We start from the raw sequence: 113288 nt of genomic DNA, 5'->3' as shown, positions 1-113288 counted from the left end.
GACGCTACTTTTGGCGATAGCCAGATTTGATGCAGCTTCGCCGGATCTTTCAGCGCGGCGTTGGTTTCGTCTTTTTCGTCGTTATAGACCAGACCAAACGAGTAGTTCAGGTGGGTGATCTGGCGAACGTCCAGTTTATTGATATCGCCACCCGGTCCGGCGGTGACGTCGCCGCCCCCGTTAAAGTAGCCCACGGACATCAGGGAACTGGCGGAGGCAACTGACGCGCAAAGCAAGGGTAATGCTGCCAGCAAGGGCAAACGTTTCATACAAGTTCCTCTTTGACTTAATAAAATTAACCACGCCACGGAAAAGGCGTGGCGAAAAAACAGCCTAAAGAGAATAGCATTGCCGCTTCGCTGAGGTTGCGAGGGAGTTCACTTTATGGGGATCGGAGAGGGGGATTGCCGGGTGGCGGCCGCGCCTTACCCGGCCTACGGGGAAAGCGAAGCCGCCACCCGGCTTAAAAGGCCTAAGCCTGCGTTTCCTGCCAGTCTTCGAGCGTATACAGCGTTGCGCCTTCCGCTGCCATATCCATAAACGCCTGGGCGCTGTCCTGCGGGTGAATGTTCACCCCGCGGCAGCCGTCGGTGATGACGCTGACGGTGTAGCCTAACTGAAGCGCATCCAGCACGGTGAACTTCACGCAGTAGTCCGTTGCCAGGCCCAGCACAATCAGCTCCGTGATTTCGTGGTGACGTAACCACGCATCGAGAGCGGTTTTCTGACGATGCCCGTTATCAAAAAACGCGCTATAGCTGTCAATAGCCGGGTTTTCGCCTTTGTGGAACACCGCGTCGATGGCTTTTTGATTCAGGAGCGGATGCAGCGCTGCGCCTTCGGTCTGCTGTACGCAGTGATCCGGCCAGAAGGTTTGCGCCAGCCCGTCGAGCTCTCCCTGAGTGAAAGGCTCGACGTTATGCTGGCTGGCAAAGCTGCCGTGATTCGCCGGGTGCCAGTCCTGGCTTGCGACAACCGCTTCGCCGCGGGCTTTGCACCAGTCAATCAGCGTGTTGGCCACGTCAACGGTGCTGTCACCTTCGGCGACGGCCAGCGCACCGCCCGCGCAGAAATCATTTTGCAAATCGACCAGGAGCAGGGCGCGTTGCTTCATGAGACCTCCTTATTCGTCAGGCGTCAGTTCGCCGCGCAGGTTTTGCATCATCGCGCTGCGAATGGACTGAATGTCCAGATCCTGACTCAGTAAATAGTGAAGTTTAGTCAGCGTTGCCTCAACGGTCATATCGAAACCGCTGATCACCCCCGCATGCGCCAGCGCGTTGCCGGTGGCATAGCCGCCCATATTCACTTTACCGGACATACACTGGGTCAGGTTCACCACCACAATTCCACGCTCGCTGGCTTCCTGAAGCTCTTTCAGGAATTCACCGTTCTGCGGCGCATTGCCCACGCCGTAGGAGCGCAGGATCAGCGCTTTCACCGGCTGGCGCAGGAAGTTACGCACCACGTCGGCAGAGATACCCGGATAGATGGTGACCACGCCAATCGGTTGCGGAGTAATCGGATGCACAATCAGCTCGCCCGCGGTGTTCGGCGCAGGCGGCGTGCCCAGACGACGGATATGAATCCCGGCCTCCAGTAGCGGCTGCAGGTTAGGGGAGGCGAAGGCGTCAAAACCGTCGGCATGGGCTTTGGTGGTGCGGTTGCCGCGATACAGACGGTTGTTGAAGAACAGCGACACTTCGTTAATCGGGTAATTCGCCGCCACGTACAGGGAGTTCAGCAGGTTGATCTGCCCGTCCGAGCGCAACTCCGCCAACGGGATTTGCGACCCGGTGACGATAACCGGCTTGCTCAGGTTCTCCAGCATGAAGGAGAGCGCCGAGGCGGTAAACGCCATGGTGTCGGTACCGTGCAGGATCACGAAACCGTCGTACTGGTCGTAATGGGCTTTAATGTCATCCGCGATGTGCTGCCAGTCTTCCGGCGTCATGTCGGAGGAGTCCATCAGCGGCTCGTATTCGTGGATAGTAAAGTCAGGCATTTCCGGACGGTGGAATTCGGGCATCAGCGCAAGCTGACGCTGCAGGTGGCCGGAGACGGGGATATAGCCGTTTTCGGAGCGCTGCATACCGATGGTACCGCCAGTGTAGGCTACATAAATCGATTTCTTCTGCATGGTAGTGAGTTCTTGTTCTTCAAAAGAAAAAAATCCCCTCTTCGTGGGAAGAGGGGACGGTTTTTAACGGACGTTCGCGCAGGTCAGGCAAAACGCGTAACGACTCTGTGGATCGTTAAAGGCCGCAAGCTTATCGCTTTCCGCCTTCATCGCTTTTGCCGCCGTGGCGACCGGCGCAGGCAGGTAAGCCTGCAGCGCCTCCGGCAGCATGGCGCGTACCGAGCCGGACATGCTGTCCATGACCATATCGAAGAACGACGGTTCGTCCTGGTAATACTCGATATGCCACTGCTTCAGCTTCGCCAGTTCGGCGGCTTTCTTCACCGCGTCATCGAAGTCGCCCAGGCTGTCTACCAGTCCGTTGCTCTTCGCATCCTGACCGGTCCAGACGTGGCCCTGCGCAATCTGGTCGATCTGCTCAGGCGTCTTTTTACGCGAGTCGGCGACCAGGGAGATAAAGCGTTTATAGCCGTTCTCAATGCTGAGCTGCATCATCTCAGAGACTTCCGGCGGCAGGGATTTGGTCACCGCGACATCCGCCAGCGGAGAGGTCGCTACGCCGTCGGTATGCACGCCCAGAGAATCCAGGCTGTTCTCTACGGTGTTGATCACCCCGAAGATACCAATCGAGCCGGTCAGCGTACTTGGGTTAGCCACGATGTAGTTGGCTGGCGTTGAGATCCAGTAACCCCCGGAGGCGGCCATTCCGCCCATTGAGACGACGACCGGCTTACCGGCGGCGCGGGCCGCGGCCAGTTCAGCGCGGATCACTTCAGAGGCGCTGACGCTGCCGCCAGGGCTGTTCACCCGCAGGACAATCGCCTTCACTTTCGGATCCAGGCGCGCATCGCGGATTTGTGACGCGGTAGTATCGCCGCCCACGTTCCCCGGGGTCTCCTGACCGTCCATGATCGCACCGTTAGCAAAGACCACCGCGACGCTGTCACCGTTCTCATCCGGTTTCTTCGTCGAGTAATCATACATGCTGATGGCGCTGTAATTTTTGTCCTCTTTGCTCCAGCCAAACTGTTTGCTCAGGGATTTTTCAATCTCGGCGCTGGTGCCCAGGGCATCAACCAGTTTGTTATCGAGCGCGTATTTCGCGGTATCGCCGTCAACCTTACGCAGGCCTGCCAGCACGCCCTGCGCGCCAGGGAACAGCTGCTCAGGCGTAATCTGACGGTTCGCGGCAACGGTGCCCAGATAGTTCTGCCACAGCTCGCCAATCCAGCGGCTGTCCGCTTCACGGGCGGCAGGGGACATATCGTCGCGGATAAACGGCTCTACGGCAGATTTGTACGTACCGACGCGGAAGACGTGGGTGGTGACCTTCAGCTTATCGAGCAGCGATTTGTAGTACAGGCCGTTGGTGGCAAAGCCGTGCAGATCGACCGTACCCTGTGGGGAGAGCCAGATCTTATTGGCGAAGCTCGCCAGATAATATTGTCCCTGGCTGTAGCTGTCGCCCACGGCAATTACCGGCTTGCCGCTGTCGCGGAACTCGCGCAGCGCTTTACCGATGTACTGCATAGAAGGCTGGTCGCCGCCGGCAAAATCTTTCAGATCCAGCACGATCCCGGTGATGTTTCGGTCGTCTTTGGCCTGACGGATAGTATCGACGATATCGAACAGGGAGTTCTCCTGCAGGCGGTCTGACGTCGCGCCAAACAGCTGGCGACCAATCACGCTCAGGCGACTGCTGGTGGACGGCTTATCAACGATAACGCCAGTGATATCGAGTAATAGCGCGCCGCGCGTTGAATGCTGCGCCTGATTTGCATTGCTGATATGCATCCAGATGCCCGCGCAAACCAGAACCAGGAAGATGAAGAAGATGTTCATCACCAGGTTGCGGACGAAGTTGAGCAGTCTCCACGTCCATTTAAAGAAACCGGCAATGATTCGCCAAAGGGTTCGCATGTATTCTCCCTAACCAGAAAATGACTGTTTCCGTCGCCACTGGACGGTAATGTTGGGTTATCGTAATGACCCAACCGCCACTTGTCAGCAGGAATCGCCTGCCAGGCTGTAACAAAATCTGCCGCCGTGTTAATTTTGTGAGTAAATTTCAAGAAAGGAGTTAACCAATGGACGCACTCGAACTGCTTGTTAACCGCCGTAGCGCTTCCCGTCTGGCCGAACCTGCCCCGGCAGGCGAGCAGCTGGAGAACATTCTGCGTGCCGGCATGCGTGCCCCCGATCATGGCACACTGCAGCCATGGCACTTCTTTGTAATTGAAGGCGAAGGCCGCGATCGCTTCAGTCAGCTGCTGGAGCAGGGGGCGGTGGCCGCCGGGCAGGATGAGAAAGGGATCGACAAGGCGCGCAATGCTCCGTTCCGCGCCCCAATGATCATCGCCGTCGTGGCAAAATGTCAGGCGGGCCATAAGGTGCCGGTCTGGGAGCAGGAAATGTCCGCGGGCTGTGCGGTGATGGCGATGCAAATGGCTGCCGTCGCGCAAGGCTTCAACGGTATCTGGCGTACCGGTGCGCTGACTGAAAGCCCGGCGGTCCGTGACGGTTTTGGCTGCGGTGAGCATGACAAAATTGTCGGTTTCCTCTACCTCGGCACCCCGCAGCTTAAAGCCTCCAGCACCATCAGCGTGCCGGACACCACGCCTTTCGTCAGCCGCTTCTGATAACGCACGCTAAACTGTCTGGATTCTGAGCATCTGCCGCAGAATTCAGACAGTCATACTTACCTCTTTATGGAATGAGCGCTACCATAGCGCGATTGAGATGACAGGAGACGTCCATGAGCGAGCAAACCATTCGTTTAACGCAGTACAGCCACGGAGCCGGTTGCGGTTGTAAAATTTCCCCGAAAGTGCTGGAGACCATCCTGCACAGTGAACAGGCGAAGTTTGTCGACCCGAACCTGCTTGTCGGCAATGAAACGCGCGACGATGCTGCAGTTTATGACTTAGGTAACGGCACCAGCATTATCAGTACCACCGACTTCTTTATGCCGATTGTCGACAATCCGTTCGATTTCGGGCGCATTGCGGCCACCAACGCCATCAGCGATATCTTTGCCATGGGCGGTAAGCCGATTATGGCGATCGCCATTCTGGGCTGGCCGATCAACACCATCCCGCCGGAAGTGGCCCGTGAAGTGATTGATGGTGGCCGTTTCGCCTGCCAGCAGGCAGGAATTGCGCTGGCCGGTGGTCACTCTATCGATGCGCCGGAGCCTATCTTCGGCCTGGCCGTCACCGGCGTGGTGCCGACCGAACGCGTGAAGCGCAACAGCACCGCACAGGCGGGCTGCAAGCTGTTCCTCACCAAGCCGCTGGGTATTGGCGTGCTGACCACCGCCGAGAAAAAGTCCCTGCTGAAACCGGAGCACAAAGGGCTGGCAACCGAAGTCATGTGCCAGATGAACCTCGCCGGTGCGGCGTTCGCCAATATCGATGGCGTGAAGGCGATGACCGACGTAACCGGTTTTGGTCTGCTGGGGCACCTCTCCGAAGTGTGTCAGGGCGCGGGCGTGCAGGCGCAGGTCTGGTATCAGGACGTGCCGAAGCTACCGGGCGTGGAGGAGTACATTGCTCAGGGCGCGGTCCCGGGCGGTACCCAGCGTAACTTCGCCAGCTATGGTCACCTGATGGGCGAAATGCCAGAAGAATGGCGCAATCTGCTGTGCGATCCGCAAACCTCCGGCGGCCTGCTGCTGGCGGTCACGCCGGAATCCGAAGCCGAGGTTCAGGCGACCGCCGCCGAGTTTGGTATTACCCTGACGGCGATCGGCGAGCTGGTGACCGCGCGCGGTGGCCGACCGATGATTGAGATCCGTTAATTCGATGCGGTTGTTTATTGCCGAAAAGCCGAGCCTGGCCCGTGCCATTGCCGATGTGCTGCCTAAGCCGCATCGCAAAGGCGACGGCTTTATCGAATGCGGTAACGGGCAGGTGGTCACCTGGTGTATCGGCCACCTGCTTGAGCAGGCGCAGCCGGATGTCTACGACAGCCGCTACGCCCGCTGGAATTTGAACGATCTGCCCATCGTGCCGGAAAAATGGCGCCTGCAGCCCCGGCCTTCGGTCACCAAACAGCTCAACGTGATCAAGCGCTTCCTGCATGAAGCCGAAGAAATCGTGCACGCGGGTGACCCGGACAGGGAAGGACAGCTGCTGGTCGATGAGGTGCTGGACTATCTGGAGCTGGCGCCGGAAAAGCGCCAGCAGGTGCAGCGCTGTCTGATCAACGATCTCAACCCGCAGGCGGTCGAGCGAGCCATTTCGCGCCTGCGCGCAAACAGCGAGTTTATTCCGCTGTGCGTCTCGGCGCTGGCCCGCGCGCGCGCGGACTGGCTGTACGGTATCAACATGACCCGCGCCTACACCATCCTCGGGCGCAACGCGGGCTATCAGGGCGTGCTCTCCGTGGGGCGCGTGCAGACGCCGGTGCTGGGGCTGGTCGTGCGTCGTGACGAAGAGATTGAGAACTTCGTCGCTAAAGATTTCTTTGAGGTGAAAGCGCATATCGTCACGCCTAAAGACGAGCGCTTTACCGCCGTCTGGCAGCCGAGCGATGCCTGCGAATCGTATCAGGATGAAGAGGGGCGTTTGCTGCACCGCCCGCTGGCGGATCATGTGGTTAACCGCATTACCGGACAGCCAGCTATCGTTACCAGCTATAACGATAAACGGGAATCAGAACCCGCGCCGCTGCCGTTCTCGCTGTCGGCCCTGCAGATCGAGGCCGCGAAGCGCTTTGGCCTCAGCGCGCAGAACGTGCTGGACATTTGCCAGAAGCTCTACGAAACCCATAAGCTGATCACCTATCCGCGTTCGGATAGCCGCTATCTGCCGGAAGAGCATTTTGCCGGTCGTCATTCGGTGATGAACGCCATTAGCGTGCATGCGCCGGATCTGCTGCCGCAGCCGGTGGTGAACCCGGACACCCATAACCGCTGCTGGGACGACAAAAAGGTGGACGCCCACCACGCGATTATCCCGACGGCGCGCGCCAGCAACGTCAACCTGACCGACAACGAAGCGAAGGTCTATAACCTGATCGCCCGCCAGTACCTGATGCAGTTCTGCCCGGACGCGGTGTTCCGCAAATGTGTGATCGAACTGGAAATCGCGAAAGGGAAATTCATTGCGAAAGCCCGTTTCCTTGCTGAAGCAGGCTGGCGCACGCTGCTGGGGAATAAAGAGCGTGACGAGGAGAACGACGGCACGCCGCTGCCCGTCGTTGCCAAAGACGATGAGCTGCTGTGTGAAAAAGGCGAAGTGGTTGAACGTCAGACTCAGCCCCCGCGCCATTTCACCGATGCGACGCTGCTGTCGGCGATGACCGGCATCGCCCGGTTCGTGCAGGATAAAGATCTGAAGAAGATCCTGCGCGCCACCGACGGTCTGGGGACGGAGGCGACCCGCGCGGGGATCATTGAGCTGCTCTTTAAGCGCGGTTTTCTTGAGAAAAAGGGGCGCTATATCCATTCGACCGAGCCGGGCCGCGCGCTGATTCATTCCCTGCCTGAGCTGGCCGCCAGGCCGGACATGACCGCGCACTGGGAATCGGTGCTGACGCAGATCAGCGAGAAGCAGTGCCGCTATCAGGACTTTATGCAGCCGTTGGTGGGGACGCTTTACCAGCTGATCGATCAGGCGCGCAGCACGCCGGTGAAGCGCTTCAGAGGGATGGTTGCACCAGGCGCGGGTGCGAAGAAACCGTTTAAAAAGAAGAAGAGCGCGGCCGCCTCTTAACCCGTAGGCCGGGTAAGGCGAAGCCGCCACCCGGCGAAAAACGGCTCTGCGGCCTGAAAAAAGCCCGGTGGCGCTAACGCTTACCGGGCCTACAAGTTGAGAAGGCCGCGAAATTTTAAATCACGCCCTGCCCAATCATCGCATCCGCTACCTTCACGAACCCGGCGATATTCGCCCCGCGCACGTAATTGGTTTGCGATGCTTCACCGCCGTACTCCACGCACGCATGGTGAATATCCAGCATGATATGGTGCAGGCGCGCGTCCACTTTCTCCGCTTTCCAGCCGAGACGCGCGGCGTTTTGTGCCATCTCGAGGCCGGAGGTCGCCACGCCGCCCGCGTTAGCGGCCTTGCCCGGAGCAAACAGCACGCCCGCCTCCAGGAACAGGTCCGTCGCGTCGATCGTGGTCGGCATGTTCGCCCCCTCGGCCACCGCTTTTACGCCATTGCTAATCAACGTGCGCGCGGCTTCAGCATCCAGCTCGTTCTGCGTGGCGCACGGCAGGGCGATATCCACCGGCACGCCCCACGGCTGTTTCCCTTCCAGGTAGGTCAGGCCAAACTCCCGGGCGTAATCCGCCACGCGTCCATCGCGGCTGGCTTTGATTTCACACAGGCGCGCCAGCTTCTCTGCCGTGAAGCCCGCTTCATCCACCACCGTGCCGCTGGAGTCAGAGGCGGTCACCACGCGAGCGCCAAACTGCATCGCTTTTTCAATCGCGTACTGCGCCACGTTACCGGAGCCGGAAACGGCTACGCGCATGCCTTCGAAGCCTAAGCCGTGACGCTTGAGCATGGCTTCGGTGAAGTAAACCAGGCCGTACCCGGTCGCTTCCGGGCGGATCAGGCTCCCGCCAAACGACAGCCCTTTGCCGGTAAAGACGCAGGCGCTGTTGTTGGAAAGCTTTTTCATCATCCCGGCCATAAAGCCCACTTCACGTCCGCCCACGCCGATATCACCGGCAGGCACGTCGGTGTCCGGGCCGAGGTGACGGTAGAGTTCGGTCATCAGCGCCTGGCAGAAACGCATCACTTCACCTTCGCTTTTGCCTTTCGGGTCGAAATCGCTGCCGCCTTTTCCGCCGCCCATGGGCAGCGTGGTCAGCGCGTTTTTAAAGGTCTGCTCGAAGCCGAGGAATTTCAGAATCGACAGGTTCACGGACGGATGGAAACGCATGCCGCCCTTAAACGGACCGATGGCCGAGTTAAACTGGACGCGCCACGCGCGGTTAACCTGCACCTGATTGCGATCGTCCACCCAGGTCACGCGGAACTGGATCACGCGCTCTGGCTCGACCAGGCGTTCGAGCAACGACATCTGGCGATAGCGCGGGTTTTGTTCAAGGAAGGGCCACAGGGTGGTCATCACTTCACGCACGGCCTGGGCGAACTCGCTTTGGTGCGGGTCGCGCTGCTGAACGTGGGCAAGGAAACTTTCCAGAGAGCGTGTCTGATCCATAGATATAAGAACCTCTTATAATAATGTTTGTATATGACTTATACGTTTTGTGTTGTTTTTTTGACTATACCACCCGTACTGCTTTGTCTGGCAAGCTGAAATTCAGGGCGAAAGGGAAATTAATGAAATGAGCTGCGTCATAACCAAAAGCGATGACGAGATATATTAAAGGTTCCGCGCCGGTTTACCGTTATAGTCATTATCAAGGGAACAACAGGAAGATGTGTCTATGAACCGTTATCTACTGACCGCGTTATGTGTGATCTTTACCGCAGGTGCGCAGGCTGACCGCATTCGCCCGGACGTGGAAGTGAATGTGCCGCCGGAAGTGTTTAGCTCCAGCGGCCAGAATCAAACGGTGCAGCCCTGTAATCAGTGCTGCATCTATCAGAATCAGAACTACTCGGAAGGGGCCGTGGTGAAAGCGGAGGGCGTGCTGCTGCAGTGCCAGCGCGACGAGCGCGTTATCGGCACGAACCCGCTGGTCTGGCGTCGCGTAAAACAATAAACGCTTCCAGCAGGGGAATATCCGCGGGGGCCAGGGCGTAGCCGAACGCCTCTTCCGGCGTACACCACGCCAGCGCGCTGTGGTAGTGCGCTGTGAGCTCGCCGCTAAACGCAGCAACGTGCCAGGCGTGCAGGTTGATTAACCGCTGCGAGACCTCGCGCTGGTGGCTTGCCACGTATTGCGCGGGCAGCGCTTCAATACCCAACTCTTCGCGCAGCTCACGGATAAGCGCCTCAGGCTGGGTTTCTCCCGCCTCGACTTTGCCGCCTGCAAATTCCCACATGCCCGGCTGGTCGGCGTGGGCAGGGCGCTGTGCCAGTAAAATTTTGTCGTCTTTTTCGATGATGGCGGCAACGACATCGAGTGTTTTCAGCATGGTCGTCAATAATTGATAGCGAAAAAAGACATATTATCGTGCCCTTTCTCAGAGTCCAGCTATCAGGAGAATCAGGTGAAAGAGACTACCGCCTGGGTTGCCCCTATCGAATCCCTTCCCGCCAGCCTTAAACCCATTGCCGTGATGCAGAAAAAGCATTTTGGCGCCGTGCTGAATCCCACGCGCTGGTGGGGGCGCATGCCGCGTCTGTTCTGGCTGGTGGCGCTGTTCGTCGGTTTTCTGGAGCGTCGTCGCGCGCGCCTGACGCCCGTGCTTCGTTCGCTGCTCATGACGCGGGTGTCCCAGCTCTGCCACTGCGCTTTCTGTATTGATGCCAACAGCCTGCGGCTGGCCGAGCGCTGCGGGGCGCTGGATAAGGTGCAGGCCGTGAGCGACTGGCAGGGTTCCGCCTTGTTCACGGAGCAGGAGCGCGCGGCGTTGGCCTACGCCGAGGCGGTGACCGCCACGCCGCCCCGGGCGGATGAGGCGATCAGAGCGGCGCTGAAGCGCCATTTTACGGATGACGCTATCACCGAGATGACGGCGCTCATTGCCTTTCAGAATCTCTCTGCCCGTTTTAACGCCGCGCTGGATATTCCGGCGCAGGGGCTGTGCGCCACCTTTAACGAGACGCCCCATGCTTGATCGCCATCTTCACCCGCGGATAAAACCGGCGCTGAATCGTCTGGTCTCCGTGCTTGACCGACCGGGCATCACGCCCGACGGATTAACCCTGACCGGGTTTGCCATCGGCGTGCAGGCGCTGCCGTTTCTGGCCCTTGGCTGGTATCCGGCGGCGCTGGTCGTCATCGTGCTGAACCGCCTGCTGGACGGTCTGGATGGGGCGCTGGCGCGCCGCAGAGGGCTGACCGATGCGGGGGGATTTCTCGATATTGCGCTCGATTTTCTGTTCTACGCCCTGGTGCCGTTTGGCTTTGCGCTGGCAGCACCCGTTGAGAATGCGCTGGCCGCGGCCTGGCTGCTGTTCGCGTTTATCGGGACCGGCAGCAGTTTTCTGGCGTTTGCGGCGCTGGCCGCGAAGCACGACATCGACAACCCCGGCTATGCGCACAAGTCGTTGTATTACATCGGCGGGTTAACGGAAGGAACGGAGACCCTCGCGCTGTTTGTGCTGTGCTGCCTCTTTCCGGCGCACTTTACGCTCTTCGCGTGGGTATTTGGCGCGCTGTGCTGGCTGACCACCACAACGCGCATCTGGAGCGGCTACGTGACGCTGAAGGCACTCAACCCTTAGAGCGCACTTTCAGGCCCGCGCTCACCGGTCGTCACCGGGTTCTGCGGGTGACTGCTCCATTCGTACCAGCCGCCGTCATAGACGGCGATATTCTTCCAGCCCATCGCCCGGGCGTACATAAAGGTTTCGGACGCCCGCCAGCCGGTGCCGCAGTAAAACGCGACGTGCTGTTCCGGCAGAATATTCCAGCGCTTCCACTGGGCGGCGATGTCGTCCGCACTGCGCATGGTGCCATCCGGGTTATGGAAATCCTCCATGTGGGTGGCATCGCTGCCCGCGTGACCCCAGCGGGCACCGGCAATTTCACCTTTTGGCTTGATGTAGCTGTAGCCGCTGGTTTCGCCGATGAACTCCGGCCACGAGCGAATGCTGACCAGGGAGGCATCCTGACGGTGCAGCATCCCGCGCGCCTGTTCCATATCCACCATCAGCTGTGGCTGGCCGGGGATCGGCGCGCCGAAATCGGGGGCGGGCGTCACTTTACCGGGCGTGCCGCGCTCAACCGGCAGGTCTGCGTCTGACCACGCTTTCCAGCCGCCGTCGAGAATACGCACATCCTTCACGCCCGCATACAGCATAATCTGCGCCACGCGCGCGGCGGCGTAGACGTCGCGGCCATACAAAATGACGGTGGTATCGTGACGGATCCCGTGCTTCGCCAGCATCGCTCTCAGCTTGTCGTCGGAGACTTTATTCCACAGCGGTTCGCTTTCCACCTCGTTGGTGTCGATATAGCCCGCGCCGGGAATGTGGTTCAGCAGGTAAAACTTCGGTGCACCCCAGGCGGCTTCGATCACTTTCCAGTCGCCCGCTGGTGCGGCAGTCACGGGTTTACCCTGCTGGAGCCGGTGGATCCACTGCGGGTAAACCAGCTGTTCAAAATGGGGCAGGCGCTGAAGGCGGTCGGGCGTCTGTAGAGCATCGCTGAGCAGCGAAACGTGGCGGTAACCGGCTTTCGCCAGGCGGGCTTTCACCGCCTGGTTATCGTTCTCGTCGCCATAGAGGGCGATGGTCGTCGCAGGGGTAAGCTGATGCTGTTTTGCCCAAAGCGCAATCTGCTCGTCGCTCATGGCGGTAAGCCAGGCGGCAGCAAGGTTGAGCGCGGCGGGTTCATGCCCGGAGGGGCCGCTGAGCGTCTGCGGCCAGCCGTTATAAAAGGCGCTGGCGCGGGTGTCGACAGGCGTGCCGTGCTGTGCCTGAAGCTGAGACAGCGTGATGGCGTTGGGCATATCAGCCGCCAGCGAGGAAAAAGAAGCGAGGCCGCAGAGCAGGGCCAGCGCGGTCAGTTGAGAAACACGTTTCATCGAATAACCTGACGTCAGTAAAAGAGGGGGGCATTGTCGTCTCTCCCGAATCGGAAAACATTGCGTTAGCACATTATTGCCAGCGAGAAATCTCAATCAGCTCGCCGCCGGGCGGAATATCGTCCTCATCGTGCGTGACCAGCACCACCGGAATATTGCGCGCGCGGACGGCGTCAAACACCCATGCCCGAAATGAGGCCCGCAACGCTTTATCGAGGCGGCTGAACGGTTCATCCAGCAGCAGCGCCTGCGGCTCCGCGAGCAGGGCCCGCAGCAGGCTGACCCGGGCGCGCTCCCCGCCGGAGAGGGTGGCCGGATCGCTGGCGTAATGGCCGCTCAGCCCGGCGGAATCCAGCGCCTGCTCGACCGCTTCCCGACGCGCGCTTCCGGTGATGCGCTCAGGCAGCGCCAGCAGCAAATTCTGCCCGACGCTGAACGGGTCGAACAGCAGCGCGTCCTGAAAGAGAATACCCAGCCCGCGGGACTCCACGGGAAGACCGTCGCAGCGACGCGCGTCGAGCCACAGTTCGCCCCGCGCCTGGAAATCGTCTGACAGCGCGCCGACCATCCAGGCAAAAAGGGTCGACTTGCCGCTGCCGGACGGCCCCATCAGGGTGACGATCTCTCCCCGAGGCACGCAAAAACTGACCTCGCGGAAAAGCGGTTCGATGGTGAGATTTTTTACCTTCAGCATTAACGTAACCCTTGTCGGTAGCGGCCCACGAGCCGGGATAGCAGGGCGGCAAGACCAAACACCGTGCCCGTGACCAGCAGTAATCCCAGCGCCCGGTTAGCAAGAATCGGGATGCTGCCCCCGCTGCTCAGCGCGACGGTTTCGGTGGTCAGCGTGGCGAAACGCCCCGCGCCCAGCCACAGCGTCGGCATGTATTGCGCCATGCTGACGGAAAAGCCGGTGGCAAAGGCCAGTAGCGCAGGGCGCACCAGCAGGGGGCATTTCACCAGGCAGAAGACTTTGGTCCGTCGCCAGCCGAGGGTTCTGGCGGTGAGGATAAGCCGGGGATCGATCCGGCGCCAGGCGGGTTGCAGCACCAGCAGCGTCCACGGCAATACCCACAGGAGGTGGCTCCAGAGCACGGCGGCGTAGTGCCCGTCGATGCCCAGGTGCAACGCAATCGCATACTGGCCGGTAACAAGCGGGAGGGCCGGAAGGGCGAGCGGTAACCATACCCACAGTGCGCCGCGCTGCGGGCCCCATTCCAGCCAGAGTAACCCGACGACCAGGGCGATCAGGGCTGAAAGCAGACCGAAGGAGAGGCTGCTCCCCACCGGGCCAACGTCATCCCGTTGCGCCAGCATCAGCAGTACCACGGCGCACAGCACGCCGCACGCGGGCAGGAACTCGCTCAGAGCCCGCTCAGGCAGGACGCGCTGCGACCGGGGACGCGTTCCGGAGAAGTCCGCAAGCGTGCGAACCCATGCCTTCCAGAGTCCGTATCCCAGAGCGGCAAGCGCGGCCAGCAGCAGAAGGAGTAGCAGGCACAGCAGCGTCCCTTTTGCCTGCTGCTGCGCGTCGCCCTGGCTTAACCACTGCCAGGCCAGCACGGCCAGGGTAGGCGGGTTGCCCGGCCCGAGAACGATCGCCACATCGACGACCGACAGCGACCACGCCAGCACCGCCAGCATTACTGCCCCGAGGACAGGGGCGATAGCCGGCAGGATCAGCCAGCTGAGCGTCTGAAAACGCCCGTAGCCGAACGTCTGCAGGACGATTTTCTGCTGCGCGAGCCGTTTTTCCGGCAGTACGGCGTAAATCGCCCACAGGACAAAGGCGCTCTCTTTGACCGCGAGCGTCAGCCCCAGCCCGGCGCCGTAGCGGTCAAACGGAGGGGAACAGACGGTGCAGACCTGATAAAACAGACCGCCCTCGGCAAACAGCAGTAGCGCGCCGGTGGCGAACGCCACATGGGGGATCGCCAGCAGCCACGGCAGGCGGGTTGTGAGACTTCGCCAGCGTTTCCCGGGCCAGACAAGGCTGACGAGGAGAAGGGCAATCAGCAACGCCCCCAGCGTGGCGATGAGCGTTGAGACCAGCGTGGCAATGGTTGCCTGAGGCAACTGCGGATCGTTCAGCAGCCGCTGCCAGTTTGTCACCGAAAACGCCGGGGCAAGCAGCATGGCGCCGGCGGGCAGGAGCGGCAGATAAATTACCGCCATCGCCAGCCAGACAAGCCCGTTCAGCGGGTGCCGTAACGACGCAGCCATTCCTGCTCCAGCGCATTGACCCAGGCGGACTGGGGCTCTGCAAGCACCTTCGGCAGCTCCTGCGGCGTGTGGGCCAGCAGCTGTCTGGCTTCACCTTCAGGCAGCGTTTTGGCATTCAGCACGCTCGGATCGCCCCAGATGGCCGGGTCAGCTTTGCGGATCTGCGCCTGCGGTGAAAGCAGGAAATTGGCGACCACTTTCGCCCCTGCGCTGGCGCTGGCATTGGCCGGAATCGCCACAAAATGGACGTTGCCAATCGTTCCACCGTGGAAACCAAAGCTGTAGCTGTCGGCGGGCAGTTCGCCGCTCGCCACTTTTTGCTGCGCATGTGCGGGGTTAAAGGTCAGGGACAGGTTCAGGCTGCCGCTGGCAAGCAGGGCATCCATCCGTGCAGGAGAAGGGGGGAAATCTTTCCCTTCGCGCCACAGCAGCGGGTGGAGTTTGTCCAGATAATCCCAGAGCGGTGCCGTCACCTCGGCAAAGGTGCTATCGGGGGCCTTTTGCAGCGCGTCCGGATGAGCAGTCAGCGTCAGCAGCAGCTGCTCAAGAAACGCCGTGCCGGTAAAATCTGGCGGGCGAGGATAGCTGATCTTGCCGGGGTGCTGCTGCGCGTAAGCCAGCAGCGCCTGAGGATCCACAGGCGGCGTCGGCATGCTGGCCTTGCGGGCGATAAAGGTCAGCTGCGCGCCTCCCCACGGCGATTCCGCGCCGTCTGTGGGGATAGCAAAATCCTCCGTAACCGGTTTGCGGGTATCGACATAGCGCCAGTTGGGCAACGTCTGCGCCCATCCGGTCTGCAGCAGGTTTGCCTCTTTTAGCGTGCGGAAGTTCTCGCCGTTAACCCACAGCAGGTCGACGGAGCCGTTGGTTTTACGCCCCGCGGCGGCTTCGGTCTGAATACGTTTTACCGCGTCGGCAGCATCCGCCAGCGGGACAATTTTAAGGGTAATGGCATAGTGCGTTTGCATCTCACCGCTGACCCACTCCAGATAGCGGTTGACCGCCGGATCGCCACCCCAGGCGTTAAACCAGACGGTCTGGCCTTTGGCCTGTTGTTGGATAGCGTGCCAGCTTTCGGCGGCACACAGAGGAGCGGTTAGCAGCAGACCGGTCAGAAACGCGCAAAAAAGCACACGGCGCATAATGCCTCACTTTTTAGCAGACGGGAGAAAACGGGAAAACAGCCGGCGGGTGACCAGCGGTAATAACCCCAGTAGTGTAAAGGCGAAAACCATGCCCGGCGACAAAATATCGCGCAGCGAGGTCACTTTTCCCAGCTCGCGCCCGGCGTTCAGAAAGATAATCGTGGCGGGCAGCATGGCGACCTGGCTCACCCACCAGTAGCGAAATACCCCAATCCGGGTCAGCCCCATCAGCAAATTCACCAGAAAAAACGGGAACAGCGGCATCAGGCGCAGGGCAAAAAGATAGCCCGCTCCGTCGCGCGCCATGCCAGCGTTTACCGTTTTCATCTGCTGAGCAAACCGCCGCTGAACCCAGTCGCGCAGCAGATAACGGCTGGCGATCATCGCAAGCGTCGCCCCGAGGGTGGAGGCAAACGAGACCAGCACGGTGCCTTCCCACAGGCTAAACAATGCCCCGCCCAGCAGGGTCAGGACCGCCGCGCCGGGTATCGAGAGGGCGGAGACCGTCACATAGACCGCAAAAAAGATCAGCGCGCTGCGCAGCGGCGCGTGGTCGACACAGGAGAGTAACGCCTGATGGTGCGTTTTAATCCCTTCCAGGGAGAGGGTTCCCGGGGGAAGCATGACAAACGTCAACATAAATGCGCCCAGAAGGGCGCACAAGAAGAGTGTTTTTGGAATGTTCACGCGTCATTACAGCTTGAATTTAGCCCACACTGGCGCGTGGTCAGACGGTTTTTCCATGCTGCGGATGTCGTAGTCGATCCCGGTTTCGATGCAGCGCTCGGCCAGCGGTGTACTGGCAAGCAGAAGATCGATACGCAGGCCGCGGTTGTCGTCAAAGCCTTTAGAGCGATAGTCAAACCAGGAGAAGCGATCCTGCGTTTCCGGGTTGGCGTTGCGGAAGGTATCCACCAGGCCCCAGCCCAGCAGGCGCTCCATCCACTCACGCTCTTCCGGCAGGAAGGAGCATTTGCCGGTACGCAGCCAGCGTTTGCGGTTCTCTTCGCCAATACCGATATCGAGATCCGTCGGGCTGATATTCATGTCGCCCATGATTAGCACCGGATTCTCTTTTTTGAGTTCGGTGGTCAGGTAGTCCTGCAGATCCTGATAAAACTTCGCTTTAGCCGGGAATTTGGTCTCATGGTCACGGCTCTCACCCTGCGGGAAATAGCCGTTGATGACCGTGATATTGCCGATCGCAGAAGGGACTTCCGCCATGATAATGCGACGCTGTGCTTCTTCACCGTCGCCCGGGAAGCCGCGACGCACGGAAACCGGCGGCGCTTTGGTCAGCAGCGCGACGCCATAGTGACCTTTCTGGCCGTGATAAAAGACGTTGTAGCCGAGTTTCGCCACCTCTTCGAGGGGGAACATGTCGTCGTGAACCTTTGTCTCCTGCAGGCCGATCACATCTGGCTGATGTTGCTCAACGATAGCTTCAAGCTGATGAGGGCGGGCACGCAGGCCGTTGATATTAAAAGAGACAAATTTCATAGTCGCTGCCAGTGCAAGGTGAATAGTGCAAGGATGGTAGCAGAATTTGCGTCAACTGTTACCGGCTTCGACCAATAACTGCAACAGATAATGCCGGTGGTGCAATATTTGCACCATTCTGACGCGCTTCGCCCCCAAACAGGGCGTAAATGGCCGATAAATTTCGCGAGCGATCACAATTCCAGAATTATATTTGGCCTGTGCATACTCTTTCTGATTTTCATGCGGCAAAGCGCCGCTTATCGTAAAAATATTCACTTTTTATGCACTAACAGTGAATAACTCCATGTTGTAACTCATTGATATTGTGTTACCTCAACCCGTTTATGCATTTTTATCGCTGGCTGGCACGAAGGCTGCAATCTACATTCACAGTGCAAACACTCAATTATTTAACATTCAAATAACCTTTTATTTACCGGATGAGGTCGCTATGTCTCTGTCAATTACGCGTGAAAATTTCGATGAATGGATGATGCCGGTTTACGCTCCGGCGGCTTTTATTCCGGTTCGTGGGGAAGGCTCGCGCCTGTGGGATCAGCAGGGTAAAGAGTATATCGACTTTGCAGGTGGGATTGCGGTGAACGCGCTGGGTCATGCGCACCCGGCGCTGCGTCAGGCACTGAACGATCAGGCGGCGAAGTTCTGGCATACCGGCAACGGCTTTACCAACGAGCCCGCGCTGCGCCTGGCCAAAAAACTGATCGACGCGACGTTTGCGGAGAAGGTCTTTTTCTGTAACTCGGGGGCGGAAGCCAACGAGGCGGCGCTGAAGCTGGCACGCAAATATGCGCACGATAAGTTTGGTACCCACAAGAGCGGTATCGTGGCGTTTAAAAATGCCTTCCACGGACGCACGCTCTTTACCGTCAGCGCGGGTGGCCAGCCTTCCTACTCGCAGGATTTCGCCCCGCTGCCGCCGGATATCCGTCACGGTATTTATAACGATCTGCAGTCTGCCAGCGAGCTGATTAACGACACCACCTGTGCGGTGATCGTCGAGCCGATGCAGGGTGAGGGTGGCGTGCTTCCGGCGCAAAAAGCGTTCCTGCAGGGGCTGCGCGAGCTGTGCGATCGTCACAACGCGGTGCTGATTTTCGACGAAGTGCAGACCGGCGTGGGCCGCACCGGCGAGCTGTATGCCTATATGCACTACGGCGTGACGCCGGACGTGCTGTCGACCGCCAAAGCGCTGGGCGGCGGCTTCCCGATTGGCGCGACGCTGACTACCGATAAATTCGCCAGCGTGATGACCGTCGGCACCCACGGCACCACCTACGGCGGCAACCCGCTGGCCACCGCCGTCGCCGGACAGGTGCTCGACATCATTAACACCCCTGAGGTGCTGAAGGGCGTTAAGCAGCGCCACGACTGGTTTGTTGAGCGTCTGAATGCCATCAACAGCAAAACGGGGCTGTTTAAAGAGATCCGCGGCCTGGGGCTGTTAATCGGCTGCGAACTCACCGCCGAGTTTGCCGGAAAAGCTAAACTTATTTCACAGGAAGCGGCAAAAGTGGGCGTGATGGTGCTGATTGCCGGTGCTAACGTCGTGCGTTTTGCGCCCGCGCTGATTGTCAGCGAGGAAGAGGTGCAAACCGGTCTGGACCGCTTTGCGCTGGCGTGTGAAAAAGTGAAATCCGGGGTGTCATCATGATGGTCATCCGTCCCGTTGAGCGCGGCGATCTCGCCGGGCTCATGCAGCTTGCCGGTAAGACGGGAGGCGGGCTGACCTCGCTTCCTGCCGATGAAAAAACGCTGTCGGCGCGCATTGAGCGCGCCCTGCAAACCTGGCAGGGGACGTTGCCAAAAAGCGAACAGGGGTATGTGTTCGTTCTGGAAGACACCGACACGGGAACCGTGGCCGGGATTTGCGCCATTGAAGTGGCCGTCGGGCTGAACGACCCGTGGTACAACTACCGTGTGGGTACCATGGTTCACGCCTCGAAAGAGCTGAACGTCTATAACGCGCTGCCCACGCTGTTTCTCTGCAATGACCACACGGGCGCCAGCGAGCTTTGCACGCTGTTTCTCGATCCGGCGTGGCGCAAAGAGGGCAACGGCTATCTGCTCTCCAAATCGCGCTTTATGTTTATGGCCGCCTTCCGCGATCGCTTTAACGAAAAAGTGGTCGCGGAGATGCGCGGCGTGATCGACGACACCGGCTACTCCCCGTTCTGGGAGAGCCTGGGCGAGCGCTTCTTCTCGATGGAGTTCAGCCGGGCGGACTATCTCTGCGGCACCGGTCAGAAGGCCTTTATTGCCGAACTGATGCCGAAGCATCCTATCTATACCCATTTCCTCAGCCCGGAAGCGCAGGCGGTGATCGGCGAAGTGCATCCGCAAACCGCGCCCGCCCGCGCGGTGCTGGAGAAAGAAGGCTTCCGCTACCGTAACTATGTCGACATCTTTGACGGCGGGCCTACGCTTGAGTGCGATATTGACCGCGTGCGCGCGATCCGTAAGAGCCGGCTGGTGGAGGTCTCTGAGGGCCAGCCCGCGCCGGGCGACTGGCCGGCATGCCTGGTGGCGAACGAAAATTACGCCAACTTCCGTGCGATGCTTGTGCGGACCAACCCGAAATGTGAACGTCTGGTGCTGACGGCTGCAGAACTGGATGCCCTGAAATGTAACGCCGGCGATAAGGTTCGCCTGGTGCGTCTCTGCCCTGAGGAGAAAACAGCATGACATTATGGATTAACGGTGACTGGGTCACGGGCGAAGGCGAACAGCGCGTAAAGACCAATCCGGTAGGAAAAGAGGCGCTCTGGAAGGGGAATGACGCCAGCGCTGCACAGGTGGAACAAGCCTGCCATGCCGCTCGCCGCGCGTTTCCGGCGTGGGCAAAACAGCCTTTCGCCGTGCGCCAGGAAATTGTTGAAAAGTTTGCCGGGCTGCTGGAGGCAAACAAGGCCGAGCTGACGCGCGTCATCGCGTCAGAAACCAGTAAACCGCGCTGGGAAGCGGCAACCGAAGTGACGGCGATGATCAACAAAATCGCCATTTCGGTGAAGGCATACCACACCCGTACCGGCGAACAGCACACCGAGATGCCGGACGGCGCGGCCACGTTGCGCCACCGTCCGCACGGCGTGCTGGCAGTGTTTGGGCCGTACAACTTCCCGGGGCATCTGCCGAATGGCCACATTGTGCCCGCGCTGCTGGCGGGCAATACCGTGATCTTTAAACCGAGCGAGCTCACGCCCTTCACCGGCGAGGCGGTGGTTAAGCTCTGGGAACAGGCTGGCCTGCCGCCGGGCGTGCTGAACCTGGTGCAGGGCGGACGTGAAACCGGCCAGGCGCTGAGCGCGCTGAGCGATATCGACGGCCTGCTGTTTACCGGCAGCGCCGGGACGGGCTATCAGCTGCATCGCCAGCTGGCGGGGCAGCCGGAAAAAATTCTGGCGCTGGAGATGGGGGGCAACAACCCGCTGATTGTGGAAGACCCGGATGATATTGACGCCGCGGTGCACCTGACGATTCAGTCCGCCTTTATTACCGCCGGACAGCGCTGCACCTGCGCCCGTCGCCTGCTGGTGAAAAGAGGCTCGCAGGGTGATGCTTTCCTGAAGCGTCTGGTAGAGGTAAGCGCGCGCCTGGTGCCAGCCGCGTGGGATGCCGATCCGCAGCCGTTTATCGGCGGGCTGATTTCCGAACAGGCCGCGCTGAACGTGCTGAAGGCCTGGCATGACCACGTCGCGCGCGGCGCGAAAACCTTGCTCGAACCGAAGCAGGTTCAGCCGGGTACCTCGCTGCTGACGCCGGGCATCGTTGAGATGAGCGGCGCGAGCAACGTGCCGGATGAAGAGGTCTTTGGCCCGCTGCTGTGCGTCTGGCGCTACGACGATTTTGATGCGGCGATTGCGATGGCCAATAACACCCGCTACGGCTTGTCGAGCGGGCTGATTTCGCCGCATCGCGAGAAGTTTGACCAACTGCTGCTGGAAGCGCGCGCCGGGATTGTGAACTGGAATAAACCGCTGACCGGGGCCGCGAGCACCGCGCCGTTTGGCGGCGTGGGCGCGTCGGGCAACCATCGCGCCAGCGCGTGGTATGCCGCCGATTACTGTGCCTGGCCGATGGCGAGCCTGGAAACCCCGGCGCTGACGCTGCCGGAGACGCTTAATCCGGGGCTGGACTTTACCGGAGGGGATCGTCATGAAAGCGCGTGAAGTCAACTTTGACGGGCTGGTGGGGCTGACCCACCACTATGCCGGTCTCTCTTTTGGTAATGAAGCCTCCACGAAGCACCGTTTTCAGGTCTCCAACCCGAAGCTGGCGGCGAAGCAGGGGCTGCTGAAGATGAAAGCGCTGGCGGATGCCGGTTTCCCGCAGGCGGTGATCCCGCCGCAGGAGCGTCCGAACGTGGCGGTGCTGCGTCAGCTCGGCTTTAGCGGCACCGATGAGCAGGTGGTCGAAAAAGCGGGTACGCAGACGCCGCACCTGCTCTCGACGGCAAGCTCAGCTTCTTCGATGTGGGTCGCCAACGCGGCAACCGTCGCGCCGTCAGCCGATACGCTGGATGGCAAAGTCCATCTGACGGTGGCGAACCTGAATAACAAGTTCCACCGTGCCACCGAAGCGGAAACCACCGAGCGCGTGCTGCGCGCCATTTTCAGTCAGACCGCCCATTTCGAGGTGCATCAGGCCTTGCCGCAGGTGGCGATGTTTGGCGACGAAGGCGCGGCCAACCATAACCGCCTGGGGGGCGATTACGGCGAGCCGGGTCTGCAGCTGTTTATTTACGGGCGCGAAGAGGGGGGCCACGCCGCGCCAACCCGTTATCCTGCGCGTCAGACGCTGGCGGCGAGCCAGGCGGTTGCCCGCCTGAACCAGGTCAATCCTTCCCAGGTGGTGTTTGCCCAGCAAAACCCGCATGTGATTGACCAGGGCGTGTTCCATAACGACGTGATTGCCGTCTCTAACCGCCAGGTGCTGTTCTGCCACGAGCAGGCGTTTGCCCATCAGGAGAAGCTGCTCGCCACGCTGCATGAGCGCGTACGCGGCTTTACGCCCATTCAGGTGCCAACGGAGGCGGTAAGCGTGCAGGACGCGGTCGAAACGTATCTGTTCAATAGCCAACTGCTGAGCCGCGATGACGGCAGCATGATGCTGGTTCTGCCGCAGGAGTCCCGGGATCATCAGGGCGTGTGGCGCTACCTGACCGAACTGGTGAAGGCCGATAACCCGATTGACGAACTGCGCGTGTTTGACCTGCGTGAAAGTATGGCCAACGGCGGTGGTCCAGCCTGTTTACGTCTGCGCGTGGTCTTGACTCAGGATGAAATGCAGGCGGTTAATCCGGCGGTCATGATGAACGATACGCTCTTTACGCGCCTGAATGACTGGGTCGATCGCTACTATCGCGACCGGCTAACGCAGGCCGATCTGGTTGACCCGCAGCTTCTGCGTGAAGGTCGCGAGGCGCTGGACGCGTTGTCGACAATCCTGCAACTGGGATCGGTTTATCCGTTCCAGCGCTAAAGGAGTGGGTATGGAAAATTTACTGGCGCTGACCCTGGCCGATGAAACGCCGGAGCAGAAAGAGGGGGATGGCCCCTCATTTCGCTGGCGGTGGCTGGGGCGCGGGGTGCTTGAGCTGACGCCGACCGCAAAGAGCGATCTCTCGCTGCTGCTTTCAACGGGCATTCACGGGAATGAAACGGCGCCCGTTGAGATTGTCGATCTGCTGCTGCGCGCGCTGTATCGCAATGAAATTGCCCTGACGTGCCGCGTGCTGGTGGTGCTCGGCAATCCCCCTGCGTTGGCGCAAAACAAACGGTATCTGGTGAGCGACATTAACCGCATGTTCGGCGGGCGCTGGTCGCAGTTTCCGCAGAGTGACGAAACGGCGCGGGCAGCGTGGCTGGAGAACGTCGTGACCGCGTTTTTTGCCGCTGCGGGACCGGCGCGCTGGCATCTGGATCTGCATACGGCCATCCGCGCATCCTACCATGTTCGCTTCGGCGTGCTGCCGCAGCGCAATCAGCCGTGGGATGAAGCGTTTCTGAGCTGGCTGGGAGACGCCGGGCTGGAGGCGCTGGTGTTTCACCAGTCGCCGGGCGGAACCTTTACACACTTCACCTGTGAGCACTTTGGTGCGTTGTCCTGTACGCTGGAGCTGGGGAAAGCGCTGCCGTTTGGGCAAAACGATCTCTCTCGCTTTGCGCCCACGCATCTCGCCCTGCGGGCGCTGCTGGGAGGAAAGGCTCCCGAGCCTACGCATCAGCCTGTCGAGCGGTACCGGGTCGTACAGCAGATCACGCGCCGTAGCGATGCCTTCCTGCTCCATATGGCTGCGCATACCCTGAACTTCACGCCGTTCCGCAAAGGGGCGCTGCTGGCCGAGGATGGCGAGGAGCGTTATGAAGTGCAGAAAACCACCGAGTATGTTTTATTCCCTAACCCCACCGTCGCGTTTGGCCTGCGGGCCGGGCTGATGCTGGAAAAAATATCCTGAACCTTTCCCCTCTCATCATTCGGGAGGGGGAAGTAAAAAACTTTTCTTAACCATTAAAGCGCTTGCGCTTGTTTTGCAGAATATTCCTGGTGAATTGCTTTATTATTCACCTTCACTCCGTTATAATTCTGCCAAATCGCTTTAAAATCATCGTATTGAATATTTTTTGTTGCAACTCTCCACGCTTTATCCTTATTTCCTCCACATTTGGCGAAAATTTGTTTTTTACACTTTCATTGTTTTACCGTTGCTCTGACTAATTGACGATAAACCCCGTAAAGTTAATCTCGTCAACACGGCATAGCGCCGAAGAATAACTGAAAGAAAGGAAATAAATTATGCGTAAGTTTACTGCACTGTTTGTTGCTTCTACCCTGGCTCTGGGCGCTACCAGCATGGCGTTCGCCGCAGATACTGCGACCACCACCGCTGCCGCGCCTGCTGAAGGCAAAATGATGATGCATCATAAAGGCCCGGGTATGCACAACGAGATGATGATGTTTAAGGATCTCAACCTGACGGATGCGCAGAAACAGCAGATCCGCGATATCCGGAAAAGCGAACGTGACCAGATGAAACGTCCGCCGCTGGAAGAGCGTCGTGCCATGCATGACATCATCGCCAGCGACAGCTTCGACAAGGCGAAAGCCGAAGCGCAGATCGACAAAATGGCCGCGCAGCACAAAGCCCGCATGCTGGCTCACCTGGAAACCCAGAACAAGATCTACAACATTCTGACCCCGGAACAGAAAAAACAATTTAATGCGAATTTTGAGAAGCGTCTGACAGAACGTCCGACGATGGAAGGTAAAATGCCAGCACCAACCGAATAATCGGTTCACTCTCTTAAGACCGCCGGGATCCTGTCCACAAAAGCGAAAACGCTGTGGACAGGACCGGCGGTTTTTCTTTCCTGCCCTCTTGTCTGCCGCCACCAGCGCGGTATGCTCCTGTAGTCGCATCAGAGAATGTTTGTAGAGTCATGGCGTTAGCATTTTTATTAACGTTCCGCTAAGGCCTGCCCGCTCTGCTGCCGATACTGTTTCTGTGAATACCCAACGATAACAAACAAAACAGCAACGATAGCAATATCCTTGCCCTGGCACGGGTTGTGCCATTCAGGAGTGGTGATGGAGTTCTTTGATATCCGTAAGATGCCGGTCAGCCTGTGGCGCAATGGTGCGGGTGAAACGCGTGAGATTTGTTGTTTCCCTCCCGCGACGCGTGATTTTCACTGGCGTGCCAGTATCGCGACTATCGCCAGCAACGGCGAATTCTCCTCTTTCCCCGGCGTCGATCGGGTGATTACCTTGCTGGAAGGTGGGGAGGTGACGCTGGATGCCGGTCAGGCGTTCTTCCATACCCTGAAGCACCATCAGCCCTATAGCTTTGCCGGCGATCTGCCGGTGAAAGCGCTGCTGTCCGATGGGCGGATGGCGATGGACTTCAACATCATGACCCGTCGCGACTGCTGCCGGGCGAAGGTGCGCGTGGCTGACCGTACCTTTACCACCTTTGGCACACGCGGGGGCGTGGTGTTTGTGTTAAGCGGGGCGTGGCAACTGGGTGATAAATTGCTGACGGCCGATCAGGGCGCCAGCTGGGAGGAGGGTACCCATACGCTGCGTCTGCTGGAGGCTCAGGGTACCTTATTGTTCAGCGAAATCACGTGGCTGCCAGGCCATTGAGTTCAATGATCTCAAACTTACCGGCCAGCACAGGTTTACAGAGAATTTTGTAGCCATCGTGGTCAAATCCGGCGGGCGTGCGCAGCAGGGTTGCCGCGTCGTTGATATCGTCGACAGCGCCCAGCCAGAACCAGTTATTGACGATGTGGTACTGGGTCATTGCCTCGCCCACTTCTTTGAGCGCAACGGCGCTTTCCCAGGGCCAGCACTTCACGCTGATGGCCCCCAGACCGGAGAGGAGCCGTGCGTGATGCGCCTCAACGCTCTCTTTCCCACAGCAGGCACCGGCACAGCGCTTCAGCGCGGATCGAAAACAGGCGCGTCCGCGCGTGGTCGCCTCCAGGCCCAAAAGGCTGTAGCAAAGCTGTCGCTCGTCCGCCAACGTCTGCAACGCCTGGAGGGCGGAACGTTTATTGGCGAAAAGCCCGTAGAGATTCGGAGCATGAGAAAAATCAACGTCGCGCGCGTAGACGACCTGCGGCTTGCCATCGTTGATCTGCAGGGAGCAGAGCTGACGGTTGCGGCGCAGGCGCTTGTTGAACAGCGGCTGCTGTTCTTTTATCAACCGCGCCTCCAGCAACAGCGCGCCCATTTCTCCCGCCGTCTGGAACCAGGTAATGCGTCGCGACTGGCGCAGCATGGCGGCCTCGTCCGGCGTACGCAGATGGGATAACACCCGACTGCGAATGTTAACGCTCTTGCCGATGTAGAGCGGCAGGGTGTCGCTTTCGCCGTGAAAGATGTACACGCCCGGCTGTTTAGGCAATGCTTCAAGCCAGGGGCGAAGGTGCTCGGGATATTCGTAGATAGCCGCCGCTTCAAACTCAAGACGCGGGGCGGATTGACGCCTGCTCACATACTGCTCCATATACTGTTCAGGTATACAGTGTAGCAGGAGTGTGGTGGTTAAAAAAGAGCCGGGTGGCGGCGACGCCTTCCCCGGCCAGGACGTGCGGCCTGATGCCCTCACCCCAACCCTCTCCCACGGGAGAGGGCGCAAATACTAAAAACGGTAACCTGGGGTTACCGTTTTGCTTTTATTTCTTCCAGAAGTCGTCAAACACCGTAATGGGCGTGTGGCGCTTGTGCTCGGTTTTCAGATACCAGCCTTCGATGATTTTCGCGGTACCCTCATCCAGCTTTTTGCCTTCCAGATAATCATCAATGTTGTCGTAGGTGACGCCAAGGGCTGCTTCATCCGGCAGGGAAGGGCGATCGTCTTCAAGGTCAGCTGTCGGCGCTTTCTTATACAGATGCTCAGGACAGCCCAGCGCGGCAAGCAGCTGCTTGCCCTGACGCTTGTTCAGGCGGAAGATCGGGTTAATGTCGGTGCCGCCGTCGCCATATTTGGTGAAGAAACCGGTGATCGCTTCCGCCGCATGGTCGGTGCCGACGACGACGCCTTTGGTCATCCCGGCGATGCTGTACTGCGCTTTCATGCGCTCGCGAGCTTTCTCGTTGCCGCGAACAAAATCGCTTAACTCAATGCCCGCTTCGCGTAACGCCTGCTCGCTTGCCAGCACCGAGCCTTTAATATTCACGGTCAGTACGCGGTCAGGCTGAATGAAGGAAATGGCATCCTGGCAATCCTGCTCGTCTGCCTGTACGCCGTAAGGAAGGCGCACAGCGATAAACTGCAGCGTCTCATCGCCCGTCTCTTCGCGAAGCTCTGAAATTGCCATCTGGCAGAGCTTGCCGGTCAGCGTTGAATCCTGGCCGCCGCTGATGCCCAGCACCAGAGATTTCAGGAAAGAGTTCTTCTTTAAATACGCTTTTAAAAAATCCACGCTGCGGCGGATCTCTTCATTTGCATCTACCGCAGGCTTCGCGCCCAGCGCCTGGATAATCTCTTGTTGCAGAGTCATCACGCTCTCCATAAACAGAATGTGTTAACTGTTAAAACTAACCCTTTGGACGTAAAACGACAAGGATCACAGTTTCGAGTGCGCTAATTTACGCCGTTTTAGCAGGTTATCGTTGTTTTATTAGAATTTTCCGAAATTCGTCTGGCGTAACGCACAAAGTTGAACAATAGTACTTTTTATCCCATGCTTAGATAACACGCTGATAAACAAGAGGACGGAATATGAACAAGAACGTAGCAGGAATTCTTAGCGCAGCGGCGGTACTGACTATGCTGGCAGGGTGTACGGCGTACGATCGCACCAAGGATCAGTTTACGCAGCCCGTAGTAAAAGATGTCAAAAAAGGGATGACCCGTTCGCAGGTGGCTGCGATTGCCGGTAAACCTTCTTCCGAAGTCACCATGATTCATGCGAAAGGGACCTGCCAGACCTATATCCTGGGTCAACGTGATGGTAAGGCAGAAACCTACTTTGTCGCGCTGGATGATACCGGTCATGTGATCAACTCCGGCTATCAGACCTGTGCTGAATACGACACCGATCCGCAGGCACCTAAGGCGTAGTCACCCTGCTTGCCTGAGGATGTTAACAAACCGGCCCCGGGGCCGGTTTTTTTATGCATCAGAAAATCTTATTTCTTTTCGCGAATTATTTACCCGAAATGTGAGGGTAGTCAACAAGCCAGGTCAATGAGAGACAATTCTAGTCTATCCAGAATTATCCCCTGTCTGTACCATTGCGTATACTCACTCCAACGATAAACAACAGTACGCAAACTACCTGTCTGCCGGGACAGCGAGTCGAGTGATAGCGCGATGGCAGGTAGTCATACAAGAGGGAAATCACGATGGAAAAGAAACATATCTACCTGTTCTGCTCAGCGGGCATGTCAACCTCGCTTCTGGTGTCAAAAATGCGCGCGCAGGCTGAAAAGTATGAAGTTCCTGTGGTGATTGAAGCGTTTCCGGAAACGCTGGCGGGCGAAAAAGGCCAGACAGCCGATGTTGTGTTACTGGGGCCGCAAATTGCCTATATGTTGCCCGAAATTCAACGACTGCTACCGAATAAACCGGTCGAAGTGATCGACTCGGGGCTGTACGGCAAGATCGATGGTTTAGGTGTTCTTAAAGTTGCTGTGGCAGCCATTAAAAAAGCTGCTAATTAATTTTTATTTTTCCCGTCAAAGAGTTATTTCACACACAATACGCCGTAACATGCGTTACGGCATTTAAGGGTATTTTCCTATGAGTAAAGTCATCGCTTCACTTGAAAAGGTACTCCTTCCTTTTGCTGTTAAAATAGGAAAGCAGCCTCATGTTAATGCCATCAAAAACGGCTTTATTAAATTAATGCCGTTGACGCTGGCCGGGGCCATGTTCGTTTTAATTAACAACGTTTTTCTGAGCTTTGGTGAAGGTTCCTTCTTTTATTCATTAGGAATTCGGTTAGACGCTTCCACAATTGAAACCCTTAATGGTTTTAAAGCCATCGGCGGCAACGTCTATAACGGTACGTTGGGGATTATGTCGCTGATGGCGCCTTTCTTTATTGGGATGGCGCTGGCAGAAGAGCGTAAGGTGGACCCACTGGCCGCCGGGTTATTATCCGTCGCCGCCTTTATGACCGTCACGCCTTACAGCGTGGGTGAAGCCTATGCCGTTGGTGCCAACTGGCTGGGTGGGGCTAACATCATCTCCGGTATTCTTATCGGCCTGGTGGTGGCAGAGATGTTCACCTTTATCATCCGTCGAAACTGGGTGATTCGCCTGCCGGATAGCGTACCGGCTTCTGTATCCCGTTCATTTTCCGCGTTGATTCCAGGCTTCATTATTCTCTCCATCATGGGGATTATTGCCTGGGCGCTCTCTCACTGGGGCACAAACTTCCACCAGATCATCATGGACTCTATCTCTACGCCGCTGGCGTCGATGGGTGGCGTGGTCGGTTGGGCGTATGTGATTTTCACCTCTCTGCTGTGGTTCTTTGGCGTGCATGGTTCACTGGCACTGGCTGCGCTGGACAGCGGAATTATGACCCCATGGGCACTGGAAAACGTTGCACTTTATCAGCAGTACGGCTCCGTTGACGCGGCGCTGGCAGCGGGTAAAACCTTCCATGTGTGGGCGAAGCCGATGCTTGACTCCTATATCTTCCTGGGCGGTACCGGGGCGACCTTGGGTCTGATCATCGCGGTCTTTATTGTCTCTCGTCGTGCTGACTATCGTCAGGTTGCGAAGCTGGCGCTGCCATCAGGCATCTTCCAGATTAACGAACCGATTCTGTTCGGTCTGCCAATCATCATGAACCCGGTAATGTTCATTCCGTTCATCCTGATTCAGCCGCTGCTGGCCGCTATCACCCTGACGGCGTACTACATGGGCATCATCCCACCGGTTACCAACATTGCACCGTGGACCATGCCGGCGGGCCTGGGTGCCTTCTTCAACACCAACGGCAGCGTCGCGGCCTTCCTGCTGGCGATATTCAACCTCGGGATTGCCACCCTGCTGTACATGCCATTCGTGGCGATTGCGAACAAAGCCGCCACCATCATTGATGAAGAAGAGAGCGAAGAGGATATTGCCCTCTCACTGAAATTCTAAGATTGACGGCGCGGGGAAACCCGCGCCAGCCATAAGGAGCTTAAACATGTTAGATTTGGATAGTATTGTCGCAGACGACGCCGCCGAGAACGATCTGGAAGAAGTGGTGATGGGGCTTATCATCAACTCCGGGCAGGCCCGCAGCCTGGCCTATGCCGCACTGAAGCAGGCCAAGCAGGGGGATTTCGCCGCGGCAAAAACCATGATGGAACAGTCCCGCACGGCGCTGAACGAAGCGCACCTGGTGCAGACAAAGCTGATTGAAAGCGATCAGGGTGAAGGGAAGATGAAGGTCAGTCTGGTGCTGGTCCATGCGCAGGATCACCTGATGACCTCGATGCTGGCACGTGAGCTGGTGGCGGAGCTCATTGAGCTTCACGAGAAGATGCAGTAAGTCAGACTGAGTAGCAGGAGGTCAGCACGATGGAAATTAAAACCGCACTTGAACAGCAGCTGTTTAATGGCAAAAATTTTCACGTGGTTATCTACAACAAGACGGAGAGCGCCAGTGGTCTGCATCAGCATGACTACTACGAGTTCACGATTGTTCTGACCGGTCGCTACTATCAGGAGATCAACGGTAAGCGCGTCCTGCTTGAAAGAGGGGATTTCGTCTTCCTGCCGATGGGGTCTTATCACCAGAGCTTTTACGAATTTGGTGCCACCCGAATTCTGAACGTGGGCGTCAGCAGACGCTTCTTTGAGAAGCACTATCTGCCGCTGGTGCCGTTCTGCTTTGTGGCCTCCCAGGTCTATCGCGTCAAAAACGAGTTCATGACCTGGATTGAAACGGTTATCGCCTCGCTTAACTTCCGTGACAATGAATTTGATGAGTTTATTGAAACCGTGACCTTCTACGTGATGAATCGCCTTCGCCACCATCGCGAAGAACAGCAGCAGGTGAGCGACGATATCCCTCAATGGCTGCGGGGCACCATTGAAATGATGCATGATAAATGTCAATTCAGCGACAATGCTCTGGAAAATATGGTGGCACTCTCTGGTAAATCGCAGGAATACCTCACTCGTGCGACACAGCGTTATTATCGTAAAACGCCCGTGCAAATTATTAATGAAATCCGCATTAATTTTGCTAAAAAACAGCTGGAAATTACCAACTATTCTGTCACCGATATTGCGTACGAGTCAGGATATAGCAGTCCCAGCCTGTTTATTAAAACCTTTAAGAAATTGACGTCATTCACACCGAACAGTTACCGGAAAAATTTGACGGTAATTAATTAACTTTCGGCGGATTACCCGCCACGAATATTGCTTTAATGGCTTGCCCAAATAGCGGGAAGAGCACGCTATACCTTGCAGGCGATTAACCTGATACGCTAAGGGAGATATTATGCAACAGAAATTAAAAGTCGTAACCATTGGTGGCGGCAGCAGCTATACCCCGGAATTACTGGAAGGTTTCCTGAAACGTTATCATGAATTACCGGTCAGCGAATTATGGCTGGTGGACGTTGAGGAAGGTCAGGAGAAGCTGAATATTATTTTCGATCTGTGCAAGCGCATGGTGGAGAAAGCGGGCGTGCCTCTGACCGTGCATAAAACCCTCGATCGTCGTCTGGCGCTGAAAGATGCGGATTTCGTCACCACCCAGCTGCGCGTCGGCCAGCTGAAGGCGCGTGAGCTGGACGAGCGTATACCGCTGAGCCACGGGTATCTGGGGCAGGAGACTAACGGCGCGGGCGGCCTGTTTAAAGGCCTGCGTACCATTCCGGTCATTTTCGACATCGTCAAAGACGTACAGGAGATCTGCCCGAACGCGTGGGTGATTAACTTCACCAACCCGGCCGGCATGGTCACTGAAGCGGTCTATCGTCATACCGGCTTCAAACGTTTTATCGGCGTCTGCAACATTCCGATCGGCATGAAGATGTTTATCCGCGACGTGCTGGCGCTGACCGACAGCGACGATCTCTCCATCGATCTGTTCGGCCTGAACCACATGGTGTTTATTAAAGATGTCATCGTGAACGGAAAATCGCGCTTTGCCGAACTCCTCGACGGCGTAGCCTCCGGTCGTCTGACGGCGGCATCGGTGAAAAACATCTTTGACCTGCCGTTCAGCGAAGGGCTGATCCGCTCCCTGAATCTGCTGCCTTGCTCGTACCTGCTTTACTATTTCAAGCAGAAAGAGATGCTGGCCATCGAAATGGGCGAGTATTATAAGGGCGGCGCGCGTGCGCAGATCGTTCAGAAGGTTGAGAAGCAGCTGTTCGATTTGTATAAAGACCCGAACCTGAACGTCAAACCGAAAGAGCTGGAGCAGCGCGGCGGGGCCTACTACTCCGATGCGGCGTGTGAAGTGATCAACGCCATCTACAACGACAAGCAGGCGGAGCACTATGTCAACGTGCCGCACCACGGCCATGTCGACAATATTCCGGCTGACTGGGCCGTCGAAATGACCTGCATCCTGGGACGCGAGGGGGCTAAACCGCATCCACGCATCACCCACTTCGATGACAAGGTCATGGGCCTGATCCACACCATCAAAGGCTTTGAAGTGGCGGCAAGCCACGCGGCACTGAGCGGTGAGCTCAATGACGTGCTGCTGGCCCTAAACCTCAGCCCGCTGGTGCATTCTGACCGCGACGCGGAGCAGCTGGCCAGCGAGATGATCCTGGCGCATGAAAAATGGTTGCCTAATTTTGCCGCCACGATCGAGAAGCTGAAGTTCAAACAGCAATAAGAGGACGCACAATGGAAAACCTGCTGATCGTTAATGCTGATGATTTTGGCCTCTCTAAAGGCCAAAACTACGGCATTACTGAAGCCTGTCGCCGGGGGGTTGTGACCTCTACAACGGCACTGGTGAATGGTGAGGCGGTTGAACACGCGGCGCAGCTGAGCCGCGAGGTGCCGGAGCTGGGCGTCGGTATGCATTTTGTGCTGACGCTCGGGATGCCGCTTTCGCCAATGCCGGGCCTGACGCGCGACGGCCAGTTGGGTAAATGGATTTGGGAACTGGCGGAGCAGGATGCTCTGCCGCTCGAAGAGATTGCCCGCGAGCTGGAGTGCCAGTTCAACCGATTCGTTGATGTGTTTGGTCAGACGCCGACGCACATCGACAGCCATCACCACGTGCATATGATCCCGGCGATTTTCCCGCTTGTCGCCGGGTTTGCACAGCGCAAAGGCGTGGCGATGCGCGTGGATCGCGAGGTGCACGGATTGCCGGACTGTGCTGTCACCACCACTGAGGGGTTCAGCAGCGCGTTTTACGGCGACGAGATCGACGACGCGCTGTTCCTGAAGGTGCTGGATGATTCCGCCGCGCGGGGTGAACGGTCGCTGGAGGTCATGGCACATCCTGCCTTTGTCGATAACACCGTGCGTAAAAGCGCCTACTGCTGGCCGCGTCTGGCGGAGCTGGATGTGCTGACGTCGCCGTCGTTGAAATACGCGATTGCCGAGCGCGGGTATCGGTTGGGGACGTTCGGGGATCTTTGAAAAAAAGCCCGGTGGCGAGGTAAAAGCAAAACGGTAACCTGGGTTACCGTTTTTATTGTTTTCTCCCTCTCCCGTGGGAGAGGGGCGAGGTGAGGGCATCAGGCCGCACAACCGGGAATGGTTTTACGCCGGAATCTGATCGATCTTGCTGCTTCGCGACCAGACACGGTGCGCGGCGAGCAAATCAAACAGCTTCGTCATAAAGGCATCGTCAACGTTATCTCCCTCGACAATCCCGTCCTCACCCTGATCGGCCACCTTCAGCTGCGCTTTGAACTGTCGCGCGTCGCCGGACAGCGCGATCGGCTTCAGGTGCTTATAGGCTTCCAGCAAATAATAGACGGCGTCGCCGTTGGTCAGCAGGCTGGCAATATCTCCGCACGGCACGATCACCGCATCGACGGTCAGCGATGGCGCACCGGCAAAGGTCGCCGCGACCGGCAGCACAGAACCATCGTCGGCCGTCACTTCACCCATGCGGGAATAGAGCAGTTTGGCATGTACGCCCTGGGTTTTCAGCGCCTGCATAATCCCCAGCACGTCGCTGGCGCGGGTTTTGTCGTTCAGCAGAATGGCGACCACGCGGCCTTTAATCGAGCCGCCCGGCACCGCATACAGGCTCAGCGACGGATCTTTCTTCACGCCGTTAACCTCTTTCGGCGGAGCAAGGTTACGTTGCTCGTCGGTCAGCGTAATGCCCAGGTTATCCGCGACGCTCTGGGCAAGCTGAATATCAATGTGCGCCAGCTGATCGACCACGCGCTCGCGGATGTAGGTGCGCACCACTTTACTCAGCTCGAAGCTGAAGCCGCCGATGATGTGCTGTTGCTCAATCGGCGTCTGGCTGTTCCAGAACAGACGAGGGTGGGCGTAATACTCACCAAACGAGGGGCTGCGCTCGCGAATTTTATTGCCATCGATACGCTCCTGGTACGATTCGAATCCACCGCGTTTCGGTCCGGGAGGCGTTTCACGCGGCCAGTTATCGTTGATGGAGTTCGGCTCATAGTTCGCCGGGTTGGTATCAATATCCTGACGGTGCATCCCGTCGCGCTGGAAGTTGTGGTATGGGCAGGTTGGGCGGTTAATCGGAATTTCGTGGAAGTTCGGCCCGCCGAGTCGGCTGATCTGCGTATCGGTATAGGAGAACAGGCGTCCCTGCAGGAGCGGATCGTTGGTGAAGTCCAGCCCCGGCACGATATGCCCCGGGTGGAACGCGGCCTGCTCGTTTTCGGCAAAGAAGTTATCCGGGTTACGGTTAAGCACCATTTTACCCACCAGTTGCACCGGCACCAGCTCTTCCGGGATCAGCTTCGTCGGGTCCAGAAGGTCGAAATCGAACTTAAATTCGTCCTCTTCCGGTATAAGCTGCAGGCCAAGTTCGTATTCCGGGAAGTCGCCCGCCTCAATGGATTCCCACAGCTCGCGGCGATGGAAGTCCGGATCGCGCCCGGTCAGCTTCTGCGCCTCGTCCCACACCAGCGAGGCTTTACCGGCGACAGGCTTCCAGTGGAAGCGGACAAACGTGGCTTTCCCCTCGGCATTGATCAGACGGAAGGTATGTATACCGAACCCTTCCATGGTGCGGTAGCTGCGCGGAATGCCGCGGTCTGACATCGCCCACATCACGTTGTGTAAGGTTTCAGGCTGTAGGGAAACATAGTCCCAGAAGGTGTCGTGCGCACTTTGTCCCTGCGGTATGGCCCAGTGGGGCTCCGGTTTTACCGCATGGACAAAGTCAGGAAATTTATGCGCGTCCTGAATGAAAAACACCGGCGTGTTATTGCCCACCAGATCGAAAATACCCTCTTCGGTATAAAACTTGGTGGCAAAGCCGCGGATATCCCGGACGGTATCTGCCGAACCGGCGCCGCCCTGCACGGTGGAGAAACGCACAAACACCGGGGTGATTTTATCCGGGTCGGAGAGGAAATCCGCTTTGGTGATCGCTTTCAGGCTCTTGTAGGGCTGGAAGTAGCCGTGCGCCGCGGAACCGCGTGCGTGGACGATGCGTTCTGGTATCCGCTCGTGGTCAAAATGGGTGATTTTTTCCCGCAGGATAAAGTCTTCCAGCAGGGTCGGCCCGCGCGAGCCTGCGCGAAGGGAGTTTTGATCGTCAGCAATGCGTACGCCCTGGTTGGTCGTGAGCGCGAAACCTTCACCGCCTTTTCGGTGTGGTTCAAGAGATTTCAGCTTCTCGTTTCCCGTGTCCGGCGATTTCATGCTTCCCGGTGCGGTAGGCTGTTCGCCCGGTGCGGAGGGGCCAGGGGAGGGGCGGTGAGAGCCGTCAGCGGGGGCGAGAGAGTCCATACCCGGTTGAGATTCTTCAGTGCCATGAATGGGTGATTGATGTGTTTTATCTTTGTTCGACATTGCACGCTTCTCCTTTATCCATTGCTAAAAACCCTATTAAGGATAGAACAATGTCGCGACATGGTTCGCGAACTAAGAGTTTTCATATGCCGTGATTAGCGAAAGGAGCCTTCTCACCCACTCGGAGCGCGACGGAAGGCAGCAGGATCGGCTATCATAGAATTTTCCTGCTTCAAGAATTTGCTTTAGTGAATCCGTTGCTTATGAAACCTCTTCGTCAACAAAACCGCCAGGTTATTAGCTATGTGCCCCGCGTTGAGCCCGCGCCGCCAGACCATGCCCTGAAAGTGGAGGGCTTTCGCGATGTGTGGCAGTTACGGGGGAAATACGTGGCCTTTGTGCTGGTCGGCGAGCATTTCCGTCGCTCTCCCACCTTTACGGTGCCGGAGTCCGCACAGCGGTGGGCGATGCAGATCCGCCAGGATGAAGAGGTTGAAGAATAACAGCCATAAAAAAACCGCCATCAGGCGGTTTTTTTATATCTACAGCGATTAACGATGCGCCAGTTCGGCGTCGTCTTCACTTTCCAGAATCGCTTTGTCGGTCTGCTTCAGCCACTGGCTGGTCAGCGTACCGGCGGTCATGGAGCCGCTCACGTTCAGCGCGGTACGACCCATGTCGATCAGCGGCTCAACGGAGATCAGCAGCGCGACCAGCGTTACGGGCAGACCCAGCGCAGGCAGCACAATCAGCGCGGCGAAGGTTGCGCCACCGCCAACACCCGCAACGCCTGCGGAGCTTACGGTGACAATTCCCACCAGCGTGGCGATCCAGACCGGATCCAGCGGGTTGATGCCGACTGTAGGAGCAACCATTACCGCCAGCATCGCCGGGTACAGACCCGCACAGCCGTTCTGACCAATGGTGGCACCAAAGGAGGCAGAGAAGCTGGCGATAGATTCAGGCACGCCCAGACGACGGGTCTGCGCTTCCACGTTCAGCGGGATAGACGCGGCGCTGGAACGGCTGGTGAAGGCAAAGGTCAGTACCGGCCAGACCTTACGGAAGTACTTCAGCGGGCTGACGCCGTTCACGCCCAGCAGGATGCCGTGCACCACGAACATAATGCCCAGGCCCAGATAAGAGGCGACAACGAAGCTGCCCAGCTTAATGATGTCCTGCAGGTTAGAGCCGGCAACCACTTTGGTCATCAGCGCCAGCACGCCGTAAGGGGTGAGCTGCATGACCAGACGAACCAGCTTCATCACCCAGCTTTGCAGGGTGTCAATTGCGGTCAATACACGTTCGCCTTTTGGCGCATCGTCTTTCAGCAACTTCAGCGCCGCTACGCCCAGGAACGCGGCGAAAATAACCACGCTGATGATCGAGGTTGGGCTCGCACCGGTCAGGTCAGCAAACGGGTTCTTCGGAATGAAGGAGAGCACCATCTGCGGCACGGTCAGGTCAGCCACTTTCCCAACGTAGTTGGTCTGAATCGCGGTCAGACGAGCCGTTTCTGCGGTACCCTGAACCAGACCTTCTGCGGTCAGGCCAAACAGGTTAGTGACCAGCACCCCCACCAGCGCGGCAATCAGCGTGGTGAACAGCAGCGTGCCGATGGTCAGGAAACTGATTTTTCCCAACTGGGTCGCGTTATGCAGGCGGGCAACGGCGCTCAGAATAGAGGCGAAGACCAGCGGCATAACGATCATCTGCAGCAGCTGGACATAGCCGTTACCGACAATGTTGAACCACTGAATGGAATCTTTCAGAACTGGATTATCGGAGCCATAAATTGCCTGTAATGCCAGACCAAATACGACACCCATGGCCAGACCAACCAGCACCTTTTTCGCCAGGCTCCACTGTTTGTGGCGCGCCTGCGCGAGAAGCAATAGCAATACAGCGAACACAACGACGTTCGCGATGAGTGGAAAATTCATCCCCGTTCTCCTGATTTATTATCGGGTCGGTTTTTACCGATCCTGTTGGCGGAAGGTTAGCAGAAGTGTGATGTAGCGCTTATATCCAAATGGAATGGGTTATGACAAATGGGATAATTTTGTTGGTTTACTGTTCAATCTGGTGATGAATAAAGCGATTAAACTGAAATTGCAGCGAATTAATCATCTGGGATGACCAGCGAACTGCACTGTTTTCGGGCAACGTTTGCGGCATCCAGACGGCGTAAGCAAACAGCGCCATGCACAAGACGCGCTCCAGCTGGTTCCCTTTCTGCGGTGCGAGGATGGGAAAACGGAAGCGCCAGCGGCAGGGCCACAGCAGCGGTACGCCCGCGGGCGTCAGCATATCGGCCAGAATATGGCTCAGATAGCCCAGCACCATCCCCTGAATGGCATCACCGGGGACGATCCAGCTTTCGGGCACTTTTAAATAGAAAAGCGTCAGCAGGCCAAACACGGCCAGCAGGCTGTGCGTAAACCCCCGGTGGCCGAACGCGCGGGCGATGGGTTTCGATACCCACTTCAGGCGCTGTCCGAGGAACGACTTGGGGTGGTCGATGTCGGGCAGCAGACAGGTCAATACGGCGGAAGGGACGATATGCCACCAGTCCCCCTGTGCCAGCACGGGGGTGAGTTCAGCGTTTTTGGCAAATACTGCGCACGCGATAGAAAAAAGCAGGTGGCCTTCCGCCGTCATGATAAAACCCACAAAACTGTCAATTCATACAGTATAGGGTTTTTATACAGTAGGCGGAAGAGGTGACGGTGTAACTGTTTGTCACAAACCGGAGGAGGGCGTTAACCGCCCTGCAGATGGCGCGCCGTCAGTTCTGCCAGTGAATGTAGCTTCACATCGGCAAGCGCGAACCGGGGATCGTGGCGGCCTTCTTCCGCAGGCACCACAATGGAGCGCATCCGCGCGGCTTTAGAGGCCACCATGCCGTTAACGGAATCTTCCAGCGCAACGCAGTTGAGGGGATCCACGCCGAGCTTAGCGGCACAGTCCAGATAGACCTGCGGGTGCGGCTTGCTGTAAGGCAATTTCTCAGCGGAGGCCAGCGCGTCGAAACTGTCGCGCAGTTCAAAAATGATGAGCACTTTTTCCAGCATATGCAGCGGTGACGCCGAGGCCAGGCCGACCTTGAGCCCCTGGGCTTTACACAGCGCGACGGCTTCACGTACGCCGGGCAGCAGCGGCTTGCTCTCTTCTACCAGCGAAATGGCGCGGCTGATAATGCGCGCAGTCACTTCATCACGACCCGGTCCAGCCCATGGCTGTTGGGCATACCACAGGTCAACCACCATATCGATGCGCAGGCCCAGCGTATCGGGAAGTTCATTACGGCGGCTGATATCCACGCCCAGGCTGGCCATGACCTCCAGTTCAGCGCGATCCCACAACGGTTCGGAATCGATCAGTAATCCATCCATGTCAAAAATTGCGGCAAGAATTTGGCGCGGTGTCGACATCACAACGTCTCCTTATCCAGGGTGTTCGACAGACGATAAGTGCTAATCACACTCTGCAATTTAGCATATTGCTTTTAAAGAGCGGGCGAAATTGATGACCAGCAGGTAGACTTAGGCACAAATAACGCGTCTTTATGAAGAGGAACTGATGACGTATCAACAAGCTGGACGCATTGCGGTCTTAAAACGTATTGCTGGCTGGGTGATTTTTATTCCTGCCGTCATTTCTACGCTGATTTCTGTACTCAAATTTATGTACGATCACAGCGAAAAACAGCCGGGTATCAATGCGGTTATGCTTGATTTTGCGCATGTGATGATTGAGATGATGCGTTTTAATACGCCATTCTTGAATGTCTTCTGGTTTAACTCACCCACCCCGGATTTTCAGCATCAGCTGAATATCGGCTTTTGGGTGATATACGCCCTGATCTTTGTTGCGCTGGCGCTGCAGGCCTCTGGCGCGCGAATGAGCCGTCAGACGCGCTTTTTACGCGAGGGCGTTGAGGACCAGCTCATTCTGGAGCAGGCCAAAGGCCCGGAAGGCATGAGCCGGGAGCAGATTGAATCCCGCATTGTTGTGCCGCGTCACACCATTTTCCTGCAAATTTTCCCGCTCTATATCCTTCCCGTGATTATCATTGTGGCAGGGTACTTCTTCTTCTCACTGCTCGGTTTTCTGTAACTGATACGGGTGGCGGCAAGGCCACCCGTTCGCGTCTCAGGCGGCAAGCATGCGCTCAAGCGCCCGCTGGGCGTTAACCAGGTGTTCCCCACCAAAAAGTATGGCGCGGTTCATCAGCGTATAAAGCTGATACACCGGTTGACGGTCGAGGAAGCCGGGCGGCAGGGGCGAAACCGACTGATACCCGTCGTATATCTGCGGCGGTTGTTCTGGGTGCAGCGGCAGCATGGCAAGGTCACACTCTCGGTCACCCCAGTAGCAGGCCGGGTCGAAGATATAGGGGCCGTTGGGCCCCAGCGCGCAGTTATCGGACCACAAGTCACCGTGGAGCAGAGACGCCTGCGGCTGGTGAGAGGCCAGACGCTGCTGCACGTGCTCGACGATGGCGTCTATATTGCCAAACTCCAGACCTTTTTCGGCGGCCAGCTCGAGCTGCCAGCCAATGCGCTGCTCGGCAAAAAACGTCGACCAGCGGCGCTGCCAGGCATTGGGCTGTGGCGTGGTCGAGAGATCGTTGTCAAAATCGAGACCAAATTGCGGCTGGTCGCTCCACTGATGGAGGCGCGCTAGCTGCTGGCCAAGAATGAAAGCGTTATGGGCATCCAGCGGACGGGCGGGGAGATATTCCATGACCAGAAAACTGTAATCGCGGTCGCTACCGACGGCCAGCACCTGCGGGACCGTCACCGTTTTACTGCGCGACAACAGCTCCAACTGATCGGCTTCGGCGGTAAATATCGGAAGCAGCTCACGTTCATCGCATTTTACGAAGAGATCGCGCCCTGCGTAGCGTAAATGCCACGCGGCGTGGATCTCTCCGCCTGGCAGTTCGTTACGCAGTTCAATTTCACCTTCACCCAGCTGCTCACTTAAAAGATGACTGATAGCCTGCCACATGTTGACTCTCCCATGTTGTCTGCCAGATCATAAAGTTAGCGCATTATTGCGGTAAAAAAATACGAACTAACGCACACCTGAGCGGTTTAATTTCATACAGGGCACTTATTGTTCTTTTTTCTGCCAGCTTTCCCAGGTGTCGACGTCAATTTCGGCTGGCTTGTCGGTCACACTTTCCACCAGGCTGGCGGCCAGCGCATGAACCTCTTCTTTATTCAGGGCACCGATCAGACCAAATGCCAGGGTGCCTAAATCATGAATATTGCCCTCGTCATCCGTGAGCGTGAGGAGAAAATTAGCCCGGGTGAAGGCGTTGTTGAGCTCATTAAGCTCGGTCAGCGATGCTTCATGAAGGTTGACGGTTACGACGTAGCGGGTGATGTCACCACTGCTCATAATTCACCTCATTGTTATCATGGAAGTTTTCTTAGCATAGTCGATAGTTTGCGTTTGGCGACTCGGTGATGACATTCCCCTCCATAAGGATGAAGGGGAACAGGGATTAATTTCGGGACAGGTAATCGACAATTTTTTGCGTATCGGCCAGCGAACAGAGACGCGTGCCCTGGTTGATGGTAGCGGCGCTACCCGCTGCCACGCCGTAGCGCGTCATCTCCAGCAGTGAAGCGCCCTGCGCAAGCTTAAGCGTCATCGCGCCTACCATGCTGTCACCCGCGCCAACCGTGCTCTGGCTCTTCATCGGCGGTGGAACAACCTGAACGGACGACGTTTCATCGACGGCCAGTGCCCCCTGCGGACCAAGGGACACCACCACGCGTCGCGCTTTGCCGCTGCGCACCAACTCCTGCGCGGCGGTGCGCACATCGTCAGGCTGCGTCAAGTCGCGGTTGACCAGCGCGCTTAACTCTTTCTGGTTGGGTTTGACCAGTTCAAGATTACCCGGCACTAAGGCCGCCTGCAGGGCCTCGCCGCTGCTGTCAACGATGCAGCGGATACCGCGTTGCTGCGCCGCCTGAATAAGCGCGGTTAATTTTTCTGCGCTGACGCCGGGTGGCAGGCTGCCGCTTACCACCAGCAGCGCGCCGCTTTCAATGGTCAGTACTTTCTCTTCAAGCTGACGAAACTCGTCATCGGTGAGTTTCGCGCCCGGCATGACAAACCGGTACTGCTCGCCGCTGGATTCAACGTGGACATGCAGGTTTTGCCGCGTCCAGTCTTTCGCCTCGACGGTCTCTACGGCAACCTGTTCATCTGCCAGCAGAGAGACCAGGTGTTCGCCGGTGGCACCGCCTGCGGGAAAAATGGCCGTGGCCTTACCGCCGAGGTGGGTAATGGCGCGCGCCACGTTGATACCGCCACCGCCGGGCTCAAAGACCGGGGCGCTACAGCGCAGTTTACCTTCCGGGTAAATCTGCGGCGTCAGCGTGGCGGAATCAAGGGAAGGGGAGAGCGTCAGGGTGTAGATAGAAACCATCATTACCTCCTTTTAGCATGGATTCCTTTTAGTCTGGCACTATTTGTCAGGAAGGCAACGTAAATAACAGTATGATTTTAAATATGAATACTGAATAAAAGTAAGACCGGAGATATATAAAATAAAACGCTTTTTGGGATCGTTCTTATTCAAAAAATGAAATAAGAAAACATTGCTATGTTATTTGCGGCTTTTTATAATTTGTTACCTTTCTCTGGACGCCTTGTCATTGATCCTCAAGAAAGATTCCGGGACCGTGTGGTCTCTTTTTTTGTTGTACGGACTCCTTAATAAAATGAAGCTTTTAAAGACAGTGCCCGCTGCACTGATGCTGGCGGGTGGCGTGTTTGCGGCTATGAACGCGACCGCCGATGATTCCGTTTTTACTGTCATGGACGATCCCTCCTCCGCGAAAAAACCGTTTGAAGGTAACCTGAACGCGGGGTACCTGGCACAATCCGGTAACACGAAAAGCTCTTCTCTGACGGCGGACAGTACGCTTACCTGGTACGGTAATACCACCGCCTGGTCTCTGTGGGGTAATGCCAGCAATACCTCCGCCAATGACGAACGTTCTTCCGAGAAATATGCGGTAGGCGGACGTAGCCGTTACAACATGACCGACTATGATTACCTGTTTGGTCAGGCAAGCTGGTTAACCGACCGTTACAATGGTTATCGCCAGCGTGACGTGTTCACCGCAGGTTATGGTCGTCAGTTCCTGAACGGTCCGGTACACAGCCTCCGTTTTGAATTCGGTCCGGGTGTGCGTTATGACGAGTACACCAATGGCGATACCAAAACCCAACCGCTCGGTTACGCTTCTGGTACCTATGCCTGGCAGATGACTGACAACACCAAATTTACCCAGGGTGTTTCTGTATTTGGTGCCGACGACACGACGCTGAACTCTGAGACGGCGCTGAACGTGGCCATTAACGAACACTTTGGTCTGAAAGTCGCCTACAACGTGACCTGGAACTCTTCACCACCAGAAACCGCGCCGGATCATACCGACCGCAGAACCACGGTTTCACTGGGTTACAGAATGTAATAAAAGCGGGCCGATGTTGATGTCGGCCCGTTTATTGTCTGTGGCTATTTGACGTCCCTTCTGATGACCTGTCTTCGCCCCTAACCCCAAATCATTGCCGCCCAACGGAGTAGCAGCATTGCGCCGCAGATGGCAATCAGCACCAGCACCATTTTCCAGTGTTTTACGGCAAATCGTTTTGTTGGCATAACCTAATCCTTGTTCGTTGATACCCACAGTCTACCAAACAGGGCCGAAATATGCCCCTTCTCGGGATAGATTGGGTTATGCCAGCGCAGGGTTCGGCTCAGAACCAGTGGAATCGTTCGGCGAGAATCAACAATAAACCTGTGGCGGAAAGGATGTTTAAAATCACAACCGTTCTACTGGATACGTTCATAGTATGCACCTTTGGGTTTAAAGACCTGTTCAAGAGTAGCCCAGCATCTTTGAAATGCGAGCATCGGGATGATGCGACCTGCAAATTCATGCGAAAGTGCCAGCACATCAATCTGCCAGCAGAGGATGCAATCTCCCTTGTGTTAGTGTTAACATTGCAAGGCTTGCCGTATATCCGGCGTTGTCTGATTTTCCGGCAGGTGAATGATGACGAACCAATTTGACGATTGTTGGTCAGATGGTGTCGTAATCTATTGTCAAATCACGATTATTTTCTTTGTATATGCTCTTATGTGTGGGGCATCACTGCAAATAAGGATATAAAATGCCTGTAATTACTCTTCCTGATGGCAGCCAACGCCATTTCGACCGTGCTGTTAGCCCAATGGATGTTGCCCTGGACATCGGTCCTGGTCTCGCGAAAGCGACTATCGCCGGCCGCGTTAACGGTGAGCTGGTAGATGCCTCCGATCTGATCGAAAACGATGCGACGCTTGCGATCATTACCGCAAAAGATGAAGAAGGTCTGGAGATCATTCGTCACTCCTGCGCGCACCTGTTAGGCCATGCCATCAAACAGCTGTGGCCAAACACCAAAATGGCGATCGGTCCGGTTATCGATAATGGTTTCTACTACGACGTTGACCTTGACCACACCCTGACTCAGGAAGATATCGACGCGCTCGAAAAACGTATGCACGAGCTCGCCGAAACAAACTATGACGTCATCAAGAAGAAAGTCAGCTGGCACGAAGCGCGTGAAACCTTCGTGAAGCGTGGCGAGAGCTATAAGGTCTCGATTCTTGACGAAAACATTTCGCATGATGACAAGCCTGGCTTGTACCATCACGAAGAATACGTCGACATGTGCCGTGGACCGCACGTGCCGAACATGCGCTTCTGTCATCACTTTAAGCTGATGAAGATTGCCGGCGCCTACTGGCGTGGCGACAGCAACAACAAGATGTTGCAGCGTATCTATGGTACCGCGTGGGCCGATAAAAAAGCCCTGAACGCCTACCTGCTGCGCCTGGAAGAGGCGGCGAAGCGTGACCACCGTAAAATCGGCAAGCAGCTTGACCTGTACCACATGCAGGAAGAAGCGCCGGGTATGGTGTTCTGGCATAACGATGGCTGGACCATCTTCCGTGAACTGGAAACCTTCGTACGCTCCAAGCTGAAAGAGTACCAGTATCAGGAAGTGAAAGGCCCGTTCATGATGGACCGTGTGCTGTGGGAAAAAACCGGCCACTGGGACAACTACAAGGATGCGATGTTCACCACCTCGTCTGAGAACCGTGAATACTGCATCAAGCCAATGAACTGCCCGGGACACGTTCAGATCTTCAACCAGGGTCTGAAATCCTACCGTGACCTGCCGCTGCGTATGGCGGAGTTCGGTAGCTGCCACCGTAACGAGCCATCAGGTGCGCTGCACGGTCTGATGCGCGTGCGTGGCTTTACGCAGGATGATGCGCATATCTTCTGTACCGAAGATCAGGTCCGTGACGAAGTTAACGCCTGTATTCGTATGGTCTACGATATGTACAGCACCTTTGGCTTCGAGAAGATCGTGGTCAAACTCTCAACGCGTCCGGAAAAACGTATCGGTAGCGATGAGACCTGGGATCGCGCAGAAGCGGATCTCGCCGTGGCGCTGGAAGAGAACGGTATTCCGTTCGAATACCAGCTGGGCGAGGGCGCATTCTACGGTCCGAAAATTGAATTTACCCTGTATGACTGCCTCGACAGAGCTTGGCAGTGCGGTACTGTACAGCTGGACTTCTCCCTGCCGCAGCGTTTAAGCGCCTCTTATGTAGGCGAAGACAACGAGCGTCAGGTGCCGGTAATGATTCACCGTGCCATTCTCGGTTCTCTGGAGCGCTTCATCGGCATCCTGACCGAAGAGTTCGCCGGCTTCTTCCCAACCTGGCTTGCGCCGGTGCAGGTGGTGGTGATGAACATTACCGATTCTCAGGCAGATTACGTTAAAGAATTGACGCAGAAACTACAAAATGCGGGCATTCGCGTAAAAGCAGACTTGAGAAATGAGAAGATTGGCTTTAAAATCCGCGAGCACACTTTACGTCGTGTCCCGTATATGTTGGTCTGTGGTGATAAAGAGGTGGAAGCAGGCAAAGTTGCCGTTCGCACCCGCCGTGGTAAAGACCTGGGCAGCCTGGACGTAAGTGAAGTGATTGAGAAGCTGCAACAAGAGATTCGCAGCCGCAGTCTTCAACAACTGGAGGAATAAGGTATTAAAGGCGGAAAACGAGTTCAAACGGCACGTCCGAATCGTATCAATGGCGAGATTCGCGCCCAGGAAGTTCGCTTAACAGGTCTGGAAGGCGAGCAGCTGGGGATTGTGAGTCTGAGAGAAGCAATCGAAAAGGCTGAAGAAGCTGGAGTAGATTTAGTTGAAATCAGCCCTAACGCCGAACCGCCAGTTTGTCGTATCATGGACTACGGCAAGTTCCTTTATGAAAAGAGTAAGTCTTCTAAGGAACAGAAGAAGAAGCAAAAAGTTATCCAGGTTAAGGAAATCAAATTCCGTCCTGGTACCGACGATGGCGATTATCAGGTAAAACTCCGCAGCCTGATTCGCTTTCTGGAAGATGGCGATAAGGCCAAGATCACACTGCGTTTCCGCGGTCGTGAGATGGCCCACCAACAGATTGGTATGGAAGTGCTTAACCGCGTCCGTGACGATCTGAGTGAACTGGCAGTAGTCGAATCCTTCCCTACGAAGATCGAAGGCCGCCAGATGATCATGGTGCTCGCTCCTAAGAAGAAACAGTAAGGCCTTCAAGCAGCAAAATCTGTGGAGCCTTCGGGTTTCATAGGTTTTGTTCGCCTATGTTTCGTTTATTTAACAATGCGAAGTGGAAGTTATTAAAATGCCAAAAATTAAGACCGTACGCGGTGCTGCTAAGCGCTTCAAAAAAACCGGTAAAGGTGGTTTTAAGCACAAGCACGCTAACCTGCGTCACATTCTGACTAAGAAAGCTACCAAGCGTAAACGTCACCTGCGTCCAAAAGCCATGGTTTCTAAAGGCGATCTGGGCCTGGTCATCGCGTGCCTGCCGTACGCATAAGTCGTTTCGTTTAACTTTTTTAACTTAGAATAGATACAGGAGAGCACACATGGCTCGCGTAAAACGTGGTGTAATTGCACGTGCACGTCACAAGAAAATTTTGAAACAAGCTAAAGGCTACTACGGTGCGCGTTCACGCGTATACCGCGTTGCCTTCCAGGCTGTTATCAAAGCAGGTCAGTACGCTTACCGTGACCGTCGTCAGCGTAAGCGTCAGTTCCGTCAACTGTGGATTGCGCGTATCAACGCAGCAGCACGTCAGAACGGTATTTCTTACAGCAAATTCATCAACGGCCTGAAAAAAGCCTCTGTTGAAATCGACCGTAAGATCCTGGCTGACATCGCAGTATTCGACAAAGTAGCGTTCACCGCTCTGGTCGAAAAAGCGAAAGCAGCACTGGCATAAGCCAGTTGAGAGAGGGGGCCTGGCTCCCTCTTTTCATATAACCCTGTAAGAAGATTGACATTTACTCGTGCAGGCTTTTCAATAAGGTCTCAACGGTTTTTACCCAACAAGGTAACGCAAGCATGAATGCTGCTATTTTCCGCTTCTTCTTTTACTTTAGCACCTGACTTCAGGAGGCTAGCGCGTGAAAGATGAAACGAAAAACAGCGCCAGATAAGCCTCCCGATGGAGGCTTTTTTTGTGCCTGAATTTGAGAGAATAACTCCACCAAATCGGTGTCTGCACCGACATAATGAGGAAAATCATGTCACATCTCGCAGAGCTGGTTGCCAGTGCAACAGCCGCCATTAATCAGGCCTCAGATGTTGCCGCGTTAGACAATGTCCGCGTCGAATATCTTGGGAAGAAAGGGCACTTGACCCTTCAAATGACAACCCTGCGTGAGCTGCCGCCAGAAGAGCGCCCGGCAGCGGGGGCGGTGATTAACGAAGCGAAAGAACAGGTACAGCAGGCGCTGAACGCACGTAAAGCCGAGCTGGAAAGCGCGGTACTGAATGCGCGTCTGGCCGCAGAGACGATCGACGTCTCTCTGCCGGGTCGCCGCATTGAGAACGGCGGTCTGCACCCGGTTACCCGTACCATCGATCGCATTGAAAGTTTCTTCGGTGAGCTCGGCTTTACCGTGGCGACTGGCCCGGAAATCGAAGATGATTACCACAACTTCGATGCCCTGAACATTCCTGGCCATCATCCGGCACGCGCTGACCACGACACTTTCTGGTTCGACGCGACGCGTCTGCTGCGTACCCAGACCTCCGGCGTTCAGATCCGTACCATGAAGGATCAGGCACCGCCAATCCGTATTATCGCGCCGGGCCGCGTCTATCGTAACGACTACGATCAGACCCACACCCCAATGTTCCACCAGATGGAAGGCCTGATTGTTGATAAAAACATCAGCTTCACCAACCTGAAGGGCACGCTGCACGATTTCCTGAACAACTTCTTTGAGGAAGATCTGCAGGTTCGTTTCCGTCCGTCCTACTTCCCGTTCACTGAACCGTCTGCGGAAGTTGACGTGATGGGCAAAAACGGCAAATGGCTGGAAGTGCTGGGCTGCGGCATGGTGCATCCAAACGTACTGCGCAACGTGGGTATCGATCCGGAAGTTTACTCCGGCTTTGCCTTCGGTATGGGTATGGAGCGTCTGACCATGCTGCGCTACGGCGTGACCGACTTACGTGCATTCTTCGAAAACGATCTGCGTTTCCTCAAACAGTTTAAATAAGGGCAGGACAGAACAATGAAATTCAGTGAACTGTGGTTACGCGAGTGGGTGAACACCACGCTGGACAGCGACGCGCTTTCTAACCAGATCACCATGGCAGGTCTGGAAGTGGACGGCGTTGAGCCGGTTTCCGGCGCCTTCAACGGCGTGGTCGTCGGCGAAGTGGTAGAGTGCGGCCAGCATCCTAACGCGGACAAACTGCGCGTAACAAAAGTAAACGTAGGCGGTGACCGTCTGCTGGATATCGTCTGCGGTGCGCCAAACTGTCGTCAGGGGCTGAAAGTGGCCGTGGCGACCGTCGGTGCGGTACTGCCGGGCGATTTCAAAATCAAAGCGGCTAAGCTGCGCGGCGAGCCGTCTGAAGGCATGCTGTGCTCCTTCTCCGAGCTGGGTATTTCCGACGACCACAACGGCATCATTGAGCTGCCGCTGGATGCGCCAGTCGGCACCGATATCCGCGAATACCTGAAGCTTGATGACAACACCATCGAAATCAGCGTCACGCCAAACCGTGCCGACTGCTTAGGGATCATCGGCGTGGCCCGCGACGTGGCCGTACTGAACCAGACCGAGCTGAACGCGCCGGAGATTGCGCCGGTTGAAGCGACCATCAGTGACGTGCTGCCTATTCAGGTTGATGCTGCGGATGCCTGCCCGCGCTATCTCGGTCGCGTGGTGAAAGGCATCAACGTGAAAGCACCCACCCCGCTGTGGATGAAAGAGAAGCTGCGCCGCTGCGGTATTCGCTCTATCGACGCCGTGGTTGACGTGACCAACTACGTTTTGCTGGAGCTGGGCCAGCCAATGCACGCGTTCGATAAAGATCGTATCGAAGGCGGCATTGTGGTGCGCATGGCGAAAGAGGGTGAAACCCTGGTTCTGCTGGACGGCAGCGAAGCGAAACTGAACGCCGACACCCTGGTGATTGCTGACCACAGCAAAGCGCTGGCAATGGGCGGTATCTTCGGTGGCGAGCATTCGGGCGTCAACGACGAAACCCAAAACGTGCTGCTGGAGTGCGCGTTCTTCAGCCCGCTCTCTATCACCGGTCGCGCACGCCGTCACGGTCTGCACACCGATGCGTCTCATCGTTATGAGCGCGGTGTTGACCCGGCGCTGCAGTACAAAGCGATGGAGCGTGCAACCCGCCTGCTGATCGACATCTGCGGCGGCGAAGCGGGCCCGGTGATCGACGTCACCAACGAAGCCACGCTGCCGAAGCGTGCGACCATCACCCTGCGCCGCAGCAAGCTGGATCGTCTGATTGGGCACCACGTTGCCGATGCGCAGGTGACCGATATCCTGAAGCGTCTGGGTTGCGACGTGACCGAAGGTCAGGGTGAGTGGAAAGCCGTTGCGCCGTCATGGCGTTTCGACATGGAAATTGAAGAAGATCTGGTGGAAGAAGTGGCCCGTGTTTATGGCTACAACAACATCCCTGACGAACCTGTCCAGGCCGGTCTGGTGATGGGCACCCACCGTGAAGCCGACCTGTCCCTGAAGCGTGTGAAAACCATGCTGAACGACAAAGGCTACCAGGAAGTGATCACCTACAGCTTTGTTGATCCAAAACTGCAGCAGCTGATCCACCCGGGTCAGGAAGCGCTGATCCTGCCAAGCCCAATCTCCAGCGAAATGTCCGCGATGCGTCTGTCCCTGTGGACGGGCCTGCTGGGCACTATCGTTTATAACCAGAATCGCCAGCAAAACCGCGTGCGAATTTTCGAAAGCGGTTTGCGCTTTGTACCGGATAATCAGGCAAATTTAGGCATCCGTCAGGATCTCATGCTGGCTGGCGCCATCAGCGGTAACCGCTATGAAGAACACTGGGACCTGGCAAAAGGCACGGTTGATTTCTACGATATGAAGGGCGATCTGGAAGCGATTCTGGATCTGACCGGTAAATTATCTGAAATTGAATTCCGCGCAGAAGCCATCCCGGCCCTGCATCCAGGCCAGAGCGCTGCCCTCTATTTAGACGGCAAACGCATTGGTTTTATTGGGGTTGTTCACCCTGAACTGGAGCGTAAACTGGACCTGAACGGCCGTACCATCGTGTTCGAGCTGGAATGGAACCTGGTGGCAGACCGCGTGATTCCTCAGGCTCAGGACGTCTCCCGCTTCCCGGCAAACCGCCGTGATATCGCGGTTGTGGTCGCGGAAAATGTGCCCGCAGCAGATATTTTGGCCGAATGTAAGAAAGTTGGCGTAAATCAGGTAGTTGGCGTAAACTTATTTGACGTGTACCGCGGCAAGGGCGTAGCAGAGGGCTTTAAGAGCCTGGCTATCAGCCTGATCCTTCAGGATACCAGCCGTACACTCGAAGAAGAGGAGATTGCCGCTACCGTCGCCAAATGTGTAGAGGCATTAAAAGAGCGATTCCAGGCATCATTGAGGGATTGAACCTATGGCGCTTACAAAAGCTGAAATGTCAGAATATCTGTTTGATAAGCTTGGGCTTAGCAAACGGGATGCCAAAGAGCTGGTAGAGCTGTTTTTCGAAGAGATCCGTCGTGCTCTGGAAAATGGTGAGCAGGTAAAACTCTCCGGTTTTGGCAATTTTGATTTGCGCGACAAAAACCAACGTCCGGGCCGCAACCCGAAGACGGGGGAAGATATTCCCATTACAGCCCGCCGCGTGGTGACCTTCAGACCCGGCCAGAAGTTAAAAAGCCGTGTCGAAAACGCAACGCCCAAAGCAGAGTAATATGAACTAACTAAAAAGGCCGCCCACGCGGCCTTTTTTCTTTGCGCTCTTTGGTAAACCCGCCGTAAAATCAATTACATCTCACGCTACTAAAACCGTACACATGCTTGATTATGCCCATCACCAGCACCGTTCCGATCGGCGTCGCCTGCTTTTGCTGGCGCTGCTGCTCATTATTGCCGCAGGCGTTAGCCTCTGCGCCGGTGATCGATGGATAGGGCCCGAAAGCTGGTGGGGGCCTGACGGACAGCTCTTCGTCTGGCAAATTCGTCTGCCGCGGACCGTCGCGGTGATGCTGGTGGGCGCCGCGCTGGCGCTGTGCGGCACCATAATGCAGGCATTGTTTGAGAATCCCCTGGCGGAGCCCGGGCTGCTCGGCGTGTCCAACGGTGCGGGCGTGGGGCTGATTGCGGCGGTAATGCTGGGCGGAGGCGAACTCTCCGGATGGCGTATTAGCCTGAGCGCGATCCTTGGCGCATTACTGATAACGCTCATCCTGCTTCGTTTTGCCAGACGGCATTTATCGACCAGCCGTCTGCTGCTTGCCGGCGTGGCGCTGGGGATCATCTGCAGCGCGCTGATGACCTGGGCGGTCTACTTCTCGACCTCCTTTGACCTGCGGCAGCTCATGTACTGGATGATGGGCGGCTTTGGCGGCGTCGACTGGCAGCAGGGCTGGCTTATGGCGCTGCTGGTGCCGATCATTGTGTGGGCTGCCCTGCAGGCGCAGCCGCTGAATATGCTCGCGCTGGGTGAAACCTCAGCCCGCCAGTTGGGCATGCCGATTGGGTTCTGGCGTAATGTGCTGGTGATCGCCATTGGCTGGCTGGTCGGCGTCAGCGTGGCCCTGGCGGGTGCGATTGGCTTTATTGGCCTGGTGATCCCGCACATGCTCCGTCTGTGCGGCCTCACGGACCATCGAACTCTGCTTCCGGCCTCGGCGGTTGCCGGGGCCGTCACGCTGCTGGTAGCTGACATCATCGCCCGGCTTGCCCTGACGGCCGCAGAGCTGCCCATCGGCGTGGTGACCGCCACGCTGGGCGCGCCGGTCTTTATCTGGCTACTATTAAAAGCTGGACGTTAAATCGACAACCTGAGGAAATGCTATGCAGTCAGATATCCTGAATACTGAAGTGACCACCATTGATGGCGATAAAACCACGCTGGAAGGCTACAAAGGCAACGTGTTGCTGATCGTCAACGTGGCATCCAAATGCGGCCTGACGCCGCAGTACGAGCAGCTGGAAAACATTCAGAAGGCCTGGGAGAAAGACGGTTTTACCGTGCTGGGCTTCCCCTGCAACCAGTTCCTCGGCCAGGAGCCGGGCAGCGAAGAGGAGATCAAAACCTTCTGCAGCACCACTTACGGCGTGACGTTCCCGCTGTTCAGCAAAATCGATGTCAACGGTGAAGGCCGCCATCCGCTGTATGCGAAGCTGATCGCTGCCGCACCGAAGGCCGTTGCGCCGGAAGGCAGCGGTTTTTATGAACGCATGGCCAGTAAAGGCCGCGCGCCGCTTTACCCGGACGATATTCTGTGGAACTTTGAAAAATTCCTGATAGGTCGCGATGGCCAGGTCGTTCAGCGTTTTTCACCGGATATGACCCCTGAAGATCCGATCGTCATGGAATCTATCAAGCTGGCGCTGGCGAAATAATGTCGCTGCTGATGCAGCTCACGGACGTTGCCGAGAAGGGACGTCTGGAGCCGATAACCGGCACCGTCAATGCGGGAGAAATCCTGCATCTTGTCGGGCCAAACGGCGCCGGAAAGAGCACGCTGCTGGCAAGGATGGCGGGCATGACTGCCGGAGAAGGGCAGATAACGTTGCTGGAGCATACGCTGGCCGACTGGTCGCCGGTCTCACTGGCGCATCGGCGCAGCTATCTCGTGCAGCAGCAGGTGCCGCCTTTTGCGATGCCGGTCTGGCAGTATCTGATGCTGCATTTGCACGACAAACACCGTACGGCGCTGCTGGCGGACGTGGCCGCGGCGCTGGGGCTGGAAGATAAACTCTCCCGGCATGTCAGCCAGCTATCCGGCGGCGAATGGCAGCGGGTACGTCTGGCGGCTGTCATCGTCCAGATCCACCCGGCCGGTAACCCGCATGGTCGGATGCTGCTTCTCGATGAACCGATGAGCGGTCTGGATGTGGCGCAGCAGGCGGCCCTGGATACGCTGCTAAGCGCGCTGAGCCGAAAAGGCATCGCCGTGGTGATGAGCAGTCATGACCTCAACCACACCTTGCGACATGCCCACCGGGTGTGGCTGCTGGCGAAGGGGAAGATGATCGCCAGCGGTACGCGGGATCAGGTTCTGACGCCGCCCAATCTTGCCCGCGCGTACAACATGTCGTTCCGCAGGCTGGATATCGAGGGCCATAAGATGCTGATTTCGACCGGGCAGGAGTAAGCGTTTCTTGCCTGTGAGTGCAGTTGCACGCTAAATTACGAAAAGAACAAAAAAAGCAGAGGATTCGTCTGAAAATGCGATTCTGGTTTCTCCTGATGGCCGCACTTTTTCTTGCGGGATGCAGTAGCCATCGTGCACCGCCGCCTAACCCACGGCTTTCAGATTCGATCACCGTCATCGCCAGCCTCAACGATCAGCTGAGCAACTGGCGCGGCACGCCTTATCGCTACGGCGGCATGAGCCGCGGCGGTGTGGATTGCTCCGGCTTCGTTCTGATGACCTTCCGCGACAAGTTTGATTTACAGCTGCCGCGCGAAACGCGCAAACAGGCAGAAATCGGCACGGAAATTGATAAAGACGATCTTCTGCCCGGGGACCTGGTTTTCTTCAAAACCGGATCGGGGGAAAGCGGTCTTCACGTGGGCATATATGATACAGACAATCAGTTCATTCACGCCTCGACCAGCCGCGGCGTGATGCGCTCTTCCCTGGATAATGTCTACTGGCGTAAAAATTTCTGGCAGGCACGACGTATATAGTCTTCGTCGTATACCACTCTTATGACGGCATGGAAACGAATAAAACATGCCGTTTTTTCTCAAATAAGATGATTAAAGTTAAATTTATCTAAAATTAGCGAATCCCGCATGTGTCTGTTTTATCTAAAACTGGCTATTATTCTGCAACCAGGATAAGATTATTTTAGATTCAGGGATAAATCTGAAAATTAATACGGAACTAATGAAATTAATCTTATTAAAATCAAGACAGTGGAATTGTGTTGGCAATTGCTCCAGGATGTCCTCTCTCATCTTTAATGCGGGGCGAGTGCAATGATAATTACGCTAGATAATGCTTACCAGTCTGAACTGCTGCTTCTGCCTGCCCGTAATAGCGCAGGGGAGCTTAAAGGTTTAGAAATTCTGGTTAACTTTACTGGCGTCGGCAGCGATGTGCGGATCCCCACTGAGCTTGTTATCCCACGACTTTCAGCGGCTGAAGAGTTAACGCTGTTTAACGAAAAATTGCAATTGCTTGATACCTGTAAACTGTTTTTTATTCAGCATCAGTTAATTGCATGGATCAATATTACACCTGCAATAGTTGAATTTTTATTAAGTAATGGAAACGCTGTTTCAATTCTTGAGCGTTATCCGTTTCTTGAGTTTACTGTTAATGAGAATTATCCAGGTTTAAATAACGGAAAGGACGATCTTCAGCTGGCAAGAATGGCGATCCATTTTCCGTTGGTGCTGGCAAACTTTGGCGCAGGCGCGGCATCGCTCAAGGCGGTCTACGATGGATTATTTAAACGGGTCATTCTCGATAAAGGCTTCATTCAGCAGCGTGCGGCGGAGCTCTCTTTTGAGCCCTTTATGCGTGCCATCCTCTGGCAAATCACGCCGCACTGCCAGTCTGTGATTGTCTCAGGCATTGATGACCACGGCCTGTTGCAACGCGTTTTGTCCTTCAATTTTGGCGCCATGCAGGGAACACTCTGGCCTGCCGTCTCGGCGGAACACGTCACTACGCTGGTTCAACAGCGATAACCCTTGCTTTCGCCCGTGTTTAAGTCCGGGTAAACCCTCTACACTAAAAGCAGGAGGACTTATGACCCTGTCTTTTACTGCTCGCTGGCATGACGAGTTGCCGGGATTTTATACCGCACTCAAACCCACACCATTACAAAATTCACGTCTTATCTGGCATAACGATCGGCTGGCAGAAGAGTTGGCCATTCCGCCTGAGCTGTTTCAGCGTTCAGAGAGCGCTGGCGTCTGGGGAGGCGAAACGCTTCTCGCCGGTATGCAACCCCTGGCTCAGGTCTACAGCGGACATCAGTTTGGCGTCTGGGCAGGACAGCTGGGCGACGGCAGGGGGATCCTGCTCGGTGAACAACAGCTTCCCAACGGGGAGACGGTTGACTGGCACCTCAAAGGCGCGGGCCTGACGCCGTATTCGCGGATGGGCGACGGGCGTGCGGTTCTGCGTTCAACGATCCGCGAGTGCCTGGGCTCCGAAGCGATGCATGCCCTGGGTATCCCCACCACCCGAGCGCTGTCGATCGTGACCAGCGACACGCCGGTTGTGCGCGAAACCGTGGAAAAGGGCGCCATGCTGATGCGTATCGCGCAAAGCCATCTGCGCTTCGGCCATTTTGAGCACTTTTACTATCGTCGCGAGCCGGAAAAGGTGCGCCAACTGGCAGACTTCGCCATTCGTCACCACTGGGCGCACTGGCAGGACGAGGCGGATAAATACGTTCTCTGGTTCCGGGACGTGGTGGCCCGAACCGCAGCCCTGATTGCCCGCTGGCAAACGGCAGGCTTTGCCCATGGCGTCATGAATACCGACAACATGTCGCTTCTCGGGTTGACCTTTGACTACGGCCCGTTTGGCTTCCTGGATGATTATCAGCCTGGGTACATCTGCAACCACTCTGACTATCAGGGGCGCTACAGTTTTGACAATCAGCCCGCGGTGGGCCTGTGGAACCTGCAGCGGCTTGCACAAACCCTGTCGCCGTTTATCGATGTTGATGCCCTGAATGATGCCCTCGACAGCTATCAGGAGATCTTACTGCGGGAATATGGCTCGCTGATGCGCAACAAGCTGGGGCTGGTGACGCAGGAGAAGGGGGATAATGACATCCTCAATGGCCTGTTTGCCCTGATGGCGCGTGAGGGCAGCGATTATACCCGTACCTTCCGGATGCTGGGCCAGACGGAGCAGCACAGCGCCGCCTCGCCGCTGCGCGATGAGTTTATTGACAGACAGGCGTTTGACGACTGGTTTGCATCCTACCGCACGCGGCTGCAGCAGGAGCAGGTGGATGACGCGACCCGTCAGACGCAGATGAACGCCACGAACCCGGCGATGGTGTTGCGCAACTGGCTGGCGCAGCGGGCGATTGAGCAGGCAGAGCAGGGCGAGTACGACGAATTACACCGTCTGCACGTGGCGTTGCGCACGCCGTTTGCCGACCGGGATGATGATTACGTCAGCCGCCCGCCTGACTGGGGCAAGCGGCTGGAGGTCAGCTGCTCAAGCTAGTCTTTTGGCCGGGGGGCGGATTCGCTTTACCCGGCCTGAACATCACTGCGCGACCCAGCCGCCATCCATATTCCACGCGGCGCCGCGAACGTTCACGGCGCTGTCGCTACACAAAAACAGCGCCAGTTCGCCCAGCTGCTCCGGAGTAACAAACTCGCCCGAAGGCTGTTTTTCCGCCAGAAGCTGTTCGCGAGCGTGCTCCGGCGGTACGCCGTCAGCGATACGTTTGTCAATTTGCTGCTGCACCAGCGGGGTCAGCACCCAGCCGGGACAGATCGTATTGGCGGTAATGCCGGTGCGCGCGGTTTCCAGCGCCAGCGATTTGGTAAAACCCACCACGCCATGCTTGGCTGCCACGTAGGCCGACTTCTCTTTTGACGCGACCAGCCCGTGAACGGAGGCGATATTAATGATGCGCCCCCAGTTTTTCTCGCGCATGGCAGGGAGTGCCAGCCGGCTGGTGTGAAACACCGACGAGAGGTTAATGGCGATAATGTCGTTCCATTTCTCCACCGGAAACGCGTCAACCGGCGCCACGTGCTGTATGCCAGCGTTGTTGACGAGAATGTCCACGCCGCCAAACTGCGATTCGGCGTAGCGCATCAGGGCTTCTATTTGCAGGACGTCACGCAGGTCCGCATCGTGATAGCCCGGCTTTTTGCCCAGTTGCGCAATCTCAACTATTGCTGATTCGCTGTCGCCGAAACCGTTGAGGATCAGCTGCGCCCCGGCCTTCGCCAGCACGCGGGCGATCCCCAGGCCAATGCCGCTGGTCGAGCCGGTGACCAGGGCGGTTTTACCGTTCAGATTCATCTTTCTCTCCTTACACAATGCCGGTCAGATAGAACACGGCAATGACAAAAAGCACTGCCAGACTTTTAATGATGGTGATAGCAAAAATGCCGCCGTAGGCCTGGCGATGGCTCAGGCCGGTAATCGCCAACAGAGTAATCACCGCGCCGTTATGGGGCAGCGTATCCATACCGCCGCTCGCCATTGACGCCACGCGGTGCAGCACCTCAAGCGGGATATTGGCGGCGTGGGCGGCGGCGACAAACGTGTCGGCCATGGCGGCGAGGGCAATACTCATCCCGCCGGATGCCGAGCCGGTGATCCCGGCGAGAACGGTCACGCTGATGGCTTCATTCAGCAGCGGATTCGGAATGGCTGCCAGCGCGTGGGATAACACCAGAAAACCGGGCAGGGCGGCGATAACCGCGCCGAAACCATACTCCGAGGCGGTATTCATCGCCGCCAGAATGGCACCGCTCACCGCCGTCCGGCTGCCTTCTGCCAGGCGTCCCCGGATGTTGCGGAAGCCAAAAATCAGCACCAGCACGATACCTGAGATCAGCGCCGCTTCCACGGCCCAGATGGCGGTGATCTTGCTCACCTCGGTCACGATCGGTTTCGCCAGACCGGGCAGGGTCAGCTCGTGGGTCGTGCCGTACCAGCCGGGGATCCAGCGGGTAAACAGCAGGTTGAGTATGCCCACTACCAGCAGCGGGGCAATGGCAATCAGCGGATGCGGAAGGTTAATGTTGTCCGGCGTCTCCGGTTCATTTTTCAGTTCCGTGCCGTAACCCTCGTTGTTGCTGAGCGCCTTACGACGCTGGCGCTCCAGCCAGAGCAGGCCAAAAAAGATAATAAACAGTGAGCCGATAAGCCCCAGCCACGGCGCGGCCCAGGCGTTGGTACCAAAGAAGCTGGTGGGAATGATGTTCTGGATCTGCGGCGTGCCGGGCAGGGCATCCATGGTAAACGAGAATGCCCCCAGCGCCACCGTGGCCGGGATCAGTCGTTTAGGGATGCCGCTCTGGCGGAACAGTTCCGCGGCGAACGGGTAAACCGCAAACGCCACCACGAACAGCGACACGCCGCCGTAGGTTAACAGCGCGCACACCAGGACAATCACCGGGATGGCGTGGCGACGACCGAGGATCTGAATCGCGGCGGCGACGATGGAGCGCGAGAAGCCGGAAAGCTCAATCAGTTTGCCAAACACCGCCCCCAGCAGGAACACCGGGAAGTAGAGCTTGACGAAGCCCACCATTTTTTCCATGAACAAACCGGTAAACGTCGGGCCGACGGCGCCCGGATCGGTCAGCAGCACGGCGCCGAGCGCCGCAATCGGCGCAAACAAAATCACGCTGTATCCGCGATAGGCCGCCAGCATCAGCAGCGCCAGCGCCGCCAGGGCAATTAATACACTCATCACGACTCCTCACTGTCATTATTATTCGGGTACCAACGAGATGTTTAACGCTCAACGGTCAGGGCAATGCCTTGCCCGCCGCCTACGCACAGGGTGACGAGCCCTTTTTTAACGTCACGGCGCTGCATTTCGTGCAGCAGCGTCACGAGGATGCGGCAGCCGGAGGCACCAATTGGATGACCGAGGGCGATAGCGCCGCCGTTAACGTTCACCCTGCGTTCATCCCAGCCGAGCTGCTTGCCCACCGCCAGCGCCTGGGCGGCAAAGGCTTCATTGGCTTCGATGAGGTCCACGTCATCGAGCGTCCAGCCCGCCTGCGCCAGCGCGCTCTGGCAGGCGCTGACCGGACCGATGCCCATCACCGACGGGTCAACGCCCGTCACGGCATAGCTCACGATGCGCCCCAGAATCGGCAGCCCGCTCTCCCGCGCCTTTTCGCCGCTCATCAGCAGCACCGTCGCGGCGCCGTCGCTGAGCGTGGAGGCATTTCCCGCCGTGACCGTGCCTTCCTCATGCAAAAAGGCGGGGCGCAGCTGCGCAAGCTGCTCGGCGGTGGTGCCTGGCCGGGGCTGTTCGTCACGGCTGACGATAAGCGGCGGTTTTTTACCCTGTTTCACCGTCACCGGCGCAATCTCGGTATCAAACCGGCCCGCTTCGGCGGCAGAGGCCGCTTTTTGCTGCGACCGGGCGGCAAAGGCGTCCTGCTGCTCGCGGGAAATGCCGTACTGCCGGGCGACGTTTTCAGCCGTGAACCCCATGTGGTAATCGTTGAACGCGTCCCACAGTCCGTCCGTGATCATGCTGTCCTGCAGGCCCGTATGGCCAAAACGCAGCCCTGAACGTGCGCCGTCCAGCAGATAGGGGGCGTTGCTCATGCTCTCTTGTCCGCCGGCAATCACTACCTCAGCGTCGCCGCAGCGGATCGCCTGCGCGGCGAGCTGCACCGCTTTTAATCCCGCACCGCAGACCAGGTTGACGGTGGTCGCTGGCGTGCTGACGGGTAACCCGGCGGCGATGGCCGTCTGACGCGCAGGGTTTTGTCCGCATCCCGCCGTCAGCACCTGGCCGAAAATCACCTCATCTATCGTCTCAGCAGGAAGACCGCTGTTCTCAAGCAGACGATGAACCGCGACGGCCCCCAGCTCAGCCGCAGAGAGGGGCGCGAGCGATCCGCGAAAACTGCCAATGGGGGTCCGCGTTGCCCCGACAATCATGACTTCTTTCATCCTGAGTCCTCAGCTAAAGCGCATCTCGCGAACGTCGTCCGCCACAATCATTTTTCCGGCTGTTTTAGCCACTATTTCGTCGATACTGACGCCGGGGGCGTATTCCTGCAGGATGAACGCGCCGTCCACGATCTCGAGCAGCGCGAGGTCGGTTAAGACCCGGCGGATGCAGCCCGCGCCCGTGAGCGGCAGCGTGCAGCGCGACAGCAGCTTTGACTCACCGCTTTTTGACGCGTGGGTCATTACCACAATGATGTTCTGCGCCCCGGCGACGAGATCCATCGCGCCGCCCATGCCCTTCACCATCTTTCCGGGGATCATCCACGAGGCGATATTGCCCTCGACGTCCACCTCAAACGCGCCCAGCACGGTCAGGTCAACATGGCCGCCGCGGATCATGGCAAACGACTGGGCCGAGTCGAAAATGGCCGCGCCCGTGCGTGCGGTCACGGTCTGTTTACCGGCGTTGATCATGTCGGCGTCGAGGCTCTGCTCGTCAGGAAAAGCCCCCATCCCCAGCAGTCCGTTTTCCGACTGGAGCATCACATCCATCCCGTCCGGAATGTAATTCGCCACCAGGGTAGGAATGCCGATCCCCAGGTTGACGTAATATCCGTCGCGCAGCTCGCGGGCGACGCGCATGGCCATCTGTTCACGGGTTAACATCGTCACACTCCTTCCGCGCGCAGCGTGCGCTGTTCAATGCGTTTTTCAAACTGGCCGACAATCAGCCTGTCGACGTAAATGCCCGGAGTATGAATGGCCGACGGGGGCAGCTCACCCGGCGCAACAATCTCCTCCACCTCGACGACCGTTATCCGTCCCGCCGTTGCCATCAGCGGATTAAAGTTTTGCGCGGTATGCCGGTAGACGACGTTGCCGTACCAGTCCGCTTTCCAGCCCTTGATCAGCGCGAAATCACCGGTAATGGCCTCTTCGAGGATGTAATGCTTACCGGCAAACTGGCGCACGTCTTTGCCCGCAGCCACGGGCGTGCCGTAGCCGGTGGCCGTGTAAAATGCCGGAATACCCGCGCCGCCCGCGCGCACCTTTTCCGCCAGCGTGCCCTGAGGCGTGAGTTCAATCTCCAGTTCACCGCTCAGTACCTGCTGCTCGAACAGCGCGTTCTCGCCGACGTAAGAGGCCACCACTTTGCGAACCTGCCGCGTTTCGAGCAGGAGCCCGAGACCGAAACCGTCCACGCCGCAGTTGTTTGATACCACCGTCAGATCTTTCACCTGACGGCGTCTGACCTCTGCAATCAGGTTCTCCGGAATACCGCACAGGCCGAAGCCGCCCGCCAGCAAAGTCATCCCGTCCGTCAGCCCATCCAGCGCCTGCGCATAGCTGTCGACGCGCTTATCCAGTCCCGCCATCGTCATTCCTCCTTTTAACCGTGGCGGTATCATTAGGGGCGGCAACTCATTTGTTAATTTTGAATTTGTGACTCACTCATTTGGTTTTTTTATTAATTTCCTGTTAACTAAATTTTTTCAATTAGTTAACAGGATGAAAAATGAGAATGAGTGTCAAACAGTTACGCGCGTTTTTAGCGGTAGCTCACACTCTGAATTTCGCCCACGCCAGCGAACGGCTGAATCTCTCCCAGCCAGCTCTGAGCCTGACGATTAAAGCCCTGGAGGACGCGCTCGGCGGACCGCTGCTGCAGCGGAGCACGCGCAAGGTCGCGCTGACGCAGGAGGGGGAGACGTTTTTGCCGATGGCGCGGCAGCTGCTTGCCGACTGGGATAATGTCGAAGAGGCGATGCACCAGTGCTTTACTCTGCAGCGCGGTAAAATTTCGGTCGCGGCGATGCCGTCGTTTGCCGCGAATGTCCTGCCCGAGGTGCTGAAAGCGTTTCGCGATCGCCATGCCGGGATCAATGTCACCGTGCATGACGTGATTAACGAGCAGGTGATTGAGATGGTGCGGGAAGGGCGGGTCGAGATGGGCATCGCCTTTGAGCCCGCGCCCACACACAACCTGCTGTTTACTCCGCTGGGTCTCGACCGCTTTGTTGCCATTGTGCCGAAAGATTCCCCGCTGGCGGGCAAAAAGCGCCTGACTTGGGAAGCGCTGCTGACGCTGGATTTCATCACCCTGCAGCGCCCGTCGGCGGTGCGTCTGATGATGGAAGAGGAGCTCGCGCGAAGCGGCAGAAAGCTGGACGTCGCGCTTGAAAGTCATCAGCTGGTGACGGTCGGGCGGATGGTCGCAAGCGGGCTGGGCGGCAGCGCCGTACCGGCGCTCTGCAAGACGCAGATGGCGTCGCTGGGCGCGGTCTGTATTCCGCTGGACAGCCCGCCTATTGAAAAGTGTATTGGGGTGATCCATCCCGGGCACACGCAGCTTTCAAAAGCGGCGCATGCCCTGCTGGAAACGCTGAAGGATTTTTACCAGCCCGATTAAGGGGCAAGAAACACCTGCGGCGCGGCGTGAGCCGGGTGCCTGCCGACATGAACCTGTGCGCCGTACCAGTGCGCCAGCGCATCGGCCTGCAAAACGGTTTCCGGCTCTCCCTGGGACACGATCCTGCCGCTGTGCAGGAGCAGGAGGCGATCCGCCCACAGCGCTGCCAGGTTGAGGTCGTGCAGCACCGCGCAAACGTGCAGATGTCCCCGGCTGGTCAGGGATTTCAACAGGCGCAGCAGATGCTGCTGGTGATAGAGATCGAGCGCAGACGTGGGTTCATCAAGAAACAGCCAGCCGCGCGGCGCACCGTCGCACCAGAGCTGAGCCAGCGCGCGGGCGAGCTGAACGCGCTGCTGCTCGCCGCCGGAGAGCGCGGCAAACTGCCTGCCCGCCAGCGGTAAACAGCCGGTGATGGCCATGACCTCCTCGATCACCGACGCTTCCGGTGTGCGGGTCCAGGGCGCACGCCCCATACCGACGACCGCCTCAACCGGCCAGTCAAATCCGAGCTGCGTGTTCTGGCGCATCACCGCCCGGTAGCGGGAGAGCTTGTCCGGCGACCAGGCCGCAAGCGGTGTGCCCGCCAGGCTGCACCGTCCGCCCGCAGGTTTAAGGTAGCCGGTAAGCAGCCGCAACAGCGTCGATTTCCCGGCGCCGTTGGGGCCAATCAGCGCCACCAGCTCGCCCTGAGATAAGGTCAGCGACACGTCGTTAATCAGCGTGCGTTGTCCGGCGCGAAAAACAAGGTTTTCTGCACAATAGCGTTCAGCCATGCGCACCTCCGCGACGAAAGATAAGCCACAGGAACCACGGCGCGCCGAGAAGGCTGGTCAACAAGCCGACCGGCATTTCCGCCGGGGCGACCAGGCTGCGCGCCAGCGTATCGGCCACCAGCAGGAGCAGCGCACCGGCCAGCACCGAGCCGGGGAGCGCGGCCCGGTGGTCGGCTCCCAGCCACATGCGCACCAGGTGCGGCACCACCAGGCCGACAAAACCGATCACGCCGCTGACCGCAACGGCGGCAGCCACCAGCAGGGCACTGCACAGCAGCAGGATGCGCTGCACGGCGGCAACCTCCACGCCGAGATAGTGCGCCTCTTCGTCGCCCAACTGCAGCAAATTCAGGGCGCCTGCCAGACGCCAGATCGCCAGCACGGTGGGGATCATCAGCGACGCGACGGCCAGCAGCGTCGACCACTGCGCCTGGCCGAGGCTGCCCATTCCCCAGAGAGAAAGCTGGCGAAGCTGGACATCATTGCTGAGCCATGACAGCACGCCGACGGCGGCGCCGCACAGGGCGTTGATGGCAATCCCTACCAGCAGCAGGCGCGACAGGGAAGCGTCACGCTGTCGACTGAGCAGGAAAATCACGACGGTGGCGGCCAGCGCGCCGAGAAACGCCGCCAGCATCGGGGCATACAGCATCACCAGCGCCGGCAGCGAGAGCGGAAGCACCACCCACAGGGCGACGGCAAGCGCCGCGCCGCTGCTGATGCCGAGCAGGCCCGGATCCGCCAGCGGGTTGCGAAACAGCCCCTGCATCACGCAGCCCGCCAGCGCCAGCGAACCGCCGATCGCCAGCGCCAGCAGCACGCGAGGCAGGCGGATCGTCAGCCAGATTTGACGCAGGGCCTCGTCGGTGCCGTTCCACAGCAGGCTGACCGGCAGGCGCAGCGCGCCAATACCGCTGGCCGTCAGCGTCGTGACGACCAGCAGCGCGGCCAGCATCCATAATGACAGGGCGGCTCGCCGGGACATCAGGGCAGTTGCTCCGCTTTGGCACGCAACTCCCGGATGGCTTCCGGCGTTCGCACGCTGAAGCCCAGCAGCGCCATGTCATCAATCGCCAGCACCTGCTTGTTCCGTCCTGCCGGGGTTTGCGCCAGGCCGGGCAGCGTCCACAGATTCGCTTCCCCACCCAGGGCGTTGATGCCGTCCTGAGAAATCACCACCAGATCGGGCCGGCTGGCAATCGTGCCTTCCTGAGACAGCGGCTGATAGCGGGTGAACCCCTGCATCGCGTTCTGCAGCCCCGCCGCACGAATGGCCGCGTCCGCGCCGGTCTGTTGTCCGGCAGCCATGGCGGTCATTCCGCCGTGGTTGAGAATAAACAGCACCCGCTTATTGAGCGGCGACGCGGGAAGCGTCGACAGCGTCTGACGCAGCGTCTTGCGCAAGGCTTCCCCCTCAGCCTCGCGGTGCGTCGCTTCAGCGACGATCCGTACCTTTTCGTCAATGACGCTCAGATCGTTACCGGCAGGAATTGCGATGACCCTGACGTGGCTTTGCTCAACCTGCTTGAGCGCCAGAGACGGCTGCGCCTGGGCGCTGGCCAGCACCAGCGTAGGACGCATGGATAAGATCCCCTCCGCGTTGAGCTGGCGCAGATAGCCCACGTCCGGCAGCGCGGTAGCCGCCTGCGGCCACTGGCTGGTGCTGTCGCGGGCCACCAGCGAAGACGCTGCGCCGAGGGCGTAGACAACCTCGGTGACGTCGCCGCCGAGCGTGATGATTTTTTCCTGCGGCGCAGCAAACGCCAGCAGGGGCAGGGCGCCGATCAGGGCAAGCCACCGTTTCATGCGGCCAGCCCTTTCGCCGTTAAGGCGTCAATCTGGCTGCGCCACTGGCTCTGCTCCGGCTCACCTTCCGTACGCTGGCCGTACAGCTGGGCGATTTGCGTCCCATCGGCGGCAAACAGCTCCAGGCTGGTGACATGCCCGTCCGCGGTCGGTTTGCGCGTGACCCACGTCTCGGCAATCGCGTCTTCAAGCAGGTGCAGGGTAAAGGTTGGGTTGAAGATATTCAGCCAGCCTTTCATCGGCGCCAGCTTTTCCACCACGCCGGTGAAAATCTGCACGCAGCCGCGGTTGCCGACGAAGACCATGATTTCGTTACCGTCCCGGCGCGCCGCTTCCAGCAGCTGCGCCAGCGCGGTGTTTTCTACCCGGCAGGCCAGATCGTCACCCACCAGACGAAACGCCTGCTGGCGGCTGAGGTTATGGCGCTTGAGCAGGCTGAAGAACTGATGAACGTCGGTCATAGCGCGCCACTCGTTATCCATGAGGGCAGCATTTGCGTTTTCTGCGTGAGCCGGGGCATCGGCCTTCTTCAACGCCAGCGGAGGATTCTCGGCAAAGATAAAGCGCGTCAGCACGTCGCCCCAGGCGGAAACGTCGGTATTATCCGTGGCGTAGACCTTCAGCAGGGCATCGCCCTGATGGTCGAAGAACTGAATGCTTTGCCGCTCGCCGCGGGCGGTGGCTTCACTGATGTGAAACGCGCTTGCCCACTGGTTGAGGAACAGGCGCAGATCCAGCGCGCGCGGGTTCAGCACCAGCCCGGCATGACCGTTCAGGTGCTGATTAGTAAAGTTCCCGACCTGCTCGTGAACGGCGTAGTCGTTGCGGCAGATACATTTGGTTTCGCCCACCGCCTCCAGTGCGCCCAGGATCTCACGAATTTCACCGTGCAGGCGCCAGGCGTCGTGGCCCACGCGGGCAAAGGTCAGCTCCGCTTCGCTGATGTTCATTAGCCCTGCGATGTCGCGCGCGTATTTACCCGGATTTTCTTCTTTTAGCTCAAGCCAGCGTGTGTAGTGATTCATTGTCTCTTCCTTTCAAAGCAATGCCCCGGTCAGCCGGGGCGAAGGGATTACCATTGATAACTGACGAAAATCTTGCCGTTACGGCCGTCCTGCGGAATGCCCTGAGGTGACCAGTACGCTTTGTCGAAGGCGTTGCCGAGTACCAGCGTCGTGGTCACGCCTTTGAGCCGCTCCTGGCCCTTATAGCTGACATAGAAGTCGTTGACCGCATAGCCCGGCTGCTCGCTGTAGCTGCTGCTGATATGCGTTGAGCGATCGACAAAGGTGCCAATCCAGCCGACGGAAAAACCGCTCTGCGCCACCGGAATATCCAGCTTGCTGGTGACAGTATCCGGGTTGATGCTGGAGATGTACTCGCCCGTATCGGTATCTTTCCCGCGCGTGCGGTTGTAGGCCAGGTCGAGGTTGAAGAGGTCGGCCGAGTATTTTGCCATCATGTCCCAGCCCCAGATTTTGGCATTCGGGACGTTATACGACATGGTGGTTGCCGCCGCGAAATCGACGGTGGTGGAGATGTAGTCTTTGGCTTTGGTATCGAAATAGCTGGCTTTAAACTCCAGCGCATCGTTGGCAAGCAGCAGATCGTCAAAGCGCAGACCAAAACCAAACTCCTGCGTTTCGTTGGTTTCCGGGCGCAGGTTCGGGTTCGGCACCCAGTAGTTGGTATAGAAGCGGCCAATAGAGAAGTGTTTGGCGTCGTTGTACATCTCACCCATGGTCGGCGCACGGAAGGCCTGCGCGTAAGAGCCAAACAGCATCAGCCAGTCGGTCGGGCTGACGGTCAACCCGGCGCGGGAGGACCATTTATCGGCATCGACATCGTCGTAGCCATTGCTGCTGCCGCGGTAGTTGTCATACCGCGTGCCGCCCAGCAGGGTGACCGGCAGATCGCGCAGGGTAATTTCGTCCTGCAGCCAGCCGGAGCTGAAGTCGATTTTCGCCTCCGGGAAGCCGGTGGTTGCCCCGCCCGGATGTTGCTCCTGACGATAATATTCCCCGCCGTAGGTCAGAAGGTGTGATGCGAAGGTGTCGCTGAACAGGCGGGTGCGGTTTTCCACCTTGCCGCCTTTGGTGGTCTGCTTGCGGAACTCACCGCTGTTGTCGATATTCTGGGCATTAATGCGCGCCTCGGACCAGTAGACCTTCGCGTCGGCGTTCAGCCAGTCGTTACCTTCCGGGGCGATGTGATAGCCCACCTGCGCGTCACGCTGAATGGTGGAGCGATCGGTCATCGGGTTGCTGCTGTCCGCCCCGGGGGTTTGCGGGTTTTTCGGTTCCTGAGCGTCGTTATTGTAGTAGCGCAGGGAGCCGCTCAGGGTCTGGGCCGGGTCGATTTTCCAGCTGCCTTTCGCCAGCATGTTATTGATGGATTCGTCGTTAGGGGCGGTTGCTCCGTCGCTCTGGCGAATATCACCACGATCCCGGCTGGACCAGGCCACCAGACCGTCCAGCGTGTCGGTGCGGCCGTAGGCGCTGGCCCCCAGGCCAAGACTGTGATCGCCCGTCGCGCCCGTCCCAAACACGCGGTAGCCGCTGTTTTTACCCGGCTCCAGCAGATCTTTCGCATCGGCGGTATCATAGGAAATCACGCCGCCCAGCGCGCCGCTGCCGTACAGCAGGGCCGACGGGCCGCGAACCACTTCGATACGTTTAATCAGCGCCGGATCGAGGAACGTGCTGTTCAGGTGGCCGGTGTCGGTGCCCTGACGCACGCCGTCAACCAGCACCAGCACGCCGCGACGATCGTAGCCGCGCAGGTTCACGTCCTGCCCGTTGGTGCGCCCGGTACCGTCCAGCGTCAGGCCGGGGACGTTACGCAGCAGGTCGGCCGCCGAGCTGGCGGTTTGCTTCTCCGGCGCGCTGGTGCCAATCACGCTCACCATCATGGGGGCTTCAAAGGCGCTGCGGGCGTTGCCCGTGGCGGTGACGGTAATGTCATCTGTGGCAGCAAACACCGCGGTCGGCAGGGCGCTGACAATCGCCAGCGTCAGAAGTGACGGGCGTAAAGACGCGGAAGGCAGGTGTGGCATAGCAACTCTCCATTAGAATTGAAAAGCGCTGGCTGCCTGGGGTTTACCTGGGTGGCTGGCGTAGTTTTTTGTGTTGTTTATTTTGTGAGGATCAGTTTTCCGGCATGGGTCTGGCGCAGCAGATAGCGCTGGCCGTCATGCTCGATAATGACCCGGCCCTCATCGCCGAGCAGGGTTTTGCTGTCAATCCGACGCTCGATAGGGGCTGGTGCTGTGTCTGTTTTTGCTGGCGTTGCCGCGCTATTATCCGTACGTGACATAATTTTTATAAATAACAATCAATGTAACAATGATAATCATTATCAATAAACTGCAAATTCACGGCAAGCGTTTTTGTGAAAATTGTGTGACGGGATCAAATTCAGGGGGAGGCGATGCGGCCTGGTGCCCTCACCCCAACCCTCTCCCACCGGGAGAGGGAGAAGGGCGAGAATCGTAGGCCGGGTAAGCGCAGGGCGACCCGGCAGGATGTTAAAAGCGTGTGTCCACGGCTGCTGCGAGTTTCTCCAGCAGCAGTTCGCTGTCTTCCCAGCTCAGGCACGGGTCGGTGATCGACTGGCCGTATACCATCTGCTGGCCAGCAACGATTTTCTGCGTGCCTTCTTTGATAAAGCTCTCCGCCATAATCCCTGCAACGGCGGTTGAACCGCTGCGGATCTGCTGGCAGATCTCATCGCAGACGTCCAGCTGGCGGCGATGCTGCTTCTGGCAGTTGCCGTGGCTGAAGTCCACCACCAGATGTTCCGGCAGGTCGAACTCGGCCAGGGTTTCACAGGCCGCCGCAATATCTTGTGCATGGTAATTGGGTTTCTTGCCGCCGCGCATAATGATATGCCCGTACGGGTTACCGCTGGTCTGGTAGATGGTCATATGACCGCTCTTGTCCGGCGACAGGAACATGTGGCTGGCACGGGCAGCGCGGATGGCGTCAACCGCAATACGGGTATTGCCATCGGTCCCGTTTTTAAAGCCGACCGGACAGGAGAGGGCGGAGGCCATCTCGCGGTGGATTTGGCTTTCGGTGGTGCGTGCGCCAATCGCGCCCCAGCTGATCAGATCGGCGATAAACTGCCCGGTCACCATATCAAGAAACTCGGTGGCGGTCGGCACGCCCAGCTCGTTGACCTGCAAAAGCAGCTTACGTGCCAACTCGATCCCGTGGTTCACGCGATAGCTGCCGTTCAGGTCAGGGTCGGAAATCAGCCCCTTCCAGCCCACCACGGTACGCGGTTTTTCAAAGTAGGTGCGCATCACAATTTCAAGGCGATGCTGGTATTTTTCCCGCAGCCCCTGAAGCCGTTTTGCATAATCCATCGCGGCATCCAGATCGTGGATGGAGCAGGGACCAATCACCACCAGAAGACGCTTGTCTTCACCATTAAGTATTTTTTCAATGCGGCGGCGGGAGGCCGTCACGTGTTCCGCAACGGCAGCGGAAACAGGATGCCGCTGGGCCAGTTCAGCCGGCGTGACCAGGCTGTCAATGCGCGCAGTGCGGAGTTCATCGGTTTTATTCATGGAATGTCTCAGAAAATTTTTGCTTCATCGGCAGACTACCGGGAAGTGATGGGCATCACCTTAAACCAATCCCTGCTGATTTCAAGTTCGGGGCGACACCGCCCCGTGGTTGCCGATGATGATACCTGAATCTGAGCTAATGTACTAGCATATTAGTACATGCGGCGGTTAAGCCCCATGATATCAAGAATTTTGGTGGCAATTTCTTCCACAGAGTAGTTGGTGCTGTTCAGCCACGGGATCTGATTTTTGCGGTACAGGGCTTCCACTTCGGAGACCTCCATCCGGCACTGGCGCATGGAGGCGTAACGGCTGTTCTCGCGGCGCTCTTCGCGGATGGCGGCAAGGCGTTCCGGATTAATCGTCAGGCCGAACAGTTTGTGCTGCAGCGGCTTAAGGGCGGCGGGCAGCACCAGGTTATCCATATCGTCAGCAATAAACGGGTAGTTGGCGGCGCGAATGCCGAACTGCATCGCCAGGTAGAGGCTGGTCGGCGTTTTGCCGCAGCGCGACACGCCAAGCAGGATCACCTGCGCCTGGTCGAGATTACGCAGAGAGATACCGTCGTCGTGCGCGAGGGTGTAATCGATGGCGGCGATACGCGCGTCGTACTTGGTCAGGTTGCCGGGGTTCAGCCCGTGGGTACGGTGGGCGATAGGCGTCGGGTCGAGCTTCAGCTCGCTTTGCAGCGGAGCCACCAGCGCCTGCACGATATCCTGACAGAAGCCTTCACTCTGCAGAATGATGGCGCGAATCTCGGGGATTACGATGGAGTAGAACACCAGCGGGCGGACACCGGTCTGCTGGTAGATGGCGTCGATCTGGTCCTTCACCGCTTTGGCGCGGCTCTCATTTTCGACAAACGGCAGCGTAATGCTGTTGATCGATACGGGAAACTGCGACATCACCGCGTGGCCCAGCACCTCGGCGGTGATCGCCGTACCATCAGAAATATAAAAAACGTGACGATCGACAGCACTATCCATTTTACCCACCCTGAATATCAGACGTAATTGTCTGAAAGCATAAATTAAAAAAGTAATTTACACAGCAAAGAACTTATCCTAATTATGAATGAAACGCTGTTTTTGATTTTCCTGAAAAGTGGATTTCATTTTTCAAATAGCGACTTTATTTTTGGGGTTTCTGGCTGAATATAGAGGAATCATCGGGTTAATCGTTGATGGGAAAGTATCCGAAAAGTTGAAATTTTAAATTGCTTACACGATTCACCGTTTTTTTAGCGGAAATAAATATGCCAGTATAAATACGTAGTCAGGTGTTACTTACTCCGATCAAATATCACAAAAGGATTGTTTCGATGTCCAACAATGGCTCGTCACCGCTGGTGCTTTGGTATAACCAACTCGGCATGAATGATGTAGACAGAGTTGGGGGCAAAAATGCCTCCCTGGGTGAAATGATTACAAACCTGTCGGGTATGGGTGTCTCCGTACCGAACGGGTTTGCCACCACCGCCGATGCCTTTAACCTGTTTTTAGACCAGAGCGGTGTTAACCAGCGCATTTACGACCTGCTGGATAAAACGGATATTGATGACGTCACCGAGCTTGCCAAAGCCGGGGCGCAGATCCGCCAGTGGATCATCGACACACCTTTCCAGCCGGAACTGGAAAAAGCCATTCACGACGCATACAACCAGCTCTCTGCTGACGATGCGCAGGCCTCCTTTGCCGTGCGTTCCTCTGCGACCGCGGAAGACATGCCGGACGCCTCGTTTGCCGGGCAGCAGGAAACCTTCCTGAACGTCCAGGGTTACGATGCGGTGCTGGTGGCCGTGAAGCACGTGTTTGCTTCCCTGTTTAACGACCGTGCCATCTCCTATCGCGTGCACCAGGGCTACGACCATCGCGGCGTGGCGCTTTCCGCTGGCGTGCAACGCATGGTGCGCTCGGACGTGGGCTCATCCGGCGTGATGTTCTCCATTGATACCGAATCCGGCTTCGACCAGGTGGTGTTTATCACCTCCGCGTGGGGTCTGGGTGAGATGGTGGTGCAGGGTGCGGTAAACCCTGACGAATTCTACGTTCACAAGCCTACGCTGGCCGCTGGCCGTCCGGCGGTGGTGCGCCGCACCATGGGCTCGAAAAAAATCCGCATGATCTATGCCCCGACCCAGGAGCATGGCAAGCAGGTTAAAATTGAAGACGTACCGCAGGAGCAGCGCGACCGCTTCTCCCTGACCGACGCCGAAGTGCAGGAGCTGGCGAAGCAGGCGGTGCAGATTGAAAAACACTACGGCCGTCCGATGGATATCGAATGGGCGAAAGACGGGAACACCGGCAAGCTGTTTATCGTGCAGGCGCGCCCGGAAACCGTCCGCTCTCGCGGCCAGGTGATGGAGCGTTATACGCTGCACGCCCAGGGCAAAATCGTGGCGGAAGGCCGTGCTATCGGTCACCGCATCGGGGCCGGTCCGGTGAAAGTGATCCACGACATCAGCGAGATGAACCGTATTGAGCCAGGCGACGTGCTGGTGACCGACATGACCGACCCGGACTGGGAACCGATCATGAAGAAAGCGGCGGCTATCGTCACCAACCGCGGCGGCCGTACCTGTCACGCGGCGATCATTGCCCGCGAACTGGGTATTCCTGCGGTTGTCGGCTGCGGTGATGCTACCGAGCGCATGAAGGACGGACAGAACGTGACCGTCTCCTGTGCCGAAGGCGATACCGGCTATGTGTATGCCGATATCCTCGACTTCAGCGTGAAGAGCTCCAGCGTGGATACCATGCCGGATCTGCCGCTGAAGATCATGATGAACGTCGGCAACCCGGACCGCGCGTTCGACTTCGCCTGCCTGCCGAACGAAGGCGTAGGCCTGGCGCGCCTGGAGTTTATCATCAACCGTATGATCGGCGTTCACCCGCGTGCGCTGCTGGAGTTTGACGACCAGGATCCGAAGCTGCAGAACGAAATCCGCGAGATGATGAAAGGCTATGACTCGCCGAAAGAGTTCTACGTCGGCCGTCTGACCGAAGGGATCGCGACGCTGGGTGCCGCTTTCTATCCGAAACGCGTGATTGTGCGTCTGTCTGACTTTAAGTCTAACGAATACGCCAACCTGGTCGGCGGCGAGCGCTACGAGCCGGAAGAAGAGAACCCGATGCTTGGCTTCCGCGGGGCCGGACGCTACGTGTCCGACAGCTTCCGCGACTGCTTCGCGCTGGAGTGTGAGGCAGTGAAGCGCGTGCGCAACGACATGGGGCTGACCAACGTGGAGATCATGATCCCGTTCGTACGTACCGTAGATCAGGCGAAAGCGGTGGTGGACGAGCTGGCGCGTCAGGGGCTGAAGCGCGGCGAGAACGGGCTGAAGATCATCATGATGTGTGAGATCCCGTCCAACGCCCTGCTGGCCGAGCAGTTCCTGGAGCACTTCGACGGCTTCTCTATCGGTTCGAACGACATGACGCAGCTGACGCTGGGTCTGGACCGTGACTCCGGCGTGGTCTCCGAGCTGTTCGACGAGCGTAACGAGGCGGTGAAAGCGCTGCTCTCCATGTCCATCCGCGCGGCGAAGAAGCAGGGTAAATACGTCGGGATTTGTGGTCAGGGTCCATCCGACCATGAAGACTTTGCCGCATGGCTGATGGAGGAGGGGATTGATAGCCTGTCCCTGAACCCGGATACGGTGGTGCAAACCTGGCTGAGCCTGGCGGAACTGAACAAGTAACGCCGCGCTGACCCGAAAAGGCGAGGATATTATTCCTCGCCTTTTTTATTTCCCCCTCTTATTTGCTCCCCATCACAAATAAAGTAAAAAACCAAATATCATAATTTGCCTGTCAATTTAGACAATTGTTAGCGCGCAAACCGTTGCTAATACTTGAGCCTTACATGCGCATTTCCCTTCAGATGATGCGCAACTGGTTGAAATACGTTTTAACCTGATAAAAAGGCAAATAACAATGACACTCTCCTCTGTATTGCGTACCAAAGATAAAATAGGTTATGGCTTAGGTGATATGGCCAGCGCGCTGGTCTGGCAAACGGCAACCTTATTTCTCGCTTATTTCTATACGGACGTTTTTGGGCTGCCCGCCGCCATCATGGGCACCATGTTTTTAGTGGTGCGCGTGGTTGATGCGTTTGTCGACCCGTGCATTGGCGCCCTGGTGGATCGCACCCAGACGCGTCACGGTCGTTTCCGTCCCTGGCTGCTGTGGTTCGCCATTCCGTTTGGCGTAAGCTGCCTCATCACTTTCTATGTACCGGACGTGGGGCCGACGGCGAAAATCGTTTATGCCTGTGTGACCTACGCGATCTTAAGCCTGATTTACTCCGCCATTAACGTGCCTTACTGCGCCATGCCCGGCGCGCTGACGCTGGATCCGCGCGAGCGTCACTCCCTGCAGTCGTGGCGCTTTGGCTTGTCGTTTATCGGCGGATTGATTGTGACGGTGATTGCCCTGCCGCTGGTCTCACTGTTAGGCCAGGGCAACGTGCAGAAAGGCTATTTCTACGCCATGAGCCTGATGGGGCTGCTGGGCATTGTGCTCTTTTTCTGCTGTTTCCTGATGACCCGCGAGCGTTATTCTCCGCGCAGTGATACTTCCGGCTCGATGCTCACCGATTTAAAACTGCTGGCCGGAAACAGCCAGTGGCGCATTGTGTTCCTGTTTAATATTTTGCTGTTAACGGCGGTGGTAACGCGCGGTTCCGCCACGATGTATTACGTGAACTACGTGCTGTTGCGCCCGGAGCTGGTTTTTGCCTTTATTGTTTCCGGAATGGTCGCCTCCTTAAGCGGCGCATTATTATCTGAGCGGCTGCTGGGGAAATTTGACCGCGTGCGTGCCTACCAGTGGACCATTATTTCCTTCGTGATTTTCGGCGCGCTGATTTTCTTCCTGCCGCCTTCACAGGTGTGGCTGATTTTTGGCCTCAACATCGTCTTTAGCTTTGTGCAAAACCTGACCACGCCGCTGCAGTGGACCATGTTCTCCGATGTGGTCGACTACGAAGAGCACCGCAGTGGCCGCCGTCTGGACGGGCTGGTCTTCTCCACCGCGCTGTTTGCCATCAAATTCGGCCTGGCGCTGGGCGGCGCGGTGGTCGGCTGGGTGCTGGGCATGGTGGATTACGCCCCGGGACAGGCAGCTCAGGCACCCCACGTACTCTCTACGATTAACGCGCTGTTCACCCTTATCCCTTGCGCGCTGTTCCTTTGCATGGTCGCGCTGCTTGCTATCTACAAGCTCAACAGTCGGCTGGTGGATTCCATCGCCCGGGAGTTGGCCAGCAAGCTTGAGGTGAGACCCGATGCGGGGCAGCTCAGCCCAACAATCCCTTCCGCACTACAGGAGTAAAACATGACAGCTATCTATAAGGACGCGGGACGTCCCGTGCACGAGCGCGTCGCCGATTTACTGGCGCGTATGACCCCGGAAGAGAAGTTCGCCCAGATGCATGCGTACTGGCTGATCCTCGATGAAAACGGCAACCACCGCGAACGCAGCGACCTCAGCGATGAATTCGCCGGCGTGAGCGAGCAGGCAGCGCTGAGTGAACGGCTAAAGCTGGGCGTCGGGCAGATCACCCGTCCGCTGGGTACCCATATCGTTGACGCGAAAACCGGGGTGCGCGCCGCTAACCGCCTGCAGCGCATGATGATGGAAGAGACGCGCCTCGGCATTCCGGCATTGTTCCATGAAGAGTGCCTGGTGGGGTTGCTGTGCAAAGACGCCACGCTGTTCCCGTCGTCGCTGAACTACGGCTCTACCTGGGACCCTGAACTGGTACAGCGCGCGGCAGAGCAGATCGGTGTAGAGGCGCGGTCCGTCGGCTGTCAGCAGGGGCTGGCGCCGGTGCTGGACGTTTCCCGCGACGTGCGCTGGGGGCGAACTGAAGAGACCTTCGGGGAAGATCCCTGGCTGGTGGGCGTGATGGCGACCGCCTACGTGAAAGGGTTGCAGGGCGATAGGCGCGACCTGCTGGCGACGCTCAAGCACTACGTGGGCCACTCGTTCAGCGAAGGGGCGCGCAACCATGCGCCGGTACATCTGGGCTTTAGCGAACTGAACGACACCTTCCTGCTGCCGTTTGAAATGGCGGTGAAGCTGGCCAATGCCGGGTCGGTGATGCCCGCCTACCACGATATCGACAATCAGCCGGGGCACAGCGACAGCTTCCTGCTGACCACCGTCCTGCGCGAACAGTGGGGCTTTGACGGGATTATTGTCGCGGATTACGGCGGCGTCAGCCTGCTGCACCAGCATCACGGTGTGTCCCACGATGCGGCCGAATCCGCCGCGCTGGCCTTTAATGCCGGGCTGGACGTCGAGCTGCCGAAAGACGACTGCGCGCGGCATCTGGCGGACGCCGTTGAGCGCGGGCTGATCTCTATGGCCAAAGTGGATGAGATTGTGGCGCGCGTGCTGACGGAGAAATTCCGTCTGGGCCTGTTTGAAAACCCGTACGCAGATGAAAATTGTATCGATCTGCAGAATGATGACACCCGACAGGTTGCGCGGGAGGTGGCGACGAAATCGGTCACGCTGCTGGAAAACAACGGTATTTTACCGCTCGGCGGTAAGCCCCGCGTGGCGGTGGTGGGGCCGACGGCAGACGATCCGCTGGCGTTACTGAGCGGCTACAGCTTCCCGGTACATCTGATCATCAGCGATATGGTGGAAGAGACCTCGCAGGTCACGACCCCGCGCGCGGCGCTGGAGCAGTATCTCGGGGCATCGAACGTCCGCTATGCCAAAGGGTGTCACATCATCGAGAAACGGATGGCGGGTGCGCCGGTCTTCCCGGGCGATAGCGGCGGTAAGCCGATGCAGCAATCGCCGGTCTCGCAAAGTACCGCGCTGATCCCCGAGGCTGTCAAGGCGGCACAGGAGAGTGACGTGGTGGTGGCCTGCGTGGGCGATCTCGCCGGGCTGTTCCAGAGCGGTACCGTGGGGGAAGGTTCCGACACCGATTCCCTGAATCTGCCGGGCGTGCAGCAACAGCTGCTGGAGGCGCTGGTGGCGACGGGCAAACCGGTGATTGTCGTGATGACCGGCGGCCGTCCGTACAACCTTCAGGGCTTGGAGGATAAGATTGCAGCGCTGCTGGTGGCGTGGGCGCCCGGGCAGGAAGGGGGCTGGGCGATCGCGGACGTGCTAACGGGACGCGCAGAGCCGCAGGGGCGTCTGGTGGTGAGCGTGCCGAAAAGCGCCGGGGCAATGCCGTATTACTACAATCACAAGCTCAAAAGCGGCGGCACGCCGTTTGCGTTCCACTTCGGTTCACGTTATCCGTTTGGTTTCGGCCTCGGCTGGACGACGTTTAGCTGGAATGCTGTCCGCGTAGCTGAAACTAGCGTGCCGGTTGACGGCCAGGTGACGCTGAGCGTGGATATTACCAATACTGGCGAGCGCAGCGGCAGCGAGGTGGTGCAGGTTTACGTCAGGGATAAGGTCGCCACCCAGGTGCGACCGCTTCAGGAGCTGAAGGCCTTCCAGCGCGTCACGCTCTCGCCGGGCGAAACCGCCACGCTCACCTTCACGCTGCCGGTGGAGATGTTCAACTTTACCCGCCGGGACGGGAAACGCATCGTTGAGCCGGGCGAGTTTGAACTGCAGGTTGGCGCATCGTCGGCGGATATCCGCGAGAGGGTGACGGTCAATGTGACGGGGGAAACGCGGGTGCTGCCTGCTGAGTGGCGGATGCTCAGTGCCTGTGAGGTTAAGCGCGCGTAGTCAGGATAAAAAAAAGCCCATCGTGGGAGATGGGCAAAGACTACACACAGCAATTCGTTGTTTCACTCAGGGGATTTCCATGCTTATAAATCAAGGTGTTGATCTATAACCGTGCCCTAATAGTAGGCATGTCATCTTTTAGCGTCGATCGGATTCGTCTCAATAGTTAAAGAGACGTAAAGATTTCTTGCGGCTAAATGCAGAAACGGCGGGTCAGACCAGTGCATAATGAATAAATACTTTAGCTTGGCTTAAGTATTTGAGGGGGGAGGCCGGGAAGGCGTACCCTCCTTTCTGAGGCACCCTAAAATTTCTCCGGAAGTTTCACAATATTCATCAACACGCCCCTGTTCATCTCGATATACCCGCCTTCTTTTAACGAGGCAAGAATGCGCATGATCCCGCTACGCGAGAGGTGGGTTTTATCGCGGATATAGCGCTCGGCAGTGATGTTTTCTCGCACGGCAGGGGATTCACTGAGGAGTTCGTTGAGCTGAGCACGCACGATATCGTAAGCGGAGGGGGCCGACAGCTGTTCACTGGAGTGGAAGAGTTTACCTGCGACCACCATCATATGTTTCGCCAGCGGCTCCCAGAGCTGATGGGTGTTAACGGTCGTCAGTACCGCGTCCATGTTAAGAATCGCAATATCGCAGGGAACCAGCGTTTTGATATAACCGTCCATCTGCATTTGCCAGAGGTTACCGATGCCGATCAAAGAGGGGCCCGTGATGGTGCTCATCACAAGATCGTCGCTCTGGCGGTGGACGGTTACGCGTCCCGTAAGAATAAGGTAGCAAAAACGCTCACCCTTGATTTGCATGCCCAGGCGACGGCGGGGAAGGATGTGTTTTACTTCTGCATCCTGTTTAAGGTAATCCACCAGCAGATGAGCAAAATCTGATGTGCGAAGTATCCGCGATTGATGTGTCTCTCTGGCCATACGTTACCTGTCAATAGCATGCTGCGTTTTGAGGCAAGTATAGTCCTGTCTCAGATCCTGCTCATCTGAAATTCGGGAATTCATTCAATATTTTAGCGGTAAGTGATGAAGGGTAATCAGAATACCCCGCTTAAGCTCAATATAACCCGCATCACGCAACTCTGCGAGAATACGCATAATACCGCTACGCGACAAATAGGTTCGACTTTTGATGTAATTCGCTGCCGTAATGCTGGTGCGGATGCGCTCTGATTCGTTCATCAACTCCTGAAGCTGAAAGCGGATGATCTCGTAGGAGGACATCTGCGAGATTAGCGTGCAATGCTCATAGACGCGTGAAGCAGTATAAACCAGCAGCTTACACAGGCTTTCCCATAGTCCAAAGCTTTCAATCAGAAGGTTAAAACGCTCCAGCGGCAGCCGGCTTATGATCGCATTTTCATTAACGCGGATATAAAGATTTTCTGACAGGGCGAATTGATTGCTCACGCCCAGAATAAAGGGAGCCTGCTCTGAATTAAGCACCATGGCATCTCCCCGGCGGTTTAACGTGACGCTCCCTTCATGAAGAATATAGCACGTTCGTTTACTGCCGGAATAATAACGTAATATTTCACCTTTAGTTGCATGGAAGCTTGTGGCGAAAGGGGATGTTTGTTCAATTATATTATTAATAGACAGGACGGGTTTTACCGCTTGCGCAGATGTAACTTCCGGTGTTGAGCCGGTTGTGATTTTTGTATTCATAATTATTTGCTCCAGACGATCTTTGTATGGGTAAAGATACGTGCCGGATTATCGTTCTGCTTTTTAGAGAAGGAAATATTAGCGTGGTGCCATTGTGGACTGATTTCTTAACATAGTTGCAATATTAATTCTGGGATAAATAGTGAATATTTGTGGTGTTAATAATGTGTTAATTTTAAAGTCTACGGTTGGTCTAAAAACCGATTGTGCTCGAACTCCAAATTCTATAAATTTCGATTCAGCAAGTGAGGGAGTGTAAACAATGTTATCTAATGAGATTGTTTTATCATTACGCACTGCACAATGAAAATGAAATGACGGGCACAAAAATATATAGCCATCGCGCTGTCTGGATGTTGCTGTCTGTATTTCATGAACTGATATTATTACTAAGGAATTAACTTCATGAAAAAGAATATTATCGTTGCTGCTTTTACAGCGACTGTCGCATTATCCATGTCTAATGCTTTTGCAGCGGCAGGTACCGTAAACTTTACCGGTGAAATTCTGGACGCAGCGTGCACCGTTGACGTGGGTTCACAGAACCAGACCGTTGCACTGGGTAAATATAATAAATCTGAATTCTCTGCAGCCGGTGATACCACTGCGGCCAAGAAATTCAATATCGTGCTGAAAGATTGCCCGGAAACCGTCACGTCTGCACACGTAATGTTCGATGGTAAGCCTGACGCCGCTGATTCTAATCTGCTGGCGATCGACAGCTCTGTTTCTGGCGCAGCAACTGGCGTGGCCATCAACCTGATGACCGCTGACAAAGCTGACCTGGGCCTGCACGGCGACAACGGCTACCGTTATACCCTGACCACTGATGACAACACGCTGGATTTCTACGCGCAGTATAAATCCACGTCTGACACTGTGACTGCGGGTCCGGCTAACTCTGTTGCCAACTTCTCCGTAGTTTACAACTAATTTCCCCCTCCCCGGAAAAATAAGGGCCAGTTATCTGGCCCTTTAACGTGAGATTATTTATGAACTTGATTAGCAAAGTATTAATTGCCTGCACCGCTATGGCTATGGGTTGTTCCGCCGCCAGCGCAGGTGTGGTTATTGGTGGCACACGTGTGATTTATGATGGCAATAAAAAGGAAGCCTCTCTGAGCGTCAATAACCCGGACAGTACGCCGTATTTAATACAGTCATGGGTCGAGGTGCCAGGCAATGGCGCTGAGAAAGCGCCTTTTATTATTACCCCACCGTTATACCGTCTGGATAAAGGGCAGCAGAACGTTGAGCGTATTTTAGTGGCAGGTGCGCTGCCACAAGATAAAGAAAGTCTTTACTGGCTGAATATTAAAGCGATTCCGTCTGCGCCGGCCAAAGATAATACCCTGCAAATCGCCGTCAAAACCCGCATTAAACTGATTTATCGACCGGCGGCATTAAAAGGGCAGTTGCCTGAAGAGCAGGCCGATAAATTAACCTGGCAGCGCAGCGGTAATCAGATACAGGTGAATAACCCCACCAGTCTGGTGATGAATTTTAATGAAATTACGGTGAATGGCAAAAAGCTGGATGACGTCAGCTACGTCCTGCCGGGAAGCTCAGCGCGCTTTGCCTTGCCTCAGGGCATCAGCGGCGGTGCGGTGACATTCAAGGTGATTAACGACTATGGCGGTACCGGCGAAGCCCATAAAGCCAGCATTTAATAAATAAAGGAATAAAGGATTAACAGGCTTATGGTTCAAAAAACGTTATTTCGTCCTGCCCGACTGGCGCTTTTCATCGCTGCGGTTATTGGGGGGTACAGTGGTGTGGTTCAGGCACGAGACTATTTTAACCCTGAACTCTTGGAGCTGGATAATCCGGGCGCAGGAAAAGCAGACCTGGCGGCTTTCGAGTCAGGCTCTCAGGCGCCGGGGAAATACCATGTTGATGTGGTACTTGACGAGCAGCAGGTGGACACCCTTGATCTTCAGTTCAATGCGGTGAAACAGGGAGAAGACGGGGATGAACGTCTCCAGCCCTGCCTGAGCGTTGAGCAGCTGAAAAGCTGGGGGGTCAAAACCGAACTGTTTCCTGACCTGAATAAAGGCGGGGAGTGCGCCAACCTGGCGGCGATCCCCCAGGCCTCGGCGGACTTTCAGTTCGGCGCACAGCGCCTGGTGCTGACTATTCCGCAGGCGGCTGTGGCGATGCAGGCCCGGGGGTACGTGCCGCCGGAACAGTGGGATAACGGTATCACCGCGCTGATGCTGAACTACAGCCTGAGCGGGGCCAACAGCTGGGCGCGTCAGGGAAGCGGCACTGACAGCAGCAGCCAGTACGCGAACCTGCGTCCGGGGCTTAATATCGGCCCGTGGCGGTTTCGCAATTACTCCACCTGGAGTCGCGACAATGACGGCAAGGATAAATGGGATACGGTCTACACCTACGCCCAGCGGGCCGTTGTACCGCTAAAAGCCCAGTTCACCGCCGGCGACAGCTCCGCGCCTGCTGATGTGTTTGACAGCATGCCGTTCCGCGGCGTGCAGCTGGCCTCTGACGACGACATGCTCCCGGATTCGCTGAAAGGCTATGCGCCGGTGGTGCGCGGGATTGCCCGCACCAACGCCCAGGTGGTGGTACGCCAGAACGGCTATCAGATCTACCAGAGCTATGTTGCTCCGGGGGCGTTTGAAATCACCGATATGTACCCGACCGGTGGCGCGGGCGATCTTGATGTCACGGTTAAAGAAGCCGAAGGCAGCGAACAGCACTTTACCGTGCCGTTTGCCTCTTTGCCGGTATTGCAGCGTGAAGGCCGCCTGAAGTTTTCAGCGACGGGCGGGCAATATCGCTCGTATGACGGGTCTGTGGACAAGACGCCGTTCGGACAAATGACCGGCATTTACGGTCTGCCGTACGGCTTTACGATCTATGGCGGCTTTCAGGAGTCGAGTAAATACCAGTCGATTGCGGCCGGTGTCGGTAAAAACATGGGTGACCTGGGCGCGGTTTCTACCGACGTGACCCAGGCGTGGTCGACTCCGTACAAACAGGCGAAAGAGAGCGGCCAGTCGTGGCGTATCCGTTACAGCAAAAACTTTGCTGAAACCGGGACCAACTTCGCGATTGCGGGTTACCGCTACTCGACGGCGGGCTACTACGGGATGCAGGAAGTGCTGGATTCGTACGGCGACAGCAGCGCCCTCAGCGACCGCCGCCGTAACCGCGCCGAGATGACCGTCAGCCAGAACATGGGAGCCAATTTTGGATCGCTGTCGCTGAGCGCCGTAAAAGAGGACTACTGGAATTCCGGCCAGAGCATGGAATCTTACAGCGCCGGGTACAACAACTACTGGGGCGGCATCAGCTACGGGCTGACCTATACCTACAGCAAGAACGGCAGCGCGGGCAGCTACGGCAGTAAAACCAGCTACGACAAAGATCAGATCCTGGCGCTCAACGTCAGCATCCCGCTGGAAAAATTCCTGCCGCAGACGTGGGCCAACTACAGCATGAACAGCAGCAAGAACAGCGGAACAACGCATTCTGTGGGCATCAACGGCATGGCGCTGGAAAACAACGCGCTCAGCTGGAACGTGCAGCAGGGCTACGGCACTGACGGCGTGGGCTACACCGGCAATATGAACGGTGACTATAAAGGTACCTACGGCGAAGTGACGGCGGGTTATGCCTACGACAAGAGCAGCGACCGGCTGAACTACGGGCTGCAGGGCGGCATCCTGGCTCATGCCGACGGCGTAACCCTGTCGCAGCCGCTGGGCGAAACCAACGTGCTGGTGAAGGCGCCGGGTGCGAAGGGCGTGGGCATTCAGAACCAGACAGGCGCCAAAACCGACTGGCGCGGCTATACCGCCGTCAGTAACGTACAGCCATTCCGCAAGAATGACGTAACGCTGAATACTGAAACGCTGCCGGACGATGTAGAGCTGGAACTAACCACCAAAACGGTGGTTCCGACGCGCGGTGCGGTGGTTAAAGCGGATTATGTGGCAAATGTCGGGATGCGGGTATTAATGACGCTGACTCAAGCTAATGGTAAGCCGGTGCCGTTTGGGGCTATTGCAACCCTTGAAGGAAATAAAGAACAAAGTTTCATTGTTGGGGACGGCGGACAAGTTTATTTATCAGTAGCTTCGCAATCAGGATATTTAAATGTGCGGTGGGGCGATTCTAAAATGAGTTCTTGTACTAGTCATTTTCATATAAATGAAAAAAACACTAATGGTGTGATACTTTCAAGCGAGCGTTGTAATTAATGATAAGTTATGTAGTTGAAGGTGTTTGATATGAAAATTATATATTTATTCGCTTTTTTAATGTGCAATATTGCATCTTCTTATGCAAATACATGTTCTAATTTAATAGGAAGCACTTCTATAAATATCGGTAATATTATTGTTCAACGTGATGCAGTTGTGGGGAGTGCCATTTCGAACGAAATTTATGGTTCTAATGCTCAAACATATAGTTGCCGTACAACAGATTACGGTGGGGACCGTGCCGGAGTAAAAAACTCGTATTCTAGTTACGTTCGTTCAGGCCCCTCAGGAGAAAGAATTTATTCCACCACCCTGTCAGGGTTAGGGATCAGTATCGGTGTTAAGCAATCAGGTGTAGAGCTTTCCACTGGCACAACATATGCCGGTGAAGGAGTCATAGGCGTTCCAGGGTCATATGCTTCACTAGTAGATGCTTGGATTGGCCCAGGGTTTGGAACGTCAAATATTAATACCTATCAGAACTATACTCAGCAACCCAAAATAAGATTATGGAAAACTGCAAACATGATATCAGGCCCGATTTCTGGTCAGGTTGCAGCATTGATTGCTAATAGCAGTAGCAATCTATCTGGGCAATGGGCCACTGAAATACCAATCACTGTATCGGGTAACATAACAGTTGTTGCATGTTCAATAGCAACACCAAATTTAACATTTCCGATAGGGAATATATTGGCCTCAAGTTTTGGAACGGCAGTAGGCACAACGCCTTCGGGTGCACAAAACACCCAGAATCTGGGCCTAAATTGTGATGCAAATGCAAATATCAACGTCACCTTACAAGGCACCCAAAACCCGGATGTCAGCACTACCAGCGTATTAGCACTCAGCGGTCAGGGTAATGCTGATGTCGCAAAAGGCGTTGGCGTGCAGCTCTTATATAACGGCGCGCCGTTAGTATTAAATAATCGGATTGTACTAAAACGATCAGCAGGTGGTCAGGAAACTTTTCCGATTACTGCACGTTATTATCAGACCAATACAGCGGTCACCACGGGTAAAGCCAATGCTTCTGCCACCCTGGATATAACTTATCAGTAAAAGAGTAATAAAAATGAATATAAAAAATACATTTAACGTCAGCGCAATCATGACCGGTGCATTACTGAGTTGCTCAGCTCTGGCGGGCGACCCTGTGACCCTGAATATCACCGGAAATATTATTGCCTCACCGTGTGAAATCAGCAGTGATAGCGTGACTAAAACGATTGATCTGGGCGGCGGCTCGCCTATTCAGGCCTCCACGCTGCAAACGGCGGGGGCGTCAACAAGCTGGATACCGTTTACTATTGGGCTGGTTAATTGCCCGGCGGGAACCACCAAAGCCACTATACAATTTCATGGTACGCCAGATCCTGATAATCCTGCAGACATGTATAAAAATACGGGTTCTGCCAGCAATGTAGCAGTGCAGCTTCAGGGTTCAGGAGGCGATCAGTTTGGCGACGGGAAATCCTTTACTGGGACCATCGCCAATAATGCCTATACCTATAATCTCCGGACAAGGGCCTATACACAAAATGGTGGGGTTACGCCAGGTACAATTAGTGCCGTCGTAACGGCAACATTCACTTATCAGTAGCCCAATACGTTCATTTTATGAACCCGGTTTTCGCAACCAGCATGGCGGTGGGCTTAATTCAGATCGCACCGCCTATGTGCTGGTAATGAACCTCGATGTTACCTGGCAATAATACCTGACCAGTCAACAACGCTACAGGATGCTATATGTCTTATCGTTTGCCGCCCGAGAGCGCGGTGCGCGGAATACGCTTTCAGCCTATTTACTCCCTGGCGGATAACACCATTCATGCGTGGGAAGTTCTTAGCTTACTGCATCAGGATTTACAGCATGAACGTTATTTTTCGTCACAGCCGGATGACGTCATCCTGAATATTCTTTGCTGGCAGCTGCTCATCGTTGCCAATATGAAGAACAGACGGCGCTACTATTTCAATATCTCTGCCCGGCTGCTTAGCCAGCCTCGGGTGGTGGAGCGTATCGCCAGATTATTACGTCCGGGTATTGTCATCGAAATTCAGGACCCTCAGGCACTGGTTTCCCTTTCCGCCTCAGAGCGAGAAAGCCTTTATCAGAATAAGGATAAAATTCAGTCTGCCGGTGCGGAAGTCTGGATTGATGATTTATTGCCAGAACATCTTCCCAGCCTGCAGAATAAACTGGCGCTTTTTGATGGTGTGAAAATCGATAAAAGCGTACTGCATTACACTGCGCACGAACCGGAGGTCTTCCCGGCGTTCATTGCATGGTGCATGTCGCGGGTAAAATCCGTTCTGGTCGAAGGGGTAGAAAACAGTCTGCATTTTAAGACCGCGGCCAGCGCCGGTTGTCATTATTTACAGGGGTTTATGTGGCCAGAAGAGCGGTATTCATTACGCTATATGTCGGTGGGCAATGATTAATATTTTGATAAAAGAGACTGATTCACTTTTTATCCTCGGTATGCAGGCTTTTTTTACTGATTTTTTTGCGCGCCGCTTTAACAAGGCCGTAACGTTCCTGCCTGATTATAGCCAGGAGAATATTGCCCTTGCCGAGGTCATCGTTCTCTCATTTCGTAAAGGTGAGCGGTACACCTGTTTTCCTGAACTGCGGGTGCGAACGAAGGGGATTATTATCGGTCTTGTTGATGAAAAGGAAACTCACGAACAGTCGCCATCGTGTTTCGCTGATATCGTCTACATTAACCGGCACAGCTCAATGGAGGAATGGACAGATAAAATTGATACCGTCTGGAAAAAGTGGCGAATGTCGCCGACCCCTTTAGCTTATCCTTCCTGCCTGTGGTGCAAAAATCGTCAGATGTCTAATCGTCAATTGCGCATTATGGCCCATATTTACCAGGGTAAAACGGTGAAGTGGATATCCAGCTATCTTGGCATTAGCACTAAAACGATTTTTTCTCATAAATATCTGGTTAGGCATAAATTCAATTTACGCAATGATCTTGAGCTTATTGAATTTTTAAACGTGTTAGCAGAAAAAGAGCTGAACTCACCACGCTTCAGCCTGCTGATCAGGCGCTAGTATCGCCGGGTGGCACGTACCACCCGGCAGCACGGCTTACTGCGTGTTCTTCTCTTCCAGCTCTTCCAGTTCGCTCAAAATCACGTCCGGGTCTGTTCCCGGAGGTGGAATTTCATGCACCCAGGCGGAGAACAGACGCCAGGTGACGGCGAGCAGTACCGGGCCGATAAACAGGCCAATCATACCGAAGGCGATTAAGCCGCCAATGACCCCGGAGAGGATCAGGATCAGCGGCAGGTCAGCACCCATACGGATGAGGATCGGACGAATGACGTTATCCATGGTGCCGACCACGCAGCTCCAGACCAGCAGCACCGTTCCCCACGTGGTGTCACCCGTCCAGTACAGCCAGATAATGCAGGGAACCAGCACCAGCAGCGGCCCCAGTTGCGCAAGACAGGTCATCAGCATGACAACGGTAAATATGGTGGCGTACGGTACGCCGGAAATCGCCAGACCGATACCGCCCAGCACCGCCTGCACCAGCGCGGTGACCACCACGCCCAGCGCAACCGCGCGCACGGCCTGTGCGGCCAGCAGCACCGCTGCGTCACCGCGTTTGCCCGCCAGGCGGGTGGCAAAGTGACGAACGCCTAAAGCCACCTGCTCGCCGCGCCAGTAGAGCAGGGCGCTGAAGAGCAGCATCAGGGTACAGTGCATCATAAACCGGCCGATATGTGCCGCCTGACCGACAAACCAGGTCGTGGTCGTGCCAATGTACGGGCGGACTTTTGCCATCAGCGCGCTGCCGCCCATCTCCAGCAAGCTATGCCAGCCGCTGTAGAGCTTGGCGCCCACCACCGGAATGCTGTTCAGCCAGGCGAGATCCGGCAGCGTCAGGTCACCGCTGCTAATAGCGCGAATAACGGGGCCACTGGAATCCACCAGACTATTCACCAGCAGGGCAATCGGAATAATAAACAGCAGGAACAGCAGGAGCGTCATGACCAGCACCGCTAACCCGCGGCGGCCGAACAGCAGCTTCTGCAAACGCAGCAGCAGAGGCCACGTGGCCACGACCACGGTCGCGGCCCAGGCGAAGCCAAGAATAAAGGGTTGAACAATCCACAGACACGCAATAATCATGAGGGCCAGGAACAGCACCGACAGCAAAATTTGCGCAACATCCCTGGGCTGGCGAAGATTGACCATAAATGAAACTTTCCTTAAAAGAACGCCAGTACCACTGGCGGGAACGGAAAACCGCGTCTCTCTAATCATTAATGATCTCAGCGGTTTTTGACAGGCGGATTTTGCCCGTAATTCTGCGAAGCACATAAGAAAAAAATGTGATAAAACTTTCCGGACACAACGCAAACGATTTCACATTACTCTTATTAGGGTCGACAGTCATGATCCCACAGATTTCTCAGGCACCTGGCGTCGTTCAGCTGGTGCTTAATTTTTTGCAAGCACTGGAGCAACAGGGTTTTACAGGTGATACCGCCACGAACTATGCCGACAGGCTGACGATGGCGACCGATAACAGTATTTACCAGCTTCTTCCCGATGCCGTGGTTTTCCCTCGTTCAACGGCCGACGTCGCGCTTATCGCCCGGCTGGCCACGCAGGAGCGCTTTGCCTCGCTGGTCTTTACGCCGCGCGGCGGCGGCACCGGCACCAATGGTCAGGCGCTGAACCAGGGCATCATTGTTGATATGTCGCGCTATATGAACCGCATCATTGAGATCAACCCTGAAGAGGGGTGGGTGCGGGTCGAAGCGGGCGTTATCAAAGATCAGCTTAATCAGTATCTCAAGCCTTACGGCTACTTTTTTGCCCCGGAGCTTTCCACCAGTAACCGCGCGACCCTCGGCGGGATGATCAACACGGATGCTTCCGGTCAGGGCTCGCTGGTCTACGGCAAAACCTCCGATCACGTGCTGGGCGTGCGTGCCGTTCTGCTGGGCGGCGATATTCTCGATACGCAGCCGATGCCGGTCGAACTGGCGGAAACGCTGGGCAAAGATAACACGGCCAGCGGACGCATCTATCGTACCGTGCTGGAGCGCTGCCGCGACAACCGCCAGCTTATTCTCGATAAGTTCCCCAAACTGAACCGCTTCCTGACCGGGTACGACCTGCGTCACGTCTTTAACGACGATCTGACCCAGTTTGATTTAACCCGCGTGCTCACCGGCTCTGAAGGGACGCTGGCGTTTATCACCGAGGCGCGGCTGGATATCACCCGCTTGCCGAAGGTGCGTCGGCTGGTGAACGTCAAATATGACTCCTTCGATTCCGCGCTGCGCAATGCGCCGTTTATGGTGGAAGCGAAAGCGCTGTCGGTGGAAACGGTTGACTCCAAAGTGCTCAACCTGGCCCGGGAAGATATTGTCTGGCACTCCGTCAGCGATCTCATTACCGACGTGCCGGATAAAGAGATGCTCGGCCTCAATATCGTGGAGTTCGCCGGTGACGATGCGGCGCTGATTGAGAGCCAGGTCGCCACGCTTTGCCAGCGGCTGGATGAGCTGATTGCGCAGGGCGAAGGCGGCGTGATCGGCTGGCAGCTTTGTAACGATCTGGCCGGGATTGAGCGTATCTATGCGATGCGTAAAAAAGCCGTGGGTCTGCTCGGCAATGCGAAAGGGGCGGCGAAGCCGATTCCCTTTGCCGAAGATACCTGCGTGCCGCCTGAGCATCTGGCGGATTATATCGTCGAGTTTCGCGCCCTGCTGGACAGCCACGGCCTGAGCTACGGCATGTTCGGCCACGTCGATGCCGGGGTACTGCACGTGCGCCCGGCGCTGGATATGTGCGACCCGCAGCAGGAGATCCTGATGAAGCAGATCTCCGACGATGTGGTGGCCTTAACCGCCAAATACGGCGGTCTGCTCTGGGGAGAGCACGGGAAAGGATTCCGCGCGGAATACAGCCCGGCATTCTTCGGCGAACAGCTCTATGCGGAGCTGCGCAAGGTGAAAGCGGCGTTTGACCCGCATAACCGCCTCAACCCGGGCAAAATCTGCCCGCCTGAAGGCGTGGACGCGCCAATGCTGCAGGTGGATGCCGTCAAGCGCGGTACCTACGACAGACAGATCCCGATTGCGGTGCGCACCTCCTGGCGCGGCGCGATGGAGTGTAACGGCAACGGCCTGTGCTTTAACTTTGATGTGAAAAGCCCGATGTGTCCGTCGATGAAAATCACCAGCAACCGTATCCACTCGCCAAAGGGGCGGGCGACGCTGGTGCGTGAATGGCTGCGTCTGCTGGCCGATCGCGGGGTTGACCCGCTCAGGCTTGAGCAGCAGCTTCCGGAAAAACGGGCCAGCCTGCGCTCGCTGATTGAGCGCACCCGCAACAGCTGGCATGCCAACAAGGGCGAGTATGATTTCTCCCATGAGGTGAAAGAGGCGATGTCCGGCTGTCTGGCCTGTAAAGCCTGTTCAACCCAGTGCCCGATTAAAATCGACGTGCCGGAATTCCGCTCGCGCTTCCTGCAGCTTTACCACACGCGCTATCTGCGTCCGGTGCGCGACCATCTGGTGGCAACGGTGGAAAGCTACGCGCCGCTGATGGCGCGCGCGCCGAAGACCTTCAACTTCTTTATCAACCAGCCGCTGGTGCGCAAGCTCTCCGAAAAACATATCGGCATGGTCGATCTGCCGCTGCTGTCGGTCCCGTCTCTGCAGCGCCAGCTCGTCGGGCATCGCTCGGCGAACATGACCCTGGAGCAGCTGGAGGCACTCACGCCTGAGCAAAAAGCGAAGGTGGTGCTGGTGGTGCAGGATCCGTTTACCAGCTACTACGATGCCCAGGTGGTGGCGGATTTCATCCGCCTGACCGAAAAGCTGGGGTATCAGCCGGTGGTCCTGCCGTTCTCACCCAACGGTAAGGCGCAGCACATTAAAGGCTTCCTGACGCGCTTTGCGAAGACCGCGCAGAAAACCGCTGACTTCTTAAACCGCGTGGCGCAACTCGGGATACCGATGGTCGGCGTCGATCCGGCGCTGGTGCTGTGCTATCGCGATGAATACAAGCAGACGCTGGGCGACAAGCGCGGTGATTTCCACGTCATGCTGGTGCACGAGTGGCTGCCGATGGCCCTGGAAGGCAAAGCTGTACAGGATGTCAGCGGCGAACCGTGGTATCTGTTCGGACACTGCACGGAAGTCACCGCGCTGCCGGGTGCCCCCGCGCAGTGGGCCTCCGTTTTTGCCCGCTTCGGCGCGAAGCTGGAGAGCGTCAGCGTGGGCTGCTGCGGCATGGCCGGCACTTACGGGCACGAAGTGAAAAACCACGCCAACTCGCTCGGTATCTATGAGCTGTCCTGGCATCAGGCGATGCAGCGTTTGCCGCGAAACCGCTGTCTGGCGACAGGCTACTCCTGTCGAAGCCAGGTGAAACGGGTAGAAGGTAACGGTGTACGTCACCCATTGCAGGCTTTACTGGAGATAATTGGATGATCTGGAAACGTGCCGTGACGCTGCAGGCCCTGAACGCGATGGGCGAGGGGAATATGGTGGGGCTGCTGGATATCCAGTTCACCCGCATTGGCGACGATGATATCGAGGCCACCATGCCCGTCGATCGTCGCACACATCAGCCGTTTGGTTTATTGCACGGTGGGGCGTCCGTCGTGCTGGCCGAAACGCTGGGCTCGGTGGCGGGATATCTCTGTACCGAAGGGGAGCAGAAGGTGGTCGGACTTGAGGTGAATGCTAACCATATCCGCTCGGTTCGCAGCGGGCGCGTGCGCGGAGTTTGCCGCGCGCTGCACGCCGGTAGCCGCCATCAGGTATGGCAGATTGACATTCTCGACGAGCAGGATCGCCTGTGCTGCTCGTCGCGGCTGACGACAGCGGTCGTGTAAAGTTTTCAGATGTTTTGCCTTTGGTCAAAAACTAGTCAGTGGGTTGTGATATACTGGTCAGGTTTTGTACATAAGCGAGGACATCATGGATACTGAAATAACCCCAACACAGCTGGCAATTGAATATTTACGTCGCGATAAGAGCAATCTGTCCCCGGCGCAGTACCTGAAAAAGCTGAAACAGCTTGAGCTGGAATTTACAGATTTGCTGGCGCTCTCTTCGAATGAGCTGAAAGAAGAGATCTACTTTGCCTGGCGGTTGGGCGTTCACGTCCATTGAGAGAGTAATGTTGAAAAGGCCGCAAGAGCGGCCTTTTTTGTGTCTGACGTTCAGTATTTAGCGGGGAGCTTGTTAATTTTGATGAGCCTGCCTTCTTCCATTTCGATAAATCCGCCGGTTTTTAAATCCGCCAGAATGCGCATCACGCCGCTGCGGGAGAGCTGGGTTTTCTCCCGAATGTATCGCTCCGCCGTGACGCTGCGTCGATAGCCTTCGTCTTCCTCCATCAGCTTAACGAGCTGCTGGCGAATCATCTCATACGCCGTGGGGGCACCCTGGGGCATCACGTTGTTATAAAGACGGCTATAGACAAACATGAGCTGTTGAGAGAGCAGTCCCCATAGCCCCTTTTCTTTAATAATGTCAGCAACCTGTTCAGTAGGGATACTGCCAATCAGGCAAGGGCTCACCGTGACGAGGTAATCATTGAAATAGATGTCCGTCAGGTTAGCAAGACCAAACAGGGCAGGGCTGCGGGCGGTAGAAAGCATCATGCTATCGCTGCTGCGGTAGATGGCAATCGTACCCTCCAGGATTAAATAACAGATCCCCTGACCGTTAACCTCAAGGTTGAGTCGTTCACCGCGGCCCGTTCGACGCACGGTGCAATAAGGCTCCAGATGCGCGATCAGTTCCTGGGCGTAAGGGGAGCCGCGAGACGATTTATCTTTAGAGGACATAGCCATAAACCTGGAAGATAATCTTATGCTTATAGTTTCGCTCTTCTCTCGCGTTATCTCCAGATATTATTGTGCTTTCAATACTTCCGGGGTAAATGGTTAATTTCTATCAGTACGCCGCGGTCCATGGTAATGTATTTCCCCGTACGCAGTTCTGCCAGAATCCGCATAATCCCACTGCGGGAAAGGTAGGTTCGGCTCTTGATATAGGCCGCTGCGGTGATGTTTTGTCTAATTGCCTCAGGCTCCTGCATTAATTCAACCAGCTGAAAGCGGATGATATCGTAGGCGGACATCTGTGATATTTGCGCGCAGTGCTCGTACACCCGCGATGCGGTGTAGATCAGCAATTTAGAAAAGTGTTCCCAGAGATCGTACTGTGCAACCACGTTGTTAAACGTTTCCAGCGGTACGCATGCTAGTTCGGCTGTCTCCAGGGCCCTGACGTAAAGATGTTCCGATGAAAACTGACTGCTGACACCCAGTATAAAAGGCGCTGATTCTGAATTTAACACAATGCCGTCGCCGCGGCGGTGCAGCGCCACGCTGCCGTGTAACAACATAAAACATTGGCGTTCGTCATTTCGGTAATATTGTACGACTTCACTTTTCGAAAGAATGATTTTCTCTGCGCCAGGAAGGACATTATCAATTATACGCTCTATGTGCCTTAAGGGTTTTAATCCCAGAACTGACGATTTCTCATTGTCTAATACGGCTGCAATTCGCGTGTTCATAATATCCCTCACTTCAACGGATGCGATCGTTTTCCAATCGACATGGAGAATTATCTTAAAAAGCTGCGAAGCAGGGAATAACACTCAAAAGTCTAATAATAGACCTGAGGTGTTGAGCGTCTTAACGTTATGAATTTTATCGTTAAACGGTGAAGGTCTAAAAGTAGACTGGCGATAAAACACGCAATCAAAATGTTTATTATTTGTTAAACCCCAGTCTACAGCTAGACCTGGAAAAAGATTGTTTCGTGGAAAAGTATTGTATAAATTTTGACTCGTCGACAGAAACACAAATCTGAAACACTCGACACGATGAGAGCTATATTTTTGTTTCTGATGGCCTCTAAAAAAGAATGGCAGAATGAGGATGGTCTGTTTTGCCTGAATATCAGTAATAAATAAAGTAATACAGGAAATGGCTTTATGAAAAAGAAAATTATTGTTGCCATCTTTACGGCAGGCTCTGCATTGACAATGACTCAGGCTTTCGCGGCGGCAGGTACGGTTAATTTTAACGGTAATATTTTGGATAATGCCTGCGATGTAGATGTGGCATCTCAGAATCAGGTCGTGGTTCTCGGCGATTATTATAAAACAGAATTTCCGACAACGGGTTCCAGAACCGCAGCGACGCAGTTCGATATCGTACTGAAAAACTGCCCGGTGACCGTTACCTCCGCGAAGGTGCGTTTTGACGGCACGCCAGATTTAACCGACGCAAACCTGCTGGCGATTGACTCCTCCGTTGTGGGAGCAGCAACGGGCGTGGCCATCAACCTGATGACGGCCGATAAGGCCGATCTGCCGCTGCATGGTAGCAACAGCTATTCCTATGTGCTGAGCAGCACCGCTGATAATACGCTCAATTTCTATGCTCAGTATATTTCAACTGCGGCATCAGTGACCGCGGGCCCGGCTAACTCGGTTGCTAACTTCTCTGTGGTTTATAACTAAGTCTTTTGCAGTAATCAGTATGGGGCCACCCGGCCCCTTTGTTTTATGAGGTATTCAATGCGTTTTATCACAACAATCGGCCTGGCCGCGGCAGCGTTACTGCTGACATTTTCAATGGCCAATGCTGGCGTCATTATTGGCGGCACGCGCATTATTTTCGACGGTGCAAAAAAAGAAGCATCCATTAGCGTGGACAATGCCGATAGCGTGCCCTTTTTAATTCAGTCGTGGATTGACGTGCCGGAGGGGAAAACAGATAAAGCGCCTTTTATCATTACGCCTCCGCTTTATCGACTGGATGGTGGCCAGAAAAATATCGAACGCATTATCATGGCCGGGTCACTCCCTCAGGAACAAGAAAGTTTATTCTGGCTCAATATAAAAGCCATTCCTTCTGCAACGAAACAGGCTAATTCACTGCAAATTGCAGTGAAAACGCGTATCAAGTTAATTTATCGTCCGGCAAATCTTCACGCGTCAACGCCCGAAGATCAGGCCGAAAAATTAACATGGCAACGCATCGGGAATGAAATTCAGGTAATGAATCCGACTCCCTATGTCATCAATTTTAATGAAATATCCGTGGGCGGAAAAAAACTGGACGATGTTTCGTATGTATTACCCGGCGCGTCGGCCCGATTCCCGTTACCTCATGGAACCGGCGGAAATACGCTGACGTTTAAAGTTATCAACGATTATGGAAGCCCCGGCACGTTGCATCAAGCCAGTTTGTGATTTTGGCAAACGGTAATACCCGCATTACTCAGGTCATCCGCAATGAAAATACAACATCATAAAGTACGACGCCTGGCGACACTCATCGCTCTGGCGATGACGGGGTCTTCTCCCACGCTTTATGCCAGCGAAACGTTTAATACTGAACTGGTTGAGCTGGATAACCCAGGCATGGGGAAAGCCGATTTATCCGCATTTGAATCAGGCTCTCAGGCTCCGGGGACGTACCATGTTGATATTATTCTTGACGAACAGCTCATCGAGACCCGGGATATTACCTTTGCCGCAGCGAAATCGCCTGATGGAAATGACGTATTACAGCCATGCCTGAGCATTGAACAATTAAAACAGTGGGGCGTTAAGACAGCGCTCTTTCCACAGCTGGCCTCAGCGAAAAGCGACTGTGCCGATCTTGAGGCCATTCCATTGGCCTCGACGGATTTCCAGTTCAACGCGCAGCGTCTGGTTATCAGTATTCCGCAGGCGGCTATTGATATACCGGCGCGTGGCTATGTGCCACCGGAGATGTGGGACGAGGGCATCAATGCCGTCATGCTCAATTACAGCCTGAGCGGGGCCAACTCCTGGGCGAAGACCGGAGGGGCTAACAGAACGGACAGCCAGTATGCCAACCTGCGTCCGGGGATAAACATTGGGCCCTGGCGCCTGCGCAACTACACCACCTGGTCCCGGGATGCGTCGGGTCAGGATAAATGGGACACCGTTTACACCTATGCGCAGCGGGCCGTTATTCCCCTGAAAGCGCAGCTGACGTTCGGCGACAGTTCTTCCCCGGCTGACGTGTTTGACAGTATCCCTTTTCGCGGCGGCCAGCTGGCGTCCGACGATGACATGTTGCCGGATTCTCTGAAAGGCTACGCGCCCGTGGTTCGCGGTATTGCGCGCACGAATGCGCAGGTGGTGGTGCGCCAGAATGGCTATCAGATCTACCAGAGCTACGTCGCCCCGGGGGCGTTTGAGATAACCGACATGTACCCGACGGGCGGTGCCGGGGATCTGGATGTAACGATCAAAGAAGCGGATGGAAGCGAACAGCATTTCACTCTGCCTTACGCCTCTCTGCCGGTGCTGCAGCGCGAAGGGCGTCTGAAGTATGCCATCACGGGTGGCCAGTATCGCGCCTATAACAGCAGCGTGGAAAAGACGCCTTTCGGGCAACTGACCGGTATTTATGGTCTCCCGCAGGGCCTGACGCTATACGGCGGCGTGCAGGGATCGGGCAAGTATCGGTCGCTCGCCGTTGGGGTGGGTAAAAACATGGGGGATTTTGGTGCGCTCTCCACCGACGTCACCCAGGCCTGGTCTACACCGGATAACACGGCCAAAACCAATGGCCAGTCCTGGCGCGCGCGGTACAGCAAGAACGTTATTGATACCGGAACGAACTTCTCGATTGCGGGGTATCGCTATTCGACCAGCGGCTACTACGGGATGCAGGAAGTGCTGGATTCCTGGGGAGACAGTACCGCGCTGCAGGACAGGCGGCGTAACCGCGCCGAATTGACCATGAGCCAGACGCTGGGCGGGGATTTAGGTTCCCTGACCCTCAGCGCCGCGCGGGAAGACTACTGGAATTCGGGTAAATCGATGGCGTCCTGGAGCGTCGGGTATAACAACTACTGGCATAACATCAGCTATGGCGTGACCTGGACATACAGCAAAAACGCCAGCGCAGCCTCTTATGGCACCGGGAGCAGTAAAACGTACGACCACGACCAGCTTCTGGCATTTAACGTCAGCGTGCCGCTGGAGAAATTCCTCCCGCAGACGTGGGCGAACTATGGCATGAACGCCAGCAAGAATAACGGCACTACGCACAGCCTGGGCATGAACGGCGTGGCCCTGGAAAACAACGCCCTTAACTGGAACGTGCAGCAGGGCTACGGCACGGACGGCGTGGGATATACCGGCAACATGAACGGGGATTACAAAGGGACCTACGGCGAAGTGACGGCGGGCTATGGCTACGACAGGAACAGCGAGCGTCTGAACTACGGCCTGCAGGGGGGCATCCTGGCCCACGCGGACGGCATCACCTTTTCCCAGCCGCTGGGGGAAACCAATGCCCTGATTAAGGCGCCCGGTGCCCACGGGGTGGATATTCGAAACCAGTCCGGTATGCGAACGGACTTCCGGGGCTATACGGTGGTGAGCAACCTCTCCGTGTACCGCAAAAACGACCTCACGCTCGATCCGGAAAATATGCCTGACGACGTGGAGCTGGAGATCAATACGCGTACGGTCACGCCGACGCGAGGCGCGGTGGTCAGGGCTGATTACCTTTCTAAAGTGGGGCGCAAGGTGCTGATGACCCTGATGGACGACGGTCGATTCGTTCCATTTGGGGCGATGGTGACGCTCGCCGGAGACGGTCACAGTAGTTTTATCGTCGGCGATCGCGGACAAGTCTATTTAACCGGCATGAGCGAGCAGGGGACGCTGATCGTGGCGTGGGGAAATCAGTCCGGCCAGCAGTGTCGCGCGGATTTCACCCTGCCGAAACAGGCCACCTATGGTGGCGTCACACTCGTTAACGCCCTTTGCCGTCGGGAACATTAAGATGAAAACGATGAAATTTTTGCTGTTGCTCTGTTTATTGGCGGGCTGGAATGGTGCCTGGGCCGGGACGTGCACGACGATCGTGCCGCAAACGTCTTCGCTGTCGGTGGGCACTCTCACCGTGCAGCGCGATGCGCCTGTGGGAACGGTGATATTCTCCGGTGCGGCGTCAAATACGGGGTCCTATCTGACCGGCTGCAGCAATCCATTAATGCTGGGTTTTAGCATGCGGTATAACGGCGCCACGCTCAGCACCTATGGGAATCATGTTTACAATACCAACGTCAGCGGGATTGGGATTCGATTTTCATCGAACAACTATTTTGATAACCCGAGCAATACCTTCTCATACAACGCGCAAACCTCCTACGTCGACTGGTATGGCGGAAAAATTGAACTGGTGGTGACCGGGCCGGTTTCATCCGGGGCGCTCACGCCCGGCGTCATCGGCGTGGTAACCCTTCAGGGCAGCGACGCTATTTATCGCGATGGCCTGACAACGCAGTTGACCAGCGGCACGATCAATGCCCTGGCGTGTACGATCAATACGCCACAGTTAACCTTCGCCATTGGCAATATACCCGCCTCTTCCTTTAGCGCAGGCGTGGGAACGTCGCCGGCAGGGGCGCAGAATACGCAGAATCTCGGATTAAACTGCAGCACCGGGACCAATATTAATGTCACGTTAAGCGGCATTCAAAACCCGGATATTGGCAATACCAGCGTGATGGCCCTGACGGGGCAAGGTAATCCTGGAACGGCAAAAGGGGTGGGCGTTCAGCTCCTCTATAACGGTACTCCGCTGGCCATGAACAGCCGCCTGCTCTTAAAACAGTCCGCGGGCGGGGTCGAGACGCTCCCGTTAACGGCCCGTTATTATCAAACGCTGGGGACCGTTCAGTCGGGAACGGCCAACGCCTCGGCCACGCTAAATATTACCTACCAGTAGCAGGTGAGAAGATGAAAATGGCGCACAAAAAAATGCTCCTGCTTGCCCTGCTGAGCTGGAAGGCGTTTTCTGTCGATGCGGTCAATATCGGCGTAACGGGCAATATCGTCGCGTCGCCCTGCGTATTTAATGGCGGGAATACGAATCTGGATATTAACCTCGGCAATATTCAGGCTTCCAATATGGCGACGCCAGGATCCACGTCAGACCCGGTTGCGTTCAATCTGCTCTTTACAAGCTGTCCGCTGGGAACCCGCAGCGTCACGGTGACATTCGCAGGTAACCCGGATCCCGTAGCAGGCGCGGACTACTACACGAACAGCGGCTCGGCCACCGGCGTTGCCATCGCCATGAGCGACGCCGCAACCGGCTCGCTTAAAGGGACGGGCTCCAGCATCACAAAGGCTATTGCGGCTGACAGCACTGCCACGATGCCGATGCAGGCCTGGGTCAAATCCGCTTCAGGCGGTGTTACGCCCGGAAGCATCAGTGCCGTTGTCGTGATGACAATTCAATATAATTAGTTAAGCAGACGTTCTGGAGGTAAATGTGCATGCCATTCACTTTTTATTGAAAGGGGTGACGGTTGGTTGCCATGTTAATTCACTCGTGGCAGCGGATTAACTTATGCTGAACATTCTGATAAAAGAGTCTGATTTACTGTTTCAGTATGGCTTACAGGTCTTTCTCGCTGATTTATTTCAGCGAGGTTTCAGAGAAGAGGTTCAGTTTTCATCTCATTTTACCCATGACGGCGTAAGCGTCGCCGATATTGTGGTGCTCTCGCTGTGTGTCGGTGAGGTGTTCACCTGTATCCCGGAGCTACAATCGCGTAAAAAGGGGATCGTGATAGGACTGGTGGATCACGAGCCTCGGGAAGCAATCGCCCCGTCATGTTTTGACGATATTATTTTAATTTCGCGAAGAGCATCAGTATCGAAGATAAGGGAGATAATCTATTTTGCCTGGTATAAAACGCAATTATCCGGCTATCGCAGGCATAAAAATGCGTGTCCTGGCTGTCATCATAGAAAAATCTCTCCACAGCAGATCCGCATTATGGTGAGTTTTTATAAGGGACTGTCGGTCATGGAGATCGCGCACGAGTTGAATATCAGCGATAAGACGGTATTCACCCACAAATATATGCTGATGCAAAAATTCGATCTGCGGACTGATTATGAATTAATCATGTTGCTTAATCGGCTGGCCGAGAAAGAGAGATCGCCTCATTTTTTTGGGGACTGTCTGGACATGGATATCAATAAATGTGAAGTAACCGCGATGTCTGACCGTTAAATCTGCCCTGTTTTCCGCCACCGCGACCTGGGGGGAGATGACGCGGGTTATAGCCCCCTGATTATTCACGCCGGGTGGCGCTTCGCTTACCCTGCCTACAACATTCCGGACGCAGGCAGGGTCAGGCGTCGCCGCTACCCGGCATGTTCTCAGACGTTGACGGCACTGATTAGCCGCGTCTTCATACTTTGATACGCCGACGCCGCATAATCCTCTGCCCAGCGCTGGTCCTCAATCGCCTCCAGTTGCACCGCGCAGTACTTCGTTTCCGGGGTTTTGGAGATAGGATCGAGGTTATCCTGGGTTAGCTCGTTGCAGGCGCCAATCCACCACTGATAGGTCATATAGACGGCCCCGGCGTTGATACGCTCGCTGATGCTGGCGCGGGTAATCACTTTCCCGCGACGTGAACGTACCCAGACCAGCTGCCCGTCAGTAATGCCCAGCTTTTCTGCATCGGCAGGGTTCATTTGCACCCGACCCGGCTCGTCGGCCAGGCTTTGCAGTGCGGCGCAGTTCCCGGTCATGGAGCGGCAGGAGTAGTGCCCCACCTCGCGTACCGTACACAGCACCAGCGGGAAATCCGCATCCGGGGTTTCCGCCGGCGCGCGCCACGGTGCGGCAAAGAGTTGCCCTTTACCGCTCGGCGTGTCGAACTGATTGTCTTTGTACAGGTACGGCGTACCGGGGTGATCCAGCGTCGGGCAGGGCCACTGCACGTGGCCCATCTCGCCCATTTTTTCATACGTCACGCCGTAGAAGAGCGGGCACAGCGCGCGCATCTCGTCCCAGATCTGCTGGTTGGAGTCATAATGCATCGGGTAGCCCATCTCGGTGGCGAGCAGGCTGATGATCTCCCAGTCGCGCTTCACATTGCCGCTGGCTTCAATGGCTTTGCCAAAACGCTGGAAGCCGCGATCGGCACAGGTAAAGACGCCGCCGTGTTCACCCCAGGAGGTAGCCGGGAGCAGAACGTCCGCCACCTCTGCCGTTTTGGTCATAAAGATGTCCTGAACCACGACAAAATCGAGCGCTTCAAAACCGCTGCGCACCAGGCCGAGATCGGCTTCCGTCTGGAGCGGATCTTCTCCCATTATGTAATAGGCTTTGACCTTGCCTTCCAGCGCCAGATGCGGCACTTCGGTAATGCGTGTCCCGACGCGATCGTCCATCGCATTGACGTCAATTCCCCAGGCGTCGGCGAACTTCTGTCGGACCGCCGGGTCGGTCACATCCTGATAGCCGGGGAACATATTCGGCAGTACGCCCATATCGCAGGCACCCTGGACGTTGTTCTGACCGCGCACCGGCCCGACGCCGACGGCAGGGCGACCGAGATTCCCGGTCAGCAGCGCCAGACTGGACAGCCCTTTGACCACATCCACAGCCTGTCCAAACTGGGTCACGCCCATCCCCCACATCACCGTGGCGGAAGGGGCCGCCGCGAAGGTGCGCATTGCCTGGCGGACGTCACGGGCGGGGATGCCGGTAAGATGTTCGACCTGCTCCGGCGCATAGTCTTTTACCGTTTGCCGGTAGGCCTCAAGCCCCTCCGTAAAGCGCGCCACGTAACTTTTATCGTACAGCTCCTCTTCCAGCAGCACATAGCCAAAGGCGTTCACCAGCGCCATGTTGCTGCCATTTTTCAGCTGCAGATGTTGGTCGGCAATACGCGCCGTTTCAATACGCCGCGGATCGCAGACGATAATTTTTGCGCCGTTTTCACGCGCTTTCAGCACGCGGCGGGCGACGATAGGGTGGGAGTCCGCGCAGTTATAGCCAAAGACCAGCAGGCATTTTGAGTTTTCAATATCGTTAATCGAGTTGCTCATCGCGCCGTTACCGAGCGTTTCCTGTAAACCGGCGACGGACGGGCCATGACAGACGCGCGCACAGCAGTCCACGTTGTTAGTGTTCAGCACCGCGCGGGCAAACTTTTGCATCACATAGTTGGTTTCATTGCCGGTGCCGCGCGAGGAGCCGGTGGTCATGATCGACCGCGGCCCGTGCTGCGCTTTAATACTGTTGAGCCTGTGGGCGGTATAGCGGATCGCCTCTTCCCAGGTAACGGGGGTGAATGCTTCGCCTTTGCGATAGCGGATCATGGGCTGGGTGAGGCGAGGGGTGAGCAGACGGGTATCGTTAAGGAAGTCCCAGCCGTAAAATCCTTTCAGACATAAAGTGCCCTGGTTTGTGACTCCCGCTGCTGCTTCGGCACGGATGATACGGTTATTTTCAACGACAAGGTTCAATTTACAGCCTGCACCGCAGTACGGGCAGACGCTGGCGATCTTTTTCATCAATAACAGACCTGTTAAGAAATGAAGCAAAGTTGACTGGAAACCCAGTCCCGTATGCGGAAATAAGCAGGAACCGTGCCAGGTTGGTTTTGCGTGGATTACAGGGCGTTATGCGGGGAGGGCGCGTGTCATCGTCAGGCCGATCGTCAGTTTTGACGATGACACGTTAGGGGGGCGTGGCGAGCAGGAACTCAGAGATCGTCCATCGTGTAACCCACCACGATTTCCAGCGTCTTGCGAATCACATCCGCCTGAACCACGTCGTTGGTAGATTCCAGCGTCTGAATGAGCCAGAGGATGATCGCCTTATTGGACAGATGCCCTTCGGAGGCCAGAACACAGCGTACTGCAGTAGAAAAAATAGCGGACTCTTCAGCAAAACGATCGCCTGCATGGCGGAAATACTCCGCCAGCGCACTGTCTAAAAAAGCAGAGTGGTATTCGGGTTGAAGCTGAATATTTTGTCTCATTTGTTCTCACCGTAGCTGTTAAATTGCAGTCAATGTATTTTTTTGGGATCGGACGGTTTTCCACTTCCAAATAACGGCACAACATTGTCTCGGTTATCGTTGAGAGATCCCTCTCTTTTCGTTCGTCCTTGCGCGGTTCTGCGACGTGTAAAGGCGGGGCTGTTTGAGCCGATCTCGGCAATCACCACCGCAAGTGTCTCCCGCCGCTGGGGATCCTTTTCATGTTCTTTCATGACCCGCAGACGCTGTAGCAAGCCTTCAGTTGTCACCGGTCCCCGCTCTTTCAGAAGAGAGAGAACGGCTTCACCGATAAGCTGGTCTATTAGTCGGTCTGCGTTACTGCTATTCATATCCTTACCGTTCGAAGAGCAGACCAAGCAGCATGTGGTAATGCTCTTCCTCTTCCGGGCCGTCGGCCTTTTCGAGGCGACTCAGCAATTTTGTACAAAGCGATTTGCGATTAAGGTTTCGCCCGTCGCTGAGAATTTCAACAACCACCTGGCCCAGCGTTTCCTGCTGGGTAGGAAGCGCGGCTTTTTCGAAGTACTGCGCGATAGCTGCTGCGGAATCTGCGACGTAACTTTTCTGCTGCATGTTTCGCTCCTGTAAAATTTTGTAATCAGTAACGTTACATTTAAGGTATACATAATTTCCAAATCTGTACATCTAAAATGTACAATTTTTTAGATTTTTTACGATATATCTTATAAATCATTTATTTTTCATTGCGTTGGGTTGACGTTGTGATGGGGGTAAAGTGCAGGATATATTGTACAAAAAGCGCATGTGCTGGTAAGTTATACAGTCGAGTTACAAGGTCTCATTAACTGCCGTAAATGGTTGAGATGTAAATTATTTGTCTGGCAATTAATGTGCTATAAATGAACATTACCCACGTCTTTCGTGGCCAAAACCCTAACCCCCAGGAATAGCATGCTCACAACCATCATTTACCGCAGTCATATCTGCGAGGACGTTCCAGTGAAAGCGCTGGAAGCAATGGTCGCTGCTGCAAATCGTAAAAATCGGCAATCCAATGTCACGGGGATCTTGCTGTTTAACGGCACACATTTTTTTCAACTGCTGGAAGGGCCGGTTGAGCACGTTTCGGCTATCTATGAGCAGATCTGCAACGACCCGCGCCACCATAACGTGGTCGAGTTAATGCGCGATCACGGGCCTGTCCGGCGTTTTGGCAACGTGGGTATGGAGCTTTTTGATTTGCGCCACTTCGACAGAGACGAGGTGCTGCAGCAGGTGCTCAATAAGGGGACGACACGTTATCAGCTGACCTACAACGACCGACCTTTGCAGTTTTTCCGCACCTTTGTCGAGGCCACGGAAAAAGCGAACTATTTTGAGCTGCCGCCTGCGGATTCATGGGAATTCGTTCGCGAAGAAACGCGCTTGTCCGCGCAGCCTGAGGTGGTCGCGAAGGGGGCGGATTGTAGTTTTGCGTTCCAGCCGATAGTCGATCCATTTATGCAGCAGGTCGTCTCCTGGGAGGCGCTTCTCCGCACCCCGTCCGGCGACTCGCCGGGGGTCTATTTCGCCAGCCTTCCGCCTGACGAAGTGTACGCCTCTGATTTGCAAAGCAAGCAGGTGGCGCTCTCCATGGCCAGCGCGCTGGGATTACAGGACCAGACGTTATCCCTTAACCTGCTGCCTATGACGCTGGTTAATATTCCCAACGCCGTGAATTTTTTGCTCACCGCGATTGAAGCAAACGGTTTTGTTCCTGAACAAATCGTGGTGGAGTTCACCGAGAGCGAAGCCATTTCCCGTTTTGATGAATTCACGGATTCAGTCAGGCAGTTAAAAAGCGCGGGTATCAGCGTGACGATCGATCACTTTGGTGCCGGTTTTGCCGGGCTGCAGCTGCTGGCCCACTTCCAGCCTGACAGAATTAAGATTAATCGTGATTTGGTCGCGAACGTGCATAAAAGTGGCCCCCGACAGGCCATTATTCAGGCCATCATCAAATGCTGTTCCTCGCTTGAAATCCAGTTCTGCGCGGTGGGAGTAGAGAGGGCGGAAGAATGGATGTGGCTGGAATCTGCGGGGATTTCCCAGTTCCAGGGGCATCTTTTTGCCAGCCCCCGGCACGGCGGGATTCCAGCCATTGCGTGGCCGGAGAAAAAGTTCGAATTCTGATAAATCTGTACACAATCGGACAGACGTAACTGTACGAACGGTAAATTTTATACAACAATGTATTAACAGGTGAATGGCGTCGTAAGCCGTTCACCCGTTCAAAATGTGGTCTTAGTTATACAAATGGTTTGTACAATCTGATAAGGTTGGTGCAGTTAGGTATGGAAGTTCTGAGCGTGAGGGAGTTAATGGCCTATTACAGTATCGGCGAAGTGGCCGAACGATGCGGTATCAACCCCGTTACGCTGCGTGCCTGGCAGCGCCGTTATGGATTGTTGAAGCCGCAGCGCAGCGAAGGGGGTCATCGTCAGTTTGACGATGAAGATATCCTGCGTATCGAAGAGATCAAACGCCTGATGAAGAGCGGCGTTTCGGTCGGGAAAGTAAAAGCCTTGCTGGAAAACAAGGAAGTTATGACTCAGGGTAACTGGGTCTCGTTCCAGGAAGAGATGATGACCGTTCTGCGCTATGCCAGCCCGGCAAAGCTACGCGCCAAAGTCGGTGAGTTCCGCCGCGATCATCCGATAGACGCCCTGATTGACAATATTATTTCTCCCGTTCGTCAGCGGATGAACCAGGACCAGAATACCGTGCGTCACATGGCGAGCCTGTTTGATGGGGTCCTGATCGAATTCGCGATCGCAAGCCTGGCGGAGTCCCGCAAAAAAACCGGTAAAGATGCGCTCCTGATTGGCTGGGAGTGTGATGACCGTACCCATCTGTGGCTTGAAGCCGCGCGCTTATCGCAGAAGGGCTGGCACATTGATGTCCTGGCAGAACCGATTGATTCGCCGCGTCCCGAGCTTTTCCCGGGGCAGAAAATCTTCGTCTGGACGGGGAAATCGCCAACGCCTCGACAGCAGGAACAACTCGACCACTGGCGTGAGCAGGGTTTTGCTGTTTCATTCCACCATTGAGTGTAAGAGGCCTTGAGGGCCTTTTTTTGTTTCTGGCGATACGGCAAGGGTAATCTCGAAGACGCATTGCATCAGTACCCCGGTCATATCGTCGAGCAGCTCTTTTCGATTAAAAAAACTTCAGCACTTTTAATCCCACAATTCATCAGTGGTTAATTTAATAATTTCCTTTTTGCATACTTAAAGGAACTAAGAATGAGTTGGAATAAAGAAGCTGCTGTTTCACACCTCCGGTCACGCGCTCTCGGTCGCTCCCATAATGAATGTGCTACCTTCACCAGGGAGGCTATAGCGGCTGGCGGCATACGGCTGGAGAGAACGCTAAACGCAAAAGATTATGGGCAATCATTACTGCGAGCGGGATTTCGTGAAGTTCCGCCGGGTTCAACCTTGCTAAGCGGTGATGTCGCTGTGATTCAACCCTATCAGGGCGGAAACTCCAGTGGTCACATGACCATGTATGATGGGACACAATGGATCTCCGATTTCCGACAGCACAGCATGTACCCTGGCCCGGGGTATCGCGCGGCTCAACCGGCCTTCAAAATTTACAGGATGAATTGATGAAAGCCGCAATAGTGTTATGCACATGCTTGCTATCCGCTTGCTCAGTTAAGCCGGATCAGAATGCGCCGATGCGAGTACATTCTTTTTACTCTACTTATCTAATTTCTCTAACCAGCAGCGACAATACTTATTCGCCGTCTGAGTTGCGCGAATATATCTCTGCCGACACGCTCAAGAGGCTGGATGATATTGAGTCGATACCCGAACAAGACCTTATTGGATCTGATTACTTCGCTTATGCGCAGGACTATGATGCCTCATGGGTATCGGCGCTCACAGTCGGTAACGCCCAACCTTTTATGGGCGGCGAAATGTTGCCCGTATGGATTGGCAAGGAGTACGGAGAGAAGTTAGAGCTTCAGGTATTTGTTCGGCGCGAATCTGGCACATGGAAGATATACAGGGTCCGTGATGTAACCGATAATTATGAACATCCAATATTTAACGCTGGAGCCATTGCGCGCGCGAAGTCGGCTGCTGAAAGCGGCCTTTAAACCGTAAGTACTATTAGCCCCCTGTATCTGCTGGGGGTTTTTGGGGCGAATAAATGTGCGAGGTTGTCCTTTAGAGCCTGATATGCTTTATCAGTAAGATGCTGATTTTACTTTAATCACCTGATTTCATAGAAAATACAAAATCTATCTCAAAAATAGGCATTTCCGATGCATATTTTACTTTTCACCTCTCCGACACAAACCCCACGACGAAATGCATTATTAATCAATACATTGAACAATTAAATCCATCCTGCCTGCATCTTGTCACAGGGTCTATGCTTAATAAAAGTAGGCAAAAAGGGCGGTTTAGCCGAATGCCCCTGCTGGTAGAGGGTTGAAGTGATAATCGTTATCACTAACATGGTGTTATGCCCTGATGGCTTATCAGATGAGGTGGACCTATGGAACTGCATTCAGAAACCTTTAATCCTGCCGATTTCGCCTGGCGCGGGTTAACGCTCACGCCAGCGGCGGCGGCACATATTCAAGAGCTGGTGGCGAAAAAGCCCGAGATCCTTGGTGTGCGTTTGGGTGTCAAACAGACCGGCTGCGCAGGTTTCGGTTACGTGCTTGATACCGTCACCGAACCCGAGAAAGATGACCTGGTGTTCGAGACCGACGGCGCAAAATTGTACGTCGCGCTGCAGGCCATGCCCTTTATCGATGGCACCGAAGTGGACTACGTCCGCGAAGGCTTAAATCAGTTATTCAAATTTCATAACCCGAAAGCCCAGAACGAATGCGGCTGCGGCGAAAGCTTTGGGGTATAGGCGGAACTATGTCTCGTAATACTGAAGCAACGAGTGAAGTAAATACCTGGAGCGGCGGGCACCTCAACTATAAAGAGGGGTTCTTCACCCAGCTGCAGACCGATGAGCTGGCAAAAGGCATCAACGAGGATGTCGTGCGGGCGATTTCGGCGAAACGTAACGAGCCCGAGTGGATGCTGGAGTTTCGCCTGAGTGCCTACCGCGCCTGGCTGGAGATGGAAGAGCCGCACTGGCTGAAAGCGCATTATGACAAGCTGAACTACCAGGATTACAGCTACTACTCCGCGCCGTCCTGCGGCAGCTGTGATGATACCTGCGCCTCGCAGCCCGGCGCGGTGCAGCAAACCGGCGCGGAGAACAATTTCCTCAGCAAAGAGGTGGAAGAGGCCTTTAACCAGCTGGGCGTACCGGTGCGCGAAGGGAAAGAGGTGGCGGTGGACGCTATCTTTGACTCGGTCTCGGTGGCCACCACCTATCGCGAGAAGCTGGCAGAGCAGGGGATCATTTTCTGCTCCTTCGGCGAAGCGATTCACGATCATCCGGAACTGGTGAAAAAGTACATCGGGACGGTAGTGCCTTCAAACGATAACTTCTTTGCGGCGCTTAACGCGGCGGTGGCCTCGGACGGTACCTTTATCTATGTGCCGAAAGGCGTGCGCTGTCCGATGGAGCTTTCCACCTATTTCCGTATTAATGCCGAAAAAACCGGCCAGTTCGAACGCACGATTCTGGTCGCAGATGAAGGCAGCTACGTCAGCTATATAGAAGGGTGCTCCGCCCCGGTCCGCGACAGCTATCAGCTGCACGCGGCGGTGGTGGAGGTCATCATCCATAAAGACGCCGAGGTGAAATACTCGACGGTGCAAAACTGGTTCCCGGGCGACGGCAATACCGGCGGTATCCTGAACTTCGTCACCAAGCGTGCGCTGTGCGAAGGCGAAAACAGCAAGATGTCGTGGACCCAGTCCGAAACCGGCTCGGCCATCACCTGGAAATACCCGAGCTGCATCCTGCGCGGGGATAACTCCATCGGCGAGTTTTACTCGGTGGCGCTCACCAGCGGGCATCAGCAGGCCGATACCGGCACCAAAATGATCCACATTGGGAAAAACACCAAATCGACGATTATCTCGAAGGGGATCTCCGCCGGGCATAGCCAGAACAGCTATCGCGGGCTGGTGAAAATCATGCCGACGGCCACCAATGCGCGTAACTTCACCCAGTGTGATTCAATGCTGATCGGTGCCGACTGCGGGGCGCATACCTTCCCGTACGTCGAGTGTCGCAATAACACGGCCCAGCTGGAGCACGAGGCGACCACGTCGCGGATTGGGGAAGATCAGCTCTTCTACTGCCTGCAGCGCGGGATTAGCGAAGAAGACGCCATCTCGATGATCGTTAACGGCTTCTGTAAGGATGTGTTCTCTGAACTGCCGCTGGAATTTGCCGTTGAAGCCCAGAAACTCCTCGCCATTAGTCTTGAACACAGCGTCGGTTAAGGAAAGCACATGTTAAGCATTAAAGATTTACAGGTCAGCGTAGAAGATAAAGCCATCCTGCGTGGCCTCAATTTTGACGTTAAGCCGGGCGAAGTCCACGCCATCATGGGGCCGAACGGTTCCGGGAAAAGTACGCTTTCTGCGACGCTGGCGGGGCGCGAAGATTATGAGGTGACCCACGGTTCGGTCGAGTTTAACGGCAAAGATCTGCTGGAGATGTCGCCGGAAGACCGTGCGGGCGAGGGCATCTTTATGGCCTTCCAGTACCCGGTCGAAATTCCGGGCGTCAGCAACCAGTTCTTCCTGCAGACGGCGCTGAATGCGGTGCGTAAGTATCGCGGGCTGGAGGCGCTGGACCGCTTCGACTTCCAGGATCTGATGGAAGAGAAGATTAAGCTGCTGAAAATGCCGGAAGATCTGCTGACCCGCTCGGTGAACGTTGGTTTTTCCGGCGGTGAGAAAAAGCGTAACGATATTCTGCAGATGGCGGTTCTGGAACCCGAGCTGTGCATTCTGGATGAGACCGACTCCGGTCTGGACATCGATGCCCTGAAGATTGTCGCTGACGGAGTGAACTCCCTGCGCGACGGCAAGCGCTCGTTTATTATCGTCACCCACTACCAGCGCATTCTGGACTACATCAAGCCGGATTACGTCCACGTGCTTTACCAGGGGCGCATTGTGAAATCCGGTGATTTCACGCTGGTTAAACAACTGGAGGAGCAGGGTTATGGCTGGCTTACCGAACAGCAGTAATGCGCTCCAGCAGTGGCACAGGCTGTTTGAAGCCCAGGGCGGCACGCGCTCGGCGCAGGCGCAGCAGCATCTGCAGCAGATGCTGCGTCTTGGCCTGCCGACGCGTAAGCATGAGAACTGGAAATACACCCCGCTCGATGGCTTGCTGAACGCCGAGTTTGTTACCCGTCTGGCGGATCTCACGCCTGCGCAGCGTGACGCGCTGGCAGTGGGCGTGGATGCCGTGCGCCTGGTGTTTGTCGACGGTCAGTTCCGCCCTGAGCTGAGCGACACGCTCCAGGAGAGCGGCTTTGAGATTGAGATAAACGACGATCGCCAGCGCCTGAGCGCCCCGGTTCAGCCCGAGGTTTTCCTGCACCTGACCGAGAGCCTGGCCCGCAGCGTGACGCATATCGCCGTGAAGCGTAACCAGCGTCCGTCAAAGCCGCTGCTGCTGATGCATATCACTCAGGGTCTGGACGGCGATGAAATCAATACCGCGCACTATCGTCACCATCTTGAGCTGGCGGAGGGCGCGGAGACCACGGTCATCGAACATTACGTCAGCCTCAATGAGACGCGTCACTTTACCGGGTCGCGTCTGACGATGAACGTGGCGGCCAATGCCCAGCTACACCACATCAAACTGGCGTTTGAGAATGCGCAGAGCCACCACTTTGCCCATAACGACATTGTCCTGGGCCAGGATGCCGCCGCGTACAGCCACAGCTTCCTGCTCGGCGGGGCGGTGCTGCGCCACAACACCAGCACGCAGCTTAACGGGGAAAACACCACGCTGCGCATCAACAGCCTGGCGATGCCGGTTAAATCGGAAGTCTGTGACACGCGCACGTGGCTGGAGCACAACAAAGGCTACTGCAACAGTCGCCAGCTGCACAAAACCATCGTCAGTGATAAAGGGCGCGCGGTGTTTAACGGCCTGATTAACGTGGCGCAGCACGCCATTAAAACCGACGGGCAGATGACCAACAACAATCTGCTGTTAGGGCGACTGGCGGAGGTGGACACCAAACCGCAGCTGGAAATCTACGCGGATGACGTCAAATGCAGCCACGGTGCGACGGTAGGGCGAATCGACGACGAGCAGATGTTCTACCTGCGCTCCCGCGGCATCGACCAGCAGGCGGCGCAGAAAATGATTATCTACGCGTTTGCCGCCGAACTGACGGAAGCGCTGCACGATGGTCAGTTAAAACTGCAGGTGCTGGATCGGATCGGTCAGCGCCTGCCTGGAGGCGAAGCATGAGTTTTCCCGTCGAGAAAGTACGGGCAGATTTTCCGGTTCTGACCCGTGAAGTAAACGGTCTGCCGCTGGCCTACCTGGACAGCGCGGCCAGCGCGCAGAAGCCGAATCAGGTGGTGGATGCCGAAGCCGAGTTCTATCGCCACGGCTATGCCGCCGTGCATCGCGGTATTCATACCCTGAGCGCCGAGGCGACCCAGCGGATGGAAAACGTGCGCACGCAGCTTGCCGCCTTCCTTAACGCCCGCTCTCCGGAAGAACTGGTCTTTGTTCGCGGGACCACCGAAGGGATTAACCTCGTTGCTAACAGCTGGGGCAATGCTCAGGTTCACGCGGGCGATAACATCATCATCACCCAGATGGAGCACCACGCCAATATCGTGCCGTGGCAGATGCTTTGCGAGCGCGTAGGGGCGCAGCTGCGGGTGATCCCGTTAAATGCGGACGGGACGCTTCAGCTTGAGCAGCTTGACGTCTTGCTGGATGACCGTACGCGGCTGGTGGCGGTTACCCAGGTCTCCAACGTGCTGGGGACAGAAAACCCGGTGGCAGAGATCGTCGAAAAGGCCCATCAGGCGGGCGCAAAGGTCCTGATTGACGGGGCCCAGGCGGTGATGCACCACGCGGTTGACGTCCAGGCGCTGGACTGTGATTTCTATGTCTTTTCAGGCCACAAGCTCTATGGGCCGACCGGGATCGGCGTGCTGTATGTGAAAGAAGCGATCCTGCAGGCGATGCCGCCGTGGGAAGGGGGCGGGTCGATGATCGCCACCGTCAGCCTGACGGAAGGCACGACCTACGCGCGCGCGCCGTGGCGTTTTGAGGCGGGCACGCCCAACACCGGGGGGATTATCGGGCTGGGGGCGGCGGTCTCTTACGTCTCTGCCATCGGCCTTGACGCCATTCAGGAGTACGAACAGCTGCTGATGCACTACGCGCTGGCGGAACTTGCCAGCGTGCCGGATTTGACCCTCTACGGGCCTGCCGATCGGCAAGGGGTGATTGCGTTTAATCTCGGGAAACACCATGCCTATGACGTGGGCAGTTTTCTCGATAACTACGGCGTTGCGGTCCGTACCGGGCACCACTGCGCCATGCCGCTGATGGCGTTTTACCAGGTACCGGCAATGTGCCGCGCATCGCTGGTGATGTACAACACGACGGAAGAGGTCGACAGGCTGGTGGCGGGGCTTAAGCGCATTCGCCAGCTGCTGGGCTAACGGAGAGGCGAAAGATGGCAGAGCTGCCGGACAAAGATAAATTACTGCGCAACTTCTCGCGTTGCGCAAACTGGGAAGAGAAGTATCTCTATATCATTGAACTGGGACAACGCTTACCGCCGCTCGGTGAAGAGGCGCACAGCGCAGAGAACAGTATTCAGGGCTGTCAGAGCCAGGTGTGGATTGTGATGGCGCAGTCTGATGACGGCACGATCGAATTGCGCGGCGACAGCGATGCTGCCATTGTAAAAGGGCTTATTGCCGTCGTCTTTAGCCTTTACCAGCAGATGTCGGCGCAGGATATCGTCGCGTTCGATGTCCGTCCGTGGTTTGAAAAAATGGCCTTAACCCAACACCTCACCCCGTCCCGTTCTCAGGGACTGGAAGCGATGATTCGCGCCATCCGCGCCAAAGCTGCAATCCTTAGCTAGACTTACAGAACAGCATTCATTCTGTTTCGCGAGGTGGTTCCCGCCTCGCTGGTTTTTCAGCTTTCTGGCGTTCTGTCAGTGAATAAGGAATCTCAGCATGAAGCGCGCGTCTCTCATTACTCTATTACTCCTCAGTTCGCTCGGTGCCCTTAATTCGGCCCGTGCGATGGACTATCCGTTGCCGCCCGCAGGCAGTCGTCTGATTGGGCAAAATCAAACCTACACGATACAGGAAGGGGATAATAAGCTGCAGACCATTGCCCGTCGGTTTAATACGGCGGCGCAGGTGATCCTGGAAACCAACAATACCATTGCGCCGGTAAACCCTGCGCCGGGCACCGTGATAACCATTCCGTCGCAAATGCTGTTGCCGGATACGCCCCGCGAGGGAATTGTGGTCAATCTCGCTGAGCTGCGGCTCTACTACTTCCCGCCGGGGCAAAACATTGTTCAGGTTTTCCCCCTGGGCATTGGTCAGCTGGGGCTGGAAACGCCGGTGACGACCACGCGGGTAAGCCAGAAAATCCCTAATCCGACCTGGACACCCACGCCTGGCATCAGAGCACGCTCTCTGGAGCAGGGCATTAAACTGCCTCCGGTGGTTCCTGCCGGGCCAAATAACCCCCTGGGACGCTTCGCGCTGCGTTTAGGCGTGGGGAATGGGGAATATCTTATCCACGGTACCAGCGCGCCGGACAGCGTCGGCCTGCGGGTCAGCTCTGGCTGTATGCGGATGAACGCCCCGGACATTAAAGCGCTCTTCGAACAGGTCCGGGTGGGCACGCGGGTGCAGATTATCAATGAACCCGTGAAGTTCTCCGTTGAGCCGGATGGTAAACGCTATATTGAGGTCC

The 113288-nt window shown here is 56.3% G+C and carries 113 protein-coding genes, 1 other RNA gene and 1 other annotated feature (2 of these 115 only partly in view); of the genes, 68 read left to right on the top strand and 46 right to left on the bottom strand.

Going from position 1 to position 113288, the window contains the following annotated elements; translation table 11 throughout:
- The 4 genes from CWR52_RS03275 to sppA all read right to left on the bottom strand — a co-directional run.
- Positions 1–269: the 5' portion of a glycoside hydrolase family 18 protein gene (locus CWR52_RS03275; protein ID WP_104948836.1), read on the bottom strand. The gene continues 985 nt to the left of window position 1, outside the view; only the first 269 of its 1254 coding nucleotides appear in the window; it begins with the start codon at positions 267–269; its stop codon lies off the left edge, out of view.
- A gap of 203 nt (positions 270–472) precedes the next feature.
- A complete protein-coding gene (pncA, locus tag CWR52_RS03270; RefSeq protein WP_104948835.1) occupies positions 473–1114 on the bottom strand; it encodes a bifunctional nicotinamidase/pyrazinamidase in 642 nt (213 codons plus the stop codon).
- A 9-nt stretch (positions 1115–1123) separates the two neighbouring features.
- Positions 1124–2140, bottom strand: a complete 1017-nt coding sequence (gene ansA / locus CWR52_RS03265; protein ID WP_008500705.1) for an asparaginase — start codon at positions 2138–2140, stop codon at positions 1124–1126.
- A 63-nt stretch (positions 2141–2203) separates the two neighbouring features.
- Entirely contained in the window at positions 2204–4060 is a 1857-nt protein-coding gene (gene sppA / locus CWR52_RS03260; RefSeq protein WP_104948834.1) for a signal peptide peptidase SppA, read from the bottom strand.
- 167 nt (positions 4061–4227) lie between these two features.
- On the opposite strand from sppA, the gene CWR52_RS03255 reads away from it, so the two are divergent.
- From CWR52_RS03255 to CWR52_RS03245, 3 genes are all read left to right on the top strand, one after another.
- Complete coding sequence (locus tag CWR52_RS03255) at positions 4228–4779, top strand: NAD(P)H nitroreductase (protein ID WP_023327148.1); 552 nt, start codon at positions 4228–4230, stop codon at positions 4777–4779.
- Positions 4780–4895: 116 nt separating this feature from the next.
- Positions 4896–5939: a selenide, water dikinase SelD gene (selD, locus tag CWR52_RS03250; RefSeq protein ID WP_008500702.1), complete on the top strand. Its 1044-nt coding sequence runs from the start codon at positions 4896–4898 to the stop codon at positions 5937–5939.
- 4 nt (positions 5940–5943) lie between these two features.
- Complete coding sequence (locus CWR52_RS03245; RefSeq protein ID WP_063621403.1) at positions 5944–7857, top strand: DNA topoisomerase III; 1914 nt, start codon at positions 5944–5946, stop codon at positions 7855–7857.
- A 115-nt stretch (positions 7858–7972) separates the two neighbouring features.
- Here CWR52_RS03245 and gdhA read toward each other — a convergent pair whose 3' ends face one another.
- Positions 7973–9316, bottom strand: coding sequence for an NADP-specific glutamate dehydrogenase (gene gdhA / locus CWR52_RS03240; protein ID WP_008500700.1), 1344 nt, complete (start codon positions 9314–9316; stop codon positions 7973–7975).
- A gap of 229 nt (positions 9317–9545) precedes the next feature.
- Between gdhA and CWR52_RS03235 the strand changes: the two genes are divergently transcribed.
- A complete protein-coding gene (locus CWR52_RS03235; RefSeq protein ID WP_045910243.1) occupies positions 9546–9824 on the top strand; it encodes a DUF1496 domain-containing protein in 279 nt (92 codons plus the stop codon).
- Here CWR52_RS03235 and CWR52_RS03230 read toward each other — a convergent pair.
- Complete coding sequence (locus CWR52_RS03230; RefSeq protein ID WP_104948833.1) at positions 9781–10200, bottom strand: pyrimidine (deoxy)nucleoside triphosphate diphosphatase; 420 nt, start codon at positions 10198–10200, stop codon at positions 9781–9783. The two genes, CWR52_RS03235 and CWR52_RS03230, sit on opposite strands and share 44 nt — an antisense overlap.
- 75 nt (positions 10201–10275) lie before the next feature.
- Here CWR52_RS03230 and CWR52_RS03225 point away from each other — a divergent pair, with 75 nt between their 5' ends.
- The gene (locus CWR52_RS03225; protein ID WP_024908562.1) at positions 10276–10845 is read left to right on the top strand and encodes a carboxymuconolactone decarboxylase family protein; all 570 of its coding nucleotides are present in this window, start codon (positions 10276–10278) and stop codon (positions 10843–10845) included.
- The gene (locus CWR52_RS03220) at positions 10838–11455 is read left to right on the top strand and encodes a CDP-alcohol phosphatidyltransferase family protein (protein ID WP_104948832.1); all 618 of its coding nucleotides are present in this window, start codon (positions 10838–10840) and stop codon (positions 11453–11455) included. Before CWR52_RS03225 ends, CWR52_RS03220 begins: the two co-directional genes overlap by 8 nt.
- On the opposite strand, the gene CWR52_RS03215 is transcribed toward CWR52_RS03220, so the two are convergent.
- The 6 genes from CWR52_RS03215 to xthA all read right to left on the bottom strand — a co-directional run bounded on the left by CWR52_RS03215 (position 11452) and on the right by xthA (position 17627).
- The gene (locus CWR52_RS03215; protein ID WP_104948831.1) at positions 11452–12759 is read right to left on the bottom strand and encodes a sulfurtransferase; all 1308 of its coding nucleotides are present in this window, start codon (positions 12757–12759) and stop codon (positions 11452–11454) included. The genes CWR52_RS03220 and CWR52_RS03215 overlap by 4 nt on opposite strands.
- Positions 12760–12832: 73 nt before the next feature.
- Positions 12833–13453, bottom strand: coding sequence for an ATP-binding cassette domain-containing protein (locus CWR52_RS03210; protein ID WP_104948830.1), 621 nt, complete (start codon positions 13451–13453; stop codon positions 12833–12835).
- On the bottom strand, positions 13453–14982 hold the full coding sequence (locus CWR52_RS03205) for a thiamine ABC transporter permease (protein WP_104948829.1): 1530 nt from the start codon (positions 14980–14982) through the stop codon (positions 13453–13455). Before CWR52_RS03205 ends, CWR52_RS03210 begins: the two co-directional genes overlap by 1 nt.
- Positions 14955–16124, bottom strand: coding sequence for an ABC transporter substrate-binding protein (locus tag CWR52_RS03200; protein ID WP_104948828.1), 1170 nt, complete (start codon positions 16122–16124; stop codon positions 14955–14957). The genes CWR52_RS03205 and CWR52_RS03200 overlap by 28 nt, the downstream gene beginning before the upstream one ends.
- A 6-nt stretch (positions 16125–16130) precedes the next feature.
- A complete protein-coding gene (locus CWR52_RS03195) occupies positions 16131–16814 on the bottom strand; it encodes a TVP38/TMEM64 family protein (RefSeq protein ID WP_104948827.1) in 684 nt (227 codons plus the stop codon).
- Positions 16815–16820: 6 nt separating this feature from the next.
- Positions 16821–17627, bottom strand: a complete 807-nt coding sequence (gene xthA / locus CWR52_RS03190) for an exodeoxyribonuclease III (protein WP_032667291.1) — start codon at positions 17625–17627, stop codon at positions 16821–16823.
- A gap of 433 nt (positions 17628–18060) precedes the next feature.
- Between xthA and astC the strand changes: the two genes are divergently transcribed.
- The 7 genes from astC to ves all read left to right on the top strand — a co-directional run bounded on the left by astC (position 18061) and on the right by ves (position 25772).
- Complete coding sequence (gene astC / locus CWR52_RS03185; protein ID WP_047742134.1) at positions 18061–19281, top strand: succinylornithine/acetylornithine transaminase; 1221 nt, start codon at positions 18061–18063, stop codon at positions 19279–19281.
- Positions 19278–20312 carry an arginine N-succinyltransferase gene (gene astA, locus CWR52_RS03180; protein ID WP_008500686.1) on the top strand — a complete coding sequence of 345 codons (1035 nt, stop codon included), beginning with the start codon at positions 19278–19280 and terminating at the stop codon, positions 20310–20312. The genes astC and astA overlap by 4 nt, the downstream gene beginning before the upstream one ends.
- The gene (gene astD, locus CWR52_RS03175) at positions 20309–21796 is read left to right on the top strand and encodes a succinylglutamate-semialdehyde dehydrogenase (RefSeq protein WP_104948826.1); all 1488 of its coding nucleotides are present in this window, start codon (positions 20309–20311) and stop codon (positions 21794–21796) included. Before astA ends, astD begins: the two co-directional genes overlap by 4 nt.
- Positions 21783–23108, top strand: coding sequence for an N-succinylarginine dihydrolase (gene astB, locus CWR52_RS03170; protein ID WP_104948825.1), 1326 nt, complete (start codon positions 21783–21785; stop codon positions 23106–23108). The genes astD and astB overlap by 14 nt, the downstream gene beginning before the upstream one ends.
- Before the next feature lie 10 nt (positions 23109–23118).
- On the top strand, positions 23119–24084 hold the full coding sequence (astE, locus tag CWR52_RS03165; protein WP_104948824.1) for a succinylglutamate desuccinylase: 966 nt from the start codon (positions 23119–23121) through the stop codon (positions 24082–24084).
- Between the two features lie 338 nt (positions 24085–24422).
- Positions 24423–24917 carry an ATP-independent periplasmic protein-refolding chaperone Spy gene (gene spy / locus CWR52_RS03160; protein WP_104948823.1) on the top strand — a complete coding sequence of 165 codons (495 nt, stop codon included), beginning with the start codon at positions 24423–24425 and terminating at the stop codon, positions 24915–24917.
- Between the two features lie 297 nt (positions 24918–25214).
- The gene (gene ves, locus CWR52_RS03155; protein WP_021241069.1) at positions 25215–25772 is read left to right on the top strand and encodes an environmental stress-induced protein Ves; all 558 of its coding nucleotides are present in this window, start codon (positions 25215–25217) and stop codon (positions 25770–25772) included.
- Here the strand turns inward: ves and cho are convergent.
- On the bottom strand, positions 25750–26640 hold the full coding sequence (gene cho, locus CWR52_RS03150) for an excinuclease Cho (protein ID WP_414650398.1): 891 nt from the start codon (positions 26638–26640) through the stop codon (positions 25750–25752). The genes ves and cho overlap by 23 nt on opposite strands.
- A 169-nt stretch (positions 26641–26809) precedes the next feature.
- On the bottom strand, positions 26810–27637 hold the full coding sequence (gene nadE, locus CWR52_RS03145) for an ammonia-dependent NAD(+) synthetase (RefSeq protein ID WP_104948822.1): 828 nt from the start codon (positions 27635–27637) through the stop codon (positions 26810–26812).
- 221 nt (positions 27638–27858) lie between these two features.
- Here nadE and osmE point away from each other — a divergent pair, with 221 nt between their 5' ends.
- From osmE to chbG, 7 genes are all read left to right on the top strand, one after another.
- The gene (gene osmE / locus CWR52_RS03140) at positions 27859–28200 is read left to right on the top strand and encodes an osmotically-inducible lipoprotein OsmE (protein WP_008500677.1); all 342 of its coding nucleotides are present in this window, start codon (positions 27859–27861) and stop codon (positions 28198–28200) included.
- Between the two features lie 284 nt (positions 28201–28484).
- Positions 28485–28802 carry a PTS N,N'-diacetylchitobiose transporter subunit IIB gene (chbB, locus tag CWR52_RS03135; RefSeq protein ID WP_104948821.1) on the top strand — a complete coding sequence of 106 codons (318 nt, stop codon included), beginning with the start codon at positions 28485–28487 and terminating at the stop codon, positions 28800–28802.
- 79 nt (positions 28803–28881) lie between these two features.
- A complete protein-coding gene (gene chbC / locus CWR52_RS03130; protein ID WP_104948820.1) occupies positions 28882–30240 on the top strand; it encodes a PTS N,N'-diacetylchitobiose transporter subunit IIC in 1359 nt (452 codons plus the stop codon).
- A 46-nt stretch (positions 30241–30286) separates the two neighbouring features.
- Entirely contained in the window at positions 30287–30634 is a 348-nt protein-coding gene (gene chbA / locus CWR52_RS03125; RefSeq protein WP_032639846.1) for a PTS N,N'-diacetylchitobiose transporter subunit IIA, read from the top strand.
- 29 nt (positions 30635–30663) lie between these two features.
- On the top strand, positions 30664–31485 hold the full coding sequence (chbR, locus tag CWR52_RS03120; RefSeq protein WP_104948819.1) for a transcriptional regulator ChbR: 822 nt from the start codon (positions 30664–30666) through the stop codon (positions 31483–31485).
- Between the two features lie 109 nt (positions 31486–31594).
- Positions 31595–32950, top strand: a complete 1356-nt coding sequence (locus tag CWR52_RS03115; RefSeq protein WP_104948818.1) for a 6-phospho-beta-glucosidase — start codon at positions 31595–31597, stop codon at positions 32948–32950.
- Positions 32951–32961: 11 nt separating this feature from the next.
- Positions 32962–33711 carry a chitin disaccharide deacetylase gene (gene chbG / locus CWR52_RS03110; protein ID WP_104948817.1) on the top strand — a complete coding sequence of 250 codons (750 nt, stop codon included), beginning with the start codon at positions 32962–32964 and terminating at the stop codon, positions 33709–33711.
- A 123-nt stretch (positions 33712–33834) separates the two neighbouring features.
- Here chbG and katE read toward each other — a convergent pair whose 3' ends face one another.
- The gene (katE, locus tag CWR52_RS03105) at positions 33835–36084 is read right to left on the bottom strand and encodes a catalase HPII (protein ID WP_104948816.1); all 2250 of its coding nucleotides are present in this window, start codon (positions 36082–36084) and stop codon (positions 33835–33837) included.
- A 167-nt stretch (positions 36085–36251) separates the two neighbouring features.
- On the opposite strand from katE, the gene cedA reads away from it, so the two are divergent.
- Entirely contained in the window at positions 36252–36527 is a 276-nt protein-coding gene (gene cedA / locus CWR52_RS03100) for a cell division activator CedA (protein ID WP_258526576.1), read from the top strand.
- Positions 36528–36575: 48 nt separating this feature from the next.
- On the opposite strand, the gene CWR52_RS03095 is transcribed toward cedA, so the two are convergent.
- The 3 genes from CWR52_RS03095 to hxpB all read right to left on the bottom strand — a co-directional run bounded on the left by CWR52_RS03095 (position 36576) and on the right by hxpB (position 39458).
- Positions 36576–37967: an L-cystine transporter gene (locus CWR52_RS03095; protein ID WP_045336125.1), complete on the bottom strand. Its 1392-nt coding sequence runs from the start codon at positions 37965–37967 to the stop codon at positions 36576–36578.
- Between the two features lie 127 nt (positions 37968–38094).
- The gene (locus CWR52_RS03090; RefSeq protein ID WP_032644865.1) at positions 38095–38685 is read right to left on the bottom strand and encodes a metal-dependent hydrolase; all 591 of its coding nucleotides are present in this window, start codon (positions 38683–38685) and stop codon (positions 38095–38097) included.
- A 101-nt stretch (positions 38686–38786) separates the two neighbouring features.
- A complete protein-coding gene (gene hxpB, locus CWR52_RS03085) occupies positions 38787–39458 on the bottom strand; it encodes a hexitol phosphatase HxpB (protein WP_104948815.1) in 672 nt (223 codons plus the stop codon).
- A 148-nt stretch (positions 39459–39606) separates the two neighbouring features.
- Here hxpB and CWR52_RS03080 point away from each other — a divergent pair, with 148 nt between their 5' ends.
- Positions 39607–40143 carry a YniB family protein gene (locus CWR52_RS03080; RefSeq protein WP_008500663.1) on the top strand — a complete coding sequence of 179 codons (537 nt, stop codon included), beginning with the start codon at positions 39607–39609 and terminating at the stop codon, positions 40141–40143.
- A gap of 36 nt (positions 40144–40179) precedes the next feature.
- Here the strand turns inward: CWR52_RS03080 and CWR52_RS03075 are convergent, their stop codons facing one another.
- From CWR52_RS03075 to pfkB, 3 genes are all read right to left on the bottom strand, one after another.
- Positions 40180–41040 carry a fructosamine kinase family protein gene (locus CWR52_RS03075; protein ID WP_008500662.1) on the bottom strand — a complete coding sequence of 287 codons (861 nt, stop codon included), beginning with the start codon at positions 41038–41040 and terminating at the stop codon, positions 40180–40182.
- 105 nt (positions 41041–41145) lie between these two features.
- A complete protein-coding gene (ghoS, locus tag CWR52_RS03070; RefSeq protein ID WP_008500661.1) occupies positions 41146–41436 on the bottom strand; it encodes a type V toxin-antitoxin system endoribonuclease antitoxin GhoS in 291 nt (96 codons plus the stop codon).
- Positions 41437–41542: 106 nt separating this feature from the next.
- Positions 41543–42475 carry a 6-phosphofructokinase II gene (pfkB, locus tag CWR52_RS03065; RefSeq protein WP_104948814.1) on the bottom strand — a complete coding sequence of 311 codons (933 nt, stop codon included), beginning with the start codon at positions 42473–42475 and terminating at the stop codon, positions 41543–41545.
- Between the two features lie 295 nt (positions 42476–42770).
- Between pfkB and CWR52_RS03060 the strand changes: the two genes are divergently transcribed.
- A complete protein-coding gene (locus CWR52_RS03060) occupies positions 42771–43529 on the top strand; it encodes a DUF481 domain-containing protein (RefSeq protein ID WP_104948813.1) in 759 nt (252 codons plus the stop codon).
- A gap of 80 nt (positions 43530–43609) precedes the next feature.
- Here CWR52_RS03060 and yniD read toward each other — a convergent pair whose 3' ends face one another.
- Both yniD and yncL read right to left on the bottom strand, forming a co-directional pair.
- Positions 43610–43717, bottom strand: a complete 108-nt coding sequence (gene yniD / locus CWR52_RS03055) for a small membrane protein YniD (RefSeq protein WP_008500658.1) — start codon at positions 43715–43717, stop codon at positions 43610–43612.
- Between the two features lie 98 nt (positions 43718–43815).
- Positions 43816–43908 carry a stress response membrane protein YncL gene (gene yncL, locus CWR52_RS03050; RefSeq protein ID WP_021241082.1) on the bottom strand — a complete coding sequence of 31 codons (93 nt, stop codon included), beginning with the start codon at positions 43906–43908 and terminating at the stop codon, positions 43816–43818.
- A gap of 324 nt (positions 43909–44232) precedes the next feature.
- Between yncL and thrS the strand changes: the two genes are divergently transcribed.
- From thrS to selO, 14 genes are all read left to right on the top strand, one after another.
- Positions 44233–46161, top strand: coding sequence for a threonine--tRNA ligase (gene thrS / locus CWR52_RS03045; RefSeq protein WP_008500657.1), 1929 nt, complete (start codon positions 44233–44235; stop codon positions 46159–46161).
- Positions 46162–46164: 3 nt separating this feature from the next.
- Positions 46165–46707 (top strand): translation initiation factor IF-3, encoded by a 543-nt coding sequence (infC, locus tag CWR52_RS03040; protein WP_023616141.1) that lies wholly within the window; start codon positions 46165–46167, stop codon positions 46705–46707.
- Between the two features lie 97 nt (positions 46708–46804).
- Entirely contained in the window at positions 46805–47002 is a 198-nt protein-coding gene (gene rpmI, locus CWR52_RS03035) for a 50S ribosomal protein L35 (RefSeq protein WP_001124225.1), read from the top strand.
- Positions 47003–47051: 49 nt separating this feature from the next.
- Positions 47052–47408 carry a 50S ribosomal protein L20 gene (gene rplT / locus CWR52_RS03030; protein WP_000124850.1) on the top strand — a complete coding sequence of 119 codons (357 nt, stop codon included), beginning with the start codon at positions 47052–47054 and terminating at the stop codon, positions 47406–47408.
- 117 nt (positions 47409–47525) lie between these two features.
- Positions 47526–47650: a sequence feature (Phe leader region), on the top strand.
- Positions 47531–47575 (top strand): pheST operon leader peptide PheM, encoded by a 45-nt coding sequence (gene pheM, locus CWR52_RS23185; protein ID WP_001386830.1) that lies wholly within the window; start codon positions 47531–47533, stop codon positions 47573–47575. (Overlaps the previous feature by 45 nt.)
- Before the next feature lie 62 nt (positions 47651–47712).
- Positions 47713–48696, top strand: coding sequence for a phenylalanine--tRNA ligase subunit alpha (gene pheS, locus CWR52_RS03020; RefSeq protein ID WP_021241084.1), 984 nt, complete (start codon positions 47713–47715; stop codon positions 48694–48696).
- 15 nt (positions 48697–48711) lie between these two features.
- On the top strand, positions 48712–51099 hold the full coding sequence (gene pheT, locus CWR52_RS03015; RefSeq protein WP_104948812.1) for a phenylalanine--tRNA ligase subunit beta: 2388 nt from the start codon (positions 48712–48714) through the stop codon (positions 51097–51099).
- 4 nt (positions 51100–51103) lie between these two features.
- Entirely contained in the window at positions 51104–51403 is a 300-nt protein-coding gene (gene ihfA, locus CWR52_RS03010) for an integration host factor subunit alpha (RefSeq protein WP_003857805.1), read from the top strand.
- A gap of 103 nt (positions 51404–51506) precedes the next feature.
- Entirely contained in the window at positions 51507–52487 is a 981-nt protein-coding gene (btuC, locus tag CWR52_RS03005; protein ID WP_104948811.1) for a vitamin B12 ABC transporter permease BtuC, read from the top strand.
- 22 nt (positions 52488–52509) lie between these two features.
- The gene (locus CWR52_RS03000; protein WP_048027541.1) at positions 52510–53061 is read left to right on the top strand and encodes a glutathione peroxidase; all 552 of its coding nucleotides are present in this window, start codon (positions 52510–52512) and stop codon (positions 53059–53061) included.
- Positions 53061–53816, top strand: a complete 756-nt coding sequence (gene btuD / locus CWR52_RS02995; RefSeq protein WP_045910266.1) for a vitamin B12 ABC transporter ATP-binding protein BtuD — start codon at positions 53061–53063, stop codon at positions 53814–53816. The genes CWR52_RS03000 and btuD overlap by 1 nt, the downstream gene beginning before the upstream one ends.
- Positions 53817–53890: 74 nt before the next feature.
- Positions 53891–54355: an NlpC/P60 family protein gene (locus CWR52_RS02990; protein ID WP_008500650.1), complete on the top strand. Its 465-nt coding sequence runs from the start codon at positions 53891–53893 to the stop codon at positions 54353–54355.
- 294 nt (positions 54356–54649) lie between these two features.
- On the top strand, positions 54650–55366 hold the full coding sequence (locus tag CWR52_RS02985; protein WP_048027544.1) for an EAL domain-containing protein: 717 nt from the start codon (positions 54650–54652) through the stop codon (positions 55364–55366).
- A 61-nt stretch (positions 55367–55427) separates the two neighbouring features.
- Entirely contained in the window at positions 55428–56870 is a 1443-nt protein-coding gene (gene selO / locus CWR52_RS02980; RefSeq protein WP_104948810.1) for a protein adenylyltransferase SelO, read from the top strand.
- A 42-nt stretch (positions 56871–56912) separates the two neighbouring features.
- Here the strand turns inward: selO and CWR52_RS02975 are convergent, their stop codons facing one another.
- From CWR52_RS02975 to CWR52_RS02955, 5 genes are read right to left on the bottom strand one after another with little or no spacing between them, the layout of a single operon-like run.
- A complete protein-coding gene (locus tag CWR52_RS02975) occupies positions 56913–57683 on the bottom strand; it encodes a 3-hydroxybutyrate dehydrogenase (protein WP_045910269.1) in 771 nt (256 codons plus the stop codon).
- 10 nt (positions 57684–57693) lie between these two features.
- Positions 57694–59088, bottom strand: coding sequence for a GntP family permease (locus CWR52_RS02970; RefSeq protein ID WP_201268149.1), 1395 nt, complete (start codon positions 59086–59088; stop codon positions 57694–57696).
- Positions 59089–59129: 41 nt separating this feature from the next.
- Positions 59130–60311, bottom strand: coding sequence for an acetyl-CoA C-acetyltransferase (locus CWR52_RS02965; protein WP_104948808.1), 1182 nt, complete (start codon positions 60309–60311; stop codon positions 59130–59132).
- Between the two features lie 9 nt (positions 60312–60320).
- Complete coding sequence (locus tag CWR52_RS02960) at positions 60321–60977, bottom strand: CoA transferase subunit B (RefSeq protein ID WP_104948807.1); 657 nt, start codon at positions 60975–60977, stop codon at positions 60321–60323.
- Between the two features lie 2 nt (positions 60978–60979).
- Positions 60980–61687: a CoA transferase subunit A gene (locus CWR52_RS02955; RefSeq protein ID WP_045910273.1), complete on the bottom strand. Its 708-nt coding sequence runs from the start codon at positions 61685–61687 to the stop codon at positions 60980–60982.
- Between the two features lie 140 nt (positions 61688–61827).
- Here CWR52_RS02955 and CWR52_RS02950 point away from each other — a divergent pair, with 140 nt between their 5' ends.
- A complete protein-coding gene (locus tag CWR52_RS02950) occupies positions 61828–62721 on the top strand; it encodes a LysR family transcriptional regulator (RefSeq protein ID WP_032645461.1) in 894 nt (297 codons plus the stop codon).
- On the opposite strand, the gene CWR52_RS02945 is transcribed toward CWR52_RS02950, so the two are convergent.
- From CWR52_RS02945 to ppsR, 8 genes are all read right to left on the bottom strand, one after another.
- Positions 62718–63497 (bottom strand): heme ABC transporter ATP-binding protein, encoded by a 780-nt coding sequence (locus CWR52_RS02945; protein ID WP_104948806.1) that lies wholly within the window; start codon positions 63495–63497, stop codon positions 62718–62720. The two genes, CWR52_RS02950 and CWR52_RS02945, sit on opposite strands and share 4 nt — an antisense overlap.
- A complete protein-coding gene (locus tag CWR52_RS02940) occupies positions 63490–64482 on the bottom strand; it encodes a FecCD family ABC transporter permease (RefSeq protein WP_104948805.1) in 993 nt (330 codons plus the stop codon). The genes CWR52_RS02945 and CWR52_RS02940 overlap by 8 nt, the downstream gene beginning before the upstream one ends.
- The gene (locus CWR52_RS02935; protein ID WP_104948804.1) at positions 64482–65303 is read right to left on the bottom strand and encodes a heme/hemin ABC transporter substrate-binding protein; all 822 of its coding nucleotides are present in this window, start codon (positions 65301–65303) and stop codon (positions 64482–64484) included. Before CWR52_RS02935 ends, CWR52_RS02940 begins: the two co-directional genes overlap by 1 nt.
- A complete protein-coding gene (gene chuS / locus CWR52_RS02930; RefSeq protein WP_104948803.1) occupies positions 65300–66328 on the bottom strand; it encodes a hematinate-forming heme oxygenase ChuS in 1029 nt (342 codons plus the stop codon). Before chuS ends, CWR52_RS02935 begins: the two co-directional genes overlap by 4 nt.
- Positions 66329–66375: 47 nt before the next feature.
- Positions 66376–68358, bottom strand: a complete 1983-nt coding sequence (locus CWR52_RS02925) for a TonB-dependent hemoglobin/transferrin/lactoferrin family receptor (RefSeq protein ID WP_104948802.1) — start codon at positions 68356–68358, stop codon at positions 66376–66378.
- A 77-nt stretch (positions 68359–68435) separates the two neighbouring features.
- Positions 68436–68618, bottom strand: a complete 183-nt coding sequence (gene hemP, locus CWR52_RS02920) for a hemin uptake protein HemP (RefSeq protein ID WP_045910279.1) — start codon at positions 68616–68618, stop codon at positions 68436–68438.
- A 211-nt stretch (positions 68619–68829) separates the two neighbouring features.
- Complete coding sequence (gene aroH / locus CWR52_RS02915; protein WP_104948801.1) at positions 68830–69876, bottom strand: 3-deoxy-7-phosphoheptulonate synthase AroH; 1047 nt, start codon at positions 69874–69876, stop codon at positions 68830–68832.
- Positions 69877–70028: 152 nt separating this feature from the next.
- Positions 70029–70862, bottom strand: coding sequence for a posphoenolpyruvate synthetase regulatory kinase/phosphorylase PpsR (ppsR, locus tag CWR52_RS02910; RefSeq protein WP_008500644.1), 834 nt, complete (start codon positions 70860–70862; stop codon positions 70029–70031).
- A gap of 335 nt (positions 70863–71197) precedes the next feature.
- On the opposite strand from ppsR, the gene ppsA reads away from it, so the two are divergent.
- The 3 genes from ppsA (at position 71198) to CWR52_RS02895 (ending at position 77591) form a co-directional block, all read left to right on the top strand.
- On the top strand, positions 71198–73576 hold the full coding sequence (gene ppsA / locus CWR52_RS02905) for a phosphoenolpyruvate synthase (protein ID WP_023311316.1): 2379 nt from the start codon (positions 71198–71200) through the stop codon (positions 73574–73576).
- A gap of 235 nt (positions 73577–73811) precedes the next feature.
- Positions 73812–75212, top strand: a complete 1401-nt coding sequence (locus tag CWR52_RS02900) for an MFS transporter (protein WP_104948800.1) — start codon at positions 73812–73814, stop codon at positions 75210–75212.
- 3 nt (positions 75213–75215) lie between these two features.
- Positions 75216–77591, top strand: coding sequence for a glycoside hydrolase family 3 N-terminal domain-containing protein (locus tag CWR52_RS02895; RefSeq protein WP_104948799.1), 2376 nt, complete (start codon positions 75216–75218; stop codon positions 77589–77591).
- A 5-nt stretch (positions 77592–77596) separates the two neighbouring features.
- Here CWR52_RS02895 and rprA read toward each other — a convergent pair.
- The 3 genes from rprA to CWR52_RS02880 all read right to left on the bottom strand — a co-directional run bounded on the left by rprA (position 77597) and on the right by CWR52_RS02880 (position 79281).
- An RNA gene (gene rprA / locus CWR52_RS02890) (antisense sRNA RprA) lies at positions 77597–77704 on the bottom strand.
- Between the two features lie 191 nt (positions 77705–77895).
- Positions 77896–78534, bottom strand: a complete 639-nt coding sequence (locus CWR52_RS02885; protein ID WP_104948798.1) for a winged helix-turn-helix transcriptional regulator — start codon at positions 78532–78534, stop codon at positions 77896–77898.
- 84 nt (positions 78535–78618) lie between these two features.
- The gene (locus CWR52_RS02880; protein ID WP_104948797.1) at positions 78619–79281 is read right to left on the bottom strand and encodes a helix-turn-helix domain-containing protein; all 663 of its coding nucleotides are present in this window, start codon (positions 79279–79281) and stop codon (positions 78619–78621) included.
- A gap of 405 nt (positions 79282–79686) precedes the next feature.
- On the opposite strand from CWR52_RS02880, the gene CWR52_RS02875 reads away from it, so the two are divergent.
- The 7 genes from CWR52_RS02875 (at position 79687) to CWR52_RS02845 (ending at position 86580) form a co-directional block, all read left to right on the top strand.
- Entirely contained in the window at positions 79687–80214 is a 528-nt protein-coding gene (locus tag CWR52_RS02875; protein WP_104948796.1) for a fimbrial protein, read from the top strand.
- A 59-nt stretch (positions 80215–80273) separates the two neighbouring features.
- Entirely contained in the window at positions 80274–80951 is a 678-nt protein-coding gene (locus CWR52_RS02870) for a fimbrial biogenesis chaperone (RefSeq protein ID WP_104948795.1), read from the top strand.
- A gap of 30 nt (positions 80952–80981) precedes the next feature.
- The gene (locus tag CWR52_RS02865; RefSeq protein WP_104948794.1) at positions 80982–83507 is read left to right on the top strand and encodes a fimbria/pilus outer membrane usher protein; all 2526 of its coding nucleotides are present in this window, start codon (positions 80982–80984) and stop codon (positions 83505–83507) included.
- A 30-nt stretch (positions 83508–83537) separates the two neighbouring features.
- The gene (locus tag CWR52_RS02860) at positions 83538–84572 is read left to right on the top strand and encodes a fimbrial protein (protein ID WP_167467773.1); all 1035 of its coding nucleotides are present in this window, start codon (positions 83538–83540) and stop codon (positions 84570–84572) included.
- A 19-nt stretch (positions 84573–84591) separates the two neighbouring features.
- Positions 84592–85113 (top strand): fimbrial protein, encoded by a 522-nt coding sequence (locus CWR52_RS02855; RefSeq protein WP_422653406.1) that lies wholly within the window; start codon positions 84592–84594, stop codon positions 85111–85113.
- 146 nt (positions 85114–85259) lie between these two features.
- Positions 85260–85955, top strand: coding sequence for an EAL domain-containing protein (locus tag CWR52_RS02850; RefSeq protein WP_104948793.1), 696 nt, complete (start codon positions 85260–85262; stop codon positions 85953–85955).
- Positions 85948–86580, top strand: coding sequence for a helix-turn-helix transcriptional regulator (locus CWR52_RS02845; RefSeq protein WP_104948792.1), 633 nt, complete (start codon positions 85948–85950; stop codon positions 86578–86580). Before CWR52_RS02850 ends, CWR52_RS02845 begins: the two co-directional genes overlap by 8 nt.
- Before the next feature lie 36 nt (positions 86581–86616).
- Here CWR52_RS02845 and ydiK read toward each other — a convergent pair whose 3' ends face one another.
- Complete coding sequence (gene ydiK / locus CWR52_RS02840; protein ID WP_104948791.1) at positions 86617–87732, bottom strand: AI-2E family transporter YdiK; 1116 nt, start codon at positions 87730–87732, stop codon at positions 86617–86619.
- Between the two features lie 200 nt (positions 87733–87932).
- Between ydiK and ydiJ the strand changes: the two genes are divergently transcribed.
- The 3 genes from ydiJ to CWR52_RS02825 all read left to right on the top strand — a co-directional run bounded on the left by ydiJ (position 87933) and on the right by CWR52_RS02825 (position 91676).
- On the top strand, positions 87933–90989 hold the full coding sequence (gene ydiJ, locus CWR52_RS02835) for a D-2-hydroxyglutarate dehydrogenase YdiJ (RefSeq protein ID WP_104948790.1): 3057 nt from the start codon (positions 87933–87935) through the stop codon (positions 90987–90989).
- Positions 90986–91396, top strand: coding sequence for a 1,4-dihydroxy-2-naphthoyl-CoA hydrolase (menI, locus tag CWR52_RS02830; protein WP_021241102.1), 411 nt, complete (start codon positions 90986–90988; stop codon positions 91394–91396). The genes ydiJ and menI overlap by 4 nt, the downstream gene beginning before the upstream one ends.
- Before the next feature lie 85 nt (positions 91397–91481).
- The gene (locus CWR52_RS02825; protein ID WP_003857766.1) at positions 91482–91676 is read left to right on the top strand and encodes a YdiH family protein; all 195 of its coding nucleotides are present in this window, start codon (positions 91482–91484) and stop codon (positions 91674–91676) included.
- Between the two features lie 50 nt (positions 91677–91726).
- Here CWR52_RS02825 and CWR52_RS02820 read toward each other — a convergent pair whose 3' ends face one another.
- Both CWR52_RS02820 and CWR52_RS02815 read right to left on the bottom strand, forming a co-directional pair.
- Complete coding sequence (locus tag CWR52_RS02820) at positions 91727–92356, bottom strand: helix-turn-helix domain-containing protein (protein WP_104948789.1); 630 nt, start codon at positions 92354–92356, stop codon at positions 91727–91729.
- Positions 92357–92433: 77 nt separating this feature from the next.
- Positions 92434–93093: a winged helix-turn-helix transcriptional regulator gene (locus CWR52_RS02815; RefSeq protein ID WP_104950879.1), complete on the bottom strand. Its 660-nt coding sequence runs from the start codon at positions 93091–93093 to the stop codon at positions 92434–92436.
- A gap of 423 nt (positions 93094–93516) precedes the next feature.
- On the opposite strand from CWR52_RS02815, the gene CWR52_RS02810 reads away from it, so the two are divergent.
- The 6 genes from CWR52_RS02810 to CWR52_RS02785 all read left to right on the top strand — a co-directional run bounded on the left by CWR52_RS02810 (position 93517) and on the right by CWR52_RS02785 (position 99610).
- Positions 93517–94047, top strand: coding sequence for a fimbrial protein (locus tag CWR52_RS02810; protein ID WP_045910287.1), 531 nt, complete (start codon positions 93517–93519; stop codon positions 94045–94047).
- A 57-nt stretch (positions 94048–94104) separates the two neighbouring features.
- Entirely contained in the window at positions 94105–94782 is a 678-nt protein-coding gene (locus CWR52_RS02805; protein ID WP_104948788.1) for a fimbrial biogenesis chaperone, read from the top strand.
- Positions 94783–94824: 42 nt separating this feature from the next.
- Positions 94825–97362 carry a fimbria/pilus outer membrane usher protein gene (locus tag CWR52_RS02800; RefSeq protein WP_104948787.1) on the top strand — a complete coding sequence of 846 codons (2538 nt, stop codon included), beginning with the start codon at positions 94825–94827 and terminating at the stop codon, positions 97360–97362.
- 1 nt (position 97363) lies between these two features.
- Entirely contained in the window at positions 97364–98311 is a 948-nt protein-coding gene (locus CWR52_RS02795) for a fimbrial protein (RefSeq protein ID WP_104948786.1), read from the top strand.
- Positions 98312–98322: 11 nt separating this feature from the next.
- Positions 98323–98835 (top strand): fimbrial protein, encoded by a 513-nt coding sequence (locus CWR52_RS02790; protein WP_104948785.1) that lies wholly within the window; start codon positions 98323–98325, stop codon positions 98833–98835.
- 103 nt (positions 98836–98938) lie between these two features.
- A complete protein-coding gene (locus tag CWR52_RS02785; protein ID WP_104948784.1) occupies positions 98939–99610 on the top strand; it encodes a helix-turn-helix transcriptional regulator in 672 nt (223 codons plus the stop codon).
- Between the two features lie 149 nt (positions 99611–99759).
- Here the strand turns inward: CWR52_RS02785 and fdhF are convergent, their stop codons facing one another.
- The 4 genes from fdhF to ycgZ form a co-directional block, all read right to left on the bottom strand.
- Positions 99760–101910, bottom strand: coding sequence for a formate dehydrogenase subunit alpha (gene fdhF / locus CWR52_RS02780; RefSeq protein ID WP_104948783.1), 2151 nt, complete (start codon positions 101908–101910; stop codon positions 99760–99762).
- 191 nt (positions 101911–102101) lie between these two features.
- Positions 102102–102380, bottom strand: coding sequence for a biofilm/acid-resistance regulator YmgB/AriR (locus tag CWR52_RS02775; RefSeq protein ID WP_008500635.1), 279 nt, complete (start codon positions 102378–102380; stop codon positions 102102–102104).
- A gap of 29 nt (positions 102381–102409) precedes the next feature.
- On the bottom strand, positions 102410–102730 hold the full coding sequence (locus CWR52_RS02770) for a hypothetical protein (RefSeq protein WP_104948782.1): 321 nt from the start codon (positions 102728–102730) through the stop codon (positions 102410–102412).
- Positions 102731–102734: 4 nt separating this feature from the next.
- On the bottom strand, positions 102735–102974 hold the full coding sequence (gene ycgZ / locus CWR52_RS02765; protein ID WP_104948781.1) for a regulatory protein YcgZ: 240 nt from the start codon (positions 102972–102974) through the stop codon (positions 102735–102737).
- Positions 102975–103313: 339 nt separating this feature from the next.
- On the opposite strand from ycgZ, the gene CWR52_RS02760 reads away from it, so the two are divergent.
- The 11 genes from CWR52_RS02760 to ldtE form a co-directional block, all read left to right on the top strand.
- Positions 103314–104534 carry a diguanylate phosphodiesterase gene (locus tag CWR52_RS02760; protein ID WP_104948780.1) on the top strand — a complete coding sequence of 407 codons (1221 nt, stop codon included), beginning with the start codon at positions 103314–103316 and terminating at the stop codon, positions 104532–104534.
- Positions 104535–104722: 188 nt separating this feature from the next.
- Positions 104723–105451 carry a MerR family transcriptional regulator gene (locus CWR52_RS02755; RefSeq protein ID WP_104948779.1) on the top strand — a complete coding sequence of 243 codons (729 nt, stop codon included), beginning with the start codon at positions 104723–104725 and terminating at the stop codon, positions 105449–105451.
- A 195-nt stretch (positions 105452–105646) separates the two neighbouring features.
- Positions 105647–106015 (top strand): NlpC/P60 family protein, encoded by a 369-nt coding sequence (locus CWR52_RS23385; RefSeq protein WP_104948778.1) that lies wholly within the window; start codon positions 105647–105649, stop codon positions 106013–106015.
- Positions 106015–106512, top strand: a complete 498-nt coding sequence (locus CWR52_RS02745; protein ID WP_104948777.1) for a YbjP/YqhG family protein — start codon at positions 106015–106017, stop codon at positions 106510–106512. The genes CWR52_RS23385 and CWR52_RS02745 overlap by 1 nt, the downstream gene beginning before the upstream one ends.
- A gap of 404 nt (positions 106513–106916) precedes the next feature.
- Entirely contained in the window at positions 106917–107285 is a 369-nt protein-coding gene (gene sufA, locus CWR52_RS02735; RefSeq protein ID WP_104948776.1) for a Fe-S cluster assembly scaffold SufA, read from the top strand.
- An 8-nt stretch (positions 107286–107293) separates the two neighbouring features.
- The gene (gene sufB, locus CWR52_RS02730; RefSeq protein WP_104948775.1) at positions 107294–108784 is read left to right on the top strand and encodes a Fe-S cluster assembly protein SufB; all 1491 of its coding nucleotides are present in this window, start codon (positions 107294–107296) and stop codon (positions 108782–108784) included.
- 9 nt (positions 108785–108793) lie between these two features.
- Positions 108794–109540, top strand: a complete 747-nt coding sequence (sufC, locus tag CWR52_RS02725; protein ID WP_014831592.1) for a Fe-S cluster assembly ATPase SufC — start codon at positions 108794–108796, stop codon at positions 109538–109540.
- Positions 109515–110786, top strand: coding sequence for a Fe-S cluster assembly protein SufD (gene sufD / locus CWR52_RS02720; RefSeq protein WP_104948774.1), 1272 nt, complete (start codon positions 109515–109517; stop codon positions 110784–110786). The genes sufC and sufD overlap by 26 nt, the downstream gene beginning before the upstream one ends.
- The gene (sufS, locus tag CWR52_RS02715; protein WP_104948773.1) at positions 110783–112003 is read left to right on the top strand and encodes a cysteine desulfurase SufS; all 1221 of its coding nucleotides are present in this window, start codon (positions 110783–110785) and stop codon (positions 112001–112003) included. Before sufD ends, sufS begins: the two co-directional genes overlap by 4 nt.
- Positions 112004–112017: 14 nt before the next feature.
- Positions 112018–112434, top strand: coding sequence for a cysteine desulfuration protein SufE (sufE, locus tag CWR52_RS02710; RefSeq protein WP_104948772.1), 417 nt, complete (start codon positions 112018–112020; stop codon positions 112432–112434).
- Between the two features lie 97 nt (positions 112435–112531).
- Positions 112532–113288, top strand: partial view of a L,D-transpeptidase LdtE gene (gene ldtE, locus CWR52_RS02705; protein WP_104948771.1) — the 5' portion only. The gene runs 257 nt beyond the window's last position; 757 of the gene's 1014 nt are visible here — the first part of the coding sequence; it begins with the start codon at positions 112532–112534; its stop codon lies off the right edge, out of view.

It is taken from the genome of Enterobacter sp. SGAir0187, from assembly GCF_002952735.2.
GTDB lineage: Bacteria > Pseudomonadota > Gammaproteobacteria > Enterobacterales > Enterobacteriaceae > Enterobacter > Enterobacter quasiroggenkampii.
Note: the sequence above shows the minus strand (reverse complement) of the source record. Positions and strands in the feature narration are given on the sequence as shown.

Excerpts from the sequence above, each read along its gene's own strand:
- astE (WP_104948824.1), top strand. The coding sequence starts at position 23,119 with ATGGAAAATTTACTGGCGCTGACCCTGGCCGATGAAACGCCGGAGCAG.
- chbC (WP_104948820.1), top strand. The coding sequence starts at position 28,882 with ATGAGTAAAGTCATCGCTTCACTTGAAAAGGTACTCCTTCCTTTTGCT.
- CWR52_RS02825 (WP_003857766.1), top strand. The coding sequence starts at position 91,482 with ATGGATACTGAAATAACCCCAACACAGCTGGCAATTGAATATTTACGT.
- astA (WP_008500686.1), top strand. The coding sequence starts at position 19,278 with ATGATGGTCATCCGTCCCGTTGAGCGCGGCGATCTCGCCGGGCTCATG.
- ihfA (WP_003857805.1), top strand. The coding sequence starts at position 51,104 with ATGGCGCTTACAAAAGCTGAAATGTCAGAATATCTGTTTGATAAGCTT.
- chbG (WP_104948817.1), top strand. The coding sequence starts at position 32,962 with ATGGAAAACCTGCTGATCGTTAATGCTGATGATTTTGGCCTCTCTAAA.
- CWR52_RS02875 (WP_104948796.1), top strand. The coding sequence starts at position 79,687 with ATGAAAAAGAATATTATCGTTGCTGCTTTTACAGCGACTGTCGCATTA.
- CWR52_RS02940 (WP_104948805.1), bottom strand. The coding sequence starts at position 64,482 with ATGTCCCGGCGAGCCGCCCTGTCATTATGGATGCTGGCCGCGCTGCTG.
- rplT (WP_000124850.1), top strand. The coding sequence starts at position 47,052 with ATGGCTCGCGTAAAACGTGGTGTAATTGCACGTGCACGTCACAAGAAA.
- CWR52_RS02760 (WP_104948780.1), top strand. The coding sequence starts at position 103,314 with ATGCTCACAACCATCATTTACCGCAGTCATATCTGCGAGGACGTTCCA.
- sufB (WP_104948775.1), top strand. The coding sequence starts at position 107,294 with ATGTCTCGTAATACTGAAGCAACGAGTGAAGTAAATACCTGGAGCGGC.
- spy (WP_104948823.1), top strand. The coding sequence starts at position 24,423 with ATGCGTAAGTTTACTGCACTGTTTGTTGCTTCTACCCTGGCTCTGGGC.
- sufC (WP_014831592.1), top strand. The coding sequence starts at position 108,794 with ATGTTAAGCATTAAAGATTTACAGGTCAGCGTAGAAGATAAAGCCATC.
- CWR52_RS03230 (WP_104948833.1), bottom strand. The coding sequence starts at position 10,200 with ATGCTGAAAACACTCGATGTCGTTGCCGCCATCATCGAAAAAGACGAC.
- nadE (WP_104948822.1), bottom strand. The coding sequence starts at position 27,637 with ATGACTCTGCAACAAGAGATTATCCAGGCGCTGGGCGCGAAGCCTGCG.
- CWR52_RS02945 (WP_104948806.1), bottom strand. The coding sequence starts at position 63,497 with ATGGCTGAACGCTATTGTGCAGAAAACCTTGTTTTTCGCGCCGGACAA.
- CWR52_RS02800 (WP_104948787.1), top strand. The coding sequence starts at position 94,825 with ATGAAAATACAACATCATAAAGTACGACGCCTGGCGACACTCATCGCT.
- CWR52_RS03235 (WP_045910243.1), top strand. The coding sequence starts at position 9,546 with ATGAACCGTTATCTACTGACCGCGTTATGTGTGATCTTTACCGCAGGT.
- astD (WP_104948826.1), top strand. The coding sequence starts at position 20,309 with ATGACATTATGGATTAACGGTGACTGGGTCACGGGCGAAGGCGAACAG.
- yniD (WP_008500658.1), bottom strand. The coding sequence starts at position 43,717 with ATGCCAACAAAACGATTTGCCGTAAAACACTGGAAAATGGTGCTGGTG.
- CWR52_RS03075 (WP_008500662.1), bottom strand. The coding sequence starts at position 41,040 with ATGTGGCAGGCTATCAGTCATCTTTTAAGTGAGCAGCTGGGTGAAGGT.
- ydiJ (WP_104948790.1), top strand. The coding sequence starts at position 87,933 with ATGATCCCACAGATTTCTCAGGCACCTGGCGTCGTTCAGCTGGTGCTT.
- selO (WP_104948810.1), top strand. The coding sequence starts at position 55,428 with ATGACCCTGTCTTTTACTGCTCGCTGGCATGACGAGTTGCCGGGATTT.
- CWR52_RS02950 (WP_032645461.1), top strand. The coding sequence starts at position 61,828 with ATGAGAATGAGTGTCAAACAGTTACGCGCGTTTTTAGCGGTAGCTCAC.
- CWR52_RS02990 (WP_008500650.1), top strand. The coding sequence starts at position 53,891 with ATGCGATTCTGGTTTCTCCTGATGGCCGCACTTTTTCTTGCGGGATGC.
- menI (WP_021241102.1), top strand. The coding sequence starts at position 90,986 with ATGATCTGGAAACGTGCCGTGACGCTGCAGGCCCTGAACGCGATGGGC.
- CWR52_RS03200 (WP_104948828.1), bottom strand. The coding sequence starts at position 16,124 with ATGCGCCGTGTGCTTTTTTGCGCGTTTCTGACCGGTCTGCTGCTAACC.
- CWR52_RS03210 (WP_104948830.1), bottom strand. The coding sequence starts at position 13,453 with ATGCTGAAGGTAAAAAATCTCACCATCGAACCGCTTTTCCGCGAGGTC.
- sufE (WP_104948772.1), top strand. The coding sequence starts at position 112,018 with ATGGCAGAGCTGCCGGACAAAGATAAATTACTGCGCAACTTCTCGCGT.
- ansA (WP_008500705.1), bottom strand. The coding sequence starts at position 2,140 with ATGCAGAAGAAATCGATTTATGTAGCCTACACTGGCGGTACCATCGGT.
- sufA (WP_104948776.1), top strand. The coding sequence starts at position 106,917 with ATGGAACTGCATTCAGAAACCTTTAATCCTGCCGATTTCGCCTGGCGC.
- CWR52_RS03215 (WP_104948831.1), bottom strand. The coding sequence starts at position 12,759 with ATGAAACGTGTTTCTCAACTGACCGCGCTGGCCCTGCTCTGCGGCCTC.
- sufS (WP_104948773.1), top strand. The coding sequence starts at position 110,783 with ATGAGTTTTCCCGTCGAGAAAGTACGGGCAGATTTTCCGGTTCTGACC.
- ppsA (WP_023311316.1), top strand. The coding sequence starts at position 71,198 with ATGTCCAACAATGGCTCGTCACCGCTGGTGCTTTGGTATAACCAACTC.
- hxpB (WP_104948815.1), bottom strand. The coding sequence starts at position 39,458 with ATGTCGACACCGCGCCAAATTCTTGCCGCAATTTTTGACATGGATGGA.
- pfkB (WP_104948814.1), bottom strand. The coding sequence starts at position 42,475 with ATGGTTTCTATCTACACCCTGACGCTCTCCCCTTCCCTTGATTCCGCC.
- astC (WP_047742134.1), top strand. The coding sequence starts at position 18,061 with ATGTCTCTGTCAATTACGCGTGAAAATTTCGATGAATGGATGATGCCG.
- CWR52_RS02895 (WP_104948799.1), top strand. The coding sequence starts at position 75,216 with ATGACAGCTATCTATAAGGACGCGGGACGTCCCGTGCACGAGCGCGTC.
- CWR52_RS03205 (WP_104948829.1), bottom strand. The coding sequence starts at position 14,982 with ATGGCTGCGTCGTTACGGCACCCGCTGAACGGGCTTGTCTGGCTGGCG.
- CWR52_RS02865 (WP_104948794.1), top strand. The coding sequence starts at position 80,982 with ATGGTTCAAAAAACGTTATTTCGTCCTGCCCGACTGGCGCTTTTCATC.
- pncA (WP_104948835.1), bottom strand. The coding sequence starts at position 1,114 with ATGAAGCAACGCGCCCTGCTCCTGGTCGATTTGCAAAATGATTTCTGC.
- chbB (WP_104948821.1), top strand. The coding sequence starts at position 28,485 with ATGGAAAAGAAACATATCTACCTGTTCTGCTCAGCGGGCATGTCAACC.
- osmE (WP_008500677.1), top strand. The coding sequence starts at position 27,859 with ATGAACAAGAACGTAGCAGGAATTCTTAGCGCAGCGGCGGTACTGACT.
- thrS (WP_008500657.1), top strand. The coding sequence starts at position 44,233 with ATGCCTGTAATTACTCTTCCTGATGGCAGCCAACGCCATTTCGACCGT.
- CWR52_RS02925 (WP_104948802.1), bottom strand. The coding sequence starts at position 68,358 with ATGCCACACCTGCCTTCCGCGTCTTTACGCCCGTCACTTCTGACGCTG.
- CWR52_RS02860 (WP_167467773.1), top strand. The coding sequence starts at position 83,538 with ATGAAAATTATATATTTATTCGCTTTTTTAATGTGCAATATTGCATCT.
- CWR52_RS03095 (WP_045336125.1), bottom strand. The coding sequence starts at position 37,967 with ATGAATTTTCCACTCATCGCGAACGTCGTTGTGTTCGCTGTATTGCTA.
- CWR52_RS02955 (WP_045910273.1), bottom strand. The coding sequence starts at position 61,687 with ATGGCGGGACTGGATAAGCGCGTCGACAGCTATGCGCAGGCGCTGGAT.
- gdhA (WP_008500700.1), bottom strand. The coding sequence starts at position 9,316 with ATGGATCAGACACGCTCTCTGGAAAGTTTCCTTGCCCACGTTCAGCAG.
- CWR52_RS02770 (WP_104948782.1), bottom strand. The coding sequence starts at position 102,730 with ATGAATAGCAGTAACGCAGACCGACTAATAGACCAGCTTATCGGTGAA.
- fdhF (WP_104948783.1), bottom strand. The coding sequence starts at position 101,910 with ATGAAAAAGATCGCCAGCGTCTGCCCGTACTGCGGTGCAGGCTGTAAA.
- CWR52_RS03220 (WP_104948832.1), top strand. The coding sequence starts at position 10,838 with ATGCTTGATCGCCATCTTCACCCGCGGATAAAACCGGCGCTGAATCGT.
- CWR52_RS02960 (WP_104948807.1), bottom strand. The coding sequence starts at position 60,977 with ATGTTAACCCGTGAACAGATGGCCATGCGCGTCGCCCGCGAGCTGCGC.
- hemP (WP_045910279.1), bottom strand. The coding sequence starts at position 68,618 with ATGTCACGTACGGATAATAGCGCGGCAACGCCAGCAAAAACAGACACA.
- CWR52_RS02880 (WP_104948797.1), bottom strand. The coding sequence starts at position 79,281 with ATGAATACAAAAATCACAACCGGCTCAACACCGGAAGTTACATCTGCG.
- CWR52_RS02755 (WP_104948779.1), top strand. The coding sequence starts at position 104,723 with ATGGCCTATTACAGTATCGGCGAAGTGGCCGAACGATGCGGTATCAAC.
- xthA (WP_032667291.1), bottom strand. The coding sequence starts at position 17,627 with ATGAAATTTGTCTCTTTTAATATCAACGGCCTGCGTGCCCGCCCTCAT.
- chbA (WP_032639846.1), top strand. The coding sequence starts at position 30,287 with ATGTTAGATTTGGATAGTATTGTCGCAGACGACGCCGCCGAGAACGAT.
- CWR52_RS02885 (WP_104948798.1), bottom strand. The coding sequence starts at position 78,534 with ATGGCCAGAGAGACACATCAATCGCGGATACTTCGCACATCAGATTTT.
- CWR52_RS02810 (WP_045910287.1), top strand. The coding sequence starts at position 93,517 with ATGAAAAAGAAAATTATTGTTGCCATCTTTACGGCAGGCTCTGCATTG.
- pheT (WP_104948812.1), top strand. The coding sequence starts at position 48,712 with ATGAAATTCAGTGAACTGTGGTTACGCGAGTGGGTGAACACCACGCTG.
- CWR52_RS03090 (WP_032644865.1), bottom strand. The coding sequence starts at position 38,685 with ATGACGGCGGAAGGCCACCTGCTTTTTTCTATCGCGTGCGCAGTATTT.
- CWR52_RS02850 (WP_104948793.1), top strand. The coding sequence starts at position 85,260 with ATGTCTTATCGTTTGCCGCCCGAGAGCGCGGTGCGCGGAATACGCTTT.
- btuD (WP_045910266.1), top strand. The coding sequence starts at position 53,061 with ATGTCGCTGCTGATGCAGCTCACGGACGTTGCCGAGAAGGGACGTCTG.
- CWR52_RS03255 (WP_023327148.1), top strand. The coding sequence starts at position 4,228 with ATGGACGCACTCGAACTGCTTGTTAACCGCCGTAGCGCTTCCCGTCTG.
- yncL (WP_021241082.1), bottom strand. The coding sequence starts at position 43,908 with ATGAACGTATCCAGTAGAACGGTTGTGATTTTAAACATCCTTTCCGCC.
- katE (WP_104948816.1), bottom strand. The coding sequence starts at position 36,084 with ATGTCGAACAAAGATAAAACACATCAATCACCCATTCATGGCACTGAA.
- CWR52_RS23385 (WP_104948778.1), top strand. The coding sequence starts at position 105,647 with ATGAGTTGGAATAAAGAAGCTGCTGTTTCACACCTCCGGTCACGCGCT.
- CWR52_RS02795 (WP_104948786.1), top strand. The coding sequence starts at position 97,364 with ATGAAAACGATGAAATTTTTGCTGTTGCTCTGTTTATTGGCGGGCTGG.
- aroH (WP_104948801.1), bottom strand. The coding sequence starts at position 69,876 with ATGAATAAAACCGATGAACTCCGCACTGCGCGCATTGACAGCCTGGTC.
- chuS (WP_104948803.1), bottom strand. The coding sequence starts at position 66,328 with ATGAATCACTACACACGCTGGCTTGAGCTAAAAGAAGAAAATCCGGGT.
- selD (WP_008500702.1), top strand. The coding sequence starts at position 4,896 with ATGAGCGAGCAAACCATTCGTTTAACGCAGTACAGCCACGGAGCCGGT.
- rpmI (WP_001124225.1), top strand. The coding sequence starts at position 46,805 with ATGCCAAAAATTAAGACCGTACGCGGTGCTGCTAAGCGCTTCAAAAAA.
- CWR52_RS02745 (WP_104948777.1), top strand. The coding sequence starts at position 106,015 with ATGAAAGCCGCAATAGTGTTATGCACATGCTTGCTATCCGCTTGCTCA.
- CWR52_RS02935 (WP_104948804.1), bottom strand. The coding sequence starts at position 65,303 with ATGAAACGGTGGCTTGCCCTGATCGGCGCCCTGCCCCTGCTGGCGTTT.
- ghoS (WP_008500661.1), bottom strand. The coding sequence starts at position 41,436 with ATGAGCAGTGGTGACATCACCCGCTACGTCGTAACCGTCAACCTTCAT.
- ppsR (WP_008500644.1), bottom strand. The coding sequence starts at position 70,862 with ATGGATAGTGCTGTCGATCGTCACGTTTTTTATATTTCTGATGGTACG.
- CWR52_RS02845 (WP_104948792.1), top strand. The coding sequence starts at position 85,948 with ATGATTAATATTTTGATAAAAGAGACTGATTCACTTTTTATCCTCGGT.
- CWR52_RS02805 (WP_104948788.1), top strand. The coding sequence starts at position 94,105 with ATGCGTTTTATCACAACAATCGGCCTGGCCGCGGCAGCGTTACTGCTG.
- cho (WP_414650398.1), bottom strand. The coding sequence starts at position 26,640 with ATGGAGCAGTATGTGAGCAGGCGTCAATCCGCCCCGCGTCTTGAGTTT.
- chbR (WP_104948819.1), top strand. The coding sequence starts at position 30,664 with ATGGAAATTAAAACCGCACTTGAACAGCAGCTGTTTAATGGCAAAAAT.
- CWR52_RS02815 (WP_104950879.1), bottom strand. The coding sequence starts at position 93,093 with ATGAACACGCGAATTGCAGCCGTATTAGACAATGAGAAATCGTCAGTT.
- CWR52_RS03080 (WP_008500663.1), top strand. The coding sequence starts at position 39,607 with ATGACGTATCAACAAGCTGGACGCATTGCGGTCTTAAAACGTATTGCT.
- pheS (WP_021241084.1), top strand. The coding sequence starts at position 47,713 with ATGTCACATCTCGCAGAGCTGGTTGCCAGTGCAACAGCCGCCATTAAT.
- CWR52_RS03000 (WP_048027541.1), top strand. The coding sequence starts at position 52,510 with ATGCAGTCAGATATCCTGAATACTGAAGTGACCACCATTGATGGCGAT.
- ydiK (WP_104948791.1), bottom strand. The coding sequence starts at position 87,732 with ATGGTCAATCTTCGCCAGCCCAGGGATGTTGCGCAAATTTTGCTGTCG.
- CWR52_RS02775 (WP_008500635.1), bottom strand. The coding sequence starts at position 102,380 with ATGAGACAAAATATTCAGCTTCAACCCGAATACCACTCTGCTTTTTTA.
- astB (WP_104948825.1), top strand. The coding sequence starts at position 21,783 with ATGAAAGCGCGTGAAGTCAACTTTGACGGGCTGGTGGGGCTGACCCAC.
- sppA (WP_104948834.1), bottom strand. The coding sequence starts at position 4,060 with ATGCGAACCCTTTGGCGAATCATTGCCGGTTTCTTTAAATGGACGTGG.
- CWR52_RS03115 (WP_104948818.1), top strand. The coding sequence starts at position 31,595 with ATGCAACAGAAATTAAAAGTCGTAACCATTGGTGGCGGCAGCAGCTAT.
- ycgZ (WP_104948781.1), bottom strand. The coding sequence starts at position 102,974 with ATGCAGCAGAAAAGTTACGTCGCAGATTCCGCAGCAGCTATCGCGCAG.
- CWR52_RS02965 (WP_104948808.1), bottom strand. The coding sequence starts at position 60,311 with ATGAAAGAAGTCATGATTGTCGGGGCAACGCGGACCCCCATTGGCAGT.
- CWR52_RS03245 (WP_063621403.1), top strand. The coding sequence starts at position 5,944 with ATGCGGTTGTTTATTGCCGAAAAGCCGAGCCTGGCCCGTGCCATTGCC.
- CWR52_RS02820 (WP_104948789.1), bottom strand. The coding sequence starts at position 92,356 with ATGTCCTCTAAAGATAAATCGTCTCGCGGCTCCCCTTACGCCCAGGAA.
- CWR52_RS02790 (WP_104948785.1), top strand. The coding sequence starts at position 98,323 with ATGAAAATGGCGCACAAAAAAATGCTCCTGCTTGCCCTGCTGAGCTGG.
- CWR52_RS02985 (WP_048027544.1), top strand. The coding sequence starts at position 54,650 with ATGATAATTACGCTAGATAATGCTTACCAGTCTGAACTGCTGCTTCTG.
- btuC (WP_104948811.1), top strand. The coding sequence starts at position 51,507 with ATGCTTGATTATGCCCATCACCAGCACCGTTCCGATCGGCGTCGCCTG.
- sufD (WP_104948774.1), top strand. The coding sequence starts at position 109,515 with ATGGCTGGCTTACCGAACAGCAGTAATGCGCTCCAGCAGTGGCACAGG.
- CWR52_RS03060 (WP_104948813.1), top strand. The coding sequence starts at position 42,771 with ATGAAGCTTTTAAAGACAGTGCCCGCTGCACTGATGCTGGCGGGTGGC.
- CWR52_RS02900 (WP_104948800.1), top strand. The coding sequence starts at position 73,812 with ATGACACTCTCCTCTGTATTGCGTACCAAAGATAAAATAGGTTATGGC.
- CWR52_RS02785 (WP_104948784.1), top strand. The coding sequence starts at position 98,939 with ATGCTGAACATTCTGATAAAAGAGTCTGATTTACTGTTTCAGTATGGC.
- CWR52_RS02870 (WP_104948795.1), top strand. The coding sequence starts at position 80,274 with ATGAACTTGATTAGCAAAGTATTAATTGCCTGCACCGCTATGGCTATG.
- CWR52_RS02975 (WP_045910269.1), bottom strand. The coding sequence starts at position 57,683 with ATGAATCTGAACGGTAAAACCGCCCTGGTCACCGGCTCGACCAGCGGC.
- ves (WP_021241069.1), top strand. The coding sequence starts at position 25,215 with ATGGAGTTCTTTGATATCCGTAAGATGCCGGTCAGCCTGTGGCGCAAT.